Origin of the sequence: Plantactinospora sp. B5E13 (assembly GCF_039871775.1) — a bacterium.
GTDB lineage: Bacteria > Actinomycetota > Actinomycetes > Mycobacteriales > Micromonosporaceae > Plantactinospora.
On the sequence record NZ_JBDPLT010000003.1, the window covers coordinates 57110 to 170365 of the forward strand.

Annotated in this window: 109 protein-coding genes and 4 pseudogenes (2 of these 113 only partly in view); 56 read left to right on the forward strand and 57 right to left on the reverse strand. The window is 72.5% G+C overall.

Annotated elements, in window-relative coordinates; translation table 11 throughout:
• Nucleotides 1-2470, reverse strand: partial view of a diguanylate cyclase gene (locus ABGB05_RS03920; protein ID WP_347651743.1) — the 5' portion only. The gene continues 245 nt to the left of window position 1, outside the view; only the first 2470 of its 2715 coding nucleotides appear in the window; the start codon lies at nt 2468-2470; the stop codon falls past the left edge of the window.
• Between the two features lie 83 nt (nt 2471-2553).
• On the opposite strand from ABGB05_RS03920, the gene ABGB05_RS03925 reads away from it, so the two are divergent.
• The 3 genes from ABGB05_RS03925 (at nt 2554) to ABGB05_RS03935 (ending at nt 4445) form a co-directional block, all read left to right on the forward strand.
• Nucleotides 2554-3165 (forward strand): 5-formyltetrahydrofolate cyclo-ligase, encoded by a 612-nt coding sequence (locus ABGB05_RS03925; RefSeq protein WP_347651744.1) that lies wholly within the window; start codon nt 2554-2556, stop codon nt 3163-3165.
• Between the two features lie 104 nt (nt 3166-3269).
• Complete coding sequence (locus ABGB05_RS03930; protein ID WP_347651745.1) at nt 3270-3656, forward strand: FmdB family zinc ribbon protein; 387 nt, start codon at nt 3270-3272, stop codon at nt 3654-3656.
• Nucleotides 3657-3809: 153 nt separating this feature from the next.
• A complete protein-coding gene (locus tag ABGB05_RS03935) occupies nt 3810-4445 on the forward strand; it encodes a flagellar biosynthesis protein FlgA (RefSeq protein ID WP_347651746.1) in 636 nt (211 codons plus the stop codon).
• Nucleotides 4446-4497: 52 nt separating this feature from the next.
• Here the strand turns inward: ABGB05_RS03935 and ABGB05_RS03940 are convergent, their stop codons facing one another.
• Nucleotides 4498-4683: a hypothetical protein gene (locus ABGB05_RS03940; protein ID WP_347651747.1), complete on the reverse strand. Its 186-nt coding sequence runs from the start codon at nt 4681-4683 to the stop codon at nt 4498-4500.
• Nucleotides 4684-4755: 72 nt separating this feature from the next.
• Here ABGB05_RS03940 and ABGB05_RS03945 point away from each other — a divergent pair, with 72 nt between their 5' ends.
• Nucleotides 4756-5085: a translation initiation factor 2 gene (locus ABGB05_RS03945; protein ID WP_347651748.1), complete on the forward strand. Its 330-nt coding sequence runs from the start codon at nt 4756-4758 to the stop codon at nt 5083-5085.
• A 115-nt stretch (nt 5086-5200) separates the two neighbouring features.
• Here ABGB05_RS03945 and ABGB05_RS03950 read toward each other — a convergent pair whose 3' ends face one another.
• Nucleotides 5201-5674 carry a DUF2231 domain-containing protein gene (locus ABGB05_RS03950; protein WP_347651749.1) on the reverse strand — a complete coding sequence of 158 codons (474 nt, stop codon included), beginning with the start codon at nt 5672-5674 and terminating at the stop codon, nt 5201-5203.
• Nucleotides 5675-5885: 211 nt separating this feature from the next.
• Here ABGB05_RS03950 and ABGB05_RS03955 point away from each other — a divergent pair, with 211 nt between their 5' ends.
• Entirely contained in the window at nt 5886-6311 is a 426-nt protein-coding gene (locus ABGB05_RS03955) for a Fur family transcriptional regulator (RefSeq protein ID WP_347651750.1), read from the forward strand.
• Nucleotides 6312-6470: 159 nt separating this feature from the next.
• Here ABGB05_RS03955 and ABGB05_RS03960 read toward each other — a convergent pair whose 3' ends face one another.
• The 10 genes from ABGB05_RS03960 to ABGB05_RS04005 all read right to left on the reverse strand — a co-directional run bounded on the left by ABGB05_RS03960 (nt 6471) and on the right by ABGB05_RS04005 (nt 14695).
• Complete coding sequence (locus ABGB05_RS03960) at nt 6471-7337, reverse strand: PD-(D/E)XK nuclease family protein (protein ID WP_347651751.1); 867 nt, start codon at nt 7335-7337, stop codon at nt 6471-6473.
• Nucleotides 7338-7551: 214 nt separating this feature from the next.
• The gene (locus ABGB05_RS03965) at nt 7552-8166 is read right to left on the reverse strand and encodes a MarC family protein (protein WP_347651752.1); all 615 of its coding nucleotides are present in this window, start codon (nt 8164-8166) and stop codon (nt 7552-7554) included.
• A gap of 30 nt (nt 8167-8196) precedes the next feature.
• Nucleotides 8197-9099: a PHP domain-containing protein gene (locus ABGB05_RS03970; RefSeq protein WP_347651969.1), complete on the reverse strand. Its 903-nt coding sequence runs from the start codon at nt 9097-9099 to the stop codon at nt 8197-8199.
• A gap of 75 nt (nt 9100-9174) precedes the next feature.
• On the reverse strand, nt 9175-10359 hold the full coding sequence (locus tag ABGB05_RS03975; RefSeq protein WP_347651753.1) for a hypothetical protein: 1185 nt from the start codon (nt 10357-10359) through the stop codon (nt 9175-9177).
• 5 nt (nt 10360-10364) lie between these two features.
• Nucleotides 10365-11225, reverse strand: a complete 861-nt coding sequence (locus ABGB05_RS03980) for a SigE family RNA polymerase sigma factor (protein ID WP_347651754.1) — start codon at nt 11223-11225, stop codon at nt 10365-10367.
• A gap of 142 nt (nt 11226-11367) precedes the next feature.
• Nucleotides 11368-12243, reverse strand: a complete 876-nt coding sequence (locus ABGB05_RS03985; RefSeq protein ID WP_347651755.1) for a PH domain-containing protein — start codon at nt 12241-12243, stop codon at nt 11368-11370.
• 6 nt (nt 12244-12249) lie between these two features.
• On the reverse strand, nt 12250-12408 hold the full coding sequence (locus ABGB05_RS03990) for a hypothetical protein (protein WP_347651756.1): 159 nt from the start codon (nt 12406-12408) through the stop codon (nt 12250-12252).
• A 119-nt stretch (nt 12409-12527) separates the two neighbouring features.
• Nucleotides 12528-13265: a DUF6758 family protein gene (locus ABGB05_RS03995; protein ID WP_347651757.1), complete on the reverse strand. Its 738-nt coding sequence runs from the start codon at nt 13263-13265 to the stop codon at nt 12528-12530.
• 125 nt (nt 13266-13390) lie between these two features.
• On the reverse strand, nt 13391-14014 hold the full coding sequence (locus ABGB05_RS04000) for an RNA methyltransferase (RefSeq protein WP_347651758.1): 624 nt from the start codon (nt 14012-14014) through the stop codon (nt 13391-13393).
• Nucleotides 14015-14128: 114 nt separating this feature from the next.
• On the reverse strand, nt 14129-14695 hold the full coding sequence (locus ABGB05_RS04005; protein ID WP_347651759.1) for a hypothetical protein: 567 nt from the start codon (nt 14693-14695) through the stop codon (nt 14129-14131).
• A 694-nt stretch (nt 14696-15389) separates the two neighbouring features.
• On the opposite strand from ABGB05_RS04005, the gene trxA reads away from it, so the two are divergent.
• The 3 genes from trxA to ABGB05_RS04020 all read left to right on the forward strand — a co-directional run bounded on the left by trxA (nt 15390) and on the right by ABGB05_RS04020 (nt 17382).
• Nucleotides 15390-15758 (forward strand): thioredoxin, encoded by a 369-nt coding sequence (gene trxA / locus ABGB05_RS04010; RefSeq protein ID WP_347651760.1) that lies wholly within the window; start codon nt 15390-15392, stop codon nt 15756-15758.
• A 194-nt stretch (nt 15759-15952) separates the two neighbouring features.
• Nucleotides 15953-16390: a hypothetical protein gene (locus tag ABGB05_RS04015; protein WP_347651761.1), complete on the forward strand. Its 438-nt coding sequence runs from the start codon at nt 15953-15955 to the stop codon at nt 16388-16390.
• Nucleotides 16387-17382: an MFS transporter permease gene (locus tag ABGB05_RS04020; protein ID WP_347651762.1), complete on the forward strand. Its 996-nt coding sequence runs from the start codon at nt 16387-16389 to the stop codon at nt 17380-17382. Before ABGB05_RS04015 ends, ABGB05_RS04020 begins: the two co-directional genes overlap by 4 nt.
• On the opposite strand, the gene ABGB05_RS04025 is transcribed toward ABGB05_RS04020, so the two are convergent.
• The 3 genes from ABGB05_RS04025 to ABGB05_RS04035 are packed head-to-tail and all read right to left on the reverse strand — an operon-like array spanning nt 17358 to nt 19779.
• Nucleotides 17358-17765: a DUF393 domain-containing protein gene (locus ABGB05_RS04025; protein ID WP_347651763.1), complete on the reverse strand. Its 408-nt coding sequence runs from the start codon at nt 17763-17765 to the stop codon at nt 17358-17360. The genes ABGB05_RS04020 and ABGB05_RS04025 overlap by 25 nt on opposite strands.
• A gap of 32 nt (nt 17766-17797) precedes the next feature.
• Nucleotides 17798-18610, reverse strand: a complete 813-nt coding sequence (locus ABGB05_RS04030) for a sugar phosphate isomerase/epimerase family protein (protein WP_347651764.1) — start codon at nt 18608-18610, stop codon at nt 17798-17800.
• Complete coding sequence (locus tag ABGB05_RS04035; protein ID WP_347651765.1) at nt 18607-19779, reverse strand: Gfo/Idh/MocA family oxidoreductase; 1173 nt, start codon at nt 19777-19779, stop codon at nt 18607-18609. Before ABGB05_RS04035 ends, ABGB05_RS04030 begins: the two co-directional genes overlap by 4 nt.
• A gap of 430 nt (nt 19780-20209) precedes the next feature.
• On the opposite strand from ABGB05_RS04035, the gene ABGB05_RS04040 reads away from it, so the two are divergent.
• Nucleotides 20210-21232 (forward strand): LacI family DNA-binding transcriptional regulator, encoded by a 1023-nt coding sequence (locus ABGB05_RS04040; protein WP_347651766.1) that lies wholly within the window; start codon nt 20210-20212, stop codon nt 21230-21232.
• Nucleotides 21233-21309: 77 nt separating this feature from the next.
• Nucleotides 21310-22854 (forward strand): Rv2578c family radical SAM protein, encoded by a 1545-nt coding sequence (locus tag ABGB05_RS04045; protein WP_347651767.1) that lies wholly within the window; start codon nt 21310-21312, stop codon nt 22852-22854.
• Nucleotides 22855-22907: 53 nt separating this feature from the next.
• Here ABGB05_RS04045 and ABGB05_RS04050 read toward each other — a convergent pair whose 3' ends face one another.
• A complete protein-coding gene (locus ABGB05_RS04050; protein WP_347651768.1) occupies nt 22908-23303 on the reverse strand; it encodes a helix-turn-helix domain-containing protein in 396 nt (131 codons plus the stop codon).
• 99 nt (nt 23304-23402) lie between these two features.
• On the opposite strand from ABGB05_RS04050, the gene ABGB05_RS04055 reads away from it, so the two are divergent.
• The 3 genes from ABGB05_RS04055 (at nt 23403) to ABGB05_RS04065 (ending at nt 25311) form a co-directional block, all read left to right on the forward strand.
• A complete protein-coding gene (locus tag ABGB05_RS04055) occupies nt 23403-24035 on the forward strand; it encodes an NAD(P)H-binding protein (protein ID WP_347651769.1) in 633 nt (210 codons plus the stop codon).
• Between the two features lie 18 nt (nt 24036-24053).
• Nucleotides 24054-24461, forward strand: coding sequence for a CoA-binding protein (locus ABGB05_RS04060; protein ID WP_347651770.1), 408 nt, complete (start codon nt 24054-24056; stop codon nt 24459-24461).
• A 205-nt stretch (nt 24462-24666) separates the two neighbouring features.
• Nucleotides 24667-25311: a DUF4190 domain-containing protein gene (locus ABGB05_RS04065; protein ID WP_347651771.1), complete on the forward strand. Its 645-nt coding sequence runs from the start codon at nt 24667-24669 to the stop codon at nt 25309-25311.
• 54 nt (nt 25312-25365) lie between these two features.
• Here the strand turns inward: ABGB05_RS04065 and ABGB05_RS04070 are convergent, their stop codons facing one another.
• On the reverse strand, nt 25366-26286 hold the full coding sequence (locus ABGB05_RS04070; RefSeq protein ID WP_347651772.1) for an SDR family NAD(P)-dependent oxidoreductase: 921 nt from the start codon (nt 26284-26286) through the stop codon (nt 25366-25368).
• A 122-nt stretch (nt 26287-26408) separates the two neighbouring features.
• On the opposite strand from ABGB05_RS04070, the gene ABGB05_RS04075 reads away from it, so the two are divergent.
• On the forward strand, nt 26409-26990 hold the full coding sequence (locus ABGB05_RS04075) for a DUF4190 domain-containing protein (protein ID WP_347651773.1): 582 nt from the start codon (nt 26409-26411) through the stop codon (nt 26988-26990).
• Between the two features lie 23 nt (nt 26991-27013).
• Nucleotides 27014-27406 carry a DUF4190 domain-containing protein gene (locus ABGB05_RS04080; RefSeq protein ID WP_347651774.1) on the forward strand — a complete coding sequence of 131 codons (393 nt, stop codon included), beginning with the start codon at nt 27014-27016 and terminating at the stop codon, nt 27404-27406.
• 65 nt (nt 27407-27471) lie between these two features.
• On the opposite strand, the gene ABGB05_RS04085 is transcribed toward ABGB05_RS04080, so the two are convergent.
• The 3 genes and pseudogenes from ABGB05_RS04085 to ABGB05_RS04095 all read right to left on the reverse strand — a co-directional run.
• A complete protein-coding gene (locus tag ABGB05_RS04085; RefSeq protein WP_347651775.1) occupies nt 27472-28911 on the reverse strand; it encodes a hypothetical protein in 1440 nt (479 codons plus the stop codon).
• Nucleotides 28901-29383 carry a sigma-70 family RNA polymerase sigma factor gene (locus tag ABGB05_RS04090; RefSeq protein WP_347651776.1) on the reverse strand — a complete coding sequence of 161 codons (483 nt, stop codon included), beginning with the start codon at nt 29381-29383 and terminating at the stop codon, nt 28901-28903. Before ABGB05_RS04090 ends, ABGB05_RS04085 begins: the two co-directional genes overlap by 11 nt.
• 213 nt (nt 29384-29596) lie before the next feature.
• Nucleotides 29597-30511: pseudogene (locus ABGB05_RS04095) on the reverse strand (DMT family transporter); the annotation flags it as partial.
• A gap of 102 nt (nt 30512-30613) precedes the next feature.
• Here ABGB05_RS04095 and ABGB05_RS04100 point away from each other — a divergent pair.
• The 3 genes from ABGB05_RS04100 (at nt 30614) to ABGB05_RS04110 (ending at nt 33429) form a co-directional block, all read left to right on the forward strand.
• Nucleotides 30614-31351 carry an HAD family hydrolase gene (locus tag ABGB05_RS04100; protein ID WP_347651777.1) on the forward strand — a complete coding sequence of 246 codons (738 nt, stop codon included), beginning with the start codon at nt 30614-30616 and terminating at the stop codon, nt 31349-31351.
• 66 nt (nt 31352-31417) lie between these two features.
• Nucleotides 31418-31948 (forward strand): hypothetical protein, encoded by a 531-nt coding sequence (locus ABGB05_RS04105; RefSeq protein ID WP_347651778.1) that lies wholly within the window; start codon nt 31418-31420, stop codon nt 31946-31948.
• 278 nt (nt 31949-32226) lie between these two features.
• Nucleotides 32227-33429: an Mrp/NBP35 family ATP-binding protein gene (locus ABGB05_RS04110; RefSeq protein ID WP_347651779.1), complete on the forward strand. Its 1203-nt coding sequence runs from the start codon at nt 32227-32229 to the stop codon at nt 33427-33429.
• A 107-nt stretch (nt 33430-33536) separates the two neighbouring features.
• On the opposite strand, the gene ABGB05_RS04115 is transcribed toward ABGB05_RS04110, so the two are convergent.
• Nucleotides 33537-33974 carry a preprotein translocase subunit TatB gene (locus ABGB05_RS04115; RefSeq protein ID WP_347651780.1) on the reverse strand — a complete coding sequence of 146 codons (438 nt, stop codon included), beginning with the start codon at nt 33972-33974 and terminating at the stop codon, nt 33537-33539.
• Between the two features lie 163 nt (nt 33975-34137).
• Nucleotides 34138-35373, reverse strand: a complete 1236-nt coding sequence (locus ABGB05_RS04120; protein ID WP_347651781.1) for a trypsin-like peptidase domain-containing protein — start codon at nt 35371-35373, stop codon at nt 34138-34140.
• Between the two features lie 455 nt (nt 35374-35828).
• On the opposite strand from ABGB05_RS04120, the gene ABGB05_RS04125 reads away from it, so the two are divergent.
• Nucleotides 35829-36452: an O-methyltransferase gene (locus tag ABGB05_RS04125; RefSeq protein WP_347651782.1), complete on the forward strand. Its 624-nt coding sequence runs from the start codon at nt 35829-35831 to the stop codon at nt 36450-36452.
• Nucleotides 36453-36489: 37 nt separating this feature from the next.
• Here the strand turns inward: ABGB05_RS04125 and ABGB05_RS04130 are convergent, their stop codons facing one another.
• Nucleotides 36490-38094, reverse strand: a complete 1605-nt coding sequence (locus ABGB05_RS04130) for a leucyl aminopeptidase family protein (RefSeq protein WP_347651783.1) — start codon at nt 38092-38094, stop codon at nt 36490-36492.
• Between the two features lie 161 nt (nt 38095-38255).
• Complete coding sequence (locus ABGB05_RS04135) at nt 38256-38423, reverse strand: DUF3117 domain-containing protein (protein ID WP_007455245.1); 168 nt, start codon at nt 38421-38423, stop codon at nt 38256-38258.
• A gap of 190 nt (nt 38424-38613) precedes the next feature.
• Here ABGB05_RS04135 and ABGB05_RS04140 point away from each other — a divergent pair, with 190 nt between their 5' ends.
• Together ABGB05_RS04140 and ABGB05_RS04145 are read left to right on the forward strand one after the other, a co-directional pair.
• Nucleotides 38614-39438: a PaaX family transcriptional regulator C-terminal domain-containing protein gene (locus ABGB05_RS04140; RefSeq protein WP_347651784.1), complete on the forward strand. Its 825-nt coding sequence runs from the start codon at nt 38614-38616 to the stop codon at nt 39436-39438.
• Complete coding sequence (locus ABGB05_RS04145) at nt 39435-40223, forward strand: enoyl-CoA hydratase-related protein (protein ID WP_347651785.1); 789 nt, start codon at nt 39435-39437, stop codon at nt 40221-40223. The genes ABGB05_RS04140 and ABGB05_RS04145 overlap by 4 nt, the downstream gene beginning before the upstream one ends.
• A gap of 68 nt (nt 40224-40291) precedes the next feature.
• Here the strand turns inward: ABGB05_RS04145 and ABGB05_RS04150 are convergent, their stop codons facing one another.
• From ABGB05_RS04150 to ABGB05_RS04165, 4 genes and pseudogenes are all read right to left on the reverse strand, one after another.
• Nucleotides 40292-40885, reverse strand: coding sequence for a hypothetical protein (locus tag ABGB05_RS04150; RefSeq protein WP_347651786.1), 594 nt, complete (start codon nt 40883-40885; stop codon nt 40292-40294).
• Nucleotides 40886-40915: 30 nt separating this feature from the next.
• Nucleotides 40916-41506, reverse strand: a complete 591-nt coding sequence (locus tag ABGB05_RS04155; protein ID WP_347651787.1) for a DNA-3-methyladenine glycosylase I — start codon at nt 41504-41506, stop codon at nt 40916-40918.
• 154 nt (nt 41507-41660) lie between these two features.
• Entirely contained in the window at nt 41661-42194 is a 534-nt protein-coding gene (locus tag ABGB05_RS04160) for an SRPBCC family protein (protein WP_347651788.1), read from the reverse strand.
• 704 nt (nt 42195-42898) lie between these two features.
• Nucleotides 42899-43246: pseudogene (locus ABGB05_RS04165) on the reverse strand (DivIVA domain-containing protein); the annotation flags it as partial.
• 172 nt (nt 43247-43418) lie between these two features.
• On the opposite strand from ABGB05_RS04165, the gene folP reads away from it, so the two are divergent.
• The gene (folP, locus tag ABGB05_RS04170) at nt 43419-44288 is read left to right on the forward strand and encodes a dihydropteroate synthase (protein ID WP_347651789.1); all 870 of its coding nucleotides are present in this window, start codon (nt 43419-43421) and stop codon (nt 44286-44288) included.
• 211 nt (nt 44289-44499) lie between these two features.
• On the opposite strand, the gene ABGB05_RS04175 is transcribed toward folP, so the two are convergent.
• A complete protein-coding gene (locus ABGB05_RS04175) occupies nt 44500-44880 on the reverse strand; it encodes an NADH-quinone oxidoreductase subunit A (protein WP_347651790.1) in 381 nt (126 codons plus the stop codon).
• A 349-nt stretch (nt 44881-45229) separates the two neighbouring features.
• On the opposite strand from ABGB05_RS04175, the gene ABGB05_RS04180 reads away from it, so the two are divergent.
• The 4 genes from ABGB05_RS04180 to ABGB05_RS04195 all read left to right on the forward strand — a co-directional run bounded on the left by ABGB05_RS04180 (nt 45230) and on the right by ABGB05_RS04195 (nt 50788).
• Nucleotides 45230-47077 (forward strand): 2-oxoacid:acceptor oxidoreductase subunit alpha, encoded by a 1848-nt coding sequence (locus ABGB05_RS04180; protein ID WP_347651791.1) that lies wholly within the window; start codon nt 45230-45232, stop codon nt 47075-47077.
• The gene (locus ABGB05_RS04185) at nt 47070-48104 is read left to right on the forward strand and encodes a 2-oxoacid:ferredoxin oxidoreductase subunit beta (RefSeq protein WP_347651792.1); all 1035 of its coding nucleotides are present in this window, start codon (nt 47070-47072) and stop codon (nt 48102-48104) included. The genes ABGB05_RS04180 and ABGB05_RS04185 overlap by 8 nt, the downstream gene beginning before the upstream one ends.
• A 178-nt stretch (nt 48105-48282) precedes the next feature.
• A complete protein-coding gene (locus tag ABGB05_RS04190; protein ID WP_347651793.1) occupies nt 48283-48942 on the forward strand; it encodes a helix-turn-helix domain-containing protein in 660 nt (219 codons plus the stop codon).
• A gap of 130 nt (nt 48943-49072) precedes the next feature.
• Nucleotides 49073-50788, forward strand: a complete 1716-nt coding sequence (locus tag ABGB05_RS04195; RefSeq protein WP_347651794.1) for a hypothetical protein — start codon at nt 49073-49075, stop codon at nt 50786-50788.
• A 105-nt stretch (nt 50789-50893) separates the two neighbouring features.
• Here ABGB05_RS04195 and ABGB05_RS04200 read toward each other — a convergent pair whose 3' ends face one another.
• A complete protein-coding gene (locus tag ABGB05_RS04200) occupies nt 50894-51916 on the reverse strand; it encodes a potassium channel family protein (protein ID WP_347651795.1) in 1023 nt (340 codons plus the stop codon).
• A gap of 259 nt (nt 51917-52175) precedes the next feature.
• On the opposite strand from ABGB05_RS04200, the gene ABGB05_RS04205 reads away from it, so the two are divergent.
• The 3 genes from ABGB05_RS04205 (at nt 52176) to ABGB05_RS04215 (ending at nt 55023) form a co-directional block, all read left to right on the forward strand.
• Entirely contained in the window at nt 52176-52421 is a 246-nt protein-coding gene (locus ABGB05_RS04205) for a hypothetical protein (protein ID WP_347651796.1), read from the forward strand.
• Nucleotides 52422-52593: 172 nt separating this feature from the next.
• Nucleotides 52594-54312 carry a family 10 glycosylhydrolase gene (locus ABGB05_RS04210; RefSeq protein ID WP_347651797.1) on the forward strand — a complete coding sequence of 573 codons (1719 nt, stop codon included), beginning with the start codon at nt 52594-52596 and terminating at the stop codon, nt 54310-54312.
• A gap of 183 nt (nt 54313-54495) precedes the next feature.
• Entirely contained in the window at nt 54496-55023 is a 528-nt protein-coding gene (locus tag ABGB05_RS04215; RefSeq protein WP_347651798.1) for a MarR family transcriptional regulator, read from the forward strand.
• Nucleotides 55024-55075: 52 nt separating this feature from the next.
• Here the strand turns inward: ABGB05_RS04215 and ABGB05_RS04220 are convergent, their stop codons facing one another.
• Nucleotides 55076-57379, reverse strand: coding sequence for an LLM class flavin-dependent oxidoreductase (locus tag ABGB05_RS04220; protein ID WP_347651799.1), 2304 nt, complete (start codon nt 57377-57379; stop codon nt 55076-55078).
• A 286-nt stretch (nt 57380-57665) separates the two neighbouring features.
• On the opposite strand from ABGB05_RS04220, the gene ABGB05_RS04225 reads away from it, so the two are divergent.
• A complete protein-coding gene (locus ABGB05_RS04225) occupies nt 57666-58211 on the forward strand; it encodes a phospholipase (RefSeq protein WP_347651800.1) in 546 nt (181 codons plus the stop codon).
• Nucleotides 58212-58367: 156 nt separating this feature from the next.
• Here ABGB05_RS04225 and ABGB05_RS04230 read toward each other — a convergent pair whose 3' ends face one another.
• On the reverse strand, nt 58368-61190 hold the full coding sequence (locus ABGB05_RS04230; RefSeq protein ID WP_347651801.1) for an adenylate/guanylate cyclase domain-containing protein: 2823 nt from the start codon (nt 61188-61190) through the stop codon (nt 58368-58370).
• 199 nt (nt 61191-61389) lie between these two features.
• Nucleotides 61390-61605: a zinc ribbon domain-containing protein gene (locus tag ABGB05_RS04235; protein ID WP_347651802.1), complete on the reverse strand. Its 216-nt coding sequence runs from the start codon at nt 61603-61605 to the stop codon at nt 61390-61392.
• Between the two features lie 56 nt (nt 61606-61661).
• On the opposite strand from ABGB05_RS04235, the gene ABGB05_RS04240 reads away from it, so the two are divergent.
• The 4 genes from ABGB05_RS04240 (at nt 61662) to ABGB05_RS04255 (ending at nt 66036) form a co-directional block, all read left to right on the forward strand.
• Nucleotides 61662-63095, forward strand: coding sequence for a lytic murein transglycosylase (locus ABGB05_RS04240; RefSeq protein ID WP_347651803.1), 1434 nt, complete (start codon nt 61662-61664; stop codon nt 63093-63095).
• A gap of 72 nt (nt 63096-63167) precedes the next feature.
• Nucleotides 63168-64205, forward strand: a complete 1038-nt coding sequence (locus tag ABGB05_RS04245; RefSeq protein WP_347651970.1) for a GNAT family N-acetyltransferase — start codon at nt 63168-63170, stop codon at nt 64203-64205.
• 85 nt (nt 64206-64290) lie between these two features.
• A complete protein-coding gene (locus tag ABGB05_RS04250; RefSeq protein WP_347651804.1) occupies nt 64291-64854 on the forward strand; it encodes a sigma factor-like helix-turn-helix DNA-binding protein in 564 nt (187 codons plus the stop codon).
• Between the two features lie 6 nt (nt 64855-64860).
• Entirely contained in the window at nt 64861-66036 is a 1176-nt protein-coding gene (locus ABGB05_RS04255; protein WP_347651805.1) for a hypothetical protein, read from the forward strand.
• An 11-nt stretch (nt 66037-66047) separates the two neighbouring features.
• Here the strand turns inward: ABGB05_RS04255 and hemB are convergent, their stop codons facing one another.
• The 5 genes and pseudogenes from hemB to ABGB05_RS04280 form a co-directional block, all read right to left on the reverse strand.
• Nucleotides 66048-67034: a porphobilinogen synthase gene (gene hemB, locus ABGB05_RS04260; RefSeq protein WP_347651806.1), complete on the reverse strand. Its 987-nt coding sequence runs from the start codon at nt 67032-67034 to the stop codon at nt 66048-66050.
• 25 nt (nt 67035-67059) lie between these two features.
• Nucleotides 67060-68640, reverse strand: a complete 1581-nt coding sequence (locus ABGB05_RS04265) for a uroporphyrinogen-III synthase (RefSeq protein ID WP_347651807.1) — start codon at nt 68638-68640, stop codon at nt 67060-67062.
• Entirely contained in the window at nt 68637-69623 is a 987-nt protein-coding gene (hemC, locus tag ABGB05_RS04270) for a hydroxymethylbilane synthase (RefSeq protein WP_347651808.1), read from the reverse strand. The genes ABGB05_RS04265 and hemC overlap by 4 nt, the downstream gene beginning before the upstream one ends.
• 203 nt (nt 69624-69826) lie before the next feature.
• Nucleotides 69827-71131: pseudogene (locus ABGB05_RS04275) on the reverse strand (glutamyl-tRNA reductase); the annotation flags it as partial.
• Nucleotides 71128-71991 carry a redox-sensing transcriptional repressor Rex gene (locus ABGB05_RS04280; RefSeq protein WP_347651809.1) on the reverse strand — a complete coding sequence of 288 codons (864 nt, stop codon included), beginning with the start codon at nt 71989-71991 and terminating at the stop codon, nt 71128-71130. The gene ABGB05_RS04280 and the pseudogene ABGB05_RS04275, both read right to left, overlap by 4 nt.
• A 658-nt stretch (nt 71992-72649) precedes the next feature.
• Between ABGB05_RS04280 and ABGB05_RS04285 the strand changes: the two genes are divergently transcribed.
• Nucleotides 72650-73954 (forward strand): sensor domain-containing protein, encoded by a 1305-nt coding sequence (locus ABGB05_RS04285; RefSeq protein WP_347651810.1) that lies wholly within the window; start codon nt 72650-72652, stop codon nt 73952-73954.
• Nucleotides 73955-74028: 74 nt separating this feature from the next.
• Complete coding sequence (locus ABGB05_RS04290; protein WP_347651811.1) at nt 74029-74694, forward strand: response regulator transcription factor; 666 nt, start codon at nt 74029-74031, stop codon at nt 74692-74694.
• Between the two features lie 31 nt (nt 74695-74725).
• On the opposite strand, the gene ABGB05_RS04295 is transcribed toward ABGB05_RS04290, so the two are convergent.
• The 3 genes from ABGB05_RS04295 to ABGB05_RS04305 form a co-directional block, all read right to left on the reverse strand.
• Nucleotides 74726-75376, reverse strand: a complete 651-nt coding sequence (locus ABGB05_RS04295) for an HAD hydrolase-like protein (protein ID WP_347651812.1) — start codon at nt 75374-75376, stop codon at nt 74726-74728.
• 122 nt (nt 75377-75498) lie between these two features.
• Nucleotides 75499-75756: a glutaredoxin family protein gene (locus ABGB05_RS04300; RefSeq protein WP_347651813.1), complete on the reverse strand. Its 258-nt coding sequence runs from the start codon at nt 75754-75756 to the stop codon at nt 75499-75501.
• Complete coding sequence (locus tag ABGB05_RS04305; RefSeq protein ID WP_347651814.1) at nt 75743-77458, reverse strand: AMP-binding protein; 1716 nt, start codon at nt 77456-77458, stop codon at nt 75743-75745. Before ABGB05_RS04305 ends, ABGB05_RS04300 begins: the two co-directional genes overlap by 14 nt.
• A gap of 737 nt (nt 77459-78195) precedes the next feature.
• Between ABGB05_RS04305 and ABGB05_RS04310 the strand changes: the two genes are divergently transcribed.
• The 3 genes and pseudogenes from ABGB05_RS04310 to ABGB05_RS04320 all read left to right on the forward strand — a co-directional run bounded on the left by ABGB05_RS04310 (nt 78196) and on the right by ABGB05_RS04320 (nt 81471).
• On the forward strand, nt 78196-79119 hold the full coding sequence (locus tag ABGB05_RS04310) for an ECF subfamily RNA polymerase sigma factor, BldN family (protein WP_347651971.1): 924 nt from the start codon (nt 78196-78198) through the stop codon (nt 79117-79119).
• A 259-nt stretch (nt 79120-79378) separates the two neighbouring features.
• Nucleotides 79379-80251, forward strand: a pseudogene (locus ABGB05_RS04315) (DUF5667 domain-containing protein); the annotation flags it as partial.
• A 365-nt stretch (nt 80252-80616) separates the two neighbouring features.
• Nucleotides 80617-81471 (forward strand): HAD-IB family hydrolase, encoded by an 855-nt coding sequence (locus ABGB05_RS04320; protein ID WP_347651815.1) that lies wholly within the window; start codon nt 80617-80619, stop codon nt 81469-81471.
• 9 nt (nt 81472-81480) lie between these two features.
• Here ABGB05_RS04320 and ABGB05_RS04325 read toward each other — a convergent pair whose 3' ends face one another.
• From ABGB05_RS04325 to ABGB05_RS04350, 6 genes are all read right to left on the reverse strand, one after another.
• Nucleotides 81481-82530 carry a lysophospholipid acyltransferase family protein gene (locus tag ABGB05_RS04325; protein ID WP_347651816.1) on the reverse strand — a complete coding sequence of 350 codons (1050 nt, stop codon included), beginning with the start codon at nt 82528-82530 and terminating at the stop codon, nt 81481-81483.
• Entirely contained in the window at nt 82523-83635 is a 1113-nt protein-coding gene (locus tag ABGB05_RS04330; RefSeq protein ID WP_347651972.1) for an NAD-dependent epimerase/dehydratase family protein, read from the reverse strand. The genes ABGB05_RS04325 and ABGB05_RS04330 overlap by 8 nt, the downstream gene beginning before the upstream one ends.
• A 120-nt stretch (nt 83636-83755) precedes the next feature.
• Nucleotides 83756-83857 carry an AURKAIP1/COX24 domain-containing protein gene (locus ABGB05_RS04335; RefSeq protein ID WP_007465623.1) on the reverse strand — a complete coding sequence of 34 codons (102 nt, stop codon included), beginning with the start codon at nt 83855-83857 and terminating at the stop codon, nt 83756-83758.
• Nucleotides 83858-84199: 342 nt separating this feature from the next.
• Nucleotides 84200-84412, reverse strand: coding sequence for a helix-turn-helix domain-containing protein (locus ABGB05_RS04340; RefSeq protein WP_331214529.1), 213 nt, complete (start codon nt 84410-84412; stop codon nt 84200-84202).
• Nucleotides 84413-84940: 528 nt separating this feature from the next.
• Nucleotides 84941-86482, reverse strand: a complete 1542-nt coding sequence (locus ABGB05_RS04345; RefSeq protein ID WP_347651817.1) for a hypothetical protein — start codon at nt 86480-86482, stop codon at nt 84941-84943.
• 73 nt (nt 86483-86555) lie between these two features.
• The gene (locus tag ABGB05_RS04350) at nt 86556-87290 is read right to left on the reverse strand and encodes a permease prefix domain 1-containing protein (protein ID WP_347651818.1); all 735 of its coding nucleotides are present in this window, start codon (nt 87288-87290) and stop codon (nt 86556-86558) included.
• 415 nt (nt 87291-87705) lie between these two features.
• Here ABGB05_RS04350 and ABGB05_RS04355 point away from each other — a divergent pair, with 415 nt between their 5' ends.
• Nucleotides 87706-89988, forward strand: coding sequence for a right-handed parallel beta-helix repeat-containing protein (locus ABGB05_RS04355; protein ID WP_347651819.1), 2283 nt, complete (start codon nt 87706-87708; stop codon nt 89986-89988).
• Between the two features lie 189 nt (nt 89989-90177).
• Here ABGB05_RS04355 and ABGB05_RS04360 read toward each other — a convergent pair whose 3' ends face one another.
• Both ABGB05_RS04360 and ABGB05_RS04365 read right to left on the reverse strand, forming a co-directional pair.
• Nucleotides 90178-90714 (reverse strand): DUF1697 domain-containing protein, encoded by a 537-nt coding sequence (locus ABGB05_RS04360; protein ID WP_347651820.1) that lies wholly within the window; start codon nt 90712-90714, stop codon nt 90178-90180.
• A 33-nt stretch (nt 90715-90747) separates the two neighbouring features.
• Complete coding sequence (locus tag ABGB05_RS04365) at nt 90748-91668, reverse strand: proline dehydrogenase family protein (protein WP_347651821.1); 921 nt, start codon at nt 91666-91668, stop codon at nt 90748-90750.
• Between the two features lie 191 nt (nt 91669-91859).
• Between ABGB05_RS04365 and ABGB05_RS04370 the strand changes: the two genes are divergently transcribed.
• The 3 genes from ABGB05_RS04370 to ABGB05_RS04380 are packed head-to-tail and all read left to right on the forward strand — an operon-like array spanning nt 91860 to nt 93926.
• Nucleotides 91860-92123: a hypothetical protein gene (locus tag ABGB05_RS04370; RefSeq protein WP_347651822.1), complete on the forward strand. Its 264-nt coding sequence runs from the start codon at nt 91860-91862 to the stop codon at nt 92121-92123.
• A gap of 3 nt (nt 92124-92126) precedes the next feature.
• Nucleotides 92127-93311, forward strand: a complete 1185-nt coding sequence (locus ABGB05_RS04375; RefSeq protein WP_347651823.1) for a glutathionylspermidine synthase family protein — start codon at nt 92127-92129, stop codon at nt 93309-93311.
• An 18-nt stretch (nt 93312-93329) separates the two neighbouring features.
• Complete coding sequence (locus ABGB05_RS04380) at nt 93330-93926, forward strand: CGNR zinc finger domain-containing protein (protein WP_347651824.1); 597 nt, start codon at nt 93330-93332, stop codon at nt 93924-93926.
• Nucleotides 93927-94258: 332 nt separating this feature from the next.
• Here the strand turns inward: ABGB05_RS04380 and ABGB05_RS04385 are convergent, their stop codons facing one another.
• Nucleotides 94259-95227, reverse strand: coding sequence for a LysR family transcriptional regulator (locus tag ABGB05_RS04385; RefSeq protein WP_347651825.1), 969 nt, complete (start codon nt 95225-95227; stop codon nt 94259-94261).
• A gap of 59 nt (nt 95228-95286) precedes the next feature.
• On the opposite strand from ABGB05_RS04385, the gene ABGB05_RS04390 reads away from it, so the two are divergent.
• The 10 genes from ABGB05_RS04390 to ABGB05_RS04435 all read left to right on the forward strand — a co-directional run bounded on the left by ABGB05_RS04390 (nt 95287) and on the right by ABGB05_RS04435 (nt 104838).
• Nucleotides 95287-96168 carry a serine hydrolase gene (locus ABGB05_RS04390; protein WP_347651826.1) on the forward strand — a complete coding sequence of 294 codons (882 nt, stop codon included), beginning with the start codon at nt 95287-95289 and terminating at the stop codon, nt 96166-96168.
• A 290-nt stretch (nt 96169-96458) separates the two neighbouring features.
• Nucleotides 96459-97472: an MBL fold metallo-hydrolase gene (locus ABGB05_RS04395; RefSeq protein ID WP_347651827.1), complete on the forward strand. Its 1014-nt coding sequence runs from the start codon at nt 96459-96461 to the stop codon at nt 97470-97472.
• A 35-nt stretch (nt 97473-97507) separates the two neighbouring features.
• Nucleotides 97508-98071, forward strand: a complete 564-nt coding sequence (locus ABGB05_RS04400) for a DUF4232 domain-containing protein (RefSeq protein WP_347651828.1) — start codon at nt 97508-97510, stop codon at nt 98069-98071.
• 82 nt (nt 98072-98153) lie between these two features.
• Complete coding sequence (locus tag ABGB05_RS04405) at nt 98154-99023, forward strand: alpha/beta hydrolase (RefSeq protein WP_347651829.1); 870 nt, start codon at nt 98154-98156, stop codon at nt 99021-99023.
• 57 nt (nt 99024-99080) lie between these two features.
• Nucleotides 99081-100415 carry a DUF1800 domain-containing protein gene (locus ABGB05_RS04410; RefSeq protein ID WP_347651830.1) on the forward strand — a complete coding sequence of 445 codons (1335 nt, stop codon included), beginning with the start codon at nt 99081-99083 and terminating at the stop codon, nt 100413-100415.
• 16 nt (nt 100416-100431) lie between these two features.
• A complete protein-coding gene (locus tag ABGB05_RS04415) occupies nt 100432-101679 on the forward strand; it encodes a DUF1501 domain-containing protein (RefSeq protein WP_347651831.1) in 1248 nt (415 codons plus the stop codon).
• A 61-nt stretch (nt 101680-101740) separates the two neighbouring features.
• Nucleotides 101741-102256 carry a SigE family RNA polymerase sigma factor gene (locus ABGB05_RS04420; RefSeq protein WP_347651832.1) on the forward strand — a complete coding sequence of 172 codons (516 nt, stop codon included), beginning with the start codon at nt 101741-101743 and terminating at the stop codon, nt 102254-102256.
• The gene (locus ABGB05_RS04425) at nt 102253-103164 is read left to right on the forward strand and encodes a hypothetical protein (protein WP_347651833.1); all 912 of its coding nucleotides are present in this window, start codon (nt 102253-102255) and stop codon (nt 103162-103164) included. The genes ABGB05_RS04420 and ABGB05_RS04425 overlap by 4 nt, the downstream gene beginning before the upstream one ends.
• Nucleotides 103165-103200: 36 nt before the next feature.
• Complete coding sequence (locus ABGB05_RS04430) at nt 103201-103851, forward strand: class I SAM-dependent methyltransferase (RefSeq protein WP_347651834.1); 651 nt, start codon at nt 103201-103203, stop codon at nt 103849-103851.
• Nucleotides 103852-104529: 678 nt separating this feature from the next.
• Nucleotides 104530-104838 (forward strand): MerR family transcriptional regulator, encoded by a 309-nt coding sequence (locus tag ABGB05_RS04435; protein ID WP_347651835.1) that lies wholly within the window; start codon nt 104530-104532, stop codon nt 104836-104838.
• A 162-nt stretch (nt 104839-105000) separates the two neighbouring features.
• On the opposite strand, the gene ABGB05_RS04440 is transcribed toward ABGB05_RS04435, so the two are convergent.
• Nucleotides 105001-106080, reverse strand: coding sequence for a putative sulfate exporter family transporter (locus ABGB05_RS04440; RefSeq protein ID WP_347651836.1), 1080 nt, complete (start codon nt 106078-106080; stop codon nt 105001-105003).
• A 94-nt stretch (nt 106081-106174) separates the two neighbouring features.
• Here ABGB05_RS04440 and ABGB05_RS04445 point away from each other — a divergent pair, with 94 nt between their 5' ends.
• Nucleotides 106175-107110, forward strand: a complete 936-nt coding sequence (locus ABGB05_RS04445; RefSeq protein ID WP_347651837.1) for a LysR substrate-binding domain-containing protein — start codon at nt 106175-106177, stop codon at nt 107108-107110.
• Between the two features lie 44 nt (nt 107111-107154).
• On the opposite strand, the gene ABGB05_RS04450 is transcribed toward ABGB05_RS04445, so the two are convergent.
• Together ABGB05_RS04450 and ABGB05_RS04455 are read right to left on the reverse strand one after the other, a co-directional pair.
• Complete coding sequence (locus tag ABGB05_RS04450; RefSeq protein WP_347651838.1) at nt 107155-107886, reverse strand: response regulator transcription factor; 732 nt, start codon at nt 107884-107886, stop codon at nt 107155-107157.
• A complete protein-coding gene (locus tag ABGB05_RS04455) occupies nt 107883-109202 on the reverse strand; it encodes a histidine kinase (protein ID WP_347651839.1) in 1320 nt (439 codons plus the stop codon). The genes ABGB05_RS04450 and ABGB05_RS04455 overlap by 4 nt, the downstream gene beginning before the upstream one ends.
• Before the next feature lie 276 nt (nt 109203-109478).
• Between ABGB05_RS04455 and ABGB05_RS04460 the strand changes: the two genes are divergently transcribed.
• Nucleotides 109479-110366 (forward strand): ABC transporter ATP-binding protein, encoded by an 888-nt coding sequence (locus ABGB05_RS04460; RefSeq protein WP_347651840.1) that lies wholly within the window; start codon nt 109479-109481, stop codon nt 110364-110366.
• Nucleotides 110366-111358 carry a hypothetical protein gene (locus ABGB05_RS04465; RefSeq protein WP_347651841.1) on the forward strand — a complete coding sequence of 331 codons (993 nt, stop codon included), beginning with the start codon at nt 110366-110368 and terminating at the stop codon, nt 111356-111358. The genes ABGB05_RS04460 and ABGB05_RS04465 overlap by 1 nt, the downstream gene beginning before the upstream one ends.
• Here the strand turns inward: ABGB05_RS04465 and ABGB05_RS04470 are convergent.
• The 3 genes from ABGB05_RS04470 to ABGB05_RS04480 all read right to left on the reverse strand — a co-directional run.
• On the reverse strand, nt 111355-112488 hold the full coding sequence (locus ABGB05_RS04470) for a hypothetical protein (RefSeq protein WP_347651842.1): 1134 nt from the start codon (nt 112486-112488) through the stop codon (nt 111355-111357). The genes ABGB05_RS04465 and ABGB05_RS04470 overlap by 4 nt on opposite strands.
• Nucleotides 112488-112808: a helix-turn-helix transcriptional regulator gene (locus ABGB05_RS04475; protein ID WP_347651973.1), complete on the reverse strand. Its 321-nt coding sequence runs from the start codon at nt 112806-112808 to the stop codon at nt 112488-112490. The genes ABGB05_RS04470 and ABGB05_RS04475 overlap by 1 nt, the downstream gene beginning before the upstream one ends.
• A gap of 101 nt (nt 112809-112909) precedes the next feature.
• On the reverse strand, nt 112910-113256 hold the 3' end of the coding sequence (locus tag ABGB05_RS04480) for a hypothetical protein (protein WP_347651843.1). Its footprint extends 655 nt past the window's final position; the window shows 347 of its 1002 coding nt (coding positions 656-1002); its start codon lies beyond the right edge, outside the window; its stop codon occupies nt 112910-112912.

The following is a 113256-nucleotide window of genomic DNA, read 5'->3' on the forward strand; positions in this document are numbered from 1 at the left end:
CGGTGGTGGCGTGGTCCGGGTAGACCGCGACACCGATCGAGACGGTGACCGAGACGAGGGCCCGGACCGAAGTGATCCCGCCGGTCCGGGGCCGGATGCTGATCGGCTGCTCCCGAACCGCCGCGCCGAGGCGTTCGGCCACCGTCGCGGCGCCCCGGACGTCGGTCTCCGGCAGCAGTACGACAAACTCCTCGCCGCCCTGCCGGAAGGCGAGGTCGACCTCCCGGGTCGCACCCCGGATCCGCTGGGCGAACTCGGCGAGCACGGCGTCGCCGGCGGCGTGCCCGTAGGTGTCGTTCACCTCCTTGAAGCGGTCCAGGTCCAGGGCGAGTACGCCGAGCCGGCGCCCGAACCGGCTGGCCCGTTCGATCTCCCGGCGGATCGACTCCCTGAGGTACCGGTAGTTCCACAGTCCGGTGAGCGGGTCGGTGAGGGACAGCCGCTGCGCCTCCTCGTGCACCCGTACGTTGTCCACCGCGACCGCGGCGTGGCTGGCGAACGAGCGCAGGGTGGCGACGTCCGTGTCGTCGAACTCGTCCGCGCCGAGCCGGTCGTAGAGGGCGAGGACGCCGATCGTGGCCGGTTCGACGCCTCCATCGGCGCCGCTGTCGGTCCGGAACACGCCGCTGTCGGTCCGGGGAGCATCATGGTCGGCCTGCGGCGCATCACCGTCGGCCCGTAGGGCGCTCGGGTCCGTCCGGCCCGCACCGTCCCGGGTCGGAACGGTGAACGGCACCGCGACGTACGTCCGGCACCGTGGTTCGTACGCGTACAGCGGCGGGCCGTCCCGGTCCAGCCGGCCCCGCCGGGGCTGGCCGCTGGCCGCGACGGTGCCGAGCAGTCCCCGGCCGAGCGGGATCCGCAGCCCGGCCGCCGCCTCATCGCCCGCCACCTCGTCGCCCGCTGACCGGTCGCCTGCCACCTCGTCAGCCGCCGACCCGTCACCCGCTGATCCGTCGCCCTGGCGCGCGGTGGCTTCGGGGCCGCCGTCGAGGGCCGCGTCGGGGCCGGGGGCGGGCGATGGACCGCCAGCCGGGACCGGTGCCGGGTGACGGGCCGGCGCGGGATCGCGGTTCGGCGCCGGGAGGCGGGCCGCCAGCCCGAGGTCGCGGGTCCGCAACTGCTCGTCGAGCCCTTCGACGCACCGGCTCACCAGGTGGCCGTCGGCCGGGTCGAGGAGCAGCACAACGCCGGCCCGGGCGCCGGTGGCCGCCATCGCGGTACGCAGGATCACCTGGAAGATCCCCCGCAGGTCGTGCGTGCTGGCCAGGGTGTCGCCGAGCACGGTGAGCTGGTCACGCAACTGGTGTCGGCTGATGATCAACGCCCGGAGATACGACTGGGTCTCGCGGGTCATCCGGTTGAAGCTGTCGGCGAGCCGACCCACCTCGTCCGGCGCGCGCACCGGTACCCGGGCCGCCAGGTCACCCTCGGCGACCCGGTCGGCGGCCCAGGCCAGTTCGGCCAGCGGGCGGGTGGTCGACCGCGCCAGGCGCCAGGCGGACAGCACCGCGAGAACACCGGCCACGAGGACGACCACGCCGAGGAGTGCGTACCGGACGGTCGGCGGGTCCCGGGGTACCGACAGCACGAGCGGCAGTGGTTGGCCGGGTGACGGCCCGACCCGGCGTACGTACCGGCCGCCTTCGGTTCGCACGATCGTGTCGCCGGAGATCCGCCGGGCCGCGGCGAGCACCCCGGCCCGGGCACCCGTCGACTCCGTACTCTGCGACTCGATGCCGGTCGGATCGCTACCGGTGGGGTCGCTACCGGCTCCCTCGACCGGGTCGACGCCGACCTCCGCCCCGGGGGCCTCGCCCACGGCGCCCGGCCCGCTCGGCGGCCCAACGGACGACGGCTCAGGCGACGGCGGCCCAACGGACGACGGCTCAGGCGACGGCGGCCCGGGCGCGGCTCGGCTCGCCGGTTGGGCAGTGGTCGGGCTGGCCCGCCGCGGCAGCAGGGTCACCGCGGCTCCGCTGGTCGCCGCGAGCCGCCGGACAAAGGCGGCGTCGAGCAACTGGCCGGCCCAGACCGCGCCGACCACGTCACCGGCCCGGTTGCGCATCTCGACCCGGGCCGCGAGCGCGTACGGGCTGTTGTCCACCGCGCCCGGGCCGGTGCAGGAGGTCCACGGCCGGGACGGTGCGCCTGGGGTGACGAAGACGGCGACTCCGCCCGGGTTCGTGATCATGACCGCGTCGGCCAGCCCTCGGTCGACCATCTGCAGGGCCGTACCGGACCGGCTCGTCGGATCGCCGAGCAGCGCGACCGCACCCGCTGTGGCGTGCAGTTGCTGGCAGAGCGCGTTGATCGAGGTGCGGACCGTCGTCGCGGCCAGGTTGAGTCGCTCCTCGACCTGGTGCCGGCTCACCGAGGCGACGGTGCCGGCCACGAACAGCGCACCGAGCAGCACCGGTCCGAGCACGATCGCGAGGAACGCGGTGGTCAACCGTCCGCGCAGCGTCACTCGTCCCCCCGGAAGCTCCGTATCCGATGCTGCGATGCTGACCCCACCGCAGTGATTAACCGGTGTCGCCGCAGGAGTGTTACGTGCCGGATTTTTCGGATGAGGTCGAGCGGGCGAAGGTCGAGGTGCGAGCCCGGCTGCTCGCCCGGCGCCGGGAACTGTCGCCGGCCGACCGGCGGGCCGCCGCCGAACGGCTCCAGGCCGCGCTGGTCGCCCTGGTCCGCCGGGTACGCCCCGGGCGGGTCACCGGGTACGTACCGGTCGGCAGCGAGCCCGGCGGGCCGGAACTGCCGGAGGTGCTGGCCGCCGCACTCGGGTCGACGGGGCAGCTCCTGCTGCCGGTGCTCCGTCCCGACCTGGACCTGGACTGGGCCCCGTACGACGGGCCGGGCTCCCTGGTCGCCGCCGGACGGGGGTTACGTGAGCCACGTACGGGGCGCCTCGGCACCACCGCCGTCGCCGGCGCGGACCTGGTGGTGGTGCCGGCGCTGGCCGTCGACCGGGCCGGGTTACGGCTGGGCCGGGGCGGCGGGTCGTACGACCGGGCACTGGCCCGGGTCGACGCGGCGGTCCTGACGGTGGCCCTGCTCCACGACGGCGAGTTACTCGAGACCGTGCCGGCTGACCGTCACGATCGTCCGGTACGGGCCGCGATCACCCCGACCGGTGGGGTTCGGCCCCTGTCGTCCGGTTGACCGTCGCCCCCGCCACTTCGGCTGGACGAAAGTGGGTAGGATGCCGCACCATTGGCACTCGGATACGTCGAGTGCCAACAGGCTTGCAAGATCCGGAGGGGACAGTGCCCACCTACCAGTACGCTTGCACCGAGTGCGGCCACCAGCTCGAAGCGGTGCAGTCCTTCACCGACGAGCCGCTGACCGAGTGCCCGGCGTGCCAGGGTCGGCTGCGCAAGATGTTCAACTCCGTCGGGATCGTCTTCAAGGGCTCCGGCTTCTACCGGACCGATTCCCGGACCAACGGCTCGAACGGCGCCACCACGGCCAAGTCGGAGAGCACCAAGAGCGCGTCGGGTTCGGCCGGCTCCGGCGACGGTGGTGCGAGCGCCGCCAGCGGTACGTCCGGCTCGACCAACGGCAGCAGCGGCGGCTCCGGCGGCACCGCAGCCAGCTCGACCGGTTCCGGGAGCAAGTCGACGACGACCTCCGCGAGCAGCAGCGCGGCCTGACCTGCCCGTACTACCGTCCGGGTTATCCACAGACCCTCGGGTTGTCCACAGGTCGCCGTTCTCCGGCCTCCGACTGAAGCCGTTCCCACCTAACGTGCAGACCATCGGACGACGCCAATCGATGTCGGCGTCGCCAACCGAGGGAGGCACGTCGTGGCGCTCGACCGTACGGACACCGAAGGCGACGCCAGCCTGCGCCCGAGCCGCTGGCCGCCCCGGCTGACCGGCGGTTCCACCCTCCGGTGGGCACTCGCCGCCGTCCTGCTGTTCGTCGCGTTCGGCGTGGTCCAGCTGGGCGCGCCGGACTGTGTCGCCCGGGAGCCGAGCGGAGTGCCTGGCTCACCCGGCCCGGCCGGCCCGTTGGCTGGCGGCCCGTCGACTGGCGCCACGTCGGCCGGCGGGCCGTCGGCTGGTCGCTCCGGCTCGGCACGTCCGCCCGGCGGCGGGGCCGACGGAACAGGAGACGGGCAACCTCGGCGCGACACGACGCCGGACGAACGAGAGCCGGCCCTGCCGGTGCCGGCCGGGGCGGTCGGCGTGCCCATCCGACTCGCCGAGCCGGCGGCACTGGCCGTGACCCGACCAGGAGTTCGGGTGGACCTGCTGGCGGCCGTGCCGGAGCCCGGACGGGCTGCGGCGAAACCACTGCTGGTCGCCGGCCGTGCCCTGGTGCTCGACGTCCTGGTTCCCGAGGAGGGTGCCCTCTACCTGGCTCTGCAGCCTGAACAGGCCCGGCGCGCGATCGCCCTACCGGACACCGCGCGATTCTCGATCATCGTACGACCGTGACCGTGGCCCCGGCACGTCCGCGATGCCGGACAGACCGCCGGCAAGCCCGGGTTCAGTCCCAGTGCGGCGGGCGTTCGGCAAGCAGCCGGTCGTCGTTCGAGACGGCCCGCTCACCCCAGCCCCGGTCGGTGTCGTCCACGGTCTGGTCGGGCAGCACCCGATAGTCGTCGGTGAGGTCGACCAACCGGTCGTCATCCCTGGCCACGCGCGGCGTGACCGGTTCGTCCGTCCTGTGCACGCACAGAAGCGTACCCGCCGGCCACACCCGGCCGGCCGCCCGACGTCGTGGAGGTTGGTACCGTCGGACAGCGTGACGACGCCCAGCGGTGACTCCGCCGATGACGCCTTCTGGCGTCGGCCCACCGGACCGCCCGCCGAGCCGGCATCACCGTCGGCCGAGCGGACCGGCGGCGCCGGACCCCGGTACGCCGGCCCGCCGCCGAGCGGCATGCCACCGCCCGAGTGGCGGCCGACGCTGCACGTACAGCCTTCGCCGCCGCGGGCGCTGCCGGCGCAGGACCTGCCCGCCCTCGACGCCGCCGAAAGCAACGCCCGGACCCTGACCTACGGCATCGGCCTGGTCGGGGGCGCGGTGGTACTCGTGCTGATGTGTCTGCTCTGCTCCCGCATCCTGTTCTGAGCAGCGGGACGCCCCGAACCGCCGACACGGACGGCCGGCCGCGGATACGGCCGGCCCCGAACACGGAGTCGCCCCCGACCCGCGTCGGGGGCGACGGTGACACCGGACGGACGGACTACAGGACGCCCTCCCAGACCGCCTGTGCCCCGCTGTCCCCGGTCAGGTAGACGAACCAGACGTTGACCACGGCGAGCACCACGATGACCGCGCCCAACACCAGCCCCAACCACCGTGGCACGGACCGGCCCGGCCGGGTCAGCACGAGCAGCACCAGGGTGACCACCCCGAGAGCGATGCTCGACCCGAATGTCTGGTTCCCGTACGCCTGATGGTCGTTGACCTGCTGGATGATCTCGTCGGGATAGTTCTTGGCGATCAACACGTCCCGCAGTTCCTCGCCGGACAGCTTGGCGAGCAGGGCCGCCACGGGGGCGGCCACCGCCAGCAGACCCGCCGCCCAGTCGAGCCGACCACGGAACCGGGGCAGTACGGCGTACGCCGTGGCCACCAACGCCAACAGTGGCACGAAGACCACCGCGGCGTGCACCAGCAGTACATGTGCGGGCAGGCCCATGACTTCCCTGAGCACCCTGCCTCCTCCTGACAGCTCGGATTCGCCGGACCACCCCGGTACGGCGGAGTCGATCACTTGCCCGATCTACTCCGGTACACGGGACAGGAGTCGGGACGGTTCACTCCGGTTCCCTCGATGATCCTGGCTGGTCCCGCCGGTGTGGTGACCACCACGATCATCCTTTACTCGCCTTGTTGCCACCCCATCCACGTGCTGTCATAGATGGATGACTGGCGAGGAACTGCTCCGGTCGAGGGGCCTTCGGGTCACCCGGCCGCGCCTCGCCGTGCTGGAGGTGCTGGCCGGCGGCGGCCACCTGGAGGTGGACGAGATCGCCCAGCGGGTGCGGGAGCGGCTCGCCTCCGTGTCCACCCAGGCCGTCTACGACGTACTCGGCGCGTTGTCCCGGGCCGGCCTCTCCCGTCGGATCGAGCCCGCCGGGTCCCCCGCCCGCTACGAGGCCCGGGTCGGTGACAACCACCACCACGTCGTCTGCCGGGGCTGCGGTGAGATCGCCGACGTGGACTGCGCGGTCGGCTCGGCCCCCTGCCTCGACCCCGTGTCGGCGTACGGCTTCGAGGTCGACGAGGCGGAGGTTACGTACTGGGGGCTGTGCCCGAGTTGTCAGCAGCGTCGGGCCACCGACACCTGACCAGTGCGCCGGCACGGCCAACCGCCCCGGCCCGCCACCTCCCCGTCCCCGGCGTCGCTGTCCCCTGTCACCGCCACCGGGGAACCCTGCCACCGACACCGGGGAACCCTGCCACCGACACCCGACGCCTGTCGGCGACGCCGGAACCGTTGGGCCCGGTCACCGGGATGGTGAGGCCCCGCCGGTCGGGCCTTCCTCGGCGGGCGCCAACGCCCGTTCCACCGCCGACCACGGATCCCGGGTCGGTGCCTCGGCTCCGGCCGGACAGGTACGCCGGTAGTCGCACCACCCGCAGAGCGTGCCGGGCGAGACCGGGAACGCCTCGTCCGGGTCGACGCCGTCGGCGACCGCCCGCTCGGCGGCCATGATGTCCCGGGCGGTCTCCTCGGCCCGGGACACCTGTCGGGCGAGCGACTCCACGGTGTGCTCGTGGGCGGCGACCGTGGCCGACGGCAGGTGGTGCAACTCCACCCGACGGCACGGCCGGCGGAACACCCGTTCGGCCGCGTACGCGTACAGGGCGAGCGCCTGGGAACCTCGGGCGTCGTCGGCGTCCAGCCCGCTACGACCCGTCTTGTAGTCCACGATCACCAGCTCCGGCCCGTCCGGACCCGGTCGTGCGTCGATCCGGTCGGCACGGCCGTTGAACGCCAGGACTCCGGTCTTCACCGCCACCACCCGCTCCACACCCACCGGGTCGGCGTCCGGGTCGAGCGTCTCCACGTAGGACTCCAGCCACTCCAGCGCCCGACGGAACACCGCCCGCTCCTGGGCCTCGTCGCGGTAGCCCTCCCGGACCCAGGTCCCCTTCAGCAGGGTCGGCAGCGCTTCCGGGCGACGGCGGTCGGCGGGCAGCGCGTACCAGTTGCGCAGTGTCGTGTGCACGCTCGCGCCGAGGGAGTTGTGTGCCCACGGCGGCCCCTTCGGCGGTGCCGGGCGGTCGACGTACGCGTAGCGGTAGCGCCGGGGACAGTCGGTGTAGGAACCGAGTTTGCTCGGAGTGCAGACGAAGAGCCGCTCGGGCATGCCGTCGAAGCCGAGCTGTTCCGGCCCCGGGTCACGTGGCCGGGGAGTGGCACGCGACCGAGGGGTGTGATTACCCGGAGAGGATGGCCTTCGCACGGCCCCGATCCTGCCATGTCCGTCCGACACGACAACGGCTCAACCCGCGCGGCCGACGCGGCTCGACGAACCCGACGGCTCAGCCGACGCCCCGGCGCGGGTCGACGAGGACGACGGCTCAGCCGGCGAGTCGGTGCGCGTCGACGAACGCGACCACCGCGTCGGCGATCAGCTGCACCGCGATCGCGGCCAGCAGGAGGCCGGCGATCCGGGTGAGCACCTCAATGCCGGCCGGGCGGAGCACCTTCACCACGATCCCGGAGAAGCGCAGGATCACCCAGACCGCCGCCATCACCAGGATGATGCCGACCCCGATCGACAGGTAGTCCGGTATCCCGTCGGCTTCCTGGACGAAGAGCATGGTGGCGACGATCGCGCCGGGGCCGGCGAGCAGCGGCGTACCCAACGGGACCAGGGCCACGTTGGAGGTGGTCTGCTGATTGGGGTCGCCGGACTTGCCGGTGAGCAGTTCCAACGCGACGAGAAGCAGGAGCAGGCCGCCGGCGCCCTGCAACGCCGGCAGGTCGACGTGCAGGTAGTCCAGCAGGGTCTGCCCGGCCACCGCGAACACCACGATCACGCCGAGGCCGAGTGCCACCGCCTGCCAGGCGGCGCGTACCCGTTCCCGGGCCGGCATCTGACCGGTCAGGGCGACGAAGATCGGGACCATGCCCGGCGGGTCGGTGATCACCAGCAGGGTCACCAGGACCTCGCCGAGCAGTTTCATGTTCACGCGCTCACGGTAGCGGCGCGGTGATGCTGGTCAGGGCAGGTCAGCCGGCCCGGTGAGCGGGGCCACGCCGGTCGCCGTCGCCACGATCCGCTCGTACGCCTCGATCCCGGTCGTGTACGCGCCGAGTCGAACCGTCTTGTGGCTGCCGTGGAAGTCGGAGGAGCCGGTGACGAGCAGCCCGAGTTCCCCGGCGAGGGCCCGTACGGCGTCCCGCTCGGCCGGCGAGTGGTCCTCGTGGTCGGCTTCCAGGCCGGCGAGTCCGGCCCCGGCCAGCTCGGCGATCAGCGAGTCCGGCACGATCCGGCCCCGCCGGCTGGCCCGGGAGTGGGCCAGCACCGGCACCCCGCCGGCCCGGCGGACCAACTGGACCGCGCGGAAGACGTCGATGTCGTCCTTGGGCAGCCGGTACCGCTCGCCGAGCCAGCGCGGCGTGAACGCCTCGGCGGTGCTGGTGACCAGCCCGGCCTGGATCAGCGCCGCCGCGATGTGCGGCCGCCCGACGGTGCCGCCCCCGGCGTGCGCCAGGATCTCCGGCCAGCTGACGTCGATGCCGTCGGCCCGGAGCAGCTCGACGATTCGCTCGCCGCGGACCTCCCGGGCCGCGCGGAGCCGGGTCAGCTCGGCGACCAGTTCCGGCGCCTGGGGATCGAAGAGGTAGCCGAGCAGGTGCAGCGGGATCGACGGCTCGGTGCCGTACCACCGGCAGGAGAGCTCGGCCCCGCGGATCAGGGTGAGCCCGGGTGGCAGGGCCCGGCCCGCCGGCCCCCAGCCCGCCGTCGTGTCGTGGTCGGTGATCGCCAGGACGTCGAGCCCGGCGGTCCGGGCGGCCTGGACCAGCTCCGCCGGGCTGAGGGTGCCGTCGCTGGCGGTCGAGTGCGTGTGCAGGTCGATCCGGGGTACGTCGTCCGGTGTGACCCGGGCCGGCGCGGCCACCCCGGCGGGCCGGGTCGGGTGGGCGGGCCGGGTCGGGTCGGCGGGCGTCTGCTCGGGCGGCGTCACGGCCCGAGGCTACTGCCCGACCGGCCCGTTCATCAGCCTCGGTACGAGCTGCCAGTTCTCCTCGACCCCCTCGGGAAGGGGAATGCTCTGCCCGGTGCCGTCGGTGGCGCAGCGGACGACGCTGCGGTCGTTGCCGGTCACCACGGTGCGGGAGTCCGCCCAGACCGGGTCGACCAGCGCCTCGGCCTGGCAGTCGACGGGCACCGTGCGGCCGTCGAGGGCCTGGCCGACGTTGATGACGACGACCGTGCTGCCCCGGCGCGTGGCAAGCCACCCGCCGTCGGGGGCCAATCCGTCACCGGCGACCTCCAGCCTGGCACGCGGAGCTGATCCGTTCGTCCCGAAATCGCAGCTGCCGTCCTGGACCGGGGTGAGCCGACCGGCGGCCTCGGTCAGGCTGGCCAGGCAGTGCGTTCCGGCGTCCGCACCGGCGACGAGTCCGAGCAGGTTCTTTCCGCGCATCCCGTAGACCGCCGTGACCTTGGCGTTCGGCACCGGTGACGTGGGCTTGGCCAGGTCGACGACGGCGTACCCGCGGCCGCCTTCGGAGATCACCGCCTGGTCGCCGCTGAGCGCGACCGGCCAGCTGCCGTCCGGTACGGGGGCGTCCGCCAGTACCGCCATGCCGTTCGAGGTGAGCCGGGCGAGGTAGAGCGTGGTGCCGAGTTGGAAGGCGAACCGTTCGCCGTCGGGGCTGAGCACCCACCGGCCGTGTTCGCCGCTGAGCGAGAGGGAGGAACCGTCGGTCCGGAGGAACCGGACCTTCTCCACCCCCGCGTACACCCAGCCGGCCGGCACCCGGTAGACCCGGGTCACCTCACCGACCCCGCCGAGGGTGAGTCGTCGCCCGTCGGTCGTCAAGAGCTGGTCGCCGCTGCGGATGTCGAGCCCGATCCCGGTGTCAGCACCCGGTGTGGCCGTGCCGGCCGGCGCGCTGAGATCGGGTTCGACGCTGTCGGCGGTGAAGCCGGCCACGCTGGTGGCGCCCCGGTTGCCGGAGAGCCAGCCGCCGCCCAGCGACACCACCCCACCGACGACCAGCACCAGTGCGGTCGAGACGGCGACCAGCCCGGCGGTGGTCCGCCGTCGCCGGGAGACCCGGCCCTGACGGATCACCCGCGTGGCGATGTCGTCGGCGACCGGCGGCGTCTCGACCCGGGCGGCGAGCATCTCACGAAGCGAGTCTTCCAACATGATCGTCACGCTTCCGCTCCGAGCGCGGGAACGGAGGACGTCGGCACCGCCAGCGCGGCGGCCGATCGGCGGGCGGGCTGACGGGTCTGGGCCGGCGACTCGCCGCCGGACCGCCGCGCGCCGGACGGGACCGGCAGCGCGGTTTCGCCGCCGGGCGTGCGCCCCCGGGACGGGACCGGCAGTGGGGTCTCGCCCGCGGCGAGCCCTCCGGCCGGGGCCGGCGTGGTCGACCCGCCGCCGGCCGGCGTCACCACCGGCGTGCCCGGTCGGCCGGTCGCCGGCGTGCCGGGCTGGCGCGCGGACGACGTCGTACGGCCGGCCCCGGCGACCCGGGTTTCCGACTCCGTGGCGCTCCGGGTGACCATCCAGTCGGCCTCCGCGCCGAGCCGGCGGCGCAGCGTGTTGAGTGCCCGGGAGGTCTGGCTCTTCACGGTGCCGGTCGAGATGTCGAGCATGGCGGCGGTCTGGGCCTCGGAGAGATCCTCGTAGAACCGCAGCACCAGGACGGCCCGTTGACGTACCGGCAGCGCCTGGAGGTGCCGCCACAGCCGGTCCCGTTCGAGCTGGGTCTCGATCTGGTCGGGCGCCGGCCGCTCGGGCAGGATCTCCGTCGGCCGCTCGCCGTGCCACCGCCGCCGCCACCAGCTGGTCGCGGTGTTGATCAGGACCCGGCGGGCGTACGGCTCGACCGCCTCGATCCCACCCAGTCGCCGCCAGGCGAGGTACGTCTTGGTCAGCGCGGTCTGCAGCAGGTCCTCGGCGGTGGCCCAGTCCCCGGCCAGCAGGTATGCGGTGCGCAGCAGGGCCGCCGATCGGGCCGCGACGAACTCCCGGAACTCCTCGTCCATCGAGTGTCTCGGCGCCACCTGTCGCCTCCCCCCGCCGTGTGACGGAAAGGCTGCCACAACCGACCGGCCAGGTCTATCGCGCGAATAGGTGCGATTCCATTCGAGGTTTGGACAGAATCCGTTCTTCCGGGACAGAAGGCCGCTGCGAGCGTGGGCAAGCTCACGCGCCGTCGTCGGCTTTGGCCTCCTCGGCCTCCTTGCCCAGCCGCGCCTCGACCGCCTGCGGCTCGTACATCTCCTCGACCACCCGCAGGTAGAGCTCGTTCGGGTTGGGCAGGTACTTGACCTCGCGAAGCGCCTGCTCCTGACCGGCGGACTCCAGCACGAAGGTGCCGTAGTTGAGCGCCCGGCCGAGCGGGGACTGCTCGTATTTCATATCTGTTACACGCAGCAGCGGCATCATCGCGACCTGGCGGGTGATGATGCCATTGACCACCATCACCCGCTTATTGGTCAGGATGAAGCGGTCGAAATACCAGTCGGCGACCTTCCAGGCCACCCAGCCCATGATCGCGAGCCAGACCAGCACGGAGAGCGTGGTCAGTGTGCCGCCGCCCTCACCCGCCAGCCAACCGGCGAGGTAGCCCAGTACGAAGGTGGCCAGCAGGCCGACCAACAGCGGGGTGGCCAGTGCGATCTTGTGCCGCTTCCACTCACCCCGGTACCGCTCGGTCGGGAAGAGGTAGCGGGCGACCAGGGCCGTCGGCTCGTCCTCGAGCGGGAGCACCCGGCGTGGGCCGAGCGGCATCCCGGAGGCGTCGACCCGGAGACCGGCGAGTTCCTCCTCGGAGATCTCCGGACCGTCGTCCGGGTCACGGACCCAGCCCCGGGTGCCGGCCCGACGCTCCTCGCCGTATCCCGGTCCGTCCGGATAACCCGGGTCGTCCGGATAGGACGGTCCGCTGGCGTAGGCCGGCCCGTCGAACTCCGGCCCGTCATCGGGGCGGACCCGGGGGATCGGCTCGGTGTCCCGCTCGCGGCGGCGACGCTCGGCGTCGTCCTCGGGCTCAGGGGGTTCACCCGACGGATTGCCCATGGGCGGCTAGGCGACGAGGTCGGTGAAGAAGTCGCCGAAGCCCTGGGCAACGTCCAGGATGGTGCTCCCCAGCGACTTGAAGACGTCGGCGGCGGAGTTCGGCTGGAAGGCGATGAAGAAGATCAGGAAGGCGATACCGCCCCAGGTGAAGACCTTTTTAACCATGGCGGGCCATCCCTCCGTGCGGTACCGGGCTGCGAACCGCGGCAAAACCCAGAGTATCAGTCGGCTGTCCTACGGTGAACAGTGCGCGTACGCTCGCCGCCTCGACGCGGTCGGCCATTTCAGACCCTCCCGTGCAGGTAGGGAGACGGAGCTCCGTACACAAGCTCAGGCGGCGTCCACTCGGCAAGGTCGTGGAGGACCACGTCTTCCGCGAGGAGGTGACCTGCGCTTGCCGGCCAGGCTATCGCATAGAGCCAGATCCCCCGAGCTTCACCGGCGTAGGCACTCCGGTCTGTCGGAGATTTGACTGGCCACAGTGGAGTCGGGTGCCCGCCTGCCGTGATCTTGGCCGGGGTGACCCGCTCCGCGTGCCCCGGACCCGCCTCGGTCAGCGTGTCGGTGAGCCCGGGACCGGGATCGATGCCCCTGGTGCCGACGAACCGGGCACCCAGCCCGACGCCGGGCTCCTCGGCGACCAGCACCAGGTCGGCCGGTCCCCCGCCGAGTGGCGCCGGCCCGCTGCAGGCCACCGCCGTCGCCCGTACCCCGCTGTGGTCGTCGCCGGCCCAGCCGACCCCGGTCATGGTCCAGGCCGACGGGAGCGGCCACGGACACCAGAGTGGTACGGGTGAGGTGGTCGGCTCCACCCGGTCGTGGTCGGCGCGACCCCGGACCCGGGCCTCGGCCTGGTCGGCGGCGACGTTCGTGGTGAGCCGCTCCACCGTGCTGGCCACGATCTCGGGACCGATGTGCTCCGCCACGTGCAGCGGGGAGACCGGGCCGCAGTGCGGACAGCGCCAGGTGGAGTGCATGAGTCCGGGCGGTCGGACCTGACCGCCGCAACGTGGACAGCTCACCGCAACACCCACGAGAACTACAGTCGCGGTACCAGTGGCCCCGAGTCAAGCGAACCGGCCCTTTTTGGCCCTTCTCCGTACGTCGGGGGCGTCCACCCCCCGGAGGGGACGACGAAGGCCGACGGTCAGCCCGGCCGGTCGGGCGGCTCGCCGCCGTGGGTCCGGATCCAGGCGTGCATGGCGATCCCACTGGCCACCCCGGCGTTGATCGACCGGGTCGAGCCGTACTGGGCAATCGAGAGAACCTGGGTGCAGGCGTCCCGGGCCGGTGCCGAGAGCCCCGGACCCTCCTGCCCGAAGAGCAGTACGCAGCGGCGCGGCAGTACGACGCTCTCCAGCGGTCGGGACCCGGGCAGGTTGTCGATCCCGATCACCGACAGTTCCTGTCCGGCGGTCCAGTCGAGGAACGCCTCGACGGTCTCGTGGTGGCGTACGTGCTGGTACCGGTCGGTCACCATCGCGCCGCGCCGGTTCCAGCGGCGACGGCCGACCACGTGCACCTCGGCCGCGAGAAAGGCGTTCGCGTTGCGGACCACGGTGCCGATGTTGAAGTCGTGCTGCCAGTTCTCGATCGCCACGTGGAAGTCGTGCCGCCGCAGGTCCAGGTCGGCGACGATCGCCTCCCGTCGCCAGTACCGGTAGCGGTCGACCACGTTGCGGCGGTCGCCGTGCGCCAGCAACTCCGGGTCGTAGCGGGGATCGGTGGGTGGTTCACCGGGCCAGGGCCCCACCCCGACCTCGAGCTCCACCTCGGCGCCTTCCACGGTCTGCAGAGGGTACGGCGCACCGTCCCGGCACTCAGCCGCAGGTCCGCGGCTCGCGGTCCCGCACCCGACCTCCCGTCCGGCGACCGGGCCCTCGGATCAACCGGCCGGGCGCAGGCCCAACGCCTCGCCGAGCCGGTCCAGCAGGTCACGCTGCTCCGGTGCGACCGGCTCGCCGAACGGCCGGGGACGTCCGTCGGGGCCGGCCGCCCGACACACCCGCGCCGCGACCGACTGCACCCACTGGCGGTACGCGGCCGAGTCCGCCGGGTCGGCGTGCCGGGCCAGCGTCGTGACCGCGGCACGGCAGGAACGGAGCAGTTCGGTCCGGCCGCGGTCGGCGTGGTGGTCGCGTACCGGAGCGGAGCGTCCGTCGTCGGACTCGGCGTAGATGGCGGCGACCACGGCGCGGACGAGCTCGCTGTCGAAGGCCCGGCCGGCGGCGATGCCGTCCAGGCCCGCCAGGCCCTCGGCGACGGCCCGGGCCGGGTTGCCCGGATCGGGCGACGAGGCCGCCACGATCACCCGGCCGGGTAACCGGGTGAGCAGCCGCCATTCGTCCGGCGAATACCCGGCGGTGGCGGCCAGCCGGGCGTCGCGGTTGGTGCCGTCGGCGGGTTCTGGAGCTGTGGCGCCGGCCGGGTCCGGGGATCCGGTATGACTCATCGCGGCCTCCCGAGCTCAGCATATGCGGCTCTCGCGGAGGACATCCCCTTCTGCCCGGAAAGTTCCCGCCGGTCCGACCCCGGGCGTCCGCCCGGCTCGACGACACCTCGGCGGGGTCTGCCGACTTCCGGCGGCCGGCCGGGGTGATCGCGCCAGGTGGAGCGGGCTTCACGATCGGTTCGCACCGGCCGGCGCGTCACACCAGCCTTAGCAAGCGTTAAGGAAAGTGGGGATTTTCGAAACCAACCCCGGACGCAATGAGCGGCGGGGCCCTCCCCGGCGCCCGCCGCCCACGCTCTGATGGGGAAGATTCTGCCCGATCACACTGGCTGCACAGAAGAGCCCAGACCGAGATCGGGCTCACAGTTATCTTTTTGTAACGTTACTGAACGTGATGATCCGTACGCGGCCGGCCATCCCATTTGTCACCTGTTTCCGCTTGCCAACCGGCAAGTTCGTCGATCACACCCGGCCTGGCCAGCGAAACAACTGGAAACGCTCCCATGACTCGGAGTGACTAGACTGTGTCGACAAGATTTCACTCCCCGCACCACCCCCGAGGGACCCCCGTCGATACCCGCCCAGACGTGACGCGCCCCACGATGACCGTTTCAACACCGGGTGCCGGGGAATTCACGGAGGATGGAACGAGTTCCCCCAGGAGCAAGTTCAATTGCGGTGATCGGAGTGATCAATGGCGACCGTTGAGCTGACCACAGCCAACTTCGACGAGGTGACCGAGCAGCCGGGCATCGTGTTGGTCGACTTCTGGGCCGACTGGTGCGGTCCGTGTAAGCGGTTCGCCCCGATCTACGAGCGCTCCTCGGAGAAACACGGGGACGTCGTCTTCGGCAAGGTCGACACCGAGGCGCAGCAGGAGTTGGCCGTCCGGTACGGGATCCAGTCCATCCCCACGATCATGGCGGTACGGGACGGGGTTGTCGTATTCGCCCAGCCCGGCGCCCTGCCGGAGTCGGCGTTGGAGTCCCTGATCGAGCAGGTCCAGGCGCTCGACATGAACGACGTCCGCAAGCAGCTGGCGGACCACGAACACACCCACTGACCTGGCGGCCCACCCGCCACGGCAACTGCGCACGCCGGCCGGATCCCGACCCAGGGATCCGGCCGGCGTCGTCTCCGCACCCGCACCGGCTTCCCCGAGCGGCCAGCCTCCCGGAGCAACACCGTCACCGGCTAGGACACCGTGGCCGATCCGGGACGTCCGGGTGCGACCGGAACGCGTAGGGTCTCGTGGCGATGGACGCGTTGACGAGGCGGGGCCGTACCCTGCGGGTCGGTATCACCGCGGTGGTCGGTGCCGTCCTGCTGGCGGGCACCCTCTGGGGCCAGGACGACCACTTCCCGTTCGGCCCGTTCCGGATGTACGCCGGATCCAACCCGCCGAACGACCCCGCCCCGGACACCCGGGTCGAGGCGGTCGACCGGACCGGGGCGGTGATCCCGTTGAACCAGGGCAACACCGGGATCCGCCGGGCCGAGATCGAGGGCCAGCAGAGCCGCTACGCCGCCGACCCCGCCCTGTTGCGGCAGGTCGCCGACGCGTACGCGGACCGGCACCCCGGATCACCCGAGCTGGTCGAGGTCCGCATCGTGGTCCGCTGGTACGGCGTCCGCGACGGCCGGCCGACCGGAACGTTCGTGGACGAGACGACGGTCAGCTGGCGGGCGTCATGACGTTCCGGACGTTGCCCGCCGCGATCTCCCGCTGGCTGACCGAGCCGGTCCCCCGGGGTCGGATCGCCGCGTTCCGCACCCTCGTCTACCTCTTCGTCGCCGCCGACCTGGTGATCTTCACCCCGTGGGTCCGGCACAAGACCAGCATTTCCGGCGAGCTGTACCAGCCGCTCCTGGTCGGTCGGCTGCTCCCGCTGCCCACCCCGAATCCGGTGCTGGTCGAGGTCATCTTCTGGGTGCTGCTGGTGCTCTCCCTCGCCGCCGCGACCGGGCGCGCGCCCCGGGCCCTGGGCTGGCCGGTCTTCCTGCTCTATTTCGAGTGGATGATCATCGCGATGAGCTACGGGAAGGTCGACCACGACCGGTTCGCCTTCCTGGTCGCCCTCGCCGTACTGCCCACCGCCGGTCGGGCCCGGCACGGGGACGGGGTACGCACCGAGGCCGGCGGCTGGGCGCTGCGGGTCACCCAGATCGCCGTGGTCTGCACGTACTTCCTGGCCGCCTGGGCGAAGTTCCGGTTCGGCGGGATCGAGTGGCTGACCAGCTCCGTGCTGGCCAGGGCGATCATCCGGCGGGGCACCGAACTGGCCGACCTGATCGCCCAGGTGCCCTACCTGCTGATCGCCGCACAGTTCGGCATCATCGCGTTCGAGCTGCTCAGTCCACTGATCTTCGTCGTCTCCGCCCGTTGGCGCCGGGCGGTGGTGGCGTTCTTCTACTCGTTCCACCTGGTCACCTTCGCCACGATCACAATCTCGTTCGCGCCGCACCTGGTGGCGATGACCAGCTTCCTCGAACTGGAGCGACTCCGCCCGGTCGACCGACTCGTCCGGTGGCGGGCCCGCCGGTCGGGCGGCGCCGTCGGATCGGACCGACCCGCGACGCCGCGGCCGGGGCCGGAGCTGGCCGGCGTGGCAGGCGGATCAGCGCCCACCCCGCCGCCGGAGGCTCCGGACGCTCCGCCGGTTCAGCCCTCGCCGGCGGTGCCGTAGAGCCGTTCCCGGGCCGCCTGGGGCAGCGCACAGGCGGCCGTACCGCCGGGGAGCCGGTGCCGGTTGCGGGCCACCCAGCGGTACGTCGGCCAGGCCACCGCCCGAACCGGGGCCAGCCGCAGCGCGGCGCCCAGCGCCCGCCAGGCCGGCCGGCTCGTCCCGAGCAGCTTCGCGATCGCGTCCGGCCCGGCCGCGCGTACGCCGTCGGTGCCGACCCACCAGACCGCCTCGTCGCACTGCGCCACGGTCAGCCCGAGATCGTCGAGGTCGGCGAACTGCCAGGGCAGCACCCGGACCCCGGTCGGGATCCGCCGGTCGATGAAGTCCGCGCACTTGCTGCAGAAGGCGCAGTCGCCGTCGTACACGAAGGTGGCTCGGTCCATGGGACCATCCTCCCCCGCGCCGGGTCCGCCGACTAATCCACGTGGGCCAGGTAACCGGCGAGGGTGCGGTCCAGGATCTCCGCGCCCGGCCGGGCCCAGAGTCCGGCGTGGAAGACCTCCACCTCGATCGGCCCGGTGTAGCCGGCCGCCTCGACCGCGTCCCGGAACCGGCGCAGTTCCACGCAGCCCTCCCCCGGCAGCCCGCGCCCCAGCAGTACGCCCTCCGGCAGCGGGGTGATCCAGTCGGCGACCTGGAAGCAGGCGATCCGGTCCTCCCGGCCGGCCCGGGCGATCTGCGCCCAGACCTGGTCGTCCCACCACAGGTGGTAGGTGTCCACCACCACCCCGACCGCGTCGGCCGGGTACGGCGCGGCCAGGTCCAGGGCCTGGCCCAGGCTCGCCACCACACACCGGTCCGAGCAGAACATCGGGTGCAGCGGTTCGATCGCCAGTTTCACCCCGGCGGCCCGGGCGTGCGGCACCAACGCCCCGACCGCCTCACCGACGTGCGCCCGGGCCGCGTCCAGGTCCCGGCTTCCGTCCGGCAGGCCGCCGGAGACCAGGACCAGCACCGGTGCCCCGAGGGTCGCGGCCTCGTCGATGGCGCGACGGTTCTCGTCGTACCAGTCGGGGGTGTTGAAGAAACCGCCCCGGCACAGTGAGGTGACCGCGAGCCCGGCGTCGCGGACCAGCGCCGCGGTCTTGTCCAGACCGTACGCGTTGGTCTCCTCCCGCCAGAGGCCGAGCTGGCCGACCCCGGCCGCGACGCAGCCGGCGACCAGGTCGGGGATCGGCCAGTACTTCGCGGTCGCCTGGTTGAAGGAGAAGCGCCCCGGCGCGGTCACGCCGACGCCCCCAGCTCCGGGATCTCGATCCGCCGGCCCTCGCGGGCCGAGGCCAGACCGAGTTCGGCGAGCTGCACGCCGCGGGCCCCGGCCCAGAGGTCCCAGGTGTACGGCTCGTCGAGGACCACGTGCCGCAGGAACAGCTCCCACTGGGCCTTGAAGCCGTTGTCGAACTCGGCGTTGTCCGGCACCACCTGCCACTGTGACCGGAAGTCCTCGGTGGCCGGCAGGTCCGGGTTCCAGACCGGCTTGGGGGTGGTGGCCCGGTGCTGGATCCGGCAGTTGCGCAGTCCGGCGACGGCGCTGCCCTCGGTACCGTCCACCTGGAACTCGACCAGCTCGTCCCGGTAGACCCGCACCGACCAGGACGAGTTGATCTGGGCGACGATCCGGCCGTCCTGGCCGGGCCGCTCGATCTCGAAGATGCCGTACGCGGCGTCGTCGGCGGTGGCGTCGTAACGTTCGCCGGTCTCGTCCCAGCGCTGCGGGATGTGGGTGGTGACGTGTGCGCTGACCGAGGTGACCCGGCCGAAGATCTGCTCCAGCACGTAGTGCCAGTGCGGGAACATGTCGACGGTGATGCCACCGCCGTCGGCGGCCCGGTAGTTCCAGGACGGCCGCTGGGCCTCCTGCCAGTCACCCTCGAAGACCCAGTAGCCGAACTCGCCGCGCACCGAGAGGATCCGGCCGAAGAAGCCGCCCTTGACCAGCCGGTCGAGCTTGCGCAGGCCGGGCAGGAAGAGCTTGTCCTGGACCACGCCGTGCTTGATGCCGGCGGCGTCGGCGAGCCGGGCCAGCTCGACCGCGCCGGCCAGGTCCTCGGCGGTCGGCTTCTCGGTGTAGATGTGCTTGCCGGCCTCGATCGCCAGCTTGAGGGCCTTCTCCCGCTGGGCGGTCACCTGGGCGTCGAAGTAGATCTGCACGTCCGGGCGGGCCAACGCCGCGGTCAGGTCGGTGGTCCACTCGGTCAACCCGTGCCGGTCGGCGATCTCCCGCAGCTTCGTCTCGCTCCGGCCGACCAACACCGGTTCGGGCCAGAGCCGGGTGCCGTCGGGCAACGGCAGGCCGCCCTGTTCGCGGAGGGCGAGCAGGGACCGGACCAGGTGCTGCCGGTAGCCCATCCGGCCGGTCACGCCATTGAGCACGATGCCGATCGTGGTACGGGCCATGGGGCGCCTCCTCAGGCTGGCTGATCCGCGTCGCTCGTCGGGCCGGGTGGGACGGGTGGGTCCCGGGAGTCGACGGGCGCGGTGGTCGTAGCGCGGAGTTCCGGCGCCCGAGCAAGGGCCGGCAAGCGCTTTCCTGCGTACGCTACCGAGCGTCCTCCGGTTCCGGCAAGGGGCGGCGATCATCGGTCGTACCGTCTCCACCCGCCGGCACCGCGTCGCGCCGCGCGCAGCCCCCGGCTCGTCTCCCGGAGTCACCACGACGGCCCAGCGGCCGACACCGCGACGGCCCACCTGCGGTCACCGCGTCGGCGCTGAAGGACATGCACGGAGCCGCGCTATCCTCACCTGCGACCCGGTCACTCCCACCCGCAAGTCGGTCACTCTCACCCGGGACCCGGTCACCGGAGACGTCGGAAAGGGACTGGAGGCCATGGCCACTCTGGCGGATGTCGCACGGCGAGCCGGCGTGTCCCCCGCCACCGCCTCCCGGATCATCAACGGCAGCCCCAAGCCGGTCACCGAGGCGTTGCGCGAGCGGGTACTGGCCGCCGTCGAGGAACTGCAGTACGTGCCGAACGCACACGCCCAGCAACTCGCCCGCAACCACCGCAGCGCGGTCGGCGTCATCGTGCACGACGTCTCCGACCCGTACTTCTCGGAGATCACCCGAGGGCTGCAGCGGGTCGCCACCGAACACGGGCGCCTGGTCATCATCTGCAACACCTACCGCGACCCGGACCGGGAACTCGAGTACGTCGAACTGCTTCGGGCCAACCAGGCCGCCGCGATCATCCTCGCCGGATCGGGCTACCACGACGAGGAGTTCACCCGCACCCTGGACGCGAAACTACGGGTCTACCAGGCCACCGGCGGGCACGTCGCGGTGATCGGCCGGCACGAGCACAGCGGCCACGCCGTCATCCCGGCCAACGAGGCGGGCGGACACCTGGTCGGCACCGAACTGTTCGGCCTCGGGCACACCCGGATCGGCGTCGTCGCCGGTCCACGTCACCTGACCACCACCACGGACCGGCTCGCCGGGCTGCGCCGGGCCGCCCGGGAACACGGCCGCAAGCTCGCCGCCCGGCAGATCGTCTACGGCGACTTCGACCGGGCCGGCGGGGCCGCCGCCACCGCCGCACTGCTCGACGCCGAGCCGGAGATCACCGCGATCGCGGCACTCAACGACTCGATGGCGATCGGCGTCCTGGCCGTACTGCGGCAACGGGGGATCGAGGTGCCGGGACGGATCAGCGTCATCGGCTTCGACGACATGCCGATCGCCCAGGACGTCACCCCCGCGCTCACCACCGTCCGGCTGCCGCTGGCCGACATGGGCGCCCGGGCGATGACCCTGGCCCTGCAACCGCCGGAGCCGTTGAACACCCCGCAGATCGAACACGTCAGCGCCACGCTGGTGCGGCGGGAGAGCAGCGCCGCGCCACCCGGCTGAGCCGTACCGCCACCCGGGTGGGTGATCCGGTGGTTCCCGGTTGCGCAGCTCGTCGTACATGTGTTCGAATACTGGCCATGCGCTGGGAAAACCTGTCATCGGCTCCCCACGATGACGCGGTGGCCCCGCCGGGGGCGGCGCCGGTGGCGGGGGCGGTGCCGTCAGCCCTGCCACTGGCGCTGCCCGGCGCCGTCGCCCGCACCTTTGACACCCCCGGCTTCGCGGGCATGACCTTCTACGAGATACGCGCAAAGTCGATCATCAACCGGGTGCCCGGCACCTCCCGGGTGCCGTTCGAGTGGACCGTCAACCCGTACCGGGGCTGCAGCCACGCCTGTGTCTACTGCCTGGCCGGCGACACCCAGATCCTGCTCGCCGACGGCACCACCCGCCCCCTGGCCGAACTGCGGGTCGGCGACGAGATCTACGGCACCGTCGCCCAGGGCAACCACCGGCGGTACGTCCGCACCCAGGTGCTGGCGCACTGGTCGACGGTGAAACCGGCGTACCTGGTCGGCCTGGCCGACGGCACCGAACTGACCGCGAGCGGCGACCACCGGTTCCTCACCCCACGCGGCTGGAAACACGTCACCGCGGCGGCGCCCGGCGAGCCACCCCGGCCCTACCTGGCGATCACCGACAGCCTGGTCGGCACCGGCCGGTCCGGGCCGGCCGGAGTCGGCGACCTCGACGGCACCGTGCTCAGCAACCGCGGCGCGCTGCGGATCCGCCGCATCGAGCCGCTCGGGCGCGAACTGACCCTCTACGACATCACCACCGGCACCGGCGACTTCATCGCCAACGGCGTGGTCAGCCACAACTGCTTCGCCCGCAACACCCACACCTACCTCGACCTCGACCCCGGCCGTGACTTTGACAGCCGGGTGGTGGTCAAGGTCAACGCCGGTGAGCTGGTCCGCCGCGAACTGGCCGCCCCGAAGTGGCAGGGCGGGCACATCGCGATGGGCACCAACGTGGACTGCTACCAGCGGGCCGAGGGCCGCTACCGGCTGATGCCGGAGATCCTCACCGCGCTGCGGGACTTCGCCAACCCGTTCTCGATCCTCACCAAGGGCACCCTGATCCTGCGGGACCTGCCACTGCTGCGGCAGGCGGCGGAGGTGACCCGGGTCGGGCTCTCCATCTCCGTCGGCTTTGTCGACGAACCGATCTGGCGGGCCGTGGAGCCGGGCACCCCCGGCCCGCGACGCCGGCTGGACGTCGTACGGCAGCTGGCCGACGCCGGCTTCGCGGTCGGCGTACTGATGGCCCCGATCCTGCCCGGGCTGACCGACACCGACGACTCGATCGAGTCGACCGTGGCCGCGATCGCCGAGGCCGGGGCGGCGACCGTGACGCCCCTGCCCCTGCACCTGCGCCCCGGAGCCCGACAGTGGTACGCCGCCTGGCTGGCCCGGGAGTACCCGCACCTGGTGCCGCGCTACCGGGAGCTGTTCGGCAACGGCTCCTACCTGCCGCAGGCGTACCAACGGGAGATCGTCGCCCGGGTCCGGATCGCGGCCCGCCGCCACGGCCTGCACCGCCCCGAGCCGGGTGAGGCCCGCCAGGTGCCGCCGAGGCCCGCCCCGGCACCCGTCGCCGAGCAGCTCAGCCTGCTCTGACCGGGGGCCGGTCGATGCTGACCCGGCGGCTCGGTCGGCTCCGGCCCGGCGGCTCAGCCGGTGCTGACCGCACCGCCGGTCGGGGCGGAGTACGCCTCCCGGGCGTCGAGCAGTTCCTCCCAGTGCTCCTCCATCCAACCGCAGAGCGCCGCCATCGGTCCACGGAGCAGGCTCAGGCCCAACGGGGTGAGCGCGTACTCGGTGTGCCGAACCGGCCCCGGCCGGACGGTGCGGTGGACCAGGCCGTCGCGTTCGAGCCCCCGCAGTGACCCGGTGAGCACTTTCGCGGTGATCCCCCGCAACGGAACCCGCAGTTCGGAGAAGCGACGCGGACCACCTTCGAGACACCGGAGGACCATCCCGGCCCACTTGTCCCCGGTCCGGAGCGGCACCAGGGCGGACGGACAGACCGGGTCGAACATGTCCGGGCTGAGCGGCTGCGACGACATGGTGCCACGGTAGTCGGTATCCGGACGGTAACCACCGGCGTGGATACCGTCGGCAGCCGGTCGGGCAACCGGGTCCGACCGGTGACGGGAGGAACCGAAATGGGCAGGATCGTGGTTTTCGGAGCGGGTGGTCGTGGTGGCCGGGCCGCCGTCGGCGAGGCACTCCGGCGGGGACACCAGGTCACCGCCGTCGTACGGGATCCGGCCCGGCACCCGGACCTGACGACCGGGAACGTACGGATCGTCACGGGGGACGTCACGAGCGCCGACGACGTCGCACGGATCGCCGCCGGACACGATGCCGTGATCAGCAGCGTCTACGATCCCGCCGTCGCGCCCGACGTCTTCTTCACCACCGCCGCCCGCGCCCTGTTGACCGGGCTGGCCCGGGCCGGGGTGCCCCGGCTGCTGGTGGTGGGGCTGGCCTCGGTGCTGCCGACCGTCGACGGGACGCCGTTGATGGACACCCCCGGGTACCCGCAGGAGTACCGCTTCTTCTCGCTCGGGCACGCCGCCGGGATGGACGTGCTGCGCGCCGCCGACGATCCCGACTGGCTGGTGCTGAGTCCGGCCGGCGACTTCGACCACGGTGGTAGCCGGACCGGGCGGTACCGTACGGCACCGGCGGAGGCGAGCAGCCGGGTCTCGTACGCCGACTTCGCGATCGCCCTGCTGGACGAGATCGAGACCCCGACCCGGCACCGTACGCACGTGGGTGTCGAGACGGCCTGACGGAGCTACAGTCGCGGGGTGCGTGACGCTCAACAGATCCTGGCCGACGCCCAGGTGATCGCCGTTGTCGGCGCCTCCCGCGACCCCTCGAAGCCGGCGCACAGCGTGCCGCTGCAGATGCAGCGGCACGGCTGGCAGATCATCCCGGTGAATCCGCGGGCGGACGAGCTCTTCGGGGAGAGGGTCTACCGCTCGCTGGCCGAGATCCCGCACCCGGTCGACCTGGTCGACGTGTTCCGCCCCGCCGAGGACGCGGTCCAGGTGGTCCGGGACGCGGTCGCGATCGGCGCTCCGGCGGTCTGGTTGCAGCTCGGCATCGTCTCGGCCGAGGCCCGCCGGATCGCCGAGGAGGCCGGCGTCGACTACGTCGAGGACCGCTGCCTGGCGGTGGAACGCGCCGTGGGCGGCCTCTCCCGACGCGGCTGACCGCCCTCTCCACGCCTGGCCGGACCGTCCTGCCGCCGCCCGCCTTTTCTCCGACCAGTCCTGGCGGCGTACGCGCCGCGCCCGACTCGGCACTGCCCGAGGTCCGGAGCGGTCCCGTGGTCACCGACACGAGACCGACAATCACTGCAATGCCGGAGAAAAGGGTCATTTGCCGGTAGCGTTTCTGGGCGAGGAGGGCAGACCCATGAGTCACCCAGGCGCCGGCGAACCTCAGGACCCCGAGGAGTCTCCGCGACCGCCGGGGCAGCCCTCCGGCCCGCCGGGTGGGCAGCCCGGCCCGCAGGACCACGCCCCCGGAACCCACCACCAGCCGGGCCCACCCGGCGGGTACGGCCAACAGGGCGGCTACGGCCAGCCCGGCGGCCATGGCCAGTACGGCGGCCATGGCCAGTACGGCGGCCATGGTCAGTACGGCGGCCAGGGTGGCTACGGCCAACCCGGCCAGTACGGCCAGCCCGGCGGCTACGGCCAGGGTGGCTACGGTCAAGGCGGCCAGGGTGGCTACGGCCAACCCGGCCAGTACGGTCAATCCGGGGGCTACGGTGAGCCCGGCGGCTACGGCCAACCGGGGCAGTACGGCGAGCCACGGGGCGTCAACGTACTCGCGATTCTGTCGCTGGTCTTCGCGTTCGTCTTCGCCCCCGCCGGCATCGTGCTCGGGCACCTGGCCCGACGCCAGATCGCCCGCACCGGCGAGCAGGGCGCCCAACTGGCGCTCTGGGGTCTGATCCTCAGCTACGTCTTCACCGGGGTGTACGTGATCCTCTGCTGCGGATGGCTCGCCCTCGGGATCTGGGCCGGATCAGACGGCAACGGCGGCACCTACTAGGGGTGGAGCGGCGCCGGGCGGTTGCCCGCGCCGCTCCACCCTCCAGGCGACGGTTCAGCGGAACTCGGCCTCGCGCACGCTGTTGCCCCCATCCACCACCAGCATCTGCCCGGTGATGTACGACGCGGCCGGCGAACAGAGGAACGCGATGGCCGCGGCCACCTCGTCCGGCGTACCCGGACGGCCGACCGGGGTACCGAGCCCCTGCTTCAGCTCGGCCATCGTGGACGCCGCGGTGTAGATCTTGCCGGGAGCCACCGCGTTGACCGTCACCCCGTCGGCGATCATCTCCAACGCGAGTGCCCGGGTCAGCCCGACGACCCCGGCCTTCGCCGCCGCGTACGCCGCCTCGGTCGGTAGGGCGTTGACCGGACCGGCGGTGGCGGCCAGGTTGACGATCCGGCCCCAGCCCCGCTCGGCCATCCCGCTGATGAACGCCCGGCTGCACAGGAACGCGGTGGTCAGGTTCCGCTCGATCTCCCGGTGCCACTCGTCGTAGCTGAGCTGGACCACCGGCCGGAGCACCTCCGGACTGGCCCGGCTGGCCAGTCCGGCGTTGTTGACCAGCACCTCCACCTCGCCGAGCTGCTCCACGACGGCATCCGCCAACGCGCCCACCTCGGCCTCGTCGGTCAGGTCGGCGACAAACCCGATGGCGCCCAGTTCGGCGGCGCGATCGTGGATACGCCGGGTCGTCGAGACGATTGCCACCCGGGCGCCCAGACCGCGGAGTCGCCGGGCGGTCGCGTACCCGATCCCGTCCGGGCTGCCGGCCCCGGTCACCAGCGCGACCCGGCCGTCCAGACGCATCGTCACCGGCTCGTCCTCACTCGCCGGCAGTCCTGGCCCGGAGTCGATGTCCTCCGAGACGGTGCTCTGCGAACCGGTACGGGTGCGACGGGCCAACGCGGGACGCGTGGCGCCTCGGCGTGGGCGGTTGCCCGCCCGGTCACCAGCGCGCGCTTCGAATACCATGCCCGCGATCCTGCCCCGTCCGGACGATTCGGGCAATGCCGCACCGCAGACCGGGACCACCGGGTTGGCGTGCGACGACTACCCTGGCGACGCACCTCACGTGGACGGAGTGAGCACCCCAGATGAGCGACCCTCAGCCGAGCAACTACTCCAGTGATGCCTCCTGGCAGGCGCCATCCCCGGCCGGCTATCCGGACCCGACACCGACCCCCACCTACCAGCCGGAGTACCCGGCCGAGTCGGCCCCGCCAGCGGGCTCTCCGGTGAGCGGCGACCCGGTGAGCGGTGACCCGGCGACCGCCATCATGGCGCCGCCCGGCGCCGCCCACCACCCGGCTGCCGGCTACCCCGTCCCCGGCTACCCCGTTCCCGGTTATCCCGCTCCGGGCTATCCGATCGCCGGCTACCCCGTCGCGGCGGCGCCCGCCACCAACGGGTTGGCGATCGCCGCGCTGGTGGTCGGCATCGTCGGCATGCTCGGGCTCTGCGCCTACGGCCTGGGCGGCTATCTCGGCATCGTCGGCGCCATCCTCGGCCACGTCTCCCGCAAGCAGATCCGGGAACGGGGCGAGGCCGGCGACGGTCTCGCGCTGGCCGGCATCATCGTCGGTTGGATCGCCGGCGGTATCGCGATCCTCGCCACCATCGGCCTCATCGTCCTCGGCGTGGTACTGGCCAACCAGGATTCCACCTACACCTACTGACCCCCTCGTCAACAGGAGCACGCGTGACTTCGCCCAACCCCGTCGACCCGACCAGCGGCGCCACCCCCGGGGCGTACGGAGACCCGACCTCCGCACCGTACGGTGCGGTGAACCCGGCCCACGGCTACCCGCCGCCGTACCCGGTCGCCAGGTCGACCAACGGTATGGCGATCGCCGCCCTGGTCACCAGCATCGTGGCCCTGTTCAGCTGTTCGCTGCTCGGCGGTGTCGGCGTCTACCTGGCCAAGCGGGCCCGTGAGGAGATCCGAACGAAGGGCGAGGACGGCGAGGGCCTGGCCACCGCCGGTCTGGTCATCGGCTGGATCGGCGTCGGACTGGGGATCCTGGGCATCCTGTTCCTCATCCTCTACTTCGGTGTCCTCGGATTCGCGATCTGGGGCGCCAACGCGAGCTGATCCGGAACGGTCCACCCCGGAGGCTGGCCAGGGCACCGTCGGCGGCCCTGGCCAGCCCGTCCGGATCACCCCCCGGTGTCGGGTCGGACCGTCCCGGGCACGGTGGTCCGCCGGCGACGTACCCAGCGGAACAGCGACCAGGCGACGAGCCCGGCGCCGGCGGCGACCAGGACCCGCCACCACCGCGGCCACGGCCCCCGGTCAGGGTCGCCGGGATCACCGGTCCGCAGGTCCGTCACCAGCCCGCCGGCGAGCCGCAGGTCGTCGACCCGCGCCACCTGCCCGATCCCCTGCCCGGCACGGCTGAGCACCCGGGTCGTGCCGTCCAACGACCGCCGGACGATCTCGTAGTCCTTCCGCCCCTCCACCCCGAGCAGTACCGCGTCCGGCCCCGTCCAGCCGAGCAGCGTGGTCCGGTGCGCCCCGCCGGTCTGAAACCCCGGTAGCGGCACGGGTATCCCGGTCGTCGCGCCGGTCGCGTCCACCAGGGCCAGTGCGTCCTGGGCCACGTCGAGCCTCCGCACCATCAGCCAGCGACCGTCCGGCGACCAGGCGGCGTTGCTGTCGAGGTGGTAGCCCTCCGGCACGGTCAGGGTCCGCAGCCGGACACCTGCCAGGTCGAGGATGTCGATCCGACCGGCCTCGACCGGTACCGCGAGCAGGGCACCGTCGGGCGAGACCACGACCGTGTCGAACATGTCCGCCTTGGCGACCCCGGGCAGCGGAGTCACCTGCCCGGTGCCGACGTCGAGGACCACCAGTCGACCGTCGGTCGCCGACTCCTCCGCCCACGGACGGTCGCGAAGCTCGACCACCAGGCGGGTGCCGTCCGGGGTCCAGCTGAGCGGGAACGCGGCAGCGGGCGGGACGAGCGGGAACTCCCGGACCTGGCCGGTCCGAAGGTCGACCAGGTCGAGGTGGTCGGTGAGCCGCGCCGGGTCGGCGACCGCGACCTGACCACCGTCGGGACCGAGCAGGGACTCCGCGGCGTGCCACTCGCCGTCGGGACCGGTGACGCCGCGCTCCTCCGCCAGGTCGAGCCGGCGGTACGTCCGGCCGTCGACCCCGAGCACCAACGTCTGGCTGGTGCCGAGCCGGGTGCCGAGCGAGCCCTGCCGGTAGAGGGCCACCGCCGGTCCGGGTGGGGACGTCGACACCGGCGCGGTGAGCAGCGACATCCCGGCGAACCGGGACGGCAGGGCCGGAGCGTCCCCGGTGGCCACACCAGGGTTCGCCCCGCCCGGACCGGGCAGGCGCAGACCGGTGCCGGGGGCCACGGTGGCCAGCCCGAGGACGGTGCTCACGGCGAGAGCGGCAAGCACCGGCCCGGCCCACCGACCGGACAGCGACCGGCCCGGCCACCAGCCGCCCCGGAGGCGCCGGCTGGCCGGGGCTCCCCGGTTCGCGCGGGCCCGCAGTTCGTCGACGGTCGGCGGTACGACGGTGAGCCCGTCGGCCACACCGCGCAGTCCCTCGCCGATCCGACGTTCGAGGTCAGTCGTCATTGAGCTGCTCCTGGAGGACGGCGAGGGATCGGTGCAGCAGCGACTTCACGGTGCCCGGTCGGCAGTCCAGCGCCGCGGCGATCTCGTCGATCGGCAGGTCGAGGTAGTACCGCAGAAAGACCACGGAACGCTGCCGGGGTCTGAGCCGGGCGAGCGCCGCCCGTACGGCCGTGGTGGTGCCGTCCGGCGGTGGCAGCGCCGACGCCGCCCAGCGTCTGCTGTCGTCGTGCCGGCGTTCCAGGATCCGACGCCGCAGCCACGAGTGGCACCGCGACACGACGGCCCGGCGCAGGTACGCCACGGGTTGCCGGACGTCGTCCCGACGGCGCAGCCATTCGATGAAGACATCCTGCACCAGGTCTTCGGCGGCGGTCCGGCTGCCGATCGTCACGTAGGCGAGCCGGACCAGCGGGACGTAGTGCGCGGCGTACACCGCGTCGAAGGTCGGCTCCACCGGCGCCGAGGTCTGCACCAACACATGGTGAGGGCGCACCGCTCAGACGTTTCGTTGCACCTTCTCCGACGTCGCCGCCGCGACGGCCGGGACAGCGTTGGTCGGGACAGGGTCGGCCGGGTCGGCGGCGGACCGGCCGGCGTCGGCGTCGGCGTCGGCCGGGACAACGGCCGCCGGGACCGGATCCGCCGGCGGGCCGGCGTCGGAGTCGGATCGGCGGGCCACCGCACGTCGGGCGGCGCGAGCCTCGGCGTGCAGGACCACGGCGACCCCGGCCAGCAGCAGCACCAGGCCGGGAAGCGCCTCGGTCCGGGGCACCTGGTCCAACCAGAGCCAGGCGATCAACGCGGCTCCGGGCGTCTCCAGGAGGATGAGCACGCTGATCGTGGTCGCCGAGATCCGGCGTAGCGCGTAGTTGAACATCGAGTGGCCGAGCAACTGGGCGCCGGCCACCAGGCCCAGCACGGCGAGCCAGGTCGGGGTGTCGAAGCCGGTCAGTCGTACGCCGCCGGCCAGGCAGACCACCAGCAGCGCCAGCGAGCAGGTGCCGTAGCAGATGGTGGTGTACGTGACCGTGCTGGTGGTTCTCCGGGCCCGTTCACCGAACGCGGTGTAGACCGCCGCCGCCACGCCCCCACAGATGGCGAGCACGTCGCCGAGGACCGCCTCGGCCGAGCCGACGCTCAGGTCCGCGCCGACCGCCCAGACCGCGCCGAGCACCGCCACCCCGATGCCGACCCAGCCGCCCAGCGGCAGCCGTCGGCCCTGGCCCAGGGCGATCAGTCCCTGCCAGACCGGATGGGTGGCCACCAGGGCGGTGGCGGCGGCCACCGAGGTCAGCTGGGTGCTCGGCATCCAGGTGCCGAAATGTACGGCGAGGGCGAGGCCGGCGAGTACGGAGAACCCGGCCTCGCGCCGTCCCGCGCCCCGGGCCAGGGTCCGGAGCTCGTGCCGGCGGCGGACCAGCGCGAACGGCCCGAGTACGCCGACGGACAGGAGGTTGCGCCAGAAGGCGATCGCCAGCGCGGGCGCGGCGGCGAACGCGATCAGGGGCGCGGACGAGGACACCGCGACCACCGCGACCGTGACCGCCCCGACGCTGAGCGGGTCGACCGGATTTCGGGATGGTGGAGCGCCAGGGGGCACGAGAAGATCCTCACATGTCACGGGGGGCCATCATCTGATCAACAAACCGTTAGCATCGACCGGTCTCGACTCGTCGACCCCGGTCCGGAGGCCTGCTCCCCCATGCCCGAACACCGGTCCAGCCGACCCGCGTACCGCGCCGTGCTCTTCGACTTCTTCGGCACCCTCACCTGCGCGATCCGACGTGGCGACCAGCACGCCGAGGTCGCCGCGCTGCTCGGCTGCCCGCCGGACGTCCTGGCCGACGTCCTCGACGCGTCCTTCTACCCGCGTGCCAGCGGTGCGCTCGGCGACGCCGCGGCAACCCTACGCTGGGTCTGCCGGGAGGCCGGCGGACGACCGGACCGGGCGGACCTCGGCGCCGCGGTCGCGGCCCGGATCTCGGCGGTACGGGCGGACACCCGGCTCCGCCCCGAGGCGGTGCCGGTCCTCGAGGCGGTACGTCGTCGAGGGCTGCTGACCGCCCTGGTCACCGACTGTACCCACGAGCTGCCCGCCTTCCTGCCGGAGCTGCCGGTCGCGCCGCTGCTCGACGTACGGGCCTACTCGGTGGTGGTCGGCACCTGCAAGCCCGATCCGGCGATCTACCTGGCCGCCTGCCGGCGCCTCAGGGTCGCCCCGACGGACTGCCTCTACGTCGGCGACGGCGGCAGCCGGGAACTGACCGGCGCCACCGGCGCCGGGATGACGGCGATCCGGCTGGCCGCAGCTGATCTTGACGACCATCTCGTCTTCGACGACGACCGCGGCTGGCGCGGTCCCGCGATCGGGTCGTTGGCCGAACTGCCGGAGCTGCTGGACGAACTCGCGCCCGGCCCGGCACTGCTCGCACCCACCTGAGCGGCCGCCGGTCCGCGGCCGGCCGGGACTGCCGGCCGGTACCGTCCCGCGCCCGGGTACGGCAGGATGCGGGATGTGACTGACAGTGGTGCCGACCCCGCCGCCGGCTCGCCGCTGGTGGCGGAGGCGATCAGGAAGGCCGCCGTGGCCTGGGTGGCGGTGGACGGCGGTCCGCAGCTGGCGCTCTGGTGCCTGCCGCTCGACGACGCCCTGTACGTCGTCACCGGTCCCGGCGAACAGAACGCCCCGGGCCTCGCCGCCTCCGGTACCGCCGAGGTGACGGTTCGCGGTGATCACGGCGGACGGATCGTCACCTGGCCCGCCGAGGTGACCCGGCTGGCGCCGGAGGGCGAGCGGTGGGCGACGGTGGCGCCCCAGTTGGCCGCCAAGCGGCTCAACGCCTCCGGCAGCCCGGCCGAGTTGGCGCAGCGCTGGGCGGCGTCCGGGTGCGCGATCAACCGGCTGGCCCCGGCCGGGCCGCCGTCGGCGGCCGGCCGGACCCTGCCGGACAGTTCCCTCGCCGCGCCGCCCCGGGAGACCCCCGCCGTCCGGCGGGCCGCCCGACCGTTCCGGCTGCACCGGGTACGCCGCCGCTGAGACCCGGCAGGCGCGACCGGCGCCGGCGGGAACGGACGGATGCCGCGCGCCCCAAGGGGCTGGGCGCGCGGCGGGCGGGGACGATCGTCGCACCGTCCGGCCACGGCGTCCACCGTCCGGCCGCCGGACCGCCTGCCGACGACCGGGCCGTCCACCACGAACGTCGCCGACATGCCGTACGTTCCGCCGCCGGACCGGGCGGAACGAGGCGTATCTCTTCGGTCACCGTCGTCGTCAGCCCCGGTCGGCCGGGCGGCGCGACGACGTAGCATGGCGGCATGTCTGCTCCCGCCGTACCCGGTCCCCAGGCTGCCGCCTCCGTACCCGGCCAGGACGGCCGGCCCACGAGCGCCGTCGAGGAGGCGGTGCAGGCCGCGCTGGCCACCGTCGACGACCCGGAGATCCGTCGCCCGATCACCGATCTCGGCATGGTGCGCTCCGCCACGGTCGGCACCGACGGTGTCGTACGGGTCGAGTTGCTGCTGACCGTGGCCGGCTGTCCGTTGCGGGACAAGCTGCGTACCGACATCACCTCGGCGGTCGGCGCCGTGCCCGGCGTGACCGGGGTCGAGATCGACTTCGGGGTGATGAGCCCGGAGCAGCGGCAGGCCCTGCAGGCCCGGCTCCGGGGTGGTACGGCCACCCAGGAGCCGGTGATCCCGTTCGCCCAGCCGGGGACCCGGACCCGGGTCTACGCCATCGCCAGCGGCAAGGGCGGCGTCGGCAAGTCCAGCGTCACCGTCAACCTGGCCGCGGCGCTCGCCGCGAAGGGTCTGTCGGTGGGCGTCGTGGACGCCGACATCTACGGCCACTCCGTACCCCGGATGCTCGGTGCCGACGGTCGGCCGACCCGGGTCGAAGACATGATCATGCCGCCCCAGTCGCACGGGGTGAAGGTGATCTCGATCGGCATGTTCACCGACGGGAACGCGGCGGTGGTCTGGCGGGGCCCGATGCTGCACCGGGCGCTGCAGCAGTTCCTCGCCGACGTCTACTGGGGCGACCTGGACGTACTCCTGCTCGACCTGCCGCCGGGCACCGGCGACGTGGCCATCTCCGTGGCCCAGTTGCTGCCGAACGCGGAGATCCTGGTGGTGACCACCCCGCAGACCGCGGCGGCCGAGGTGGCCGAGCGGGCCGGCGCCATCGCCCTGCAGACCCACCAGCGCCTGGTCGGCGTGGTGGAGAACATGTCCTGGCTGGAGTTGCCGGACGGCAGCCGGATGGAGGTCTTCGGCGCCGGCGGTGGTACGACCGTCGCCGAGTCGCTCACCCGGGTCATCGGCGCCCAGGTGCCGCTGCTCGGGCAGGTGCCGCTGGACACCCGGGTCCGGGAGGCGGGTGACGCCGGTACGCCGGTCGTCCTGGCCGAGCCGGAGTCGCCGGCGGCCCGGGCGCTGTCCGCGATCGCCGACCGCCTCGCGGTCCGGCGTGAGTCGCTGGTCGGCAAGCCGCTCAGTCTCCGGCCCGCCGGCCGCTGATCCCGTAGGGCGGCCGGGGTCCAGGCCTCGGCCCACCCACCGTCGCCCCGGCGGTCCCCGACCGTCGTCGACCGCCCCGGTGACCGCCCCCGTCGGTCCCCGGCCGGTCAGGTGGCGTCGATGTCGAAGCTGCGCCGCTGCTGCGGCGCGGAGGCCACCTCGGCGCCGCCGGAGGTCGAGGTCGTGCCGCCGCCACCGGTCGCCCGGATGTCCGCGGCCGAGGCGACGTCGTCGAGTTCCCGGTGTACGTCGGTGAGGTCGGAGCGGAGCTTCTCGTAGGCGCCCTGCAGCGGCTTGCGGATCGCCTGCTCGTCTTCCTCGCTGAGCAGGTGCTTGCGGATGAAGGCCTTCGGGTGCAGGTCCTCGAGCTGGATGTCGGTACCCAGTTCCCGGCTCAGGTCGCCGGTGGCGTTCTGGGCCATGTTCCGCAGGTTGCGCAGCATCCGGAGTCCGTCGCTGATCACGTTCGGCAGCCGATCGCCGAAGATCAACAGGGCGACCAGCAGCAGCGCACCGATCTCCCACCAGTTCAGGTTTTCGAACACGGCTGCCTCCTCACACGGCTCAGGGCGGGAGTACGCACCGACGCCTCCTCACCCGGACCAGGGCAAGAGTACGCACGGCGACGCCACCAGCGGGAGGGGGAGCCGGTGAACAGCAGGCAGCACCACGTGCGATGCCCCCGTGACCGGTCCCACCGTGCTGCCGCTACTTGGCGTCCGCGGCGAGGGTCACGGAGGCCGACTGACGCTCGGAGCCGCGCCGGTACTCGACACTGACCACCGAACCGGGGGCGTACTTGCGGACCAGCGCGATCAGGTCGCTCGGCTCCTCCAACGGCTTGCCGTCGATCTTGAGCACCACGTCACCGGTCCGGAGTCCGGCCTCGGCCGCCGGACCGCCGGGGTCGACGGAGCTGAGCCGTACGCCGCCGGTACCGCCGGTCCGGGTGCCGCCGACCTGTGCGCCGATCACCGTACGCCGGGCCCGGCCGGTGTCGATGATCTCCTGGGCCAGCCGCTTGGCCTGGTTGATCGGGATGGCGAAGGCCAGCCCGACGTTGCCGGCGGTCTCCTCGTCGGCGGCCGGGGTCTGGATCACCGAGTTGACCCCGATCACCCGCCCGGCCCCGTCGACCAGCGGTCCGCCGGAGTTACCCCGGTTCACCGCCGCGTCGGTCTGGATCGCCGCGTAGTAGCGCACCTGGCCTCCGGGTTCGCCGTTGCGGAACGTCCGGTCCAGGGCACTGACGATGCCGGCGGTGACCGTGTTGGCCAGGGACAGTGGCGTACCGAAGGCGAGCACCGGGTCGCCGACCGCGACCGCGTCGGAGTCGCCGAACTCGACCGGGGTCAGCCCGGTCCGGGACACCTTGATCACCGCGATGTCCGACTCGGGGTCCTTGCCGACCACCTCCGCCGGGGCGGTGGAGCCGTCGTTGAAGACGACGGTCGCGGAATCGACCCCGACGCCGACCACGTGGTCGTTGGTGACCACGTAGCCGTCCTGGGTCACCACGAAGCCGGAGCCGAGGCCGACCCCGCCGCTGCCGCTCACCCGTACCGTGACCACGCTCGGCAGCACCCGCTCGGCCACGCCGGCCACCGAGTCGGCCGGCCGTTGCGCGGTGGCCGGCGGCTCGGCGCCGGTGGACCCCAGGGCGGTCACCCCGCCCGCACCGCCGCGCACCGCGAACGCGTAGCCGAGCGAGCCGCCGAGTGCACCGGCCAGCAACGCGGTGACCAGGGACACCAGGAAGACCGAACCAAGCCCGCGACGCGGCGCGGCGTCCGGGTCGGTGACCGGTTCGGGGGGCGCGCCGCCCGTCGACGCCGCCGACGCCTGGACCACCACGGCCGTCGGCGTTCCCGGATTACGCCACGGGTCGTGCAACGCGTCCGACCACCACGGCGAGGACGCCGGGTCCGGCTCCCCGGTGGGCACCGCCCACGCGCCGACTGTCGGGCTCGACGACGGTGGGGGGTACCCCGGCGTCGCGGTCCTCTCGGGCTGGCGCCAGTTCCAGCCGTCCGTCACGTTCGATGCCTCCCAGTCCGTCCCGGCCCGGACACCACGGAGCGCGGGCGACCGCAACCGGCCGCAGCGTCCGGGTTCCGCATCCAGGATCGCACGGATGGCTGAATACCGGTCATCGGTTCTTCCGCCCGTGCCAGCCGGACGGGACACCCCGCCCCCACAGCACACCCCCGGCACCCCGACGGCACGCCCCTGCCGATCACGGACCACCACCTCTTAGGCTCATACCCACGACCACCCCGCCCCCGGTCGTCGCCGTGCCCCTGATCCCCGCCCCGCCCCGCCCCGCCGCGACACCGACACCCCAGCCCACTTCCGCCCGGAGGTGCCCCATCGCCACGGTCGCCCGGTCAGTCGGCACGATGACCACTCAAGCACTCCAGTTCGCCGAGGCGTACGTCGCCGAGGATCTTGTCCTGCGCACCGCGCGCAGCCTGGCCACCGAGGTCGGGCTCGACGCGGTCACCCCCGGGGTCGGCGCCACGCTGCGGCTGCTGGCCGCCGCCGGCAACGCCCGGGCGGTGGTGGAGATCGGTACCGGCACCGGGGTCAGCGGACTCTGGCTGCTGCGCGGCATGCGCGCCGACGGCATCCTGACCACGATCGACGTGGAGACCGAGCACCAGCGGATCGCCCGCCGGATCTTCCAGGAGGCGGGCTTCCCGTCGGGGCGTACCCGGATCATCACCGGGCGGGCCCTGGACGTGCTGCCCCGGCTCGCCGACGGCGCGTACGACCTGATCTTCGTGGACTCGGAGGTGGCCGAGTACAGCGCCTGTGTCGACGCCGCGCTGCGCCTGCTGCGGCCCGGCGGTCTGCTCGTGCTGCACGGCGCACTCGCCGCCGGCCGGATCGGCGACCCGGCAGCCCGGGACGTGGAGACGGTCACCGTACGGGAGGTGGTCAAGGCGGTCCGCGAGTCGGAGGAGTGGACGCCGGCGCTGCTGCCCACCGGGGAGGGCCTGCTGGTCGCGGTGAAACGCTGAGCCACGGGTCGGGGCGGCGAACCGCCCCGGCCGGGGGTCAGCCGGCCTGGTCGGCCAGCCAGCGCAGCAGCGTACGGACGCCCCAGCCGGTGGCGCCCTTGACGAGCTCGGCGTCGTGCCCGTCCGCCCAGGACGGCGCCGACATGTCCACGTGCACCCAACGGTCGCGCAGGTCCCCGGTGAACTCGCGGAGGTACAGCGCGGCCAGCACCGAACCGGCGCCCTGGTTGGGTGAGCTGTGCAGGTCGGCGAGTTCGCTGCTCAGGTGGTCGGTGTAGTCCGCCACCAGCGGCATCCGCCAGGCCCGTTCACCGGCCGCCTCGGCGGCTGCCAGCACCGCCTCCGCCAGTTCGGTGTTCTCGCTGTACAGCGCGGCCGTACGCTTGCCGAGCGCGACCGCGTTCGCCCCGGTGAGGGTCGCCAGGTCGACCAGGAGGTCCGGGGCGAGCCGCGCCACCGCGTACGTCATGGCGTCGGCGAGGACCAGGCGACCCTCGGCGTCGGTGTTGGTGCTCTCGCTGGTGACCCCGCCGTAGTGTCGGATCACGTCACCGGGGCGGTACGCCGAACCGCTGACCATGTTCTCGGCGAGCGGCGCGAGCGCGGTCACCCGGATCGGCAGGTCCAGTGCCGCGGCGCCGAGCGTCGCCGCCACCACGGCGGCCGCGCCGCCCATGTCCTTGCGCATCAGCTTCATGCCGTCGCGCGGCTTGATCACGATGCCGCCGGTGTCGAAGGTGATGCCCTTGCCGACCAGGACGACGTGCCGGGTTGGGTTCGCCGGGCGCCAGCTCAGCTCGACCAGCCGGGGTCCCCGGGGGGATCCGCCACCGACCGCGAGCAGACCGCCGAAGCCCTCGGCCGCGAGCCGGTCGGGTTCGCGTACCTCGACGGTGAGCCCGGGACGGCCGGCGGCGGCGCTGGCCACCTGCTCGGCGAACCAGGCCGGGCTCTTGACCGAGGACGGGGTGTTGGTCAGGTCCCGGGCGAACCGGGTCGTCTCCGCGACGACCCGGGCGCGCTCCAGCGCCGCCTGGTACCGCTGCGGGTCGGTCACCGCGAGGAGCACCTCGGCCAGCTCGGCGCCGTCGGTGCCGGCGCCCGTCCGGCCGGCCTCGGCGTCGGCTGTACCGTTTTCGTCCGCCGGCAGCCGGAACCGGTACGACGCGAGCCACAGCCCCTCAGCGAGTCCGCGTACCGCCCCCGGATCAACATCGACCGGAATCACTAACGTGATCGAACTCTCACGTGTGGCGGCTCGGGCGAGGCCCGCTCCGGCGGCCCGCCAGCCGGCCTCGTCACCGTCGCCGACACCGACCAGGAACAGCCGGGTCGGGGTACGCGACGGGCGGATCGACCGGTGCACGCTGCCGGCACGGCCGGGCTGGTCGAGGTACGGGAGCAGTGCGGTCGCCTCGGCGGCCAGCTCGGCGGGGAGTGTCGACCCGGTCGATCCGAGCAGGTCGGCGGTCGCCGGCTCGGCCGGGCCTTCGCCGGATGTCGAGCCGGCGGTACCGTCCCCGGTCGCCCCGCCCGCCGGCTCCTCAGCGGCACCGGCCGGGTTCGGGCCCGCCACGGGCCGGACGGGCAGCGCCAGGGCGTCGCCCCCGGTCGGTTCGGTTACCAGACGGATCGACAACACGCCGACGTACCCCCAAGACATTGGTGGATGGATGCGCGGCCGGGCCCGACGGCGAGCCGTCCGCCCGACATCACGACCCTGGGCCACCGGCAGCGCCGGTGGCCCAGGATTTGATGAACTTCCCCGGGTGTCACGCGCCGCCCGGAGGGGTTGTCGTTCGCTCAGCCGGCGGCGGCCTTCAGCGCGTCACCGAGCGCGTTGGCCTCGTCGGGAGTCATCTCGACGACGAGCCGGCCACCACCCTCCAGCGGAACCCGCATGACGATGCCCCGGCCCTCCTTGGTGACTTCCAGCGGACCGTCGCCCGTCCGCGGCTTCATCGCCGCCATCTCGTCTCCCCTCAGACCTTCACCAGGGTCGGTGGGTTGCCCCACATCCTTCTCGCCAGCATCACCGCGCTCAAGGCCCGCGGTGCCGACCAACGATTTTCCCTGATGAACACCGCCGGACCCAAACCGAACCAGCACTGATGTAACAGCATCTAGCTTATCTTGAGAAGGGGTGTCACAATGTGCGGTCATGCAGGCACGGTCGGCACTCTTCGACCTGTATGGGGACTACCTCCGGTCCCGGGGCGGTCGCGCGCCCGTCTCCGCCCTGGTCAAACTACTCTCCCCGCTCGGTATCGCCGCGCCCGCGGTCCGTACCGCGGTCTCCCGGATGGTCCGGCAGGGCTGGCTGCACCCGCTCCGACTCGCCTCCGGACCGGGTTATCTGCTGACCCCGAGAGCCGCCCGCCGGCTGGACGAGGCCGCCGCACGGATCTACCGGACCACCAAGATCGGCTGGGACGGCCGGTTCGACCTGATCGTCCTGGACGCACCGGTCAACCGCCGCGACCGACAACGACTCGCCGCCCACCTCGCCTACCTCGGCTACGGCCGGCTCGACGAGCAGACCTGGGTCGCCACCCGGGCCGGCGAGGACGTTGACGGCCTGCTCACCGAGGCCGGAGTCCGGTACGAGCGGTTCACCGCCGCACACGCGGCCGGCACCCCCGGCGCGATGGCGGTGGTCCGCCGGGCCTGGAACCTCGACGAGATCGCGAACGCCTACCAGCAGTTCGTCGCCCGGCAGCGCCCGCTGCTCGCCGCGGTGACGGTACGCAGCGGCGACCAGGAGGCGTACGCCGCCCGGTTCCGGCTCGTGCACGCATGGCGTACCTTCCTCTTCCGGGACCCGCAACTGCCCCCCGCCCTGCTCCCCGAGCGGTGGCCGGGGACCAGCGCGGCGGCGTTTTTCGACCGGCACGCCGCCCGGCTCCGCCCCGCCGCCGACCGGTACGTCGAGCAGTGCCTCGACGGCGCCAACCGGGTCGTCCGACAGAAGGGTGCACGTAGGTGACCGACTCGCTGCTCGTCGACCGCTCCGACGCCGTGGTGACCCTGACGCTCAACCGCCCGGAGGCGATGAACGCGCTGGACGTCCCGCTGAAGGAGGCGCTGCGTGACACCCTCGCAGAGCTGGAGCACGACCGGTCCTGCCGGGCGGTGGTGCTCGCCGGCGCCGGTACGGCCTTCTGCGCCGGCCAGGACCTGCGGGAACACGCCTCGACGCTGGAGGCGGGCAGCGCCGACCCGCTGGACACCGTACGGATCCACTACAACTCGATCGCGGCCCGGCTGGCCAGCCTCCCCAAGCCGGTGATCGCGGCGGTACGCGGGATGGCCGCCGGAGCCGGCGCCTCGCTGGCCTTCCTCGCCGACTTCCGGATCGGCGGACCGCAGACCAGCTTCCTGCTCGCCTTCGCCAAGGTCGGGCTGGCCGCCGACACCGGAGCCTCCTGGTCGCTGCCCCGGCTCGTCGGCCACGCCAAGGCGGTCGAGCTGCTGATGCTCGCCGAGCCGGTACCGGCCGACGAGGCACACCGGCTCGGTCTGCTGACCCGGCTGGTCGACGACGAGCAGGTGCTCGACACCGCTCAGGAGCTGGCCGCCCGACTCGCCGCCGGCCCGACGGTGGCGTACGGGGCGATCAAGCGTCAGCTCTCCATCGGCGACGCCGGCACCCTCTCCGAAGCGCTGGCCGCGGAGGCCACCGCGCAGACGATCTGTGGCGGGACGGCCGATCACCGGGCCGCCACCGCCGCGTTCGTGGCGAAGCGCCGGCCGACCTTCGAGGGGCGGTAGCCGGAGCCGACTGTCGGCTATCCGACAATCGGCCGGGCGGGGTCAGTCGTGACCGGACCCGGCCCGGCTCAGTCGTCCTCCTCCGGGTCCTGGTTCGCCTCGACCCCGAGCACGTACGCCCGCATCGCGAGTTCGTCGTCGGCCGGCGACACGAAGGTGGGCAGTTCCCGGGGGCCCAGCTCCTGCAGGTACGACCAGAAGACCCGAACCGCCTCCGCCGACGAGGCCGCCTCGATCGGCATGTGCAGGCTGACCAGCCAGTCCCGTCGTACCGGGGTTGGCCCGACCCGCCCGGCCAGTTCGCGGTAGAGCGCCGGGTCGACGGGGGTGACCGGGCCGTCGAGAGTGAGCCGGTCGGCCGGCACCGGCGCGTCGAAGACCTGCCGGGTGTACGTCACCGCGAGCACGCCCGTCTCCACCGGGCCCGCCTGCGGATCGTCCGGGTCACGGTCAACGGCGCCGGTGGTACCGGCCACCCGGCCGAGCGCGACCACCAGTGGCGGCTGCTCGTCGCGAACCACCAGCACGGGGTCACCGGGACCGGGGCGGGGACCACCGTTGCGGCCGGTCAGCTCCAGGGTGTCGTGGTGGAAGAGCCGCTCGGTCTCGTACCGCTCGCCGGGGATGACCACCGCCCAGGCCCCGACACTCCGCCCGCTCACACCAGCTCCCTGCTCCGCACGCTCATCCTGTCATCCCATCACGGCGACGGCCGGCGGCTTCACGTGGCAGCCGTCGAGATGGTCGTCGACCATCCCGGTCGCCTGCATCAACGCGTACGCGGTGGTCGGGCCGACGAACCGGAAACCCCGCTTCTTGAGCGCCCGCGCCATCGCGGTCGACTCGGGGGTGACGGCAGGCACCTCGGCGGCCGACCGGGGCCGGGACCGCCGGGTGGTGGGCGCGAAGGACCAGAGCAGGGTCGCCAGCCCGTCCGGCAGGTCCAGGGCGGCCCGGGCGTTGAGGATCGCCGCCTCGATCTTGGCCCGGTTCCGGACGATGCCGGCGTCGGAGAGCAGCCGGGTCACGTCCGACTCGCCGTATCCGGCGACGGTCGCCAGGTCGAAGTTGGCGAAGGCGGCCCGGAACGCCGGCCGCTTGCGGAGGATGGTCAGCCAGGAGAGCCCCGACTGGAACGCCTCCAGGGTCAGCCGTTCGTAGAGTGCGTCGTCGCCGTGCAGCGGCCGACCCCACTCCTCGTCGTGGTAGGTCGCGTAGTCCGGGGTGCTCGCGCCCCACCGGCAGCGGCCCAGGCCGTCCGCGCCGATCACCAGATCCGTCACGTGCTCAACGGTAACCAGCCGGCCACCCGGCCGCCGGTCACGGCTGCCGGTGGCGCTGTCGCCGGCCCTCCTCCGCCGCCGGTCATGGCAGTCGGCGGTCCGCACCACCCGCCGCCGGTCATGGCAGTCGGCGGTCCGCACCACCCGCCGCCGGTCATGGCAGTCGGCCACGCTCCACCAGGCGGGCGAACCGCTTCAGCGCCTGGGTGAGGCCGACCTTCGACCCCGGCCAGAGCACCGGCCAGGCGATCCGGCCGGCGGGACCGCCCGGCAGGTGGAACCACTCGTGCCAGACCACCTGGGTACGGTCCCGGTCCATCTGGGTGCAGCGCAGCACCCCCGGCCCCCGCAGCAGCCGACCGCAGTGCACCACCCGCACCTCGTACGGCGGGTCGTGTCGGACAACCCGCATCTCGTCGCGCAGCACCGCCGGACCGACGGTGGTGACCGCCTCGACCAGGCTGCCCTCGCCACCGTCACCCTCGACCAGGCGGACCCGGGTGAACGGAATCCACTCACCCTGCCGTTCCCACGCGGTCAACGCGGCGAAGACCCGGGCGGCCGGGGCGGCGACGATGACGGTGGCGGTGACCTCGCCGGCGCCGGGCTGGGCCGCCGCGCCGCAGTCGTCACCGCCTCCGGCGTCAGGATCTCCGGTCTCCGGCCCGGTACGGTCTCCGGCGCTCACGTCCGCTCCGGACGACCCACCGCTCCGCCCGCCTCCGTCGGTCGGCCGTCCTCCGCCGCTGCCGTCGTCTTCGCCGCTGCCGTCGTTGCCGTCGTCTCTGCCGCGTCGGCTGCTCCCGCCGGCGGCTTTTCCTCCACCGGTTCAGCCGTTCCGTCCGGCGCCGTCGCCGTGGATGCCGACGTCTCCGCCGCTCCAGTCGGCTCCGCCGCCGTCGTCGTCGCCGTGCCAGACGTCCCGGTCGATCCGGGCCTCTCCGGCGCTCCCGGGACGATCCGTCGGGTCGGCCCGGCCAGGTCACCGTCCTCGGCTTCGATCACCGAGCCACCGGCCCGCACCGGCCGGGTCGGCTGCGACGGGTCATCGGCCGCGGTTCCGGCCTCGGGCGCCCCCACGGGGCGGGTCGGCCCGGCCAGTTCGTCGTCCGCCCGGCTGTCCCCGGGGCGGTTGTCGCCGGCATCGCCGGCCTCCCCGGCTGTCGGCCCGCCCGGCTGTTCGCCCCGGCCGGTCGACTCGGGCCTGCCGTACAGCGCGGCCGCGTCGACCGGACCGTTCGACGCGGGAGCGGTCGAACCTGGCGCGGTCGACACCGGAGCGGCCGCCGGGGGCACACCGGGTCCGCCGCCCGGACCGGCCGGCAACACGACCGGGCCGGAATCCGTCAGGACGTCGGTGGCGACGCCCCCACCGGCCGGCACGAGTGCCGCCTCCCGGGCCCGCCGCAGCGTGTCGGCCTCGCTGATCCGCCCCGCCCGCAGTGCGTCGACCTCGGCCTGCAGAACGCCGATCAACTCGTCCTTGTAGCCGATGTCGTACGCCGCCCGGCGCAGCGCCTGGTCAACCTGGCCCATCCGGTATCCGCGCAGCGCCGTGTCGAAGCGCACCCCGCCGACGTCGGACTCCTGCAGTGGCCGGTTCCCGGGCAGCGGCACCGCCCGGCCGTCCGGTTCCGCGTCGGCGAGTCCCGGGTCGGAACCGGTCACCAGCACCGTCACACCGAAGACCACCGCCGCGACGGTCAACGCCACGACCAAGAGGAGCAGTACCTGACCCATCCGCCGATCGTGGCATGACTGCGCGGCGTGGGCGACCCCGCCACCCCGCCGATTCTTCGACAGCCGTCACCGTTCGGGTCGGCGCCCACCCGGCCGCGCCGCCCAACCGCCGTACGACCAGCACCGCGGACTACCGTCACCAGGGCAGCGGAGCGACCTGTGGGAGTGGTGGATGGCGGACACGCTCAGGCTCGGCCGACGCGGTTTCGGACCCGGGGACCTCGTCGTGATGGCGATCGTGAACCGTACCCCCGACTCGTTCTTCGATCGCGGCGCGACGTACGCGGCGGACAACGCGCTGCGCGCCGTCGAGCGGGCGGTCACCGAGGGCGCGGAGATCATCGACATCGGCGGGGTCAAGGCCGGTCCCGGCGACGAGGTCGACGTGGCCGAGGAGATCCGCCGTACGGTGGAGATCATCGCCGCCGTCCGGGCCGCCTTCCCCGACGTGGTCATCTCGATCGACACCTGGCGGGCCCCGGTCGCGGTCGAGGCGGTGGCCGCCGGCGCGGACCTGCTCAACGACACCTGGTCGGGCGCGGACCCGGCACTCGCCGAGGTCGCCGCCGCCACCGGCGTCGGGCTGGTCTGCTCGCACGCCGGCGGGTTGGCCCCCCGGACCCGCCCACACCGGGCGGCCTTCGACGACGTGGTCGACGACGTGGTCGGGACGGTGACCGGGCTCGCCGACCGCGCGGTCCGGCTCGGGGTACGCCCCGACGGCATCCTGATCGACCCCGCGCACGACTTCGGCAAGAACACCCGGCACTCGCTGGAGGTCACCCGGCGGCTGGGCGAACTGGCCGGAACCGGCTGGCCGGTGCTGGTGGCGCTCTCCAACAAGGATTTCATCGGGGAGACGCTCGACCTGCCGGTCGGGGAACGGCTGGAGGGGACCCTGGCCGCCACCGCCGTCTCCGCCTGGCTCGGGGCGCGGGTCTTCCGGGCCCACCAGGTCCGGCCGACCCGGCGGGTGCTGGACATGGTCGCCTCGATCCGGGGCGACCGGCCGCCGACGGTGACCCGCCGCGGTCTCGCCTGACCGTCCCGACGCGGCGTGCGGCACGGCTGGGGCCGGGTGACCCGCCGCGGTCTCGCCTGACCGTCCCGACGCGGCGTGCGGCACGGCTGGGGCCGGGTGACCCGCGACGGGATCAAGCCTGACCGCCCAGAGCGGGGCACCCGGCCCCAGCCCTCGGCCCGACCACGACGGACCCCCGACCACGACGGACCCGCGCCCAAGACGGACCGGCTCAGCGGGTCCAGCGGAGGATGTTCCTGCGCCAGGCGTAGAGGATGCCGAGGGCGAGTACGCCGACGAAGACCGCCATCTCGACCACGGTCGTGACACCGAACCCGGGCCGGTCGAACACCACCGCCCACGGGAAGAGGAACACCGCCTCGACCGCGAAGAGCACGTAGAGGTAGGCGTAGACGTAGTAGCGGATCTGCATCTGCGCCCAGTCGCTGCCGACCGGGTCGAGGCCGCACTCGTAACTGGCCCGTTTCCCGGGCGGGTCGGCGGGTCGGGCCGGGCGGAGCAGCCGGTTGGCGGAGAACGCCCCGACGAAGACCAGCACGCTGGCGAGCAGCAGCAGCCCGAGCGTCGCGTACGACCCCAGGTATCCGGCCATGTCGGTAGCCTACCGGCCGGTCTGGACCCGGCACCGCCTCGCCGCCGCCTTCTGTCCGGTTTCCGCCTGACAGATTCGCGCGTCACGAGTTCGGTGATCTGGATTACCACGCGACATTCCGGGAGGGACGAATGCGTGCCAATGCCCCCACGACCTCATCCCAACCGCCGGACCTTGGGTCAGGATGAGGTAACGATCGACGTAGGCTCAGGTGGTAGGACTGGAGCGGGCCCGGCCCCCACCACCGTCAACCCGCGACCGGCGCTCAAGGAGGACATGTGACCGAGCAAGGCGAGGTCACCCCGGAGCTCAGCCCGCCCGACCGGGCCGAGCGAAGCGAGGTGCGACAGTGAGCAAGCAGGTCCGGCAACTGGACCGGGTCGTCATCCGGTTCGCCGGTGACTCCGGCGACGGTATGCAGCTCACCGGGGACCGATTCACGTCGGAGACCGCCCAGTTGGGCAACGACATCTCCACGCTGCCCAACTTCCCCGCCGAGATCCGCGCCCCTGCCGGCACCCTGCCCGGGGTGTCGAGCTTCCAGGTGCATTTCGCGGACTACGACATCCTCACCCCGGGCGACGCGCCGAACGTGCTGGTCGCGATGAACCCGGCCGCGCTCAAGGCCAACCTGGCCGACCTGCCGCGCGGCGCCGACATCATCGTCAACACCGACGAGTTCACCCGGCGCAACCTGGCCAAGGTCGGCTACCAGGTCAGCCCGCTGGACGACGGTTCGCTGGACGGCTACGCGCTGCACCCGGTCGCGTTGACCTCGATGACCGTACGGGCCCTCGCCGAGTACGACGTCTCGAAGAAGGACGCCGAGCGGGCCAAGAACATGTTCGCGCTCGGTCTGCTCTCCTGGATGTACTCCCGGCCGTACGAGTCGACGATCCGCTTCCTGGAGCGCAAGTTCGCGACCCGGCCGGAGCTGGTCGCGGCGAACACCGCCGCCTTCAAGGCCGGCTGGAACTTCGGCGAGACGACCGAGGACTTCGCGGTCCGGTACGAGGTCAAGCCGGCCAAGATGCCGCCGGGAACGTACCGCAACATCACCGGCAACGCGGCACTGTCACTCGGTCTCGTCGCCGCCGGGGTCCGGTCCGGGCTGCCGGTCTTCCTCGGCGCGTACCCGATCACCCCGGCCTCGGACATCCTGCACGAGCTGAGCAAGCACAAGCGGTTCGGCGTCACCACGGTGCAGGCCGAGGACGAGATCGCGGCGATCGGCGCGGCACTCGGCGCGTCGTACGGCGGGGCGCTCGGGGTGACCACCACCTCGGGTCCCGGTGTGGCGCTGAAGGGCGAGACGATCTCGCTGGCGGTGGCGCTGGAGCTGCCGCTGGTCATCGTCGACGTGCAGCGGGCCGGACCGTCCACCGGCATGCCGACCAAGACCGAGCAGGCCGACCTGAACATGGCCCTGTTCGGCCGGCACGGCGAGGCGCCGGTCGCGGTGATCGCGCCCCGGTCGCCGTCCGACTGCTTCTACGCCGCCCTGGAGGCGGCCCGGATCGCGCTGACCCATCGCACGCCGGTGATCCTGCTGTCGGACAACTACGTGGCCAACGGCTCCGAGCCGTGGCTGCTGCCGGACGTCGACTCCCTGCCCGACCTGCGGGTGGAGTTCGCCAGCGCGCCGAACGGCGAGGACGGCACGACGTTCCTGCCGTACCTGCGGGACCCGGAGACGTTGGCCCGGCCGTGGGCGATCCCGGGCACCCCGGGGCTGGAGCACCGGATCGGCGGTCTGGAGAAGGCCGACAAGACCGGCGACATCTCGTACGACCCGGCGAACCACGACTTCATGGTCCGGACCCGGGCGGCCCGGATCGAGGCGGTCCAGGTGCCGGACGTCGAGGTGGAGGACCCGGACGGCGACGCCCGGGTGCTGGTCCTCGGCTGGGGTTCGACGTACGGGCCGATCGGCGCGGCCTGCCGTGGGTTGCGGCAGCGCGGGCTGCCGGTGGCCCAGGCGCACCTGCGGCACCTGGCGCCGCTGCCGGCCAACCTCGGCGAGGTGCTGGCCCGCTACGAGCGGGTGGTGATCCCCGAGATGAACCTCGGCCAGCTCGCCCACGTGGTCCGGGCCCGTTACCTGGTCGACGCGATCAGCTACAACCAGGTCCGGGGGCTGCCGTTCACCGCCACCGAGCTGGAGACCATGCTGGAAGAGGTCGTGAAGAATGCCTGAGCCCGTCGCCGTCAAGCTCACCGCGAAGGACTTCAAGTCCGACCAGGAGGTGCGCTGGTGCCCCGGCTGTGGCGACTACGCGATCCTGGCCGCGGTGCAGTCGTTCATGCCCGAGCTGCAGATCCCCCGGGAGCGGATCGTCTTCGTCTCCGGCATCGGCTGCTCGTCGCGGTTCCCGTACTACATGAACACGTACGGGCTGCACTCGATCCACGGGCGGGCGCCGGCGATCGCGACCGGGCTGTCGGTCTCCCGGCCGGACCTGTCGGTCTGGGTGGTGACCGGTGACGGTGACGCGCTGTCGATCGGCGGCAACCACCTGATCCACGCCCTGCGCCGCAACGTCAACCTGAAGATCCTGCTCTTCAACAACCGGATCTACGGGCTGACCAAGGGGCAGTACTCGCCCACCTCCGAGGTCGGCAAGATCACCAAGTCGACGCCGGTCGGTTCGGCGGACTCGCCGTTCAACCCGCTGTCGCTGGCGCTGGGCGCGGAGGCGAGCTTCGTGGCCCGCACCATCGACTCGGACCGCAAGCACCTGCAGTCGGTGCTGCGGGCCGCCGCCGAGCACCAGGGTTCGGCGTTCGTGGAGATCTACCAGAACTGCAACATCTTCAACGACGGTGCCTTCGACGAGCTGAAGGAGCCGGCGACCCGGGACGACTACCTGATCCGGCTGGAGCACGGCCAGCCGATCACGTTCGGCGCGGAGGGGCAGTTCTGCGTGGTGCACCCGCCAGGCGGCTTCGGCCTGGAGGTACGCCGTACCGCGGACGTACCGGCCGGGGAGATCGTGGTGCACGACGCGACGGTGGCCGAGCCGGCGTACGCGTTCGCGCTGTCCCGGCTACCGGGCTTCGCGCTGCGCAACACCCCGATCGGGATCTTCCGGAACGTCGACCGCCCCACCTACGACAGCGTGGTGCAGGGGCAGTTGGAGTCGGCCCGGGCGGAGGCCACCGGCACGCCGGAGGAACAGCTCGCCGGGCTGCTCAGCAGTGGTGACACCTGGACGATCCTGTAGTCCGGTGCCCATCTGTTCGCACGCCGTCGGCCGGCCCGTCACCTCTGGTGGCGCGCCGGCCGTCGCCGGGTCCGGGCACGCCGGCGACCGGCGCGCCGTGGACGTGCGGGGAGCGGACCGTGTCTGGAGCGACGGACCCGGCCGGCGGACCGGTCTGACCGGCGCCCGGGAGCGCTAGGTGTCGCCGCGTTCCGAGCGGACCAACCGCGAGCTGCGCCGGACGTCGCAGGAACGGATCCTGGCCGCCGCGTTGGAGGTCTTCGCCGAACAGGGCTACGAGAACGCGACGATCTCGCAGATCACCGAGCGGGCGGCGGTGTCCCGCGGCCTGATCTCCTACTACTTCGCCACCAAGCGGGAGCTGTTGCGGGCGATCCTCGGCCGGTGGCTGGACGGCATGCTGACCATGCTGGACGACCAGTCCGTGGACGTCCCGCCGGACGACCTGTTGGCGACCGTCATCGACCGTGCGCTGCTCGGGGCGAGCCACCAGCTCGGCACCCAGCGACTGGTGCTCTGTCTGATGCTGCAGCCCGGTACCCGGCCGGTGTACGCCCAGGTGGAGCGGGACCGGGCGGAGGCGGTGCGGGCGTTCGAGGACCGGCTCCGGGAGATCTTCGCGGCCCGGGGGGCAGTCGATCCGGCGGTGGAGGAGGCGCTGCTGCGCAGTCTCCTCGAAGGGGTGCTGTTCAAACTCGCGGTGTACGAGCAGAGCTATCCGCTGGCGGCGGTCCGCTCCCGGCTCTACGCCCTGTACGACCTCGGTACGCCTGCCCCGCTGCCGCTGCCGGCGGACGTCTTCGAACGCGACGGCCGGCTGCGCGCACCGCTGGACTGAGCCGCGCGGCCGGCCGCGACGGCACCGGCGACACCCATTGACACCACCTGATCTTGCTTCCTACGCTGGTGGCTCGTGTACTGGATGGCCGTCCAGTCAATGGTTCTTCCAAGGGGAGGACAGAACCGTCATGCCAAGAAGATGGGGCGTACCCCGTCCGTCAGCGGACACCGCCCGACTACCTGCGCCAACCGCCCGGTCCCGCCGAGCCCGCGCCGCCGTTTTGGCGGTCGCGGCCGGCCTGGTCGGCACGCTTGTCGTCGCCGCGCCCGGGCTCGCCATACCGCCGACACCGGACGTGCCGATCGGCGAGGAACCACCGCCGCCACCGCCCACCCGACCAGCTCTGATACCGGCCCCCGGCACGCTGGAAAAGCTGGCCGAACTCGCCGAGCCGATGGCCTGTCGGAGTGACAACGGGCCGGTCGCGCCCTGGCAGGGCACCGCCGGGGTGACACCGCAGCCACAGCAACGGGTGGTCCGGATCGTCATCGTCGGCGACTCGTACATGTCCGGCGAGGGCGCTGGTGACTACCTGAACAAGCGGGGCATAATTCCGCCGCCGTACGTCCGCGGGCCCGTCAACGCCGCACCGTTGCCGGCGCCCGGCTACACCCAGGAGGACTACGACGCGGACTGGCGGCACCGCTCCCGGCACGCCGCCGCCCTGCTCGCGATCGACGAACTGCGCAAGGCGAACCCGGACGTGGTCTTCGACGTCGTCTTCAACGCCTCCTCCGGTGCGGAGACCAAGCACTTCTGGACCGCGCAGTCGGACGAGGGCCGCAACAACCCACCGCAGAACGCCGGCATCAACAACCAGACGAACCTGGTGGTCGTCGGGATGGGCGGCAACGACGCCGGCTTCGGTCCGCTGGTCGACTACGCCCTGCGTAACAACAACCAGGCCGGCCTGCAGAGCCTGGCGACCCAACGGACGGCGTTGCTGAACCCGCGGGCCGACGACGTCGAGTGGGCCGACGCCAACTCGGCCCAGCCGGCCAGCCTGGTCTCCCGCTACATCAAGATGGTCCGGGCCATCCACGCCCAGGGTCCGAACACCCGGGTCATGATGGTCACCTACCCGCAGGGGCTGACCCGCAGGGACGTCGCCGACGGGGTCATGGGCATGTTGCTCGCGGGCTACGAGTACGAGGTGCTGGTCAAGCTCGCCCCGCAGATCTCGGACGCGATCCGCCGGGCCCAGCAGATCCTGACCAGCAAGGGCGTCCAGGTCGACCTGCTCGACATCCGCAACGCGTTCGCCGGACACACGCTCGGCACCGACGACCCCTGGGTCAACGGGCTGGTCTGGCAGACGGGGAACGGATCGCTGTTCAACCGGTTCCAGCAGACGGCGCATCCGAACCGCCGGGGCACCCAGGCGCTCTCCGCGCACTACGCCAAGATGATCGCGACCGAACTCGGCGTACGGCCGCCGTCGGCCGGGGCCCGCCCCAACGGCGGCGTGACCCAACCCTGCCTGCCGGGCCTGCCGCCGCCGTCGACCGGTGGCAGTGGCGGCGGCGGCACCGGCAGTGGTGGCGGCGGTGGAAGCCCCGGAACCCCGCCCGGCGGCGGTACCCCGCCCGGCGGGAACTACCCGGACGCAACGCCGCCCGGCGGCGATCCGGACGACGGCGACTCCGGGGACAACGGCTGGGGTGACCTCGACCCGATCGCCCCGACCGACCCGCAGGACCCGTACATCCCGGACGGGCTGGAGGGGCCCTTCCCAACCCTCCCCACCAACCCCGACTACGGGGAGGGGAACGGCGGTGAGCCCCCGATGGACGCACCGCTGCCGGACGCGAACGTCAACTACGGGCCCGGCTGGCGGAACTGAGTGTGTCGAGGCGGTGTCCGGCTCCGGCCGGGCGCCGCCTCCCGCTCTCCGGACACCGTCCGGCCGCCGCGCCGGTGCGACCCGTCCGGTACGTACCGCGCCGGCTCAGCGGTTCTGGTCGCCGTTGCCGTTGCGGACCCGGTCGTCGCGGACGTACACCAGCATGTCGCCCGTCTCGATCGCGGTCGCCGCCTGGTCGGCGAGCGACACCACCTTGCCGCGCCGGACCAGCGCGATGACCAGCGCGTCGAGTTGCCGTGGTGAGGCACCGACCTCGTCCCGGGTGGCCGAGCGCATGGCCAGCGCCATGCCCTGGCCGGGGGTCAGCAGGTCCTCCACCACGTCGATCAGTGGTGGGGCCGAGGTGGAGACGCCGAGCAGTCGTCCGGCGGTCGCCGAGGAGACGATGACGTGGTGGGCGCCGCTCTGCCGCAGCAGTGGCGCGTTCTCCGCCTCCCGGGCGGCCGCGATGATCCGGACCTGACCGGCGGTGAGCTGCCGTACGGTGAGGGTCACCAGGACGGAGACCTCGTCGCTGTCGGTCGCGATGATGACCGACTTGGCGCCCCTGACGTGTGCCTCGTTGAGCACCGCGGACCGGGTGGCGTTCCCCTCGACCACGACCAACCCGGCCGAGGTGGCCTGCCGGACCGCCGCCGGGTTGCGCTCGACGACGATGATCCGCTGCTTGTCGAAACCGGTCTCGAGCAGGGCGGAGATGGCGCTGCGGCCCTTGGTGCCGTAGCCGCAGATAATGACGTGGTCCTTCACGGTCCTCCTCCACCGCGTCAAGCGGAGGTTGGTGCGGTACTGCTCGGTCAGGACTTCCAGCGTGGTGCCGACCAGGATGATCAGGAAGAGCACCCGGGCCGGGGTGACCACGAGTACGTTGATCAGCCGGGCGTTCTGGGTCACCGGGGTGATGTCGCCGTAGCCGGTGGTGGAGAGCGACACCACGGTGTAGTAGAAGCAGTCGAGGAGGTTGAGCTCGTCCTCGTTGACGTCGCGGTAGCCGTCCCGGTCGAGGTAGACCACGGCGACGATGAGCAGCACGAGGCCGATCGCCGCGAACAGCCGCCGGCTCAACGCCCGCAGTGGTCCCTGGGAGATGGCGGGAAAATGGATCACTCGCTACCCCGCCTCATCGCGCCCCCCGCCCGCACGCCCACAACATAGCCCGGATCATCCCACCGATCGGGCGGTCGGACCGGACCGGGGCGACGCTTCGTGGTGCGGCTTTCGCCGGTTGCGGTGCATCGGCGGCAAATTTTGCTTAGATGGATTGCGCTGGGTGCCGCCGGATATGCAGGCTGTCACCGCAGATGCGGCCACCCCGCGATCGACCCTCCCGACACCCGCCCGTCTCCCCCGCTCGCCTGGAGGTGCCGTGACGACGCTGCCCGCCGTTCCCGACCTGGCCCCGGGAACCGTACTCGAGTTGCGTGAAGAGGACTGGCGGTACGGCGCCCGCCCGTTGCGGCTGCGGGTCGGGGAGGTCCGACACGACCTCTCGCACTACTACCAGGACGAGTGGATCTGGCTCGTCGGCGAGGATCTCGACGAGAGCGGTACGCCACGGGGGCGGATCGAGGCACTGGTGAAGGTCACCGCGCTGGCGGCCCACGTCGGTTAGGACGTCCGGCCTCCCGTCGGTCGGGGACGTCGACAGGCGTCGACCGCTTGACGGCGCGCCAGGGGTGTGAAAATTTCCTCCCAACGGATCTGTGGTGTTGGCAGTAACCGCCGACACCCGGGTCGCCGTGCCCCCACACCCCCGAGACGGATCCCACCGAAGGGACCACCGCATGAAGCCACATCGGCTCCGTGCCGGGCTGGCGATAGCGCTGCTCGGTACCCTCGCCACCGGCTCCCCCGCGAACGCGTCCCCGGCCGCCAGCCGGACCCCCACCCCCGCCACCGCCGGTCACACCGCATCCGCCGGTCACACCGCATCCGCCCCCGGCACCACGACGACCGTCGGTGCCGGCGGCTGCCCAACGAACCCGGCCACCCCCAAGCGCCAGTTCCGGGCGATGTGGATCGCCAGCGTGGTCAACATCGACTGGCCGACGAAGGCGTCGCACAGCGCGCCGGACCGGATCGCGGCACAGAAGGCGGAGTACGCCGGCTGGCTCGACCTGGCCCAGCGACTCCACCACAACGCGGTGGTGGTGCAGGTCCGCCCGACCGCCGACGCCTTCTGGCCGTCGCCGTACGAGCCGTGGTCGGAGTACCTGACCGGGGTACGCGGCCAGGATCCCGGCTGGGATCCGCTCGGCTACCTGGTGGACGAGGCGCACAAACGGAACCTGGAGTTCCACGCCTGGTTCAACCCGTACCGGATCTCCATGCCGGACGGGGCCGGCGCCGACGTCGACAAGCTGGCCCCCGGGCACCCGGTCCGCGAACACCCGGACTGGGCGGTCGCCTACCCGGTCAACGCCGCCGGCTCCCGGCTCTATTACAACCCGGGCATTCCCGAGGTACGCCGGTTCGTGCAGAACGCGATGATGGACGCGGTCACCCGGTACGACATCGACGGGGTGCACTTCGACGACTACTTCTACCCGTACCCGGCGGCCGGGCAGGACTTCGCCGACCAGGCCACCTTCGAGACGTACGGGGCCGGCTTCGCCAGCAGGGCCGACTGGCGGCGGCACAACATCGACCTGCTCGTCCGGGAGATGGGTCAGCGGATCAAGGCCGCCAAGCCGTGGGTGAAGTTCGGGGTGAGCCCGTTCGGCATCTGGCGCAACCGGGCCGCCGACCCGCTCGGCTCGGAGACCAACGGCACCCAGTCGTACGACGCCAACTTCGCCGACACCCGCAGGTGGGTGAAGGAGGAGTGGATCGACTACATCGTGCCGCAGGTCTACTGGAACATCGGGCTGGCCGTGGCCGACTACGCCAAGCTCGTCCCGTGGTGGGCCGACGTGGTGGCCGGCACCGACGTACAGCTCTACATCGGACAGGCCGACTACAAGATCGGCGACCCGGCCCAACCGGCGGCGTGGCAGGACCCGGCGGAGATGTCCCGGCACCTGACCCTGAACCGGGAGCACCCGGAGGTGGCCGGAAACGTGCACTTCAGCGCGGTTCAGGTCCGGGCCGACCGGCTCGGCGCCACCACCCGCTACGCCGCCGACCACTACTCCCGGCCGGCGCTGGTGCCGACCATGCCGCACCTGCGGGCCAAGCCGCTGATGTTCCCGGTGCCGACCGGGGCGACGCGGCAGCCAGACGGGGTCGAACTGCGCTGGCGGCAGCCCGTCGACGGGATCGGGCCGTTCGGTACGGCCGCCTCGTACGCGGTCTACCGGTTCGACGGGCTCAGTCTGCCCGGCGAGTGCGGTTTCGCCGACGCCGGTCACCTGATCGGCACGGTCCGGGCCACCGACGGCGCGGTGCGGTCGTACCTGGACCAGACGGCGGAGCCGGGCCGGCGCTACAGCTACTACGTGACCGCGGTGGACCGGTTGGGCAACGAGAGCCCGCCCAGCCCGCCGCAGTTCGTGCTCCGCTGACCCGGTCCCCCCGACCGGCAGCAGACCCGGGGATCTCCCCGACGGCCGGTCCACGCGTCCGCCCTCCCGGCGGTACGCGGGACCGTCGTCGGGGAGATCCCCGGCGTCGACACCGGCCGCAGCCCGAAAGCGTTGTCCGTCAACCCATCTTCTGACCAACATATTGCCTGCTAGGGTTGACACATGTCCGCCGTCGACCCCTGCGACCTGCCGGCCGACCGCAGTCGCGGGTCCCACTTCGGCTGGTCGCTCGGCATGGTGCTGCGCCGCTGGACGGAGTACGTCGAGGAGACGCTGAAGGACCTGCCGCACGGCAGCCGGGGCTACCACATCCTCGCCGTGGTCGTACACGAGGAGGTGCCGACCCAGGGTGCCCTGGCGTCCCGCCTGGCGATCGACCGCAGTGTGCTCACGTACGTGATCGACGACCTGGAGAACGCCGGGCTGATCGAGCGGCGGTTGGATCCGCGCGACCGGCGCGCCCGGCGGATCGTCGCCACCGAACGGGGGCGGCAGGTGCTCGCCGACGCCGAGCGGCGGGTCGCGCACGCCGAGGACCTCGTCCTGGGCGGGCTGCCCGCAGAGCAGCGGGCCGCCTTCCGCGAGTCCGCCGAGCGGGCCGCGGAGGCGATCCATGCCGCCGCCCCCGGCACCGACCCCTGTGTCGCGGTGCAGGACGTCCTCTCCGCGACGGACCAGCCGAGGCGCTAGCCCCGACCCGGTCGGCCGCCCGCGCAGCTCCGCGCCCGGGGCCGGGGCCTGCTCAGCCGTTGGTCTCCTTCCCGGTCCGTTGAGCGTCGAGGGCCGGCGGGACGGGGAAGTTGCGGTTGAAAACGTTGTCCGGGTCGTACGTGGCCTTGACCGCCCGCAGCCGACTCAGGGTGGGCTCCGGGAAGGCGTCCAGCAGCCGCTCCGGTGCGGTGTCGGCCTCGAAGCTGAGGTACATGCCGTCGAGGTAGGGGTACAGCTCCGCCCAGTGCTTGTCGAGTTGCCGGCGGCGGTCCGGGACGGTGGCGGCGAGCACCGAGAAGTTCTGCTCCCGGTGCGGGTACGCGGTGGCGTCGCGGGCGACGTCGTTCACCGCGCCGCCGACGGAGCGAAACTGCATGATCATCACATCGCCGGACCGGATCATGGTGGCCATCACATCGGCCGCCTCCGGGGTGATGTGGTGCAACAGGCCGCTGTGGCTGTCCACCAGCCCCTGGCCCCGGTGCTGGTTGCCGGGCGGCGCCACGATCGCCGGGTACGGCACCAGTTGGGCCTGCTGGTCGAGGACCGGCCCGATCTCCAGGAACGGGCTCAACGCCGACTGCGCCGCCTCGACGTCGTCACCGGCGTAGACCAGGGTGACCTGGGCCATCGGCGGGTTGCCCCGTCGGTTCGGGAACAGGGAGAGGAAGCTGGTGATCTCCCTCGGTGCCTGCTCGACCAGCCGGCCCCAGCGGTGGAGCAGGCCGGCGGTGTCGGTCGCGTCGACGACAAGCTGGGCGTGGACGACGTCACCGACCTCGTACGCCTCCAGTTCCAGGGCGGTGACCACCCCGACGTTGCCGCCGGCGCCCCGGACCGCCCAGAACAGGTCGGGGTGGTGGCGCTCGTCGACCCGGAGCAGCCGGCCGTCCGCGGTGACGATCTCGGCGGCGACGACGTGGTCGATGGTCAGGCCGTACCGACGGACCAGGTAGCCGATGCCGGCGGTGGTGGCGAGACCACCGACACCCACGTCGCCGTAGTCGCCGGAGCTCATCGCCAGGCCGTACGGGGCGAGCGCCCGGGCGACGTGGCCCCAGCGGGCACCCGGCTCCAGGCGGATCCGACGGGTGGCCTGGTCGAGCACCTCGACCCTGTCCATCCGGGACAGGTCGATGACGATTCCGCCGTCGTTCGTGGACCGGCCGCTGATGCCGTGCCCGCCGCTGCGTACCGAGAGCGGGACGTCCTGGGTCCGGGCGTAGGTCACCGCGTCGACCACCTCGGCGGCGTCGCGTGGCCGGATCACCAGGGCCGGTGATCCCGACCAGCTGTAGGAGTGCCGCACCTGTTCGTACTCCCGGTCGCCGGGCTCGACGGAGCCGGCCGCCAGCGACGCGGGCAGGGCGTCGTAGTCGACGCCGGATCGACGCTCGGCCAGGGCGACGGCCGACCGGACCGGGCCGGTCGTGGTCTCGCTCTGCCGACGCTCCCGGGCGACGGCCTCCCGCAGCGCGGGGGCGATCTCCTGTCCGAAGGTCTGGATGAGGCGTGGGTCGTCGCGACCGATCAGGAAGGCGCTGAAGCCCTCCTCGAGGACCAGCGGGAGGAGCTGGTCGACCCACTGCCCGGGCGGACCCTGCAGGAAGCCGCGGTCATCGGCCGACACGTCGACCTGGAACAGGTTGAGCAGTCGGCGGATCTGTCGCGGGTCGCGGCCGGCCTCGACCGCCGCCTCGTCGATGAGCCGGTTGGCGGTGACCCGGTCCGGCGACCGCAGATACTCCAGGGTCGGCAGCCAGCCGTCCGCCTCCTGACCGGTCAGGGCCAACATCCGGGGCTGGTACGCGCCGAGCCAGATGTTGATGTCGTGTGCCGGCGCCGGGCCACGTCGCATGCCCGGGACCGGGTAGTACGGCCCCTCCCGGCGCAGCGGTCCCGAGGCGGTCTCGTCCCAGACGCCGCGCAGGATGCCGATCGCCTCGCGCAGCGCCGCGACGCCCTGCCCCGCGGTCAGTCGACGTCCACCCATGCCCTCGACCCCGTCCCAGAACGCGCCGGCGCCGAGCCCGAGCTCGAACCGGCCGTGGGAGAGCCGGTCCAGGCTCGCCGCGGCCCGGGCCAGCACGGCCGGCGGGCGCAGTGGCAGGTTCAGCACGTTCGCGGAGACCCGCAGCCGCTCCGTACGGGCGGCGACCCAGCTCAGCAGCGTCCAGGTGTCGAGGAACCCGGAGTTGTACGGATGGTCCTGGAAGGTGGCGAGGTCCAGGCCCGCCGCCTCGGTCAGTTCAGCCAACGCCACCACCCGGTCGGGGTCGTGGGCGTCCGGCGTGAGGAATGTCCCGAACAGGAGCTCGTGGCCGTAATCGGGCATTTCTTGCACTCCACCTCGTGATCGTTGATCGAACAGTAAGTCTAGTTAGCAGAACTTTTGTAGGCCAACATATCTTCCCGCCGATCCACGGCGCCCGACGACGGCCATCGGCATCCCGGAGATTTCGCCTGTTTTCACGCCAGTCAACGAAAATAAAGGTCGGGTAGAGATCGCCGGGCGACGATTCCCCGAGACTGTTGCCACCTGGATCACCTGACCGGTGACAGCTCCGTCCCCCGCTCCAGGCACCCCCACGAGGGCTGCCCCTGCACCCGGAGGTACCCCCATGCCCCGTCGCCTGCTCACCACCCTGGCGGCCAGCGCGATCGCCGTACTCGCGGTGGTCGGCGTCTCCACACCCGCCGCCGCCGTCACCCAACAGCAGAAGCTCTCCGTCCTGTCCAGCTGGACCCAGACCAGCGCCAGCAGCTACAACGCCTGGAACGCGGCCCGCACCAACCAGGCACCCTGGGCCGAGTACGCCTTCAACTGGACCACCGACTACTGCTCGTCGAGCCCGGACAACCCCCTCGGCTTCACCTTCGAACTCTCCTGCTACCGGCACGACTTCGGCTACCGCAACTACAAGGCGATGAGCCAGTTCGAGGCCAACAAGAACCGGCTGGACGACGCCTTCTACGAGGACCTGAAGCGGGTCTGCGCGACGTACAACTCGTTCGTCCGACCGGCCTGCCTCGCCCTGGCCTGGACCTACTACCAGGCGGTCCGGCAGTTCGGCTCGGTGGTCATCAGCCAGGCGGACCTGGACCGGGCCGCGAAGCTCAAGGCCGACGGCGAGCGCCGGGCCGCGGCGGCGGCCGCCGCCCGCTGATCCGGCGCACACCCCACGCCCACCACGAAGCACCTCCGGCTCGGGGTCGACGTCGTCCGGCGTCGACCCCGAGCCGCCTGCCGGCGACGGAGACCGTCCAGCGGTCAGTGGACGAGATGGGTCAACCGGGGTGCCCCGGTCGCGGAACCGACCGTCCTACACCTCGTCGTCGACGCTCTCCCGGGGACGGAGCCGCTGTCGGGGCGGATCGACGGCGGAGAACCGGGTCGAGTTGGCGGAGAGATCCGGGTGCTCGACCTCCAGGGCGATCGCCGCCGCCTCCTCCAGGGACAGGTCGGCCCCGGCCGCGTACGCGGCGTCGAACGCCGCGTCCCCCATGATCGACCGCAGCGCGGCCTGCTCCTGCAGCCAGTACGCCCCGAAGGTGCCCGGCCCGCAGTGCATCACCGACCGGGTCAACTGGGCGGCGCCGAACAACCGGGCCGCGGCACGGTGTTCCCCGCCCCCGGCACAGCGGACCGCGATCGCGTTGACCGTGTCGCAGGCCCGCGCCAGATAGCCGTAGCTCATCCGGGACCGCAACGCGACCACCAGGTGGTCGTGCGCGGCGACCAGGTCACCCCGGGCCAACGCCACCATGCCGAGCAGCATGTCGACCTGACGTTTGCCGCGCTCGGTCGGCTGGGCCGCCTCGATCGGCCGGGCCGCCCCGAGCAGTTCGGCCGCCTCGTCCAGGGCCCGCCGACGCCAGAGCAGCTCGGCCAGGCTGTAGACGGCGAGCAGCGCGTCGCCGGGCACCCCCTCCGCCTCGGCCTGCGCGATCACCTCCCGGCAGACCCGTTCGGCCTCGGCGAGCTGCCCCATGTCGATCAGCGGGGCGGCCCGGCCGGCGAGTACCCGGACCAGCAGGCCGGCGTCGCCGGCCTGCCGGGCGGCCGACTCGGCCCGCTGGGAGAACCGCAGCTCCTCGGCGAACTCACCGTCCGCGCCGGCATGCTGCGAGTGCATGTGGTACGCCGCCGCCAGCTCCGCCTCCGGGAGCTGCTCACCGGTCTCGGCGATCCGGCCGTAGAGCCGGAACAGCCAGAGCCGACCCTCCCGGGCCAGCCCGCGTTCCCGCCACCACTCGTCCAGCCCACTGGCCAGTTGCAGCCCCTGCCCGGCGCTGCCGCCGGTGACCGTCCAGCGCAGTGCGGCCCGCAACTCGTCCGCGAGCGGGTCGAGCGCGTACAGCGAGAGGGTCACCGGTCGCTCGTCCGGGCCGAGGTACGCCCGCTGCAACGCGTGCAGCGACCACTCGACGTGCCGGTCCCGGGCGGTCTGCTCCTCCCCCGCGTCGACCAGCCGACGGGCGGCGTACGCCCGGATCGGGTCCAGCATCCGGTAGGTGCTGCCGGAGACGTTCGGCTCCGCCTGGATCATCGACTTGTCGACCAGGACCGAGAGCGGGTCGAGCGGGTCGTCGTCGAGCAGCCACTCCACGGTGGCCAGGTCGACCGGTCCGGCGAAGACCGCCAGCCACCGCAGCAGCCGGGCCGCCCGGGGCCCGAGCGTCCGGTACGACCAGGTGACCGTCGCCTGCATCGTGACGTGCCGCTGGGTCGCCGTACGCTGCGCGGCGCGGGCCGCCGCCGGTGGCGCGGCGCCGAGGGCGGCGGCGGCCAGGTCCACGGTGTCCGCCTGGTTGGCGACCCAGCGGCCGTTGCCGGCCGGTACCGCCTCCACGTCGTCCCGCCCGGCGTCCAGCGCCCCGAGTACGTCGTCCAGCCGTTCGGCGAGCTGGCTGGCGCTCAGCACCCGCAGTCGGGCGGCGGCGAGTTCGATCGCCAGCGGCAGGCCGTCCAGCCGGGTGACCACCCGTTGCAGGTCGGCCGACTCGGCGGGGCCGGCCCGCCGACCGCCCCGGGCCGCCGTGGTCCGGTCGAGCAGCAGGGTGACCGCCTCACTCGGGCCGCCGCCGGGGGCCGGGTCGACCGAGAGCGGCGGGATCCGCCAGACGACCTCGCCGGGCAGCCCCAGCGACTCGCGGCTGGTGGCGAGGACGCGTACCCCGCTGCCGCCGGCGAGCAGCCGTGAGATCACCTCGGCGCAGGCGCTGGGCTGGGCGTCGCAGGTGTCCAGAACGACCAGCATCCGTCGGGAGGCGGCGAACTCGACCAGGGTCTCCAGCATCGGCCGACCCGGTTCGGGGCGCAGCCCGAGCACGGCGGCGACCGCGAACGCGACCAGGCCCGGGTCGGTGACCGTGGCGATGTCGACGAACCAGACCCCGTCCGGGTGGGACTCGACCACGCCGGCGGCCAGTTCGACGGCGAGCCGGGTCTTGCCGGCGCCGCCCGCCCCGACCACGGTGACCAGCCGGTGGTCGCTGATCAGCCGGTCCAGTTCGGCCCGTTCCGCCTTCCGGCCGACAAACGAGGTGACCTGGGTCGGCAGGTTGTGCGGGATCGCGTCGGCGGTACGCGGGCGGGGGAACTGCCGTTCCAGCCCGGGGGCGACCAGTTGGAAGAGCCGCTCCCGGTCGTCGAAGCCCCGCAGCCGGTGCAGCCCGAGGTCGAGCAGGGAGGCGCCGGGCGGCAGCGGTGCGGCGTGCCGGGCGGTCGCTCCGGAGCAGAGCACCTGGCCGCCGTGGGCGGCGGCGGCGATCCGGGCCGCCCGGTGCACCTCGGCGCTGGCGTACTCACCGGCGAGAGGTTCGGCGTGTCCGGTGTGCAGTCCCATCCGTACCCGGGGGGTGGCCTCCGGGGTCGGCCAGTCGTGGCTGTTCAGGGCACGTTGGGCGGCGAGCGAGGCGTCGAGGGCGGCCGAGGCGTCGGCGAAGGCGACAAAAAACGAGTCGCCCTCGGTGAACAGTTCGGTCCCGTCGCTGGCCGCCAGCGTCGCCCGGAGCAGACGCCGGTGCTCGCTGAGCACGGGGCGATAGCCGGCGCCGAGCATCTGGGCCAGCCGGGTGGAGCCCTCGATGTCGGTGAACATGAACGTCACCAGCCCACTCGGCAGGTGGATCCGTGCTGACATGCCTGGAACCTCCCGCCCCCTGGAAGTCGCGTTCATGCTTCCGCATATTTACGCCTCGGCCCATCGTAGGAACGGACGGGCGACGCCGTACCAAGGTGCCAACCGCCAACTGCGCCACGAAACCGACATCACGGTCGCGAGGAACACTCATCGTCCGGTGGGGAGGGGGCCCGACCCGGACCGTCGGCGGCCGGCGCGCTCAGCAGCCGCAGGCTCCGCCGCAGCAGCCACCACCAGCGGGTACGGCCGGTGCCGCAGCCGAACCGCCACGGCCGGTGATCGCGACCGTCGACAGTAGCTTGACCGTGTCGTCGTGGCCCTGCGGACAGGACGCGGGTGCCGAGGACTCGACCATCGGCCGGTTCATCTCGAACGTGTCGCCGCAGGCGCGGCAGCGGAACTCGTACCGGGGCATGTCACCAGGGTACGACCAGAACTGACGTTCGTCGGTCGATGGGTAATACTCGACGGGTGGCGGACCCTGCGGAGACCTCGACCACCCGACCCCTACGCCCCGCCGCGCCCGCGATGGCCGGGCCGCTGGCCAGTTCGGGTGCCGCTCCGGACTCGGCGTTCGAGCCGGAGCCCCGGATTCTGCCCCGCCCCCGGAGCGCGCCGGAGGAGACCACCGTCGTCGCTGCCCCGGGCGCCGCCGTGGCCGACACCGAACCGGCGGCCGCCCCCGAACTCCCGGCCGACCCGGAGACGAAGGCCGACACCGAACCGGAAACCGACCCGGAGACGAAGGCCGCGACCGAACCGGAAACCGACGGCGGCCCGACGGCCGCCCCGGAGGCGAAGCCCGAGACGGCCGCCACGGAGGCGAAGCCCGAGACGGCCGCCACGGAGACGAAGCCCGAGACGGAGACGAAGGACGGCGACCGGGACGACAAGAGCGCTGGCGGGTCGAACGGAGGTGGCTCCGGATCGGCGACCACCCAGACCGTCATCGACCTCGACACCCCGGCGGTCGGCCGGGCCGGGGGCAACCGGCGGATCCGGGTGCCGTTCGCCCACGCCGTACGCCGGTGGCCGTCCCCGCGCGCGGCGGCGGTCGGCGGCGCACGGGCGGTACGGGCCTGGTCCCGGCGCCCCAGTGGCCGGCTGACCCTGCCCGCCCTGCTGCTGCTCGCCCTGGTCGCGGGAACCGGCACGGCGGGGGCGCTGCTGGTACCGGCCGCCGGAGGTGCTCCGCAGGCGGCGGACCCGACGGCCGAACCCGCGTCCGCCACGCCATCGGTCACCGCGACGACCGTCGCGCCCGGAGGCGGCCTGCCGGTGGCTCCATCCACCCCACCGCCGACCCTGCAGGTCCCCTGGGTCGGTGACGGTGGCTCGACCCAGCTGTTGAGCGGGTGGGCCGCCCAGGTGGGCAGCCGGGTGGGCATTCCGGCCGTGGCGATGCAGGCGTACGGTGCCGCCGAACTGCGGCTCAACCAGTCGAACCCGGGTTGCCAGCTGCGCTGGACCACGCTGGCCGCGATCGGTTTCGTGGAGTCCGCGCACGGCCGGGTCAACGGGTCCGAACTCGACGCCAACGGCGTGGCCCAGCCGAAGATCATCGGACTTCCGCTGGACGGCGGCCCCGGTCGCCAACGGATCACGGACACCGACGACGGCGAGCTCGACGACGACAAGACCTACGACCGGGCGGTCGGCCCGATGCAGTTCATCCCGACCACCTGGGCCGAGGACGGGGCGGACGGCGACAACGACAACACCCGGAACCCTCAGGACATCGACGACGCGGCCCTGGCGGCCGGTAACTATCTGTGCAAGAACGGCCGCAACCTGTCCCTTCCGACGGACTGGTGGAACGCCATCCTTTCCTACAATGACGTGCGGCCATATGCCCAATCGGTGTTCGACAAAGCCAACGAGTACGGCCTGGCCAGCAAAACTTAGCGTAATGGCCCCCGTACATTGAAGAACTGGGCACTTTCGCCGGGCTGCGGTTGACGGCAAGCTAGACGGGTGATGGTGCGCGAGTGGGATCCCCGGACCGCTCCAACCGCGGAGATCGAGTCGTTCCTGGACGCGATCAACGCGGTTTTCGCGGCCGACCTACCAGACGACCCGCTGTGGGAAAACGGCATGCTCCGGGAGTACCTCAGCGAGGTGATGCCCGGTGAACGCCGGATCTCCTGGATCATTCAGGAGGATCCGACGGAGGACGGTCGCCCCGGCCGCATCATCGGTCACACCCACGTGCTGCTACTGGGTGACATCGGCGTGCTGGAGGTGCTGGTCCACCCGGCCGCCCGGCGCGGCGGCCTGGGCCGCAAACTGATCGCCACCGCGGCCCGCCGTACCTATCAGGAGGGTTTCCGCTTCATGGGGGTCGAGGTCGTCGGCGGCACCCCGGCGGTCGGCTTCTACGAGGCGCTCGGCTTCGGCCAGGAGTACGCCGAGACCCGCAGTGTGCTCCGACTCAACACGGTGGACTGGAACGCGCTGGCCCGGATGTCGCAGGGCATCGACCCCGGCTACCGCCTGGAGTTCTGCCCGGGCGGCCCACCGGAGGAGCTGATCGAGGCGTACGCGATGGCCAAGGCCGAGGCCCGGGTCGACGACGGTGACCTGGAGCTGCGGCCGAGCTCGTACGACCCGCAGCGGCTGCGGGACAGTCTGGGCTGCCTGCACCGGCGCGGCATGAAGCCGTACATCGTGCTGGCGATCGAGGAGAAGACCGGCGTGGTGGCCGGGTTGACCGAGGTGGTCGTGCCGGCCCAGCACCCGACCCGGGCCGACCAGTACGACACCATCGTCGGCCAGGCCCACCACGGTCGCGGCATCGACCGGGCGATGAAGGCCCGGATGCTCTTCGAGCTGCGGTCCGCCGAGCCGAAGCTCGCCGAGGTGCAGACCTGGAACGCGCAGAGCAACGAGACGATGCGGGCGGTCAACGCCGATCTGGGCTTCCAGGCCGACCGGCAGTGGCTCGAGTACGGCGTCGACGTGGCCGAGCTGGTGCACCGGCTGGACGCCGCCAACCAGGCGAGGTCGACCGACTGACCCGCACCCGGCCACACCGCGGCCCGTCCTCGGGTGCCCCGGACGGGTGATCGCGGCAGAGGTGCCGGAACCGTCGACCGGTCCGGTGCGTGTACCGGACATGGAGTCGACGGCCGCTCGGCGGCGTTTCACGGTGCCGGAGCCGGTGGAGGCCGATCCGGCCGGCGCCGGTCCGGACCCGGGCGACGGGTTCGAGACGTTCTACCCGGCGTACGTCGACCGCGTGCACCGGGCGTTGGCGCTCAGTCTCGGTGACGACGACCTGGCCCGGGAAGCCACCGACGAGGCGATGCTGCGGGCGTACGCCCGGTGGGGGCGGGTGCGGCGGCTGGACAATCCGGCCGGCTGGGTCTACCGGGTCGGGCTCAACTGGGCCACCTCCTGGTGGCGCAAACTTCGGCGGGAACGGCCGGCGATCACCGACGACCAGCACCCCGGCACACCCGGGGTGGATCCGAGCGCGCTGGCCGCCCGGACCGCGCTCGACCGGCTGCCGCTCGCCCAGCGGACCGTGGTGGTCTGCCGGGTGCTGCTCGACCTCTCCACCGCCGAGACCGCGGCCGTACTGGACCTGCCCACCGGAACCGTCAAGAGTCGGCTCGCCCGGGCTCTGGAGGCGCTCCGGGCCGATCTACGTGATGAGGGGTGAGGCGTGATGTCCGGCGTACCCACGTCCGGGTCCGTACCCGACGAACTGGCCTCGGCGGTGCGCCGGGCCGCGACGACCGTACCCGACCACGGGGGCGAACTGGCGACGGTGCGGCGCCGCTGGCGGACCCGGCGCCGCCGCCAGGCCGCGCTGACCGCCGGGTCGCTGGCCTGCCTGGTCGCGGCGACCGCGCTCGGCGTGCCGGCGCTGACCGCCCGTCCCGCCGGGGACCGGATCGTCGACGACACCGCGGTTCCGTTGGTCGTACCGCCCCAGCGGCTGCTGCTGCCGAGCATCACCGGCATCAACGAGGCGTACGGGAACGGCACGGTCGGGCTGGATCCGGGCGTCGGGGTGGCGGAGGTACGGCGGGACGGCAGCCTGGTCCGGCACCCGGTGCCGGCCGGCTGGTTCGACTCCGCCGCCCTGCCCGACGGCCGGCTCGTCGGTCTGCGCGCGGTCGCCCCCGAACCCGCCGGCACACCGGAGAGCGGGCCGGGCGCCGCAACGACGGACGGTCCGGACGGCGCGGGATTGCCGATCATGCTCGTGGTGCTCCGGCCGGACGGTGCCGTCGCGGTCAGCCGGGAGGTACGGACGTCCGGTGGGAGCCCCACCCTGCTCGGCGCGGACGACCGGGACGCCTACCTGTTCCGGGACGACCGGATCGTCCGGCACGAGCTGGCGACCGGGCGGGAGACGCCGGTGCTCTCCGTGGAGGGGGCCGGCGGTGACCTGTCCCGGGCCGCCGACGCCGACCTCTCCGGCCGGTTCCTCGCCCTTCCCTACGGCTCCCAAGAGTGCGGCGTACGGATCCTCGACCTCGACGACGGCCGGCTGGTCGGCACGGTGACCGGCGAGGGCATCTGTTACGGCCTCCTCCGGCTCTCCCCGGACGGGCAGTTCCTGGCCGTCGCCGCGCTGCCGCCGACCGGCCCGGCGATCAGGACGCGGCCCCCCCGGGTGACCGTCTACGAGACCTCGACCGGAACCGTGCGGGTGGACCAGCTGATCGAGCACGTCGGGTCGGGTCCGGTCAACGTCAGGAGCGGCGCCGGCGGCCTCGCCTGGCTCGGTGACAACGAGGTACGGGTCGCCCGGGTCGTCTTCCCGGCCGGCGCCGACCGGATCTACCGGCTCGACGAGGTGCTGCACGTGGTGACCGTGCCGGTGGGCCGGTAGGTGCCGCCGGGTCAGTAGCGTTCGCGGAGCATCCGGGCGGCCTCGACCGCCCAGTAGGTGAGGATGACCTGGGCGCCGGCCCGACGGATCGAGGTGAGCGTCTCCAGGATCGCCCGCTCCCGGTCGATCCAGCCGTTGGCGGCGGCGGCCTCGACCATCGAGTACTCGCCGGAGATCTGGTACGCCGCCACCGGCACGTCCACCTCGTCCCGGACCGCGGCGATCACGTCGAGGTAGGGCAGGCCCGGCTTGACCATCACCAGGTCGGCCCCCTCGGCGACGTCGAGGCGTACCTCCCGCAGCGAATCCCGGAGGTTCGCGGAATCCTGCTGGTAGGTACGCCGGTCGCCCTGCAGCGCCGACTCCACCGCCTCCCGGAACGGGCCGTAGAACGCCGAGGCGTACTTCACCGCGTACGCCAGGATGCCGGCGTCGGTGTGGCCGGCGGCGTCCAGCGCCCGTCGGATCACCCCGACCTGGCCGTCCATCATCCCGGACGGGCCGAGCAGGTGGGCACCGGCGTCGGCCTGGGCGACCGCCATCTCGGCGTACGCGGCCAGGGTGGCGTCGTTGTCGACGGTGCCGTCCGGGGCGAGCAGCCCGCAGTGCCCGTGCGAGGTGAACTCGTCCAGGCAGACGTCGCTCATCACCACGGTGGCGTCGCCGACCTCGGCAACCACGTCCCGGATCGCCACGTTGAGGATGCCGTCCGGGTCGAGCCCGCCGGAGCCGGTCTCGTCCTTGTGCTCCGGCACCCCGAAGAGCATGATCCCGCCGATGCCCGCGTGCACCGCCTCGGCCGCCGCCTTGCGCAGCGACTCCCGGGAGTGCTGCAGCACTCCCGGCATCGAGGCGATCGGACGCGGCTCCGTCAGCCCTTCCTTGACAAACATCGGCAGCACGAGTTCCGCCGGGGCGACCCGGGTCTCCTCGACAAGCCGACGGATCGCCGGGGAACGCCGCAGCCGGCGCGGACGGACGTCCGGGAAGGACGACATCACAGCTCCTGGTGAGAGGTCGGGGTCAGCGGAACCGCAGCGCCGTCGGGCCCTGGACCTTCGAGCCACGACGCTGCTTGGCCGGCATGGCGGCCAGTTTCTCCCGCAACTCCACAGCGTACGCCGCGAGCGCCTCCACGAGGTCCGGGACGGAGGCGTGCGCCGGCTGGGCGTCCACCCGCAGGCCGAACTCGGTCGCCGTCTCGGCCGTCTTCGGGCCGATCACCGCGACCACGGTCCGGGCGTGCGGCTTGCCGGCGATGCCGACCAGGTTCCGTACCGTCGAGGAGGAGGTGAAGAGCACCGCGTCGAAGCCGCCCGACTTGATCGCGTCGCGGATCTCGGCCGGCGGCGGCGCCGCCCGGACGGTCCGGTACGCGGTCACGTCGTCGACCTCCCAGCCGCGTTCGGTGAGCCCGGCGGCGAGCGTCTCGGTGGCGATGTCGGCGCGCGGCAGCAGCACCCGGCCGACCGGGTCGAGGATCTCGTCGTGCGGCGAGAACTCGGCCAGCAGCCCCTCCGAGGACTGCTCCCCGGACGGGATCAGTTCCGGCTGGATGCCGAAGGCGCGGACCGCCTCGGCGGTCGCCTCACCGATACACGCGATCTTGACGCCGCCGAAGTGCCGGGCGTCCAGCCCGTGCTCGGCGAACTTCTCCCAGACCGCCCGGACCGCGTTCACCGAGGTGAAGATCACCCAGGCGTAGCGGCCGTCGACAAGACCCTTGACCGCCCGCTCCATCTGGGCCGGGGTACGCGGCGGCTCGACCGCGATGGTCGGCACCTCGCACGGGATGGCGCCGTACTCGCGCAGCCGGGCGCTCATCACCCCGGCCTGCTCCTTGGTCCGCGGCACCAGCACCTTCCAGCCGTACAGCGGACGGTTCTCCCACCAGCTCAGCTTGTCCCGGTGGGTGACGCCGGCGCCGAGGGTGAGGACCACCCGGCCGGTGAAGCCGAGGGCGGCCGCGACGAAGCTGTCCACCGTCGAGGTGGTGGTGTACTGCGTCTCGCCGGTGCCGTCACCGGTCACCGCGACCGCGGTGGTGCCGTCGACCCCGACCGCGAGCAGCCCGTCCCGGACGGCCGCCAGGTCACCGGCGTCGACCGCCAGGGCCAGCGAGCCCCGGTTGACCGCCGCGGCGAGCGCCTCGAAGTCCATCGCGGTGACGTCGTCGACGTCGGCGGCGGTCCGGACCCCGTGCAGCGGGACGCCGGCGTAGGTGGCCACCCCCTCGGCCTGCCCGACGCCCGGCACCACCTCGAAATGCACGGCGTTACGGGCGACCGCCTGCACCTCCTTGACCACGGACTCGTGGCCGAACGGGTCGCCGGCCACCAGGTGCACCGCGTTCAGCCCGGAGCGGACCGCCGACAGCAGCACCTTCGCCACGTCGCCGGGGGCGCCCTCGGCCGGGCTGAACTGCGCGTCCTCCTTCGCTTCCGCCTTCACCGCGGTGAGCAGGGCCTCGGGGACGCTGCGGTCGTAGACCACCTGGTCGGCGTTGACCAACGCGTCGTGCGCCCGCCGGGTCAGCAGACCCGGGTCGCCGGGTCCAGCCCCGACGAACGCGATGCGGCCTGCGGGCTTACGGGTGCCGATCATGTCTGTGCTCCAAAATGCTGGGTCCCCGGCCCGGAATCGGTAGGCGTGCCGAGGATCGAGTCGGCGCCGAGGTCGAAGAGATCGGCGGCGAGTGCCTTACCGATCTCGGCCGCCTCGGCGGGCGTACCGGTGCGGGACAGCCGGAGGTCTCGGGTGCCGTCCGGGCTGATCACCGCCCCGCGCAGATAGATCTCGTCGCCGCTGGCACCGGACGCGTCCGGTTCGCCTTCGGCGACGACCGCGAACGCGGCGACCGGGGCGCTGCACCCGGCCTCCAGGGTGGCGAGCAGCGCCCGTTCCGCGGTCACCGCGGCCCGGGTCGGGGCATGGTCGAGCACGGCGAGCAGCTCGACCAGGTCCGGGTCGTCGGCCCGGCACTCCACCGCCAGCGCACCCTGGGCGGGGGCTGGCAGCATCAGCATCGGGTCGAGCGTCTCGGTGATCTCCTCGGTGCGACCGAGCCGGACGAGTCCGGCCCGGGCCAGCACCACGGCGTCCAGGTCCGCCTCGGGACCGAGGACCCGGCGCAGGCGGGTGTCGACGTTGCCCCGGATCGGCACCACGTTCAGCTGCAGGCCGAGCGCGTGCAGCTGGGCGATCCGGCGCAGTGCCCCGGTGCCGACGGTCGCACCCGGCGGCAGTTCGGCCAGGGTACGGCCGTCCCGGGCGACCAACGCGTCACGCGGATCCTCCCGGGTCGGTACGGCGGCGATGTGCAACCCGTCCGCTGGCGCGGTGGGCAGGTCCTTGTACGAGTGGACCGCGAAGTCGATCTCCTTGGCGGTCAACGCGTCCCGCAGCGCGGAGACGAAGACCCCGACGCCGAGCCGGTGTACCGGGGCGCTCGACCGGTCGCCGGCCGTCTCCACCTCGACCAGTTCGACCGGGCGTCCGGTGGCCGCCCGTAGCGCGTCGGCGACCTTCCGGGACTGGGCCATCGCCAGCGCGCTGCCCCGGGTGCCGAGCCGCAGTGGCTGGGTCATCGCACTCACCGTTCTCCTCCGGACGACTGGCGCGGCACGGTCGGCCGGGGACCGGCACCGGGCTCGGTGGCCGGTAGTCCTCGGCCGGGCAGGTCCGTGGCCGGGCCGCCCAGTCCGGCGCCGAGCCCGGGCAGACCGACCAACCCGGCGACCAGCTGCCCATCGGGAACGTCGGAGGAGCGCTGTCCTCCCGGCCCCCCGGTCAGGTCCGGCACGGTGTCCGCCTGCGAGGTGACCGGCACCTCGAGGTCGAAGAGCTCCCGCAGCAGCGCCGCGTACTGGTCACCGCCGGGTTCGGCGGCGAGCTGGCGGACCCGTACGGTCGGCGAGTGCAGCAGGCGCTGCACCACCCGGTGCACGGTGTGGCTCACCTCGGCACGCTGGTCGTCGGTCAGATCCGGGCGACGGTGGGCGAGCCGGCGCAGTTCGGCGGTGACCACCTCGTCGGCGCGGGCCCGCAGGGCGGCCACCGTCGGCGCCACGTCGGCGCCACGCAGCCAGGTGAGGAAGGACTCCACCTCGGTGGTGACGATCCGGGTGACGGCCGCGGTGTCGGCGGCGGCCGGGCCGATCGGCTGGGCCGCGGCCAGGGCGTCGATGTCGATCACCACCACGCCGGGCAGCTCGGCGATCCCCGGCTCGATGTCGCGGGGCACCGCGAGGTCGAGCAGGACCAGGGGGTCGGGCCGGTGGGCGGCACGTACGGCCAGCGCCCGGGCGACCGTCTCCTGGGTGAGGACCGGTTCGATCGACGCCGTGGCGGCCACTACTATGTCCACTGTGGAGAGGGCGTCGGCGAGTTCGGCGATCGGCACCGCCGTGGCGCCGTACGCCTCGGCGAGCCGGCGTGCCCGGTCGGCGCCCCGGTTGCTGACCGCCACCGGACCGGCTCCCCGCCGGGAGAGGGTGGCGACGGAGAGCGCCCCCATCGACCCCGCCCCGACGACCAGCGCCGGACGTCCCTCGATGCCGCCCGGGAGGTGGGTCGCGGCCAGGTCGAGCGCGGCGGTGACCACGCTCTGCCCGGCCCGGTCGATCTCGGTCTCGGCGTGTGCCCGCTTCCCCACCCGCAGGGCCTGCTGCATCAGCTCGTGCAGCAGTCGCCCGGGTGCGTCGGCCTCGCCCGCGACGTGGTAGGCGTCACGGAGTTGGCCGAGGATCTGCGCCTCGCCGACCACCATCGAGTCGAGCCCGGCGGCCACCCGGAAGACGTGCTCGACCGCGGCGCCGTCGTAGTGGACGTACAGGTGGTTGGCGAGCTCGGCCGGGGCGGAGCCGGCGTGCGCGCCGAGCACCGCGCAGATGTCGCCCAGGCCGCCGTGGAAGCCGGTGACCGCGGCGTAGACCTCGACCCGGTTGCAGGTCGAGACGACCACCGCCTCGCCGACGTACGGCAGCTGCAGCAGCCGGTCGAGGATCTCCGGCAGCTCGGTGGCGGCGACGGCCAGCTTCTCCAGGGTGGCGACCGGCGCGGTGCGGTGCGACGCTCCGACGACAAGCAGGTTCATGAGCCGATCGCCTCCGCGTTCGAGGACCGGAGCGGTCCGGTGGGCGTGGCCTCGGTGGTGCCGGTCGCGGCGAGTCCGCCGGGCAGTGCGGTGAGTCCGGCGGCGGGGCCGGTCAGCGCCGTACCGACACCCGACGCGCCCGGGCCGTTCGCCACCGCGTCGGCGGCCGGCAGCCCGGTCAGCGCCGACTTGCGGTGCTCGTGGAAGGAGAGGATCTGCAGCTCGATGGCAAGATCGACCTTGCGGACGTCGACTCCCTCGGGCACCGACAGCACACAGGGCGCGAAGTTCAGGATGCTGGTCACCCCGGCGGCGACGAGCTGGTCGGCGACGGTCTGCGCGGCGGCCGCGGGGGTGGCGATCACCCCGATCGCGATCGACTCCTCGGCGGCAATCCGGGGCAGGTCGTCGATGTGCTGGACGACCAGATCGTTGATCTCCTCACCGACCTGGGCCGGGTCCGCGTCGAAGAGCGCGGCGATCCGGAACCCACGGCTGGCGAACCCCGCGTAACCGGCCAGCGCGTGACCGAGATTACCGACTCCGACCAGGGCGACCGCCCGGCGCTGGGTCAGTCCGAGGACGAACTCGATCTGGTCGATCAGCAGCGCGACGTCGTAGCCGACGCCCCGGGTGCCGTACGAGCCGAGTTGAGAAAGATCCTTCCGGAGCTTCGCGGAATTCACTCCGGCCGCCGTCGCCAACTCCTCGCTGGACACCGTGTCGTTACCGGTTTCGGCGAGATTGTGCAGGGCACGGAGGTATTCGGGGAGCCGGGCGACCGTCGCCTCAGGGAGGTCCGGGAGTGCCGGCACCCCACCGGCGCGGCCGGGCGTGCCTGCTGGGCGGTGCTGACTCATGCGACTCCGTGCCATGCGATCTTCGACCGGCCGGAGCGACCGGTCGTTTCGGGGCACCCACTGGCGACCGCTGTGACCGGTTGTGCTAGCAGGGCTCGTCGGAGTAACAGAGTAGGCGCTTGTGAAGACACGCACAAATCGCGATCTTGATAGACCGCGATAACGCGTCACCTGGGCCTCCATTTACAAGATCAGGTCAGCGGTGCCAGCTGGCCCGCTCGGCGATTATTGCCTAAGTCCGACTTATCTGCCCAACTCGCCGCCACGCCCACGGCAACACGCCGTCACACCCACGCCCCCACACCGCCGCGCCGCCAGCGATCAGCCCCCGACATCTCCCGGATTCCATTCGACCGGAAAATCTCCGACCGCCGACACTGTCGTCGCTCCGGTTCACGCGATGTCCGATTCCGCGTCGACGGTTGATCGATTCCGCGTCCGCCGTCGTCCGATTTCCACCCGGGCCGTGTCCGGTTCCGGAGTGCGGCCGGCCGGTTCGCACCGCCGTCGTCCGATTTCCGGCAGGGCCCCGTCCGGTTCCGGAACGCACCGGAACGGCCCCCACCCCGTCGGCGGGCAGGTGGTGGGGGCAGCCCTACCGTGGATAGGCCAGCCGATGGGATGGGGGCCGAGCACGCCGATGCCTAGCGTCGACAACATGACCACTACCGCCGCCGTCGGCGCCGACGCCGAGCCGACCGCCGGGCGCGGCGTACTACGCCAACTCGCCGTGGACTCCGGATACGTACTGCTCGGCTTCCCACTCGCCCTGGCCAGCCTCATCGTGCTCGCCATCGGTACCGCCGTCGGTGCCGGGCTGGTGGTGACGGTGATCGGTCTGCCCATCCTCGCCGGCACCCTCTACGTCGCCCGAGGTCTCGCCGACATCGAGCGGCTCCGGATGCCGATGGTGCTCCGGCAGCCACGGGTACGGCCGCACTACCGCGTCGCCGAACCCGGCGGCGGCGCCTGGCGGCGGATCATGACGCCGATCACCGACGCCCAGTCCTGGCTCGACCTGGCACACGGCATCTTCAAGCTGCTCGTCGCCGGACCGGCGTTCGCGATCACGGTCGGCTGGTGGCTCGGCGCCGTCGGCGGCTCCCTCTACTGGGCGTACGACTGGGCGATCCCGCAGAGCCCCGACGACGAGGGACTCGCCTACCTGCTCGGGTTGGGCAACTCCGTCGCCTCCCGGGTCCTGATGAACACCGCACTCGGCCTCTTCTTCCTGATCACCCTGCCACTGGTGGTACGCGGCTGCGCGATGATGCAGGCGAGCTTCGGTCGGGCGATGCTCACCGGCGTCGCCGAGATGCGTAACCGGATCACCGTGCTGGAGGAGCAGAAACGGGCCGCCGCCTCCGCCGAGGCGACCGCCTTGCGCCGGCTGGAACGGGACATCCACGACGGGCCGCAACAGCGGCTGGTCCGGCTCGCGATGGACCTCAGCCGGGCCCGGCAACAGCTCGCCGCCGACCCGGAAGCGGCCCGGCAGACCCTCGACGAGGCGCTGGCCCAGACCCGGGACACCCTCGCCGAACTGCGGGCACTGTCCCGGGGCATCGCACCGCCGATCCTGGTCGACCGGGGTCTGCCCAGCGCACTCGCCGCCCTGGCCGGCCGGGGCGTCATCCCGATCGACCTCACCGTCGACCCCCAGCTCGGCACCCCGGCGGGCCGCCCCGACCCGGCGGTCGAGTCGACCGCGTACTTCGTGGTCGCGGAGGCGCTCGCCAACGTCGCGAAGCACAGTCGGGCCGCCGAGTGCTGGCTCACCGTCTCCCGGGTCGGCCAGACGCTACGGATCACCGTGATCGACGACGGCGAGGGTGGCGCGCACATGTCCAAGGGCCACGGCCTGGCCGGGCTCGCCGACCGGGTACACGCCAACGACGGCACGCTGACCGTGCTCAGCCCGGCCGGCGGGCCGACCGAGATCCGGGCCGAGCTGCCGTGCTGACCGCCCCGCAGCCAAACACCGGTGGAGCCGGGGCGCGGCCGGAGACCGACGACGACGTGGTGGTAGACAACAGTATGCGTGTGGTGATCGCCGACGACGCCGTCCTGCTCCGGGAAGGGCTGGTCCGACTGCTGACCGAGCACGGCCACCAGGTGGTCGCGGCGGTCGGTGACGGGGAGGCACTGGTCGAGGCGATCGTGACGCACCGCCCCGACGTCTCGATCGTCGACGTACGGATGCCGCCCTCCCACACCGACGAGGGCCTACGGGCGGCGGTGGAGGCCCGGCAGCGGGTGCCCCGTACCCCGATCCTGGTGCTGTCGCAGTACGTCGAGGTGTCGTACGCCGACGACCTGCTCGCCACGGTCCGCCCGTCCGGCGGGGCCAGCGGCGGCGGCATCGGGTACCTGCTGAAGGACCGGGTCGCCGCGATCGACGACTTCCTCGACGCGCTGCGGCGGGTCGCCACCGGCGGCACCGTGCTCGACCCCGAGGTCGTCGGCCAGCTGCTGGTCCGCCGCCGCCGTGACGACCCGCTACGCCAGTTGACCCCGCGCGAGCGGGAGGTGCTCGGGCTGATGGCCGAGGGCCGGTCCAACACCGCCATCGCCCGGACCCTGGTGGTCAGCGACGGCGCCGTCGAGAAGCACGTCCGGAACATCTTCACCAAGCTGCAGTTGCCGCCCGACGAGGAGCAGCACCGACGGGTCCTGGCGGTCCTCGCCTACCTGCGGGCCTGACCAACCCGCCGGGACCGGCCGGTCGGAGCGCTCAGTCCAGGTCGGCGGCGAGTTTGACGGCTTCGCTGAGCGAGTCCGCCACCGGTCGGCCGGAGGCACGCAACCGGGCCGGGTCGGTGACCCCGCCGGTGTAGAGCACACAGCGGGCGCCGACGTGGTCGGCCGCCTCGGCGTCGTCGATCGAGTCGCCGATCAGCACGGTCGACCGACCGTCGACCCCGAAGGCGGCCAGGTGCCGGGCCAGGTGTGCCGCCTTCCGCTCCCCGCCGACCCCGGCCCGCAGCCCGTCGACCCGGGCGAAGAGCATGGTCAGACCGTACCGGTCGATGGTCGGCACGAGCTCGTCGTGAAACCACATGGAGAGCAGGGACTGGGTGCCGTGCCAGGCGCGCAGCGCCGTGGTCGCGTCCGCCGCCAGGGCACATTCGAGCAGCCCCAGCCGGTACGTCTCGTGGAACAGCCTGTCCACCCGCTGGTACTCCTCGGCGTCGAGGATCCGACCGAGCACCTCGGCGTAGTAGTCCGGCACCGGGCGTCGGAACTGCGTCCGGTGCTCCTCGGCGGTAACCACCGGCCCCCCGACGGTGGCCAGCGCGGCGTTGGTGGCGGCGACGACCAGGTGCAGGTCGTCGAGGAGCGTACCGTTCCAGTCCCATACCAGATGGTCACGTCTGCGGGGCATCCGAGCACGATACGCGGCACGGGGCGGTCGGATCGACAGCCGAAGACCGCACTATGCGGCGGATCACGTCGCGCCGGCTCGGAGGTCCGATCCGGCCCGAAGAATCAGCGGCGGCCGGTCCCTCAGGCCCGACCCGCGCCGAGATCCCGCAGCAGCCGCTCCTCCTCGACCCGCCAGTAGCCGTGTTCCCGGCCGTCGAGCAGCACCACCGGAACCCGGTCGCCGTAGTCGCGCTCCAGCTCCAGGTCGCTGGTCACGTCCAGCTCGGTCCACCGGTCGCCGGTCACGGTCACCACCCGGGCCATCGCCTCCCGGGCCACCTCGCAGAGGTGACAGCCGGGTCGGGTGATCAGGGTCAGTCGTGGCTCAGCCGTCCCCACTGCCCGTCACCTCCCGGAATGTCGACCGACGTACCCTGCCGATCGCCGAGTACGGCAGGGACTCGACGAACTCTATCCTGCCCGGGCGTTTGAACCGGGCCAGGCTGCCGGCGCAGTGGGCGGCGAGCTCGGCGGCGGTGACCTCGCCCCGGGGCGCCGGTACGACGTACGCGACGACGGTCTCCCCGGCCAGCGGGTCCGGCGCCCCGAGCACCAGCGACCCCGACACTCCGGGGTGGGCGTTCAGCACCCGTTCGACCTCCTGCGGGTAGACGTTGAAGCCGTGCACCAGGATCAGCTCGCCGAGCCGGTCCACCAGGAAGAGATCCCCGTCGGCGTCGGCGTACGCGATGTCGCCGGTCCGCCACCAGCCGTCGGCGTCCGGGCCGTCGTGCCCGTCCGGCCAGTAGCCGGAGAAGAGGTTCGCGCCGCGTACGACGATCTCGCCGGGATCGGTTCCCGGCGACGGGAGTTCCAGGTCCGGGCTGTCGCTTCCGTCCTCTTCGGATCCCGGGTGGACGGTCGCGCCGTCCTGCCAGAGCTGTTCGCCGTCGGGTCCGACCAGCCGCAGCTCGACGCCGGGCAGGGGGCGGCCGATGGAACCGCTCCTCCCGGCCGGTCCGACCAGGGTGGAGGTGAGCACCGGCGCCGTCTCGGTCAGCCCGTAGCCGACCCCGATCCGGTGTCCGGTCCGCTCGGTGAACCGGGCGGCGTCGTCGACACCCAGCGGGGCGGCCCCACAGACGACCACCCGTACCGAGGTGGTCGCCGTCTCCAGCGACCCGCCGGCACCGACCGACGTACCGCCCGCCGACGACGGCAGGGCGAGCCAGGCGACGAACATCGACGGTACGCCGACGAGCACGCTGACCCGGTGTCGCGCCAGCACGTCCAGGGTCTCGGCGGCGTCGAACCGGTCGACGAGCACGCCACAGGCACCGTGGTACGCCACCGCGCCGAGCCCGGCGTTCAACCCGTACGCGTGGAACATCGGCAGTGCCAGCAGGACCCGGTCCCCGGGTCCCACCACCGGTGGCGAGATCCGGTCGATCTGCCGGTGGTTGGCGAGCAGTGCCCGGTGCGACAGCATCGCGCCCTTGGGGTGCCCGGTGGTCCCCGAGGTGTAGAGCAGCACGGTGAGCGCCTCGGGATCGGTCACCACCGGAGCGTCCGGGGCGTCCGGGTCGGCGTCCGGCGCCGGTGCGTCCGGGGTGCCGGGCAGCGCGGTGTACACCTCGGACAGCGCCGGCAACTCGCCGGCCATTGCCGCCACGGTGGCCCGCACCGGCTCGGTGCCGATCAGGACCGCCGCTGCCGAGTCCGTCAGGATGTGTCGCAGTTCCGGCCCGGTCAACGCCGGATTCACCGGTACCGCCACCAGGCCGGCACGCTGCACGGCGAAGAAGGCGATGGCGAACTCCGGGGTGTTGCCCAGGGCGATCGCGACCCGGCCCGGATGCGGGTCGCCGTGCCCGGGGAGGCGTCGGCGGAGCGCGTCGGCGACCCGGTCCACGGCCCGGTCGAGTTGTGTCCAGGTCAGCGTGCCGTCGGGCCAGACCAGGGCGGGCTGGTCGCCACGGGTGGCGGCGGCCAGGCGTACCCGATCGGCCAGGGTGACCGCGGCCGATTCCGGACCGGGCGGGCCGGCGTCGGACGGCGGGGCGGTGGGCGACTCGGCGGGGGTGGGCGCTCCATCCTGCACGGTCGCCGAGTCTGACACAGCCCGGCCGCTGTCCGCTCGCTCGTACGCCGGCGACGCTCTTTGTCCACTGTCAGTCCCGACGCGACGGCAGTCACCGGTGGTGGTGGAACTTGCCGTCAACGAGTGCTCGTTCGTGGAAGTTGCTCGACTTTCCGATCGGGACGAGGTACGTTCCACCAGACCGTAGCGGTCCTCGCGATCTTCCGGGTCTGACCTGCCACCGTCCATCCGACACCGGCACAGCTGTCCACTAGCACATCATCCAGCGGCACGCCAAGGGCGCGCCGCCTGGTGGCGTTTCTCAGCGTTGTGCCTGGTCAAGGCCACTGTCCCCACACTGTCCAGGATCCGACAACGCACAACTGGTGCGGCCCGAACGGGTGGCTTTCGGAAATACTTCGGCTCTGTGTAACGGACTTGCCGCACATGGGTGACGTTGGCCCTATCATCACTCGGGTCGGCTCACCCCTTTTGCCGTGAGTCGACACCCCTCAGCCCGAGGAGGCCGCCGTGCCTGTGAGAGCACAGCACCAGCAGCTGTGGGGCGTGTGCCGTCGTACGGCGCACCCCGGATCTGCCGTGCCGGATCGCGCCGTCCACGGCGCACGTACGGCCACCGCCGTCGCCCGGCCCGGGCGACCGGCCAGACGGTCGCGGGCGGCCGGGGAGGTCCAGTGAGCACCTACGGACATGCCGACAGCACCACCGGCGGTCAGCTGCGGAACACCCGACAGGCCCTGAACGAGGGACTGTCCCGGCTCCGCCTGTCCATGGACGACATGCTGAGCCTCGCGGTGCGGGGCGACGGGGGCTCGAAACGGATCCGGAACCGGCCGCACCATCCGAACGAGACCCCGACCCGGCAGGGTTCACCGGGCGGCAACAGTCGGCAGGTCAACGGCGGTCGGGTGGCCAGCCCGACCCGGCCGGCGATGCCGGTCCAGCCGAATGTCGGGCCGCCGGCGGGCGGCGACACCGAGCTGGACAATCCGAACACCGAGACGGCCGTGCTGCCGGTGGTTCCGGCCACCGAGTCGACAACCGGCTCCGGCGGCGGGTCGGGGACCGGTTATCCGGACCGGCCGGATCCGTCCGATCCGGCCCGGGAGGTCTGGGCGCTCGTCGAGCGGGCCCAGGCCGGCGAGCCCGAGGCGTTCGGGCTGATCTACGACCGGTACGTGGACACCGTCTTCCGGTTCGTCTACTTCCGGGTCGGCAACCGGCAGCTCGCCGAGGATCTCACCTCGGACACCTTCCTGCGGGCACTGAAGCGGATCGGCAGCTTCACCTGGCAGGGCCGCGACCTGGGTGCCTGGCTGGTGACCATCGCCCGGAACCTGGTCGCGGACCACTTCAAGTCGGGGCGCTACCGACTCGAAGTTACTACAGGTGACGTCTTGGATGCGGACCGCGAGGATCGGGGTCCGGAGGGAAGTCCCGAAGCGGCCGTCGTCGAACACATCACGAATGTCGCGTTGCTGACGGCGGTCAAGCAACTCAACCCCGAACAGCAGGAATGCATCGTGCTCCGCTTCCTGCAGGGGTTCTCCGTCGCGGAGACCGCACAGGCGATGGGCAAGAACGAGGGCGCGATCAAGGCACTGCAGTACCGCGCGGTCCGGGCCCTGGCCCGGTTGCTGCCCGACGGGTTCCAGCCGTGAGGCGCTCCCCGCAGCCGACCGGACGCCCGGTGACCCCGCTCACTCTTCGTAATTTCTCCTCGGAGCCGCCCGTAACCGGTCCGCCCCGCCGAACGTTTGTCCCGGTGCGACCGGTGGTTACCCGGGGCTCGCCCCGGCTGGCCGGTCGGACAGCTGGTCCGACCGCCGCCGCGGTCAGGCTCTGACGTTCAGCCACCGTCGCACCGGACGGCGACGACGCCGACCGAAGCGTCGCGACCAGCGAAGGGAGGTGTCGGCCGTGGGTTGGAACGCGTTCTACCGGCAGCGCGCGGAGCGATTCGCGCAACTGCTCGAGGAAGCCAACGGTGGCCGCCGCCACCACATCCGGTCCCGCGTCGACGCCGACCTCGCCCAACCGTTGGCGGTCGGGCAACGGCTCCGGACCGTCCAGTCCCCCGTCGAGGTCGACCCCGACTTCCGGGCCAGCCTGCGCGCCATGCTGGTCGCGACCGCCGAACGGGAAGGGATCGGTGCCACCGCCGACGACCCGCTCGGCGAGGACGCGGTCAGACCCGCCGCACCGGTCCGGGGCGCACGCTCCGCGCCCCGGGCGCCCCGGACCCGGCTCCGCGCCCGGGGCGCCATCGTCGTCGGTGTCGCCGTCGGCGCGATCGCGGTCTCCGGCATGTCCGCCGCCAGCGAGAACGCCGTCCCCGGCGACGCGTTGTACGGCATGAAGCGGCACACCGAACGCGCCCAGCTCGCGTTGGCCAGTTCCGACCTCAGCCGGGGACAGCTCTTCCTCGACTTCGCCCGGACCCGGCTCGCCGAGGCGAGCGCCCTGGGTGGGCAGAACGTCGGGTTCGAGGCCGTCCTGCGGGACATGGACAACGACACCCGGCAGGGCATCCGGCTCCTCACCACCGCCACGGTGCAGCGTCGGGATCCGGCCGCGCTCGACGCCGTCGACCGTTTCCTCAACGAGCAGGGTCAGCGGCTCGACGACCTGCTCGACCGGACCGGTCGGGCCAACCGGGAACCGGCCCAGCGGTCGGTCAACCTGCTCGCCAACGTGCAGCGCCGGACCGACGGGCTACGGGCCGCGCTGACCTGCGGCGCCGGGGCGACCGGTCGGGACGACTCGCTCGGCCCGGTCCCCCGGAACTGCCCCGGCGGTCGAGGTCCGGTGCTCACCACCCCGCCGAACCCGTCGGCCTCCGAGGGAACCGGCGGCCGGACTCCAAACACTCCGTCGGTCCCCGAGCGAACCGCTTCACCTCGGGATCCGGCACCAACCCCCAGCGAGGAGCAGCCGGCGGTCCGGGAGAAGAGCCCGTCCCCGGCCGCCCACGACAGCGGCGGCTGACCGCCCGGCGACGGCGGCTGACCGGCCGGCGACCCGGCCCGGCCGGGTCCCGGTCAGGTCACTCCCACGACCACGGGTGCGGCAGCGCAGATCTTCGTTACCCTCGCTGGTGTACGTGTGAGCGAGGAGGTCCGCGCGTGGCCCGTACCCGCAGGGCGACCGTCAGCAAGATGACGATCAGCACCGACCCGGACGGCCACACCGCGGGCTGGGCACCCACCGGGCTGGCGGACGCCCCACCGGCGCCCGCCGACCCCTGTGCCGCCGCCTTCTTCGACGTCGACAACACGATGATGCAGGGCGCCTCGATCTACTGGCTCGCCCGTGGCCTGGCCGCCCGCAACTACCTCACCACCCGGGACCTGACCCGGTTCGCCTGGCAGCAACTGCGGTTTCGGGTGCTCGCCACCGAGCACGCCGGCAGCATGTCGCAGGTGAAGGAGGCCGCGCTCGCCTTCGTCGCCGGCTGGCGGATCGAGGAGATCGAACGGCTCACCGAGGAGATCTTCGACGAGCTGATGGCGCCACGGATCTGGCGCGGCACCCGGGCCCTGGCCGAGCAGCATCTGGCCGACGGCCAACGGGTCTGGCTGGTCACCGCCGCCCCGGTGGAGATCGGCCGGGTCATCGCGGCCCGCCTCGGGCTGACCGGCGCGATCGGTACGGTCGCCGAGGTCCACGACGGCGCGTACACCGGACGGCTGGTCGGGGACCTGATGCACGGCGCGGCCAAGGCCGACGCGGTGACCCAGCTCGCCGCCGTCGAAGGACTCGACCTGTCCCGCTGTGCCGCGTACAGCGACTCCAGCAACGACCTGCCGATGCTCTGCACGGTCGGGCGGGCGGTGGCGATCAACCCGGACAGCGCACTGCGTCGGACCGCCCGGGACAACAACTGGACGGTGTACGACTTCCGCACCGGCCGGAAGGCGGCCCGGATCGCCGTACCGTCGACCGCCGCCGCCGGCCTGGTCGCCGGGGTGGTCACCGCCGGCCTGGCGATGCGTCGCCGCCGACACCTGTGAGCGGGACGCTCAGGGGCCGAACGGATCGGGCCGCCGCTCCAGCAACTGGTGCAGGGTCTGCTGGATGGTCTCCCGTACCTGGTCGGCGAGGTTGAAGACGACCAGCGGATCGTCGGCCGAGTCGACCAGGTGCGCGGTCGGGATCGGCGGACAGAACTCGATCAGCCACTTGCTCGGCAGCGGGACCACGCCGAGCGGCCCCAGCCACGGGAACGTCGGGGTCACCGGGAAGTACGGCAGTTTCAGCAGCCGGGCCAGCGGCTTGATGTCGGCGAGCATCGGGTACGTCTCCTCGGCCCCGACGATCGCCACCGGGACGATCGGGGCCCCGGTGCGCAGCGCCGCCGAGACGAATCCGCCCCGGCCGAACCGCTGCAGTTTGTAGCGCTCGGCATAGAGCTTGCCGATCCCCTTGAAACCCTCGGGAAAGACCCCGACCAGCTCGCCCCGGCCGAGCAGCCGCTCCGCGTCCGGGTTGCAGGCCACCGTACCGCCGGTCTTGCGGGCCAGCTCGGAGACGATCGGCATCCGGAACACCAGGTCCGCGCCGAGCAGTCGCAGGTGCCGGCGGGTCGGATGCCGGTCACGCAGCACCGCCGCCAGGACCAGCGCGTCCAACGCCACCGTGCCGGAGTGGTTGCCGACCACCAGACCGGACCCGTCGACCGGCAGGTGCTCCAGCCCGGTCACCTCGGTACGGAACCAGTCGCGGTAGAGGCGGCGCAGCAACGGCAGGAAGACCTGGTCGGTCAGCTCCGGGTCGAAGCCGAACTCGTCGACCTCGTACCGGCCGGAGAGGCGCCGCCGGAGAAACGCCAGGCCGGCGGCGACCCGCCGGTCCCAGACGTCGCCCGGCTGGTCGGCGACGGCCGGGGCGATCGGCGCGGGCCGGTGCCCGTTGCGCCGCGCCGGCCGGTCCAGGTCCGCCGGATCCGCCACCGGCGCCTCGTCGAACCGCCGGACGGAGTCGTCCACGTCGTGCCGCCGGGCGGATTCCTCCGCCGGCGCGTCGTCGTGCCGTCGCTCCGGACCGCTGGGATCGGCCGGTTCGTCAGTCATCGGTCCGCCCGCCCCGCACCTCGCTGAGCTGGCCGATCCGGTCCCGGACCGCGGCCCGGGTGTGGCGGATGCCGTCGAGGATCATCCGTTCGGCGCGGTGCAACTGGTCCGGACCGAGCGGGGCCGGGGCACGGTGGCCCTGGATGAAGTCGTCGAACGCGGCGGCGGTGGAGCGCGGGGTGAAGCCGTACTCGCTGATCAGCCTGGTGGTGTCGACGACCCGGCCGTGCACGAAGAGGTCGACCTGGTCGAGGCTGTAGCGGCCGAAGCCGAGGGTACGGGCGAGCCCGGCCGCCCCGGAGAGTCCCGGTTCCAGCACCGGTACGGCTACCCGGCCGGCCCGCCGGATCGCCTGGGAGAGGGAGAGCACACCCGGCCCGGCGACGTTGTACGTCCCGGGGTGGTCCTCGACCACCGACCGGTGCAGGACCTCCAGGGCGTCGTCGAAGTGCACGAACTGCAGCCGGGGGTCACGCCCGAGCACGGTCGGTACGACCGGTTGGGCGAAGTAGCGGGTCAGGGTGGTGTTCGCCCGCGAGCCGATGAACGGGGCGAACCGCAGCACGGTGGCGGTGACGTCCGGGCGACGGCGCCGGAAGCCGCGGACGTACCCCTCGATGTCGAGGATGTCCCGGGCGAACCCGCCGCGCGGCACCGCTCGCGGCTCGGTGTCCTCGGTGAAGACGGCCGGGTCCCGGAACGAGGCGCCGTAGGCGGCGGTCGACGACCGGACGACCAGCTTGCGCAGCCGGGATGCCCGCTGTCCGGCGGCGAGCAGTTGCATCGTGCCGATGACGTTCTGTTCCTTCATCGCCGCCCGGCCGCCCTGCTGCTGGTCCGGCGCGGTGAGCAGGGCGAGGTGTACGACAGCGTCGGCGCCCAGGTCGTCGACGACGCTGCTCACCGCGCCGGCGTCGGCACGGACGCGTTCCACCCCGTCGAGCAGGGGGGCGAGTTCGGGTGCCGGGTCGAGCACGTCGAGCCCGATGACCCGGTTGATCCGGTCGTCCGCGACGAGCCGGGCCGCGACGTGCGCGCCGAGGAAACGGCTCACGCCGGTCACCACGACCACCCCCGGCGCACCTGGGGTGCTTCCGGGGGTCACCTCGTGCCCCGCACGGGTCGCCCCGGGCCGGGTCCGGACCACCGCGACATCGTCACGTGGGCCTCCAGAGGTCGACAGCTGACCGGCGTCACCGCTGGCCGGGCCGAGGCCCGGCCAGGGTCACTTGCCGAGACGGCGACGCTGGACGCGGGTCTTGCGCAGCAGCTTGCGGTGCTTCTTCTTCGCCATGCGCTTGCGGCGCTTCTTGACCACCGAGCCCATACGACAGCCCTTCTGATGCATCTGCGGGTCGGACCGGAGTCACCCCCAGCGGGGTGATCGGTAACCGAGCTGGACAACGGACCGGACCGGCACGGTCTGGCTCTCGCCCACACCGGCACGTGGCCACGGTCGCGCTCCAGCGTAGCCCTCGGTCGTCGACCGGACGAACGCGCCCCCGGTCTCATCGTCGTCCGGACCGCCTGGGCACCTGGGTGCCGTGTCGATCGCCCGGTGCCGTGGTCACGTCGACGGCGGTGTACGCCGTCGGGAGGCTCCCCGCTCGGCACGGTTGACGGGTCTGCCCGGCGCTCGGACCCCGGACCCGGACCGACCCGACCGTCGTCAGGCGGTTTCCTGGAAGGCACCGCGCAGGTACTCGTGTACGGCGTGCTCGGGCACCCGGAACGACCGCCCGACCCGGACCGCGGTCAGCTCACCCGAGTGCACGAGCCGGTAGACGGTCATCTTCGACACCCGCATGAGCGTCGCCACCTCGGCGACGGTCAGGAACCTGACCTCCGGCAGCCGGCCGTCGGACTGTGGTGATCCTGCCATGGCTCACCGATCCATCCCATTCCCCGGCGCGGGCCGACCGGCCGGAGGTTCCGCACCGGGGCGACCACGCGCGTGTTACCAGTACGGTAGCGGGACGGCTGTGACCGGCGCGATCCCTTCGGACATTTGATCATCCTTGCCGACAGGTCCGGGCCGGTCGCCCGGGTGGTCGGGCCGGATTCTCCGGTCGGCTTGTCGGGCCGGATTCTCTCGTCGCGCGGCGGCTGGCACGCACGGCGCGGGCGCGGCGCGGGATGCGGCGCGGCACGGGATGCGGCGCGGCACGGGATGCGGCGCCCGGTGGCTCCGGCGGCGCCACCGGAGCCACCGGACGGGTGCCCCGAGTCGCTTCCGGACGCGAGTCGGGGCTCCGCGCTGGGAGCGAGATCTACTATCTCAGGCCCGGGCACGGCGCCCGCACGACCGTCGACGAAGCCGGACCGTCGGCCGGTGGTATGACCCTCCCCGGACACCATCTGCCGGGCACGCGTCACGTCGCGGCCTGGTCGGAGGACCGACCAGCCCGGGTCAGTCGGCCGTCTTCCGGATGTAGTCGACGCACTCGTCGTGTAGGTCCGACCAGTCCGCGTCGAACACCTGGCGGGCGGCCTCCTCCTCCGAGTCGCCGTCGTGCACCACGAGCTTGAAGAACCGGAGCAGCCGCTCATCGCCGAAACGGTCGCCGAGATGCCGGACAGCCAGGTAGCCGCCGCCGTACGCGGCCGAGACCCGCCAGTCCGGGGCGTCCTCGTCCGGCAGCAGGTCGTCCAGCTCGCCACTCCAGTCGGAGTCGGTCAGCCGCCTGACGTCGGCGAGGGTCGGGTACCGGTTCACCGGGCGCCCCACCGCTGCGGCGTACTCCGCGAGACCCTCGACCAGCCACCAGGCACCGTTCTCCAGTCGGGGCGTGCCGGAGAGCGAGGCGGTGTGGGTCAGCTCGTGCCGGAGCAGCTCGGCGTACTCGCCGTCGCGCAGGCTCTCGGAGTTGAGCACCACGTCGTACTGGCCGGAACCGATCGAGACGGCGTACCCGGCGGTCCACTCCGCGCGGTCTCCGCCGTACCACCGCTTCCACTCGTTCGGGCCGGCGTAGAAGATCCGGTAGCGGTCGGGCGGGGTGCCGTCAGCGGCGTAGCGGTCGGCGATCCGGGCGGCCCGGTCCGCCTCGCGCAGCAGTTTCGGCAGCCGGTCCCGGAAGGCCCGGGGCGCGGCGACCAGCACCCGCTCGCTGGTCGAGGCGACGAGCTCGTCCACCTCCCAGGGGCGGGGTCGGTCACCCTGCGACTCCGGCTCCTCGACGCCGATCATCCGGGGCTGGCCGGTGACGTCCTGCCAGGTGGTGCGGACCACGATCTCGATCGGCTCGCAGGCCGGCACCACGAAGCAGTGCCTGATCCTCAGGTCGGCGCGCCACTGCCCCGGCTCGAACGTCTGGACCAGCTTGCCGCGCAACTCCGGCTTCCACTGGGTGACCTGCATCGCGCGCAGGGTACGGAACTGGCGGCGCAGGTCGCGGGAGACCGGAGAGCCCGGCTCAGCCACCGCCAGGTAGCCGCCCTCGTCACCGCCGAGCAGCGCGGTCGCCTGCTTGTCGAGCAGTTCGACCACCCGTTCGCCGAGCCACTCCTGGGTGACCGTCGGCGGATCGCCGGCCTTCGGGCTGGGTGCGCCGGCACCGGCCGCCGTGCCCTCCGCGTCGTCGAACCGGTCGAGGGCGAGGACCCCGCCGACGGCCGGTACCGCGCAGCAGAGCAGCGCCGCGACCATGCCGAGAGTCACCCACAGCCACAGCCGGGGACGGCGGGGCGGTCGCTGGCCGAACTCCGGCGGGAGGCCCCCGGGTGGCAGGTAGCCGTACGGCGGTGGCGGGCCGGCGGGTGACGACACCGGATATCCGCCCGGCCCGGGATGTCCCGGAGGCGGTCCGTAGCCACCCACGGCCGGATAGCCGGAGACGGGCGCGGTGCCGCCGAGCGGCGGATGATCCGACGAGGGGTGCGCGGTGGGCGGGTGGCCGCTGTACGTGTCGTCACCGCCGCTCGGGCGGGTCCCGGTGTCCCCGTCAGTCACGGCCGGAGAGTACGACCTCGTGTCCAGTCCTGCCCACTCCGGCCGGGCCGGCCGACGAATCGGAACCGAACCGTCACCTTTGCCGCGCCCGCCGGGCCGAAATCCAGTCAGGATCAGGTTTCCCGCGTTGTCCACTGTAGATCAGAGCCCGCCCCGGACCGACCGCCGCGAGCCAGCTGCGCCGGGCGCAGACGAGCACCGGCACCGCCGACAGGACGGCGCCGGTCACGCCGGTCACCGTCACCGCCGCGCCGGCCGACGACGGCAGTACGGTGAGCAGCACGCCACACCCCACGGTCAGCACGATCATGGTCGCGGCGAGTGCGGCGGTGAGGCGCACCAGCCCGAGTCGAATCCCGACATGCCGCAGTCCCCGACCCAGCAGGAGGACCGCAGCCACGGCGGCGACCAGGGCGCCCCCGGCGAGCAGGTCGGTCGTCCGGGCCAGCCAGAGGTACGCCGCACCGGGCTGCTCGTCGCCCCACATCATCCGCCAGCCGCCGAGGTGACCGAGCAGCTCGGCGCCGAGGGCCTGGACGCCGACGACGGCGAGGAAGACCAGCGCGGTACGCCGACCGTGCGCCACGGCCAGCACCTCCTGCAGTCCGGCCGCGATCCGGCGCGCCGACCCGAACTCCCGTACGGCCTGCTCTTCGGCTTCCTGGCCGGCGAGACCGGCAGCCTGGTGGCTCTCGGCGGCGTCGACCAGGGCGTCGCGGATCTCGGCGAGCATGTCGGCCCGGAGGCGGGCCGATCCCCTCAGTTCGGCTCCCACCGTCGAGACGTAGTCGTCGATCGCATCGGTCACCAGGTCAGTCTTCCGGAGGACCGCCGGAAACCACATCCGGAGGTTCCCGGAGGCATCGGAGCGGTTTCGACCCGGTGGCGTCGCCTGCGCCTGATGTCGTAATTGCGGAGCAACGAGCGGTCTGGGAAATAACAAGTGGTAACAGCTGTCGACTGACGGTCTGCAGTTTCCTGCCCGAACCACGATTGCTCCTTGTCTGGTCCTCATAGACACCGGTTCACCCCGTTCGGGCGCCGACAGTCTTATTTCCGCTGAATCGTGGGTTTTCTTCGCGTAGGCCCGTGATGCACCTGATGGTCGCCGTACGGTGACCATCAGTGGTGACAAACCATTTGTCGCCATCCGCGCCCCGTGGTGCGGGCGTGTCTTGTATCCGAAAGGCAGGGAGCTCATGTCTGAACTCCATGGGAACCAGGTGGATCCCGGTCAGCCCAGAACGCGCCCAACAAGGCGACGGTCCCGGTGGTTCTTAGCCGGCGGGATCGTCGCGGGCAGCCTCGTGGCCGGTGCCGCCGGCATCACGGGCGTGGCCAGCATGGCTGGCGCGCAGGGTCTGCCGAACCTGGACCTGGGGAAGCTGTCGGTTGTCGCCTCGGACAACGGCAAGGACAAGCAGGACAAGGACGACCAGAACAAAGACGGCAAGAAAGAAGACGGCAAGGACGAGCAGGGCCGGCACGAAGAGGGCAAGGACGGCAAGGATTCCGAGGGCGGCTGGCAGGGCCGGAGCGACCACTGCGAGTCGGGTTCCGAGAGCGGCTCGAACGGTTCGGGCTGGCACGGCGAGGAGTCCGGCTCGAACAGCTCCGGCTCGAACAGCTCAGGGTCGAACGGCTCCGGCTGGCACGGCGAGGAGTCCGGCTCGAACAGCTCCGGCTCGAACAGCTCAGGGTCGAACAGCTCCGGCTGGCACGGCGAGGAGTCCGGCTCGAACAGCTCGGGCTCGAACAGCTCAGGGTCGAACAGCTCGGGGTCGAACAGCTCGGGGTCGAACAGCTCGGGGTCGAACAGCTCGGGGTCGAACAGCTCGGGGTCGAACAGCTCGGGGTCGAACAGCTCGGGGTCGAACAGCTCGGGCTGGCACGGCGAGCAGGGGCAGGACTCGGGGCAGCGGTCGGGCGAGAGCTCAGGCCGCGGCGGGTCGGGTGAGCCGTCGCCCAAGCCGACCGAGTCCAAGGACCCGGCGCCCAAGCCGACCGAGTCCAAGGACCCGAAGGCGAAGCCGGAGGAGTCCAAGGACCCGAAGGACAACAAGGACAACAAGGACGACAAGGGATCCAAGGACCCCAAGGGCTCCGAGGACGACAAGGGATCCAAGGACTCCAAGGACTCCAAGGGCTCCAAGGGCTCCGAGGGTTCCGGCTGGCACGGCGAGAACTCCGGCTCGTCCGGCGACCGCTCCGGGTCGTACGGCGAGCGTTGCGGTGACGAGAAGAAGGAGGAGGAGCGGCACGACGAAGAGTCGGTGCCCTGCGACCCCGACAAGCTCATCGCCGCACTGGTGCACGCCAACGCGCAGGGTGGGGGTCACCTCCGGCTCGCGCCGAAGTGCACCTACGTTCTCACCGCGTACGACGACCGGGACAAGCACGACAAGAAGCACGACCGGAAGAAGTACGACGACCACGGCACGACGAACGGCGTGAACAACGTCAACGGCGGCAAGCACGACAAGAAGCACGACGACAAGAAGCACGACGACAAGTCGGGCCTGCCGGTGATCCACGAGCGGATCACGATCAAGGGTGAGGGTGCCACGATCACCCGGGCCGCGAACGCCAAGGACTTCCGCATCCTGACCGTCGGCGACGGCGGCGAGCTGGTCCTCAGCGACGTCACCATCAAGAACGGTCGCGGCAAGGGCGGCGGTGGCCTCCTCGTCGAGGACGGCGGTAGCGCCAAGGTCAAGGACAGCAAGTTCACCCGCAACTCCGCGATTCACGGCGGCGCGGGTGGCGCGATCCTCAACAAGGGCGAGACCGAGATCACCTACAGCCAGATCAACGACAACAACACCGACGACAAGGGTGCTGGCGGCGGTATCGCCAACACGGGTGACCTGAAGCTCGAACGGGTCCAGGTCAGCAACAACAACACCCACGGCTTCGGTGGCGGCATCGTGAACGCCTTCGGGGTCGCCCGGATCCACAAGGCCGAGATCCACGGCAACCGGGCCGGCGTCGGTGGCGGCATCGCCAGCGTCTTCGCCCGGACCACGGTCGAGGACAGCAAGATCACCTTCAACACCGCCAAGGTGGGTGGCGGTATCGCCGCCGCCAAGAGCACGGTGACCGTACGCAAGTCCGAGGTCAGCCGGAACACGTCAAACTCGGACGGCGGCGGCCTCCTCAGCCTGGACGGCTCGCTCCTGGTCGAGAAGACCAAGGTCGAGGCGAACACGGCGCGGGGCGACGGTGGCGGCATCTTCGGCAAGGACTCGGACGTCACGGTCCGGGACAGCGAGGTCGTCTACAACGACGCCATCGGCAACAAGTCCCAGGGCGGTGGCATCTTCGTCAAGGACGGCAAGCTCCGCCTGGTGGACAGCAAGGTGGCGGAGAACAACTCCACCAAGAAGCCTGGCGGTGTCTTCGCCAAGGACGCCAAGGTGGATGTGGACGACGACACCACCATCATCAAGAACCGGCCCACCAACTGCGACGGCAGCCCGGAGCACATCGACAACTGCTTCGGCTGAACACCGCCGCTGACCAGGCCGGTGGTCGGTACCGGTAGCCGGTGACGGAGACCAGCACCGACAACGCCAACGGGGCGCATCCGCTCCCCCGGGGAGAAGGTCCGACAGGACCCGACCTCCGAGGGACCGGGTGCGCCCCCGTCGTACGTACGACCACCGGGGAACCGGGCTCGGCCCCGCCCGTTCGGCTCAGCCGGCGGTCAGCTCGGCCAGGGCGCGGACGGTACGCCAGTTCCGGATCGTCATCGCGACGGCGAGTCGCCGTTCCAGCAACGCGTTGCTGAACCTGCTCCTGCCGAAGCCGTCGGGATAGTGCAGGTACAGCTCCCGGCCGGCGAAGGTGAACTCGGCGGTCTCCCCCTCGGGCACGGTCAGCGCGGCGACCCGCGCCGGGTCGGGCGGCTCGGCCAGAAACCCGACCAGCAGCTTCACCTCGTCGCTCTGCACACCGAGGTACGGGTTGCCGTCCAGCAGGGCCGCCAGCTCCGCACCGGACCGGACCAGCACCGGCACGTCCAGGGCCAGTTCGTCGGCGAGGGATCGGCGGATCCGCCCGGCCAACCGGTCCGGATCCTCCTCACTGGCGAAAACCACGTTCCCGCTCCGCAGGTACGTCCGGACGTCCGTGCCACCGAGTCCGGTGACGATCCGGCTCAGCTCCGGCATGGCGAGTTCGGTACCCGCGCCGACGTTGACGCCGCGCAGCAGTGCCACGTACCGGGTCATCGTGGTCCCTTCGTCTACCCGGGTGGGCGCGACCTACCCCCGGCTGACCAGTGCCCGGGCGAAGAACGCGACGTTCGCCGGCCGCTCGGCGAGGCGGCGCATCAGGTAGCCGTACCAGTCGGTGCCGTACGGCAGGTAGACCCGCAGCGTGTGCCCGGCCTCGGCGAGCCGGGCCTGCTCCTCCGGACGTACGCCGTAGAGCATCTGGAACTCGAACTCGTCCGGTCCCCGGTCGAACCACCGGGAGCGGTCCTCGGCGATCGCGATCAGCCGGGGGTCGTGCGTCGCCAGCATCGGGTATCCCGCGCCGGAGAGCAGGATGTTCATGCATCGGACGTACGACTTGTCCACTTCCTGCGTGGACTGGTACGCCACCGACTCCGGCTCCTTGTACGCACCCTTGCAGAGGCGTACCCGGCTGCCGGCGGTGGCCAGGTCCCGACAGTCCGCCTCGGTCCGCCGCAGGTACGCCTGGAGCACCGCGCCCGTACCCGGGAAGTCCTTCCGCAGCTCGGTCAGGATGTCGAGGGTCGAGTCGGTGGTGGTGTGGTCCTCCATGTCCAGGGTGACCGTGGTCCCGGCGGCCTCGGCGGCGGCGCAGATCGCCCGGACGTTGTCCCGGGCCAGCCGCTCGTCGAAGCGCTGCCCGAGCGCCGAGAGCTTCACGCTGACCTCGGTCGCCGGGGTCAGCCCCGCCTCGGCCAGCCGGCCGAGCAGCGCCAGGTACGCGTCCCGGACGGCGGTCGCCTGTTCCCCGGTCACGGTGTCCTCGCCGAGGTGGTCGATGGAGACCGCGAGACCGTCGGCGACCAGCTGGCGGGTGGCGCGCAGCGCGTCGTCGGTGGCGGTGCCGGCGACAAACCGGCGGACGACGTCCCGGGTGAACGGGGCCGTCTCGACGAGCCGCTCGATCCGGGATGACCGGGAGGCGGCGAGGATGACCGATCGGAGCATGTGCCGAGCGTAACGCCAGCCGATCGGCGGCACGCGGGGACCGGACCGGGACTGGGGACGCCCGGCGAACAGCCCGGGGACGCCCGGCGAACAGCCCTGGAGACGCCCGGAGGTCTCCGGAGACGCCCGGTGAGCGGCCCGGGCGGACGCCCGGGGTGTCCGGGGTGGCGCCGATCCGCTACAACGATCTCGTGGAAACAGTGTCGCGACGCCGCCTCCGGTCCACGAGCGTGCAACTGGGCGCGCTCACCGCCCTCGCGCTCACCCTCACCGCCTGCAATCAGGTGGGCGACGACGATGACGACTGCGACCGGTCGACCCGTCCCCGGTCGCTCAGCAGCGCCAACCCCGTACCCACCGTCCAGGCACGGCTCGGACGGCCCGGCACCGAGCCGACCGCCGCCGTACCGGACCAGGGCGGATTCGGCACCCACCTCGCCTCCTGCGGCGGTTGATCGATGCGGCGGGAGAGCTCGACCCCCCGACCGGACTGGCACGACCTGGTCCGGGGCCAGGGACTGGTCTACGCCGAGACCGAACTGCCGGACGGCGGTTTCATGTCGTACTGGGACGAGACCGCCTGTTACGCCCTCGACCTCGACGAGGTCCTCCGGCTGGAGGAGGCGACCGAGGAACTGCACCGGATGTCGGTGGCCGCCGCCGAACATGTGGTGACGAAGAACCGGTTCGCCGAGTTCGGCATCCCGGCCTGGGCCGCCGAGGCGGTCCGCCGTTCCCTGCACGAACAGCCGCCGACGCTCTACGGCCGTTTCGACCTCTGGTACGACGGTAGCTGGCCGCCGAAGATGCTGGAATACAACGCGGACACCCCGACCGCGCTGGTCGAGGCGTCGGTGATCCAGTGGTACTGGCTGGAGGACGTCCACCCCACCCTCGACCAGTGGAACAGCCTCCACGAGCGACTCGTCGAGGCATGGCGGCGGATCGGTGCCGGCCTGCACGACCCGCTGGTGCACGTGGCCTGGTCGGACGAGGAGGAGTCCGGCGAGGACCAGATGACCGCCGGCTACCTCGCCGAGACCGCCCGGCAGGCGGGGTTGAAGAGCGAACTGCTGCCGATGCTCGGCATCGGCTGGGACGGGCGGCGGTTCGTCGCCCGGACCGACCCGTCCGACACCGCCGGCACCCCGATCCTCACCTGCTTCAAGCTCTATCCCTGGGAGTGGATGGTCGCCGAGCCGTACGGACGGTTGGCGCTGGACCCGGGAACGCCGACAACCTGGATCGAGCCGGCCTGGAAGATGCTGCTCTCCAACAAGGCGCTGTTGGCGGTGCTCTGGGAACTCCATCCCGGTCACCCGTACCTGCTGCCCGCCTACCTCGACTCGCCCCACGGCATGCCGGAATACGTGGCGAAGCCCTTGTTGGGCCGGGAGGGCGGATCGGTGCGGATCATCACCGGCGCCGGAGAGATCAATAATCCGGGCATTTACGGTGCCGAGGGTTGGTGTTACCAGGAATTCCGTGCACTCCCGTCGTTCGACGGCAATCGGATGGTCATGGGCAGTTGGATCGTCGACGGAGAGTCCGCCGGAGCGGGCATCCGGGAGAGCCAGAGCTTGATCACGGATGGCTTCGCACGGTTCCTTCCGCACTACGTGGACGCGCCACGGGAGCCCTGAGTCGTCTACGGTTGTCGGGTGAACTTCGACGCGTACGCCCGGACCGGGGTTGATCTCGTTAACGCGCGACTCGACAACCTCGACGATCTGCGGGCCGTTTTCACCGACGAGCACGGCTGGATGCGCGATGAGGTGACCGATCGGGATGTCGCCGCCTTCCGCCGGGCCCAACGGCGGTTGCGGGACGTCTTCGAATTCGGCTCCTCCGGGCGGGATGCCGACGCGGTGGCCGAACTGAATTCGCTATTGGAGAGCTATCCGGTACAGCCCCGCATTTCCGGGCATGACGCCAAGGACTGGCACATGCACGTGACCAGCCGGGGGGCCTCGGTCAGCGCCGAGTTCCTGGCCGGCGCGGTCTGGGGTCTGGCGGTCTGGCTCTGTGAGTACGGCAGCGCCCGGTTCGGGGTCTGCGCGGACGACCGCTGCGGCAACGTCTATCTGGACACCTCGTCCAACTGCTGCCGCCGGTTCTGTTCGGAGCGGTGCGCGACCCGTTCGCACGTCGCCGCGCACCGGGCCCGGAAGCGGGCCGCCGTGGAGGCGAAGGCGGACCTGGAGGCAAAGGCGGACGTGGTCACCGCCGCGGAGAAGACCCCGGCTCCGGTTGGCTGAGCGGTACGGGCCTCGTCGCGTCGTTTCTGGATGGTCCCGGGGCCCGTCCGCATCCTCCGTTCCGCGTCCGGCCGGCCAACGGGTTGGCCGGCTGGCCGATCGACCGGCCCTGCCGGCCCGGACGGCGGCCCGGTCCCGGGAAGGGCCGCCAGGTACCGGCTTCCTTGACCATGGGCAGGCCGTGCGTCCGGACCTCACCGCTGTCGTAGCCGACCCGGTACGGCACAGCGCCGCCGGCGGCGCTACCAGCGAACATACCGACCAGCGAGGCGGGAATCCGCAGTCCACAACGGACTCGGTCGTCACCGGTGGGCGCCGGTACCGCGCGGACCTCACGTCTCGGGCGGGCGGTAGACGATCGTCCAGGGACGGAGCGCCTCCGGTATGGTGCCCAGCACGCTGGGCACCGGGGCGGGACCGGTCAGGATCTCGACGGCGACCCCGGCGAACGCCGAGGCGGCCGGGTGTGGCGACCGTTCCGGCCAGACCGCCGAGGTCCGCCGGTTCAGCACCGGCTCGGCCAGCGGACGCCAGGCGACCCGCGGCTCGCGCCGGGCCGTCGACTCCGGCTCGAACGCCACACACTGCCGGCCGAGCACCAGCCCCAGGAGGAACTCCGGGTTGCCGGCGTGCCGGACCCGGCGGGGCGTGTACCCGTACCGGCGGCACACGTCGAGGACCTCGTCGTGCCAGCCGGGTGCGGTGGCGCGCGGGAACAGGACCAGGTCGTGCCCGGCCAAATCGGCCAGGTTGAGCTCGCGGAGCTGGGCCAGGGGCGAGTCGCGTGGCAGCACCGCCCCGAGGCGGACCGTCACCGCCGGACCGGTCCGGAGTCCGTCGGCCGCCTCCAGCGGATGGTGGACCAACCCGACGTCGAGCCGCGCCTCGGCGAGCATCCGGAGCTGTTCGGCGCTGCTCAGCTCCTGAAGGTCGACGTCGAGTCCGGGCGCCCGCTCCGCCATCCGGGTCAGCAGCGCCCGCAGGGTGGGAGCCGGGGTCTCCGGTGGTACGCCTGCCCGCAACACACCGAGTTGTCCCTCGGCGGCCTTGCGCATCACGACCCGGATCCGCTCCTCGGCCGAAAGCAGCGCGGGCGCCTCGGCGAGGAGCAGTTGCCCGGCGGGGGTCAGGCCGACCTGGCGACGGGACCGGTCGAACAGCTCCACCCCGAGTTCGCGTTCGAGCCGCTGGATCGCCTGGCTGAGGGGTGGCTGGGCGATGCCCAGGATCTCGGCGGCCCGGCCGAAGTGCAGTTCTTCCGCGACGACGAGAAACTGTCGCAGGTGCCGGGCGAGGTCCACCAGTCGAGGATATGCGTCCGAATATGAGACGGTTCCGGCCGGCCGCTACTGTCGGCTCCGTGCCGGTTCTGGAACGTATCGAGCGGATTTTCGACGAGGTGGGGGTCGACGCGCAGCTGCACGTGGCCGAGATCGACGGCGGGGCCGAGGTCGCGATCCGGGCCGACGAACAGGTGGTCCTCGCCTCCATCTTCAAGATCCTGCTGGTGCTGGAGTTCGCCCGACAGGCCGCGGCCGGTCAACTCGACCCGACCGAGCGGGTGCTGGTCCGGGCCGAGGACCGGCTGGGCGGCTGGGGTACGGCGGGCTGCGCCGACGACATCGAGGTGTCGCTGCGGGACCTGGCGTACTTCGCCATGTCGGTCACCGACAACAGCGCCGCCGACCTGCTGCTGCGCCGGGTCGGGCCGGACGTACTGTCACTGCTCGCCGCCGAGCTGGGGTTGGCCCGTACCCGGATCGTCGGCGGGCCACGGCAGCTGCTGGAGTCGATGTACGCCGACGTCGGGGCCCGGGACGACGCCGAGTTCGCCCGGATCTTCCCGACCCTGTCCGAGCGGCGGATCCGCGCCCTGCGGGTGTTCGACCCGGCGTCGACCACGTCCGGCACCCCCCGGGAGATGACCCGGCTGCTCGGCCTGGTCTGGCGGGACGAGGCCGGCCCGCCGCCGGCCTGTGCCCTGGTCCGCAACCTGATGGCCCGGCAGCTCTTCTGGACCCGGATCGCGTCCGGCTTTCCGCCCCAGGTACGGGTGTCGGCGAAGACCGGGACTCTGCCCGGGCTGCACATGGAGGCCGGCGTCGCCGAGTACCCCGACGGTGGCCGGTACGCGATCGCGGTCTTCGCCCGGGCCCGCCGGCTGGACGCCCGTCGGATCGACGTCGACCTGGCGATGGGCGAGGCCGCCCGGACCGCCGTCGAGGCACTCCGCGAACCGTGAACGGCCGCCGGGCGTGGACGGGTGCACGGCCGCCGGGCGTGGACGGGTGCACGGCCGCGAGGCGGCGCGGAGCGGGGTCTCCGGGGAGTCGACCGGTGGCCGGCAGCGGGTGATTCCGACCGACCCAACCGTCGGTTCAGTGCCGTGAGCAGGGCTGATATCCGTACCGATATCGGTGTTGCCGGCGGATGGTCTTGGACGGCGGCGGCCGGCCGGTGGTTGGGTTTCGGCACTCGACCCGCTCGGCCCGACAGTCCGCTGCCGGCCGAGCCTGATCGGAAGGACCCGTCATGTCCGAATCCCGCCTCGACCGCCGGAATCTGCTCCGGACCGCCACCGTCGGCGCCGCCGCGCTGACCTCGGCCAGCCTCGCGGCCAGTGCGACACCCGGGCTGGCCGCGCCCGTCACTCCAGCAGCCCGGGGCACCGCGCCGACCGCCGGCCGGACCACCGGCCGGACCACCGGCCGGGGCACCGCGACGTTCCGCTGGTTCGGTACGGCCGGCTGGCGGATCGACATCGGCGCGAAGACCGTGCTGGTCGACCCGTACCTCAGCCGCTACCGGACCGGCCTGTTCGACGGCGGGATGAACATGGCGACGCCGCTGACCGTGGCCGCCGACGTCGTCGCCGCGCACGTGGGCCGGCCGGAGACGGTGCTGGTCACCCACTCGCACTGGGACCACTTCAACGACGTACCGCACATCGCGACGACAACCGGGGCGCGGGTGATCGGCACGATGACGACGTACCAGCTCGGGCTGGCCTCCGGCGTCCCGTCGGGTCAGCTGGGCCTGGTGAAGGGCGGGGAGGTGCTCGAGTTCGGCGACTACTCCGTCGAGGTGGTCTCGTCGCTGCACAGCCGGAACGCGGCGTACTCGGTCGGCATCCCGGGGCTGCGGCTGAGCCAGCCGCCGAAGCCGGCGACCGTCGCCGACCTGCCCGAGGGCGACACCCTCGCCTACCTGCTGTCCGTACGGAACGGGCCGAGGGTCTTCTTCATGGGCGCCAGCGACTTCGTGGAGCGCAACGTGACCGGGCTGGCCCCCGACATCGCCATGATCGCGATGGCGTCCAGTGACGCGACCCACGAGTACGTACCCCGGCTGCTCGAGGCCCTGGACCACCCGTCGATCGTCGTACCGGTGCACTGGGACAACTTCGAGACCGAGCTGCGGAATCCGCCTCCGGTCCTGCCGGCCGACCGCCAGCGTCTCGAAGCGATGATCGCGACGATCCGCCGGGTGGCCCCGGGGACCCGGGTCGTCGTACCGGAGTACCTGACCGGCTACACGTTCTCCTGATCGACGGGGTTCGGCAGGAAGAGGAGGAATTCCAGGTGACGCACAGCCGCCCACCGCGCCGGCTCGGCGCACTGCTCGGCGCGACCGCACTGCTGGCCGGCTGTGGCGGGCCGAGCCGACCGCCGGTGCCGGAACCGACGGTGACCGTCGCACCGACTCCGACCGCCAGCTGCGCCGACGGCTTCCAGATCAGCGCCGGCCAGGTGAGCGCGGCGATGGGGTTGCGGGCACTCGGCATCGAGCTGCGCAACTGCGGCACCGCCCCCTACCGGGTACAGGGCTTCCCGGTCGTCCGGTTGCTGGACGACCGGCGGCAGCCGCTCGACGTCACGGTCGGCAACGGGTCGTCGCCGGTCAGCGCACCGGACAGCTACGACGGACCACCCCGGGAGGTGGTCCTGGCGCCGGGCGAGGTGGCCCGGGCCCGGGTGCTGTGGCGCAACACGGTCACCGAGGCGACCACGCCCGCGACCAACGGCAGCTTTCTGGAGATCGCCCCGGCGCCGGGAACGCCCGCGCAGCTGGTCGCCCCGGACGGCGGGATAGACCTCGGCACCACCGGCCGGCTCGCGGTCAACGCCTGGCAGCCCGCCGAGTAGCGGTCAACGCCTGGCAGCCCGCCCGCGTAACGGCGGCACGGTCGGTCGATCGGTCGACCACCGAACGGAGTACCGTGACGCGATGCCAACCTACCTGGGTGTCGACGGTACGTCCCTGTACTACGACGAGCTGGGCCGGCCGGAGAGCGCCGGCGGACCGCCGCTGATCCTCCTCGGCGGCGGCCCCGCCCGGCATCCCCGCTACCTCGGTGACCTGGCCGGACTCGGCGACCGGCACCGGCTGGTCGTACCGCACCTGCGCGGGGTGGGTCGGTCGCCGGAGCCGGCCGCGGTGGAACTCGGCTCCTGGTGGTGCCAGGCCGAGGACGTGGACCGGCTGCGTGGGCAGCTCGGGCTGGAACAGGTGCTGCTCGTCGCGCACTCGGCCGGCACCCCGCTGGCGATCGGCTACGCGACCCGGTTCCCGAGCCGGGTCGCCGCGATGGTGCTGATCACCCCGCCGGCCGGGCTGCTGGTCGACGTACCGTCGGACAGCCCGGAGCTGATGGCGGACCGGCGGGGCGAGCCGGCCCTGGAGGCCGCGATCGAGGCGTGGGGCGTCGGGCTGACGATCGACGACGAACACTTCGACGAGTGGCAGCGACGGGCCGCCCCGATCGGGTACGCCGCCTGGGGCGAGACCGAGCGGGCGCACGCCGCCGACGCCGAGTACGGGCTGGCGGCCCGCCGGGCGTACTTCAGCGTCGACCCCCCGGAGGACCTCACCGACCGGTTGACCGGGATCGAGGCGCCGGTGCTGGTGGTCGCCGGGGCGCGGGACTACGTCACCGGGCTCGCCCCGGTGCTGGCGTTGGCGGAGCTGTTCCCGGCCGGCGAGCTGGCCACCATCGAGCACTGTGGACACTTTCCGTGGGTCGAACAGCCGACCGCGTTCCGTCGGGCGGTCGACGGCTTCCTCGACACGGTGGCGCCCCCGGCCGCCGCCGGCTGACAATCTGCCTGCACCCGGAAATTGCCGGTTTGGGGCAGAGGTGCCTATGGTCGGACAATGGCCCGGGACCTGACAGCCCACCTGCTGCGCCGCGCGACGTTCGGCCCGACCGCCGACGAGGTCGACGCCGCCGTACGAGCCGGATTCGACGCCACCCTCGACCGGCTGCTCAACCCGGCCGGTGACGATCATGGTGCGGCGGCGACCCCGGCTCCCCAACTCGGTCCCGACCCGCGCGCGACCCTCGACCGGTCGGCGGGCCGGGAACAGCGTCAGCAGGCGAACCGGCGGCGTACCGAACAGGTGCGACAGTTGACGTACTGGTGGCTGGACCGGATGGTCGCCGCCGAGCACCAGCTCGTCGAGAAACTCGTCTTCTTCTGGCACGGGCACTGGGCGACCAGTGTGCAGAAGGTCAGGTCCGCCCAGCTCATGCTGGGCCAGCTCGACACCCTGCGCCGGCACGGTCGGGGCGGGTTCGACAGCCTGGTCGCCGCGATGGTGCGGGATCCCGCGCTGATCCTCTGGCTCGACGGGGAGAAGAACACCCGCCGGGCGCCGAACGAGAACCTGGCCCGCGAGCTGATGGAACTCTTCACCCTCGGCATCGGCCACTACACCGAGGACGACGTGAAGGCCGGCGCCCGGGCGTTGACCGGCTGGACCGTGGCCCGGGACACCGGCGTGGCCGGGTTCAACCCGAAACGGCACGACCGGGGGCCGAAGACGATCCTCGGCCGGACCGACCGATTCGACGCCGACTCGTACGCCCGGCTGCTCGCCGCCCGGCCGGAGACGGCCGGGTACGTCCACGGCCGCCTGTGGCTCCGGTTCGCCGGCACCGAGCCGGTGCCCGCCGCCCCGGCAGGCGACACCGGCGCCCCGCTCGACGCCACCGGCACCGCCAAGCCGGTCGACGTCACCGCCGCGCTGCGGGCGATCTTCACCGATCCGGCGTTCGGGCAGAGCCGGGGGCACCTGGTCAAACAGCCGGTCGAGTGGGCGGTCGGCGCGATGCGCCAGCTCGGCGTACGGCCGTCCGCGTTCTCCGACCAGCAACGCCGGCAGCTCCTGTCGGGACTGTCCGGAATGGACCAGTTGCCGTTGCGGCCGCCGAGCGTCGGCGGCTGGCCGGCCGGCCCCGCCTGGCTGACCACCTCGGCGCTCCAGGCCCGGATGCGGCTGGCCGAACTGTTCGCGGCGGCGGCGTCGCCGGCGGCGGTCCAGCGACTCGACTCGACACCGGAGGCGGACCGGCTCGACGCGCTGGCCCGGCTCCTGGTCGTGGACACCTGGACCGACCGCAGCCGGGCGGCGCTGACACCGCTGGCCGGCCGGACGCAGCGCCTGATCGCGGCCGGCCTGGTGAGTCCCGAGTACACCGTCAGCTGACAACCGGAGGCCAGACGTGGACACCCTGACCCGACGTAGGTTCCTGATCGCCAGCGGCGTGGTGGGCGCGGGCGCGCTGGCCGCCGGCGCCGCCACGCTCACCCTCACCGACCTGCTGGCCACGGCGGGCGACCGGGACCCGAACGGACGCACGCTCGTGCTGGTCACCCTCTACGGCGGCAACGACGGCCTGAACACCGTCGTCCCGTACGCCGACCCGGCGTACCACGACGCCCGGGGCGAGCTGGCCTACCCGGCGGACGAGGTGCTCCGGCTCGACGACGCGGTCGGGCTGAACCCGGCGTTGACCGGTCTGCACGGTCTGCACGGTCAGCGGCGGCTGGCAATCGTCCGTGGGGTCGGCTACCCGAAGCCGGACCGCAGCCACTTCCGCTCGATGGACATCTGGCAGACCGCCGCTCCCGAGCGGCCCGGGACGACCGGCTGGGTCGGACGCTGGCTGGACGGGGTCGGCGGGGACCCCCGGCTCGCGGTCTCGTTCGAGTCGGCGGTGCCGCCGCTGCTGGCCGGGGAGCGGAGCGCCGGTGCCTCGGTACCGGTGGGCGGGCGGGCCCGGCGGGGTGGCCTGCCGGACGAGACCCTGGCCGGGTTCGCCGCCGGCAGCCCGGGCGAGTCACCGGCCCAGGCCCGGGCGGCGGCGTGCTTCGCCGACCTGCGCTCCGTCGACCAGATGATCGCCGCGGTACGGGACGCGGCCGAGGACGCCGGGGAGGCCGACGACGCGGAGGACCGGCCGGCGGCGACCGCGACCGGCGGTGCCCGTACGTCGTTGCAGGCGCAACTGGACCTGGTCGCGCAGTGTGTCGAGGCCGGGGTGTCGACCCGGGTCTTCTCCGTCTCGCTCGGCGGCTTCGACAGCCACGCCGACGAGAAGCAACTGCACGCGGTGCTGCTGGGTCAGTTGGACCGGGCGCTGACCGGATTCGTCGAACGGATGGCGCGTACCGAGGCGGGCCGCAGGGTGGTGGTCGCGGTCTACTCCGAGTTCGGCCGACGGGTCCGGGCCAACGCCTCGGACGGTACCGACCACGGCACCGCGTCCAACGTCCTCCTGCTCGGCGCCGGGGTACGTGGCGGACTGCACGGCGAACAACCGAGCCTGACCGACCTGGACGACGGCGACCTGAAGTTCACCGTCGACTTCCGGGACGTGTACGCGACGCTGCTGACGGAGGTGCTGGACGCCGACCCGGAGCGGGTTCTGGACGGTTGGCAGGGCCGGCAGGAAAAGCTCTTCGGATAGATTCCCGGCCCCGGGTGGCAACCATCCGCGTCCGTCGCCCTGTTGACGGTGCGGAGGCGTGGTGGACGATTCGGATGCGGTACGTGACTTCGAGGCGTACGTGGCGGTGGCCTGGCCCCGGCTGCTGCGCTCGGCGTGGTTGCTGACCGGTGACTGGCACCGGGCCGAGGACCTGCTGCAGACCGTGCTCGCGCGGGTCTACAGCAGATGGCCCCGGGTCCGGGACGGTGTACCGGACGCCTACCTGCGGGCGATGCTGGCCACCACCTATCTGAACTGGTGGCGGCGCCGCTGGCGGGCCGAGGTGCCGACGGACCGGATCCCCGAGCGATCCGGCGCCGACCCGCACGCGGACGCCGACGTCCGGGACGTGGTCCGGGTGGCGCTGCGCGGGCTGCCGCGTCAGCAGCGGGCGGTGCTCATGCTCCGGTTCCACGCCGACCTGACCGAGGCGGCGACCGCCCGCACCCTCGGCATCAGCCTGGGCACGGTCAAGTCCTACACCGCCAGGGCGCTCGCCGCGCTCCGGTCCGATCCCGCGCTGCGGGCCCTGTTGACCGAGGAGGCGCAGCGATGAGAGCCGAGGAGCCGCTGGCGCGCCTGCTCGACCAGGCCGTTCCCGATATTCCGGACGACCTGCGCCGGCCTCCGCTGGCAGGGCTTCGGTCCCGGGTCCGGCGCCGCCGTACCCGCCGCACCGTGGTGGCGGCCGGTGTGACGCTGGCGCTGGTGGCCGGCCCGACCCTGTGGTACGCCTCCACGTCGGACCGGTCGGGGCGGACCGGGTCGGAGACGGCGGGTGGGCCGGCCGTGGCCGTGGACGACCGGCTCACCTGGTGGATGGCGCGGGTGGGCCGCGACGACCGGACGCTCACCGTCTACGTGTCGCGGCCCGCCGACGGCACGCCCTGCCAGGGGACCTGGCAGCCCGGGGCGACCGTCTCACCCGGCACGGGCGCGGTCACCATCGCGGTCACCGACGACTCCCCGACCGGCACCGGCTGCGGCGACGACAAACTGACCCCGCTCCGGGTGACTCTGCCGGAGCCGCTCGCCCGCCGCGACCTGGTGGACGCGTACGACAACGGTGACCGGCCGGTGTACCGGGAGGCGGACCTGCCGGAGGTGCCCGGTGGGACGGACGGCTGGTGGGAAGTGTCGACGACGTTCAGCTCGCCCAGGCCGGCAGATTTCGGGCCGCCCGGCGCCTGGGCGGTGTCGTACACCCGCCCCGGTGGGCCGGACATCAAGATCCGGGGCTATCCGGCCGGCCACGACCTGGCTGCGGTACCGGAGGGCGATCCGGTGGACACCGTCGAGGTGACCGGCATGCGTGGCAGGATCGATCCGTATGGCGGAGACCGTTTTCTGCTGCGCTGGCAGGTGGCGGACACGGTCTACCTGCTCGACGTCGTGCCGTCCGAGGGTGCCACGATGTCGTTGGCGACGTTCCGTGACGTGCTGAGCCGGATCGGCATCTCCTGACGGCTCCGGGCCGCCGGGCGACTAGGCTGCACCGCCATGTCTGAGCCACCGTTTCTCACCGCCACCCGGGAGTCGTACGACAACACCGTGCAGGAGTACGTCGACATGTTCGGTAACCACCTGGCCGACAGCCCGGTGGACCGGGCCCTGCTGGGCCTCTTCGCCGACCTGGTCCGCGCCGACGGCGCCGACCGTCCGGTCGCCGATGTCGGGTGCGGGCCGGGCCGGGTGACCATCGTGCTGCAGGAGTTGGGACTGAACGCGTTTGGCGTCGACCTCTCCCCCGGGATGGTCGACTACGCCCGCCGCACCTATCCGGAGCTGCGGTTCGAGGTCGGCTCGATGCTCGCCCTCGACCTGCCGGACGCCTCGCTCGGCGGGCTGCTGGCGTACTACGCGATCATCCACGTGCCGTGGGAGCGGCGGCCAGAGGTGTTCGCCGAGTTCCACCGGGTGCTCGCCCCGGGCGGGCAGCTGATGCTGGCCTTCCAGGTCGGTGACGACGTGATGCACCGGGACGAGGCGTTCGGCAAGCCGATCAACTGCGACTGGTACCGGCAGCGGCCGGACGACATCTGCCAGCTGCTCCGGGAAGCCGGCTTCGAGCCCCGGTCGACAACCGTCCGGGAGCCGGCCGGCGAGGAGAAGACCGTGCAGGGTTACGTGCTGGCCCGCAAGCCCGACTGAGATCGCGGAAGGCCTGTCCTTCCGGCCCGTCGCCTCCTGCCGTCCGGGCGAACCTACCTACGCCCTCCGACAAAATCTATGCTCGAAGCACTAGACATGCTCGACGCGGGCAACTAATGTTCCTGACGTCGAGAGAGAACAACAAAGACGCGGACGAGACCGCCCCGCACGAGGGCGAGGGAGCCGGGGCCGAGGAAACGATCAGCGCCCCGCCAGGCAACAGAAACACCGCAGTACAGCACGACGCACCTTGCAGTGACGCAAGACCGAAGTACCGCAGTACCCCGGTCATGATTTTGCGGGCCGGGCGATCAGGGTGGTGGGGCCAATGTCAGGTTCAGGGCTCCACCTGGAGGTAACACCGTTCCGTCGCACGTGCCGGGGCCATGAAGTCGCGTGGGGCTCCGACGCCGGCGGACAGCACGAAGGAAGTCAGAGGAAAGGGAGGTCCGTACACCGTTGGATCGCCCGCTGCCGGCCGCACGTTGACGGGCCGGGCGCGGACACCGTTGTTGCCATCGAACGAAAGGTGGTCTCCGGTCACGCTTATGCGATCCTCGCACCCAAAACCCTCACGCAGGGTGGGTGTGGATATGACAAGCCGACGTTCTCGTCGGTAGATGGTGTCTTCGACCTGTAACCCTTGGGCCCCGGCGCTTCGGCACCGGGGCCCTCGTCATGGAGGTATATGTGGCTCAACCCGACGACGTGCTCGACGACGAGAACTACCCCGCCTACACCATGGGCCGCGCCGCGGAGATCATCGGCTGCTCGCCGGACTTCCTACGCCGGCTCGGCGACGCGAAGCTGATCGCTCCGTACCGCTCCAGCGGCGGGCACCGCCGCTACTCCCGCTACCAACTACGCCTTGCCGCCCGAGCCCGGGAGATGTGCGACCAGGGCACCGACGTAGCCGCTGCCTGCCGCATCATCATCCTCGAAGACCAGCTTGAGGAAGCCCTCCGGCACAACCAGACCAGTCAGTGACCACACCTCGGCCCAGGCAGTAGAGACCGGGCCTACGCGACCACACGCGGTCCCTCCCGTCAGGGCAGGGGCCGTTCGTCGTCACCGGCAGCGGCGTCATCCCCCCGCCAGGTCGACCCGCCAATCGCCCGTCTCCGCACGCCAATGGGACCCCGTGGCCGGTCAGGATCCGGCGCCGACCAGCAGCAGGCCGGCGAGGGACGTGCCCGCCAGCACCAGGGTGCCGGCCGCACCGGTGGCCAGCGCCCGGCCGCCGCCCCGGGCGACCGTACGCAGGTCGACCGAGGTGCCGACGGCGAACATCGCGGCGGCCAGCAGCATGCCGGCGACCGCCGAGACCACGGTGACCAGCGCGGGTGGCAGGACTCCGGTCGAGCGCAGCGCCATCGCGGCGAGGAACCCGGTCACGAACCAGGGCAGCACCGGCGGCCGGCCCCGTCCGCGCCGACCCGCCGCGGTCGGGTCCGCGTCGGCCGGATCCGGGATGGCTGCCGTGTGGCGCCGGACGGTCGCGACGAGGGCAACCAACGGGGCCAGTAGCGCGACCCGGCAGAGTTTCACCACGACGGCGGTGGCGAGCGCGGCAGCGCCGACCGCCCCACCGACCGCGACGACCTGGCCGACCTCGTGGATGCTCGCCCCGGCCCAGAGGCCGATCAGGGTGTCGTCGAGGCCGAGGAGCAGGCCGAGGCCGGGGATCAGCAGCAGGCAGAGGGTGCCGAGTACGGTCACCACGCCGATCGCGGTGACCACGTCCTCCTCCTCGCCGTCGGCGACCTCGTTCATGCCGATCACGGCGGAGGCACCGCAGATGGAGACGCCGGTCGCGACCAGCAGCGCGGTCGCCGGGCGCAGCCCGAGTCGCCGCCCGACCCAGCGGGTGACGAGCCAGGCCGCCGCCACGCTGGCCACCACGACGCTGAGCGGGCCGAACCCGAGAGCGAGGATGTCGGCGGCGACGAGTTGCAGGCCGAGCAGCACGATGCCCGCCCGGAGCAGGCCCTTGGCGGCGAAGGTCAGGCCGGGACGCATCCAGTCCCGGTAACCGCCGAGGCTGCGTACGGCGATGCCGAGCAGGATCGCCACGATCATCGGGCTGACCGGGCTGGCGAGCCGGTTGACCGCGTACCCGAGCAGCGCGGCGACGGCGGCGACCGCGAGGCCCGGCAGGGTGGCGGCCGGTCGGGGCCGGGTCGGGGCCACTGCCCGTACGTCGACCCGTGTCTGTTCCGCTACCGCCACCCCGTCACCCCCTCGTGGTACCGCCCTCCCAGGTAACGCCGGTTGTCGCCGAGTTGGTAGACCGTGATCAGGTTCGACGCCATAGCCTGTGGCTATGACCGACCTGCCCGATCTGGCGTCCCTGCGGCTGCTGGCCGACGTCGCCGAACTGGGCAGCATCGGCCAGGCGGCCCGGGCGGCCGGCATCGCCCAGCCGTCGGCGACCAAGCGACTCGCCGCCCTGGAACGCTGGGCCGGGGTGCCGCTGCTGCTCCGTACCCATCGTGGGTCACCGCTGACCGACGACGGCCGGGTGGTGGTCGGCTGGGCGGTACGCCTGCTCGACGCGGCGGACGAGTTCCGGCACAGCCTCGTCGCGCTCCGCGAGGCCCGGGCCGCCCAGTTGCGGGTCGCCGCGAGCATGACCGTCGCGGAGGCGCTGCTGCCCCGGTGGCTGCACCACCTGCGGATGACGTACCCGGACATCCGGGTCGGCCTGACGGTGATCAACTCGACCGAGGTGTCCCGGCTGGTCCTCGCCGATGAGGGGATCGACATCGGCTTTGTCGAGGGGCCGACGGTGCCCGAAGGGCTCGACACCCTGGTCGTCGGGCACGACCAGTTGATCGTGGTGGTGGCGCCGGGACACCGCTGGGCGCGGCGACGCCAGCCGCTGGAGCCGGCCGAACTGGCCGGGACCCGGCTGGTGGTCCGCGAGGTCGGCTCCGGCACCCGGGAGACCCTCGAACGGGCGCTCGCCGACCTCGACCCGCTGCCACCGGAGCTGGCCCTCGGCTCCAACGCGGCGGTCAAGGGCGCCGCCATGGCCGGCACCGCCCCGGCGGTACTCAGCCGCTACGCGGTGGAGACCGAACTGGCCGCGAAACTGCTGGTCGCCGTCCCGGTACGCGGGCTGGCGTTGCGCCGTACCCTGCGGGCGGTCTGGCCGCGCGGGCGGCGCCTCACCGGCTCGGCCACCGCGCTGCTCCAGGCGATCGCCCGCGCCGCCGAGGCCGAGCGGGGCCGGTCCGGTGCGGTGGCCGGACCCTGAAGACCGTCAACGTCGCAGCCTGAACGCGGTCGGCCAGGGGCGGATCAGGACCCTGCGGGCGACGTCGCGGGTTCGGTGCCGCCGCCCGGCGTGATCAGCCCGGTCTCGTAGGCGACGATGATGGCCTGCGCGCGGTCGCGGAGCCCGAGCTTCGACAGGATCCGGGTGACGTGCGTCTTCACCGTCGTCTCGCTCAGGTGCAGCCGTCCGGCGAGTTCCGCGTTGGTCAGTCCCCGGGCGAGGTGGTGCAGCACCTCCAACTCCCGCGGGGTGAGCGCGGAGAGGTCCCGGTGCAGCGCGCCACGGTCGTCCTGCCGGGCGAAACGCTCGACGAGCCGCCGCGTGATCGTCGGGGCGAGCAGGGCGTCCCCGGCCCGGACCATGTGCACCGCAGCGACCAGCCGTTCGGGTGAGACGTCCTTGAGCAGGAAGCCGCTCGCCCCGGCGGCCAGCGCGGCGTACACGTAGCGGTCGAGGTCGAACGTGGTCAGGATGATGATGCGCGGGGCGGGGACCGCCTCCCGTACGATCCGCCGGGTCGCCTCCAGCCCGTCCATCTCCGGCATCCGGATGTCCATCAGCACCACGTCCGGGCGGGTACGCCGGACCGCGGCGACCGCCTCGGCGCCGTCGGCGGCCTCGGCCACCACCTCGATCCTGCCGTCGGCGCCGAGGATCATCGCGAACCCGGTCCGGAGCAGGGCCTGGTCGTCGGCGATGACCACCCGGAGCGGGGCCTGCCCGTCGGCGACCACGTCGCGCGGCGGCCCGGTCACGACGGCCCCACCGGGATGGTCGCCCGCACCTGGTATCCGCCGGAGCGCAGCGGACCGACGTCGAGGGTGCCGCCGTAGATCGCGAGCCGCTCCCGCAGGCCGATCAACCCTCGGCCGTTGCCGAACCGGGCCGATACCGCCGCCGTACCCCCGGTGTCGGAGACCTCGATCCGCAGCACGTCCGGCCCGTGCGCGATCCGGACCGTCACGGACGCCCCGGCGGCGTGTTTCACCACGTTCGTCAGCGCCTCCTGCAGCACCCGGTAGGCGGCGAGGTCGACACCGACCGGCAGCGGCTCCGGGGTGCCGGTCACGGTCAGTGCGACGGGAACCCCGGCGGACCGGACCCGGGCCACCAGCGTCGGCACCTGGCCGAGGCCCGGCGGCGGGGTGAGTTCGTCCGCCCCGGGCTGGTCGTCCGGGTCACCGTCCAGACTGAGCAGGCCCATCACGTGCCGCAGCTCGCTCATCGCGGCGCGCCCGCCGGACTCGATGGCCAGCAGTGCCTGGTGCGCCTTCTCCGGCGCGACGGCGAGCACCGTACGGGCGGCACCGGCCTGCACCACCATCACGCTGACATTGTGGGTGACCACGTCGTGCAGCTCCTGGGCGATCCGGGCCCGTTCGCGCTGCACGGCCAGCCGGGTCTCGGTCTCCCGCTGCGCCTCCACCGCCTGCACCCGCTGTCGCAGGGTGTGCACGGCGTTCGCCGCGAGCGCGACCGGCACCAGGAGGAAGAGGAAGACCAGCTCGGGTTGGGTCTGCGGCAGGTTGCCCCGGTGACCGCTGACCACCAGGACGGCGCCGACCAGCACGCTCACCACCGCCGCCGCCCGGTACGGGCTGTACATCACCGCGCCGTAGGCGACGACCACGCAGGCGGCGAAGGTGAACGTGGCGTCGAGGCCGCCGCGTCCGTGGTACAGCTCGCTGGCGGCGAGGACCACCCAGAAGACCGCCAGGGGGTAGCGCCGACGCAGCGCGACCGGTAACGCGGTGGCCAGAGCGAGCAGTATCCAGAGAGCGAGCTCGGAACCGGAGATCGGCTCGGGTCTCGGCGGCATGATGATCCACTCGGGGGGCACCACCGGTGCCGTCGAAGGCATGCCCGGCAGCGGCCCCGGCATGTCCTGACGCTCCGCCCGCACCTCGTCGCCGACCAGGCCGTTGAGGATGCCGACGGCGAGCGCCACGGCGAGCAGCACGTCGGCGCCCCAGGCCCAGCGCGACGATCGCGGCGGCGGAACGGCCGTACGACGCCACAGCCTGGCCAGGCCGGTCCGCCAACGCTCCATCACCACCGCCCTGTCCGTCACCACTGCCCCGTCCACCGGCCAGTGTGGCAGTTCCGGCCGGCCCGCCACATCGTCCGCGACGCGGTCGGGGTCGTCCCCGGTACGTACACCGCGCGGAGGATCCGGTGGGCGAATCGTCCCCGCGACGGGGTCAGGTTCGTCGCCGCGACCGACGTGCCCCGGCATCGGCCGCCCCTAGCGTTCCCGCTGGTAACGGCCGGCCACAGGGTCGGCGCAGCCTCCGGACCAACCTCCCTGCCAGCCGAGGCTCACCTCCGGACCAACCGAGGAGTCCACATGACCAGCCCTGTGCTCCGTGCCGAGGGCCTGACCAAGCGGTACGGGCGACGCGTGGCGTTGTCCGACTGCACCCTCTCCGTCCCGCCCGGCAAGGTCGTCGGGCTGGTCGGCCCGAACGGCGCCGGAAAGACCACACTGCTCCACCTGGCGGTCGGTATGCTCGCCCCCACCGCCGGCACCATCGAGGTGGTCGGCGGCAGACCCGCCTCGGGCGCCGCGCAGCTCGCCCGGGTCGGCTTCGTCGCCCAGGACACGCCGGTTTACGCCGGCCTCACCATCGCCGACCACCTGCGCCTCGGCGCCCGGACGAACCTGCGCTGGGACCAGCGGACAGCCGAGGAGCGGATCACCCAGCTCGGCCTCGACCCGAAGCAGAAGGCGGGCCGACTCTCCGGCGGTCAACGCGCCCAGCTCGCGTTGACCCTGGCCATCGCGAAACGGCCGGAGCTGCTCATCCTCGACGAACCGGTGGCCGCGCTCGACCCGATCGCCCGGCGGGAGTTCATGCGGAGCCTCACGGCCCACACCACCGAGCACGGCAGCAGCGTGATCCTCTCCTCGCACCTGGTCTCCGACCTGGAACGGGTCTGCGACCACGTGATCGTCCTGGTCGCCTCCCAGGTCCGGGTCGCCGGCGGCGTCGACGAACTGACCGCCGACCACCACCGGCTCACCGGCGCCCGGCGCGACGCGGCAAAGCTGCCCGCCGGGGTCCAGGTGGTCGAAGAGTCCCACGCCCCGGAGCGGTCCACCTTCGTCGTACGCGGCACGCCCCCGCTCGACGACCCGTCGCTGACCGTCGAACCCGTCGACCTCGAAGACGTGGTCCTGGCCCACATGTCGCAGGCCGCCACGTCGACCCGGCCCGTTCTGGAGGACGCCTGATGTTCTGGTTCACCTGGCGCCAGTTCCGTACCCCGGCGGTGGTCACCGCCGCCGCCCTGGCCGTGTTCGGCGTCCTGCTGCTCGTCACCGTCCCGACCATCACCGAGCTGTACGCCGAGGTCGCCGCCTGTTCCGGTGACTGCGCCACCGTCACCCGGGACTTCCTCACCCGGGTCAACGACAGCGCCGCCGGGACCCTCTACTTCTCGGGTCTCGCGGTCATGTACCTCACGCCCGCCCTGGTCGGCATCTTCTGGGGTGCTCCGCTGGTCGCCCGCGAACTGGAGGCCGGCACCCACCGTCTGATCTGGAACCAGGCGGTCAGCCGTACCCGCTGGCTGGCCAGCAAGCTCGTGTTCCTCGGCGCTACCACGGTGGCGGTCACCGGCCTGCTCAGTGTGCTGGTCACCGGCTGGGCCGACCGGATCGACGGCGCCGCCGGGGACCGGATCACCCCGCTGGTCTACGGCGCCCGGGGCGTCGTACCGGTCGGCTACGCCGTCTTCGCGTTCACCCTCGGCGTGACCTGCGGCATGCTGATCCGCCGGACGATGCCGGCGATGGCCGCCACCCTGGCCGGCTACACCGCCGCCGCGGTGGCGATGCCGCTGTGGCTCCGGACCCGGCTGGTGGCCCCGCGCCACGAGACACCGCTTCTGGACCTCGAGAAACTGGCCATGGTCGGGATCCGGCAGAACGGCTCCATGGAGATCTTCGGCGCCGGGGTGCCGAACGCCTGGACGGTGTCGAACCAGACGATCACCCCCGGCGGCGAGGTCTTCCGCGGCCCGGCCAACCTGGACGTCTGCGGCCGGAGCGGGTCACCGGACAAGTGCGACGCCTGGATCGGCACCCTCGGCCTCCGCCAGGACGTTGTCTACCACCCGGACAGTCAGTTCTGGGCACTGCAGTGGACCGAGACCGGGATCCTCCTCGCCCTCGCCGCGCTGCTGGTCGTCTGCTGCTTCTGGCGGATCCGCCGACTCAGCTAGACCGGCGTCGGCCGGTCGGCGGCGGCGCTGCCCGGCTCGCGGTCGCCACCGGGTACGGCGGCGATCGCCAGGCCGAGCAGCGCCGATCCGCAGCCGACCAGGAACGGCAGGGAGAACGTCGGTTGGCCGAGCCACTCCCACATCGGGTGCCACGACGGGTGTGGCTCGGCACGGTGGTGTCGGGCCATCCACTGGACGGAGGCAACCGTCGGCACCCACCAGAGGAAGAGCGTGACACCCAACAGCAGTTTCAGCCCGGCACCGGCCAGCCGGCGTCGCTCGGTCCGCCGGCTGGCCCAGCCGAAGATCAGGAACACGGCCGCCCCGCCGAGGAGACCGCCGCCGATCCCGTACGGGTACACAGCCGACGGGGTGGCCCGCCGGAACCCCGCCGAGATGAACGCGGAGTTTCCCGGGTACGCCGGGTTCACCTGCATGGTGAACGTGGTGTCCCCGCGCCCCGCCACAATAGTGGTGGACTTCGGGATCGTGGTGGGGTCGCAGGGCGGGCCGACACAGCCGTACATGTCGTTGGTCGTCGTCGGATGGACCGTCCAGCCGTCGGCGCGCAGGTTGCGCTGGACCAGCTCGATGGTCTGCTGCGGCGGGTACGCCAGCGTGCCGTCGACCACGCCGCCGATCCCCGCCTGGGCGTACTCGCCGCCGTCCCAGAACAGCAGGTTGTGGACGGCGCCCCAGCTCAGCGGCTGTCCGTAGAAGACGAAGAGGGCGGGCGCGTCCTCGATGCCGGTAAACTCCTGCCCGGGCAGGATCTGTGCGAGCATCTCCCGCGCCTCGGCGGTCCGGGGCAGTGGCTCGGCGGTCTGCCAGGCGACCCGGGTCGCGAGCGCGGCGGTGAAGAGACCGCCGATGACCGAGGCGAGCAGGGCCCAGGCGACGACGGTACGACTGGCCGGCCGACCGAGGCGGGCCCGCAGACCGTGCCGGACCAGGTCGGCGGTTTCCCGTACGGTCGGCCGGGTCCGGCCGGGTGGGGCGGCGTCGAGCAGGGCGCCGAGCAGTTCGTCGCCCCGGAAGCGGCGGTACGTCCGCGGGTAGACGAGCAGCAGTCGGCCGTACCGGCGGGCGAGCCGGTCGACCGTCACCCGCTCCCCGGATGGGCGGCCCATCACACGGTCCTCGGCCGGACGGTGCGGAGCCGGGCCTCGGCCGCGGCGGCGAGTTGGCGGAGCCGGGCGGTTTGTGCGGTGAGCGCGGCGAGCCCTTCGGTGGTGATCCGGTAGTACCGCCGGGTCCGCCCGTCGACCTCCTCCTCGCGGTCGGGCTCGATGAGCCCCTCGGCGGTGAGTCGGTCGAGCGCGGTGTAGAGGGTGCCGGTCAGCAGGCTGACCCGGCCCTCGGACAGGGTCCGGACCTCACGCACGATGCCGTAGCCGTGCCGGGGCCCGTCGGCCAGCGCGGTGAGGATGAGGAACGTCGGCTCGCGCATGTTCTTCACGGCGCACACCATACGTAAGTGATCAAGCTATGGTCAACGTTCCCACACCCAACGCCGCCTGCCCGGCACCCCCGTCCGTCGTACGGTGACGGTCAGGCCAGTCGGCGGCGGATCCACCACAGGCAGAAGGCGCCGAGACCGACGGCGACCACGAACAGCAGCGTCGTCTCGATCAGCTGTAGGGGCCAGTAGCGGTTCGCCGGCTGGTAGTACACCTCCTGCCGCAGATCGAGCGTGCCGATCCACTCCAGGCAGGGCCGGGGACCGTTCTCCCGGTTGCAGACCTCCGGGTTGGTCGCGGCGAACGGCTCGCCGGCCGGGGTCAGGGTGCGGTTGGAGATGATCCAGGCACCGGGCTCTTCCATCTTGCCGAGCAGCCACACCTCCCCGGCGGCGTTCATCCCGAACATCTCGAGTCGCTCGGTGTCGATCGCCCGGA

Coding starts and splice junctions, on each gene's coding strand:
- ABGB05_RS03955 (WP_347651750.1), top strand. CDS start 5,886: ATGACTGGCGAGGAACTGCTCCGGTCGAGGGGCCTTCGGGTCACCCGG.
- ABGB05_RS03960 (WP_347651751.1), bottom strand. CDS start 7,337: ATGCCCGAGCGGCTCTTCGTCTGCACTCCGAGCAAACTCGGTTCCTAC.
- ABGB05_RS03975 (WP_347651753.1), bottom strand. CDS start 10,359: ATGTTGGAAGACTCGCTTCGTGAGATGCTCGCCGCCCGGGTCGAGACG.
- ABGB05_RS03985 (WP_347651755.1), bottom strand. CDS start 12,243: ATGGGCAATCCGTCGGGTGAACCCCCTGAGCCCGAGGACGACGCCGAG.
- ABGB05_RS03990 (WP_347651756.1), bottom strand. CDS start 12,408: ATGGTTAAAAAGGTCTTCACCTGGGGCGGTATCGCCTTCCTGATCTTC.
- ABGB05_RS04005 (WP_347651759.1), bottom strand. CDS start 14,695: ATGAGTCATACCGGATCCCCGGACCCGGCCGGCGCCACAGCTCCAGAA.
- trxA (WP_347651760.1), top strand. CDS start 15,390: ATGGCGACCGTTGAGCTGACCACAGCCAACTTCGACGAGGTGACCGAG.
- ABGB05_RS04015 (WP_347651761.1), top strand. CDS start 15,953: ATGGACGCGTTGACGAGGCGGGGCCGTACCCTGCGGGTCGGTATCACC.
- ABGB05_RS04020 (WP_347651762.1), top strand. CDS start 16,387: ATGACGTTCCGGACGTTGCCCGCCGCGATCTCCCGCTGGCTGACCGAG.
- ABGB05_RS04025 (WP_347651763.1), bottom strand. CDS start 17,765: ATGGACCGAGCCACCTTCGTGTACGACGGCGACTGCGCCTTCTGCAGC.
- ABGB05_RS04035 (WP_347651765.1), bottom strand. CDS start 19,779: ATGGCCCGTACCACGATCGGCATCGTGCTCAATGGCGTGACCGGCCGG.
- ABGB05_RS04040 (WP_347651766.1), top strand. CDS start 20,210: ATGGCCACTCTGGCGGATGTCGCACGGCGAGCCGGCGTGTCCCCCGCC.
- ABGB05_RS04045 (WP_347651767.1), top strand. CDS start 21,310: ATGCGCTGGGAAAACCTGTCATCGGCTCCCCACGATGACGCGGTGGCC.
- ABGB05_RS04050 (WP_347651768.1), bottom strand. CDS start 23,303: ATGTCGTCGCAGCCGCTCAGCCCGGACATGTTCGACCCGGTCTGTCCG.
- ABGB05_RS04055 (WP_347651769.1), top strand. CDS start 23,403: ATGGGCAGGATCGTGGTTTTCGGAGCGGGTGGTCGTGGTGGCCGGGCC.
- ABGB05_RS04065 (WP_347651771.1), top strand. CDS start 24,667: ATGAGTCACCCAGGCGCCGGCGAACCTCAGGACCCCGAGGAGTCTCCG.
- ABGB05_RS04070 (WP_347651772.1), bottom strand. CDS start 26,286: ATGGTATTCGAAGCGCGCGCTGGTGACCGGGCGGGCAACCGCCCACGC.
- ABGB05_RS04075 (WP_347651773.1), top strand. CDS start 26,409: ATGAGCGACCCTCAGCCGAGCAACTACTCCAGTGATGCCTCCTGGCAG.
- ABGB05_RS04085 (WP_347651775.1), bottom strand. CDS start 28,911: ATGACGACTGACCTCGAACGTCGGATCGGCGAGGGACTGCGCGGTGTG.
- ABGB05_RS04100 (WP_347651777.1), top strand. CDS start 30,614: ATGCCCGAACACCGGTCCAGCCGACCCGCGTACCGCGCCGTGCTCTTC.
- ABGB05_RS04105 (WP_347651778.1), top strand. CDS start 31,418: ATGCGGGATGTGACTGACAGTGGTGCCGACCCCGCCGCCGGCTCGCCG.
- ABGB05_RS04110 (WP_347651779.1), top strand. CDS start 32,227: ATGTCTGCTCCCGCCGTACCCGGTCCCCAGGCTGCCGCCTCCGTACCC.
- ABGB05_RS04125 (WP_347651782.1), top strand. CDS start 35,829: ATGACCACTCAAGCACTCCAGTTCGCCGAGGCGTACGTCGCCGAGGAT.
- ABGB05_RS04135 (WP_007455245.1), bottom strand. CDS start 38,423: ATGGCGGCGATGAAGCCGCGGACGGGCGACGGTCCGCTGGAAGTCACC.
- ABGB05_RS04140 (WP_347651784.1), top strand. CDS start 38,614: ATGCAGGCACGGTCGGCACTCTTCGACCTGTATGGGGACTACCTCCGG.
- folP (WP_347651789.1), top strand. CDS start 43,419: ATGGCGGACACGCTCAGGCTCGGCCGACGCGGTTTCGGACCCGGGGAC.
- ABGB05_RS04175 (WP_347651790.1), bottom strand. CDS start 44,880: ATGGCCGGATACCTGGGGTCGTACGCGACGCTCGGGCTGCTGCTGCTC.
- ABGB05_RS04185 (WP_347651792.1), top strand. CDS start 47,070: ATGCCTGAGCCCGTCGCCGTCAAGCTCACCGCGAAGGACTTCAAGTCC.
- ABGB05_RS04195 (WP_347651794.1), top strand. CDS start 49,073: ATGCCAAGAAGATGGGGCGTACCCCGTCCGTCAGCGGACACCGCCCGA.
- ABGB05_RS04210 (WP_347651797.1), top strand. CDS start 52,594: ATGAAGCCACATCGGCTCCGTGCCGGGCTGGCGATAGCGCTGCTCGGT.
- ABGB05_RS04215 (WP_347651798.1), top strand. CDS start 54,496: ATGTCCGCCGTCGACCCCTGCGACCTGCCGGCCGACCGCAGTCGCGGG.
- ABGB05_RS04220 (WP_347651799.1), bottom strand. CDS start 57,379: ATGCCCGATTACGGCCACGAGCTCCTGTTCGGGACATTCCTCACGCCG.
- ABGB05_RS04225 (WP_347651800.1), top strand. CDS start 57,666: ATGCCCCGTCGCCTGCTCACCACCCTGGCGGCCAGCGCGATCGCCGTA.
- ABGB05_RS04230 (WP_347651801.1), bottom strand. CDS start 61,190: ATGTCAGCACGGATCCACCTGCCGAGTGGGCTGGTGACGTTCATGTTC.
- ABGB05_RS04235 (WP_347651802.1), bottom strand. CDS start 61,605: ATGCCCCGGTACGAGTTCCGCTGCCGCGCCTGCGGCGACACGTTCGAG.
- ABGB05_RS04245 (WP_347651970.1), top strand. CDS start 63,168: ATGGTGCGCGAGTGGGATCCCCGGACCGCTCCAACCGCGGAGATCGAG.
- ABGB05_RS04255 (WP_347651805.1), top strand. CDS start 64,861: ATGTCCGGCGTACCCACGTCCGGGTCCGTACCCGACGAACTGGCCTCG.
- hemB (WP_347651806.1), bottom strand. CDS start 67,034: ATGTCGTCCTTCCCGGACGTCCGTCCGCGCCGGCTGCGGCGTTCCCCG.
- ABGB05_RS04265 (WP_347651807.1), bottom strand. CDS start 68,640: ATGATCGGCACCCGTAAGCCCGCAGGCCGCATCGCGTTCGTCGGGGCT.
- hemC (WP_347651808.1), bottom strand. CDS start 69,623: ATGACCCAGCCACTGCGGCTCGGCACCCGGGGCAGCGCGCTGGCGATG.
- ABGB05_RS04280 (WP_347651809.1), bottom strand. CDS start 71,991: ATGAGTCAGCACCGCCCAGCAGGCACGCCCGGCCGCGCCGGTGGGGTG.
- ABGB05_RS04285 (WP_347651810.1), top strand. CDS start 72,650: ATGACCACTACCGCCGCCGTCGGCGCCGACGCCGAGCCGACCGCCGGG.
- ABGB05_RS04290 (WP_347651811.1), top strand. CDS start 74,029: ATGCGTGTGGTGATCGCCGACGACGCCGTCCTGCTCCGGGAAGGGCTG.
- ABGB05_RS04295 (WP_347651812.1), bottom strand. CDS start 75,376: ATGCCCCGCAGACGTGACCATCTGGTATGGGACTGGAACGGTACGCTC.
- ABGB05_RS04320 (WP_347651815.1), top strand. CDS start 80,617: ATGACGATCAGCACCGACCCGGACGGCCACACCGCGGGCTGGGCACCC.
- ABGB05_RS04325 (WP_347651816.1), bottom strand. CDS start 82,530: ATGACTGACGAACCGGCCGATCCCAGCGGTCCGGAGCGACGGCACGAC.
- ABGB05_RS04335 (WP_007465623.1), bottom strand. CDS start 83,857: ATGGGCTCGGTGGTCAAGAAGCGCCGCAAGCGCATGGCGAAGAAGAAG.
- ABGB05_RS04340 (WP_331214529.1), bottom strand. CDS start 84,412: ATGGCAGGATCACCACAGTCCGACGGCCGGCTGCCGGAGGTCAGGTTC.
- ABGB05_RS04360 (WP_347651820.1), bottom strand. CDS start 90,714: ATGACCCGGTACGTGGCACTGCTGCGCGGCGTCAACGTCGGCGCGGGT.
- ABGB05_RS04365 (WP_347651821.1), bottom strand. CDS start 91,668: ATGCTCCGATCGGTCATCCTCGCCGCCTCCCGGTCATCCCGGATCGAG.
- ABGB05_RS04375 (WP_347651823.1), top strand. CDS start 92,127: ATGCGGCGGGAGAGCTCGACCCCCCGACCGGACTGGCACGACCTGGTC.
- ABGB05_RS04395 (WP_347651827.1), top strand. CDS start 96,459: ATGTCCGAATCCCGCCTCGACCGCCGGAATCTGCTCCGGACCGCCACC.
- ABGB05_RS04405 (WP_347651829.1), top strand. CDS start 98,154: ATGCCAACCTACCTGGGTGTCGACGGTACGTCCCTGTACTACGACGAG.
- ABGB05_RS04410 (WP_347651830.1), top strand. CDS start 99,081: ATGGCCCGGGACCTGACAGCCCACCTGCTGCGCCGCGCGACGTTCGGC.
- ABGB05_RS04425 (WP_347651833.1), top strand. CDS start 102,253: ATGAGAGCCGAGGAGCCGCTGGCGCGCCTGCTCGACCAGGCCGTTCCC.
- ABGB05_RS04430 (WP_347651834.1), top strand. CDS start 103,201: ATGTCTGAGCCACCGTTTCTCACCGCCACCCGGGAGTCGTACGACAAC.
- ABGB05_RS04435 (WP_347651835.1), top strand. CDS start 104,530: ATGGAGGTATATGTGGCTCAACCCGACGACGTGCTCGACGACGAGAAC.
- ABGB05_RS04445 (WP_347651837.1), top strand. CDS start 106,175: ATGACCGACCTGCCCGATCTGGCGTCCCTGCGGCTGCTGGCCGACGTC.
- ABGB05_RS04460 (WP_347651840.1), top strand. CDS start 109,479: ATGACCAGCCCTGTGCTCCGTGCCGAGGGCCTGACCAAGCGGTACGGG.
- ABGB05_RS04465 (WP_347651841.1), top strand. CDS start 110,366: ATGTTCTGGTTCACCTGGCGCCAGTTCCGTACCCCGGCGGTGGTCACC.
- ABGB05_RS04470 (WP_347651842.1), bottom strand. CDS start 112,488: ATGGGCCGCCCATCCGGGGAGCGGGTGACGGTCGACCGGCTCGCCCGC.
- ABGB05_RS04475 (WP_347651973.1), bottom strand. CDS start 112,808: ATGCGCGAGCCGACGTTCCTCATCCTCACCGCGCTGGCCGACGGGCCC.